The sequence below is a fragment of the Agromyces sp. H17E-10 genome, from assembly GCF_022919715.1.
Classification (GTDB): domain Bacteria; phylum Actinomycetota; class Actinomycetes; order Actinomycetales; family Microbacteriaceae; genus Agromyces.
Genome location: NZ_CP095042.1, coordinates 2,052,281 through 2,162,039, shown reverse-complemented (window position 1 = coordinate 2,162,039; position 109,759 = coordinate 2,052,281). Strand labels below are relative to the sequence as shown.

The 109,759-nt window shown below is 71.2% G+C and carries 118 protein-coding genes and 1 tRNA gene (1 of these 119 only partly in view); 58 read left to right on the top strand and 61 right to left on the bottom strand.

The annotated features are described in order from the left end of the window. Positions 1-302 precede the first annotated feature (302 nt). The 3 genes from MUN74_RS09805 (at position 303) to MUN74_RS09795 (ending at position 2,633) form a co-directional block, all read left to right on the top strand. Positions 303-1,466, top strand: coding sequence for a GTP pyrophosphokinase (locus tag MUN74_RS09805; protein ID WP_244851883.1), 1,164 nt, complete (start codon positions 303-305; stop codon positions 1,464-1,466). A gap of 68 nt (positions 1,467-1,534) precedes the next feature. Next, complete coding sequence (locus MUN74_RS09800) at positions 1,535-1,972, top strand: pyridoxamine 5'-phosphate oxidase family protein (RefSeq protein ID WP_244851882.1); 438 nt, start codon at positions 1,535-1,537, stop codon at positions 1,970-1,972. A 97-nt stretch (positions 1,973-2,069) separates the two neighbouring features. Further along, the gene (locus MUN74_RS09795) at positions 2,070-2,633 is read left to right on the top strand and encodes a hypothetical protein (protein ID WP_244851881.1); all 564 of its coding nucleotides are present in this window, start codon (positions 2,070-2,072) and stop codon (positions 2,631-2,633) included. A 134-nt stretch (positions 2,634-2,767) separates the two neighbouring features. Here the strand turns inward: MUN74_RS09795 and MUN74_RS09790 are convergent, their stop codons facing one another. Together MUN74_RS09790 and MUN74_RS19225 are read right to left on the bottom strand one after the other, a co-directional pair. Further along, positions 2,768-3,175 (bottom strand): PIN domain-containing protein, encoded by a 408-nt coding sequence (locus MUN74_RS09790; protein ID WP_244851880.1) that lies wholly within the window; start codon positions 3,173-3,175, stop codon positions 2,768-2,770. Beyond that, on the bottom strand, positions 3,160-3,291 hold the full coding sequence (locus tag MUN74_RS19225; protein ID WP_255820914.1) for a hypothetical protein: 132 nt from the start codon (positions 3,289-3,291) through the stop codon (positions 3,160-3,162). Before MUN74_RS19225 ends, MUN74_RS09790 begins: the two co-directional genes overlap by 16 nt. Before the next feature lie 47 nt (positions 3,292-3,338). Here MUN74_RS19225 and MUN74_RS09785 point away from each other — a divergent pair, with 47 nt between their 5' ends. Next, entirely contained in the window at positions 3,339-4,097 is a 759-nt protein-coding gene (locus MUN74_RS09785) for a sulfite exporter TauE/SafE family protein (RefSeq protein ID WP_244851879.1), read from the top strand. A gap of 31 nt (positions 4,098-4,128) precedes the next feature. On the opposite strand, the gene MUN74_RS09780 is transcribed toward MUN74_RS09785, so the two are convergent. Genes MUN74_RS09780 through MUN74_RS09755 form a run of 6 tightly spaced genes read right to left on the bottom strand, consistent with a single transcriptional unit; the run spans position 4,129 to position 10,565 of the window. Further along, positions 4,129-4,956 (bottom strand): ABC transporter ATP-binding protein, encoded by an 828-nt coding sequence (locus MUN74_RS09780; RefSeq protein WP_305038241.1) that lies wholly within the window; start codon positions 4,954-4,956, stop codon positions 4,129-4,131. Then, on the bottom strand, positions 4,953-5,837 hold the full coding sequence (locus MUN74_RS09775) for an ABC transporter ATP-binding protein (protein ID WP_244851878.1): 885 nt from the start codon (positions 5,835-5,837) through the stop codon (positions 4,953-4,955). Before MUN74_RS09775 ends, MUN74_RS09780 begins: the two co-directional genes overlap by 4 nt. Further along, a complete protein-coding gene (locus MUN74_RS09770) occupies positions 5,834-6,706 on the bottom strand; it encodes an ABC transporter permease (protein ID WP_244851877.1) in 873 nt (290 codons plus the stop codon). Before MUN74_RS09770 ends, MUN74_RS09775 begins: the two co-directional genes overlap by 4 nt. Beyond that, complete coding sequence (locus MUN74_RS09765) at positions 6,703-7,653, bottom strand: ABC transporter permease (protein ID WP_244851876.1); 951 nt, start codon at positions 7,651-7,653, stop codon at positions 6,703-6,705. Before MUN74_RS09765 ends, MUN74_RS09770 begins: the two co-directional genes overlap by 4 nt. 48 nt (positions 7,654-7,701) lie before the next feature. Continuing rightward, the gene (locus tag MUN74_RS09760) at positions 7,702-9,348 is read right to left on the bottom strand and encodes an ABC transporter substrate-binding protein (protein WP_244851875.1); all 1,647 of its coding nucleotides are present in this window, start codon (positions 9,346-9,348) and stop codon (positions 7,702-7,704) included. Between the two features lie 35 nt (positions 9,349-9,383). Further along, the gene (locus tag MUN74_RS09755) at positions 9,384-10,565 is read right to left on the bottom strand and encodes a M24 family metallopeptidase (protein ID WP_244851874.1); all 1,182 of its coding nucleotides are present in this window, start codon (positions 10,563-10,565) and stop codon (positions 9,384-9,386) included. 198 nt (positions 10,566-10,763) lie between these two features. On the opposite strand from MUN74_RS09755, the gene MUN74_RS09750 reads away from it, so the two are divergent. From MUN74_RS09750 to MUN74_RS09740, 3 genes are all read left to right on the top strand, one after another. Continuing rightward, positions 10,764-11,507 (top strand): FadR/GntR family transcriptional regulator, encoded by a 744-nt coding sequence (locus MUN74_RS09750; protein WP_244851873.1) that lies wholly within the window; start codon positions 10,764-10,766, stop codon positions 11,505-11,507. Positions 11,508-11,575: 68 nt separating this feature from the next. Continuing rightward, a complete protein-coding gene (locus MUN74_RS09745) occupies positions 11,576-13,141 on the top strand; it encodes a gamma-glutamyltransferase family protein (protein ID WP_244851872.1) in 1,566 nt (521 codons plus the stop codon). Beyond that, positions 13,138-13,929: a sulfite exporter TauE/SafE family protein gene (locus tag MUN74_RS09740; RefSeq protein WP_244851871.1), complete on the top strand. Its 792-nt coding sequence runs from the start codon at positions 13,138-13,140 to the stop codon at positions 13,927-13,929. The genes MUN74_RS09745 and MUN74_RS09740 overlap by 4 nt, the downstream gene beginning before the upstream one ends. 58 nt (positions 13,930-13,987) lie before the next feature. Here the strand turns inward: MUN74_RS09740 and MUN74_RS09735 are convergent, their stop codons facing one another. Next, positions 13,988-14,581, bottom strand: a complete 594-nt coding sequence (locus tag MUN74_RS09735; RefSeq protein ID WP_244851870.1) for a TOPRIM nucleotidyl transferase/hydrolase domain-containing protein — start codon at positions 14,579-14,581, stop codon at positions 13,988-13,990. Positions 14,582-14,846: 265 nt separating this feature from the next. Between MUN74_RS09735 and MUN74_RS09730 the strand changes: the two genes are divergently transcribed. The 6 genes from MUN74_RS09730 to MUN74_RS09705 all read left to right on the top strand — a co-directional run bounded on the left by MUN74_RS09730 (position 14,847) and on the right by MUN74_RS09705 (position 20,741). Next, on the top strand, positions 14,847-15,521 hold the full coding sequence (locus MUN74_RS09730) for a SipW-dependent-type signal peptide-containing protein (RefSeq protein ID WP_244851869.1): 675 nt from the start codon (positions 14,847-14,849) through the stop codon (positions 15,519-15,521). A 2-nt stretch (positions 15,522-15,523) separates the two neighbouring features. Then, positions 15,524-16,234 (top strand): SipW-dependent-type signal peptide-containing protein, encoded by a 711-nt coding sequence (locus tag MUN74_RS09725; protein WP_244851868.1) that lies wholly within the window; start codon positions 15,524-15,526, stop codon positions 16,232-16,234. Between the two features lie 7 nt (positions 16,235-16,241). Beyond that, positions 16,242-17,501: a S24/S26 family peptidase gene (locus MUN74_RS09720; RefSeq protein WP_244851867.1), complete on the top strand. Its 1,260-nt coding sequence runs from the start codon at positions 16,242-16,244 to the stop codon at positions 17,499-17,501. Beyond that, positions 17,498-17,950, top strand: a complete 453-nt coding sequence (locus MUN74_RS09715; protein ID WP_244851866.1) for a hypothetical protein — start codon at positions 17,498-17,500, stop codon at positions 17,948-17,950. The genes MUN74_RS09720 and MUN74_RS09715 overlap by 4 nt, the downstream gene beginning before the upstream one ends. Before the next feature lie 242 nt (positions 17,951-18,192). After that, positions 18,193-19,107 carry a serine protein kinase RIO gene (locus MUN74_RS09710; RefSeq protein WP_244851865.1) on the top strand — a complete coding sequence of 305 codons (915 nt, stop codon included), beginning with the start codon at positions 18,193-18,195 and terminating at the stop codon, positions 19,105-19,107. A gap of 194 nt (positions 19,108-19,301) precedes the next feature. After that, on the top strand, positions 19,302-20,741 hold the full coding sequence (locus tag MUN74_RS09705; protein ID WP_370647284.1) for an MFS transporter: 1,440 nt from the start codon (positions 19,302-19,304) through the stop codon (positions 20,739-20,741). A 61-nt stretch (positions 20,742-20,802) separates the two neighbouring features. On the opposite strand, the gene MUN74_RS09700 is transcribed toward MUN74_RS09705, so the two are convergent. Continuing rightward, positions 20,803-21,447, bottom strand: a complete 645-nt coding sequence (locus MUN74_RS09700; protein WP_244851864.1) for an RNA polymerase sigma factor — start codon at positions 21,445-21,447, stop codon at positions 20,803-20,805. 288 nt (positions 21,448-21,735) lie between these two features. Continuing rightward, positions 21,736-22,335, bottom strand: a complete 600-nt coding sequence (locus MUN74_RS09695) for a MarR family winged helix-turn-helix transcriptional regulator (RefSeq protein ID WP_244851863.1) — start codon at positions 22,333-22,335, stop codon at positions 21,736-21,738. A 75-nt stretch (positions 22,336-22,410) separates the two neighbouring features. Here MUN74_RS09695 and MUN74_RS09690 point away from each other — a divergent pair, with 75 nt between their 5' ends. Together MUN74_RS09690 and MUN74_RS09685 are read left to right on the top strand one after the other, a co-directional pair. After that, positions 22,411-23,145 carry a hypothetical protein gene (locus tag MUN74_RS09690; protein WP_244856522.1) on the top strand — a complete coding sequence of 245 codons (735 nt, stop codon included), beginning with the start codon at positions 22,411-22,413 and terminating at the stop codon, positions 23,143-23,145. Between the two features lie 164 nt (positions 23,146-23,309). Next, a complete protein-coding gene (locus MUN74_RS09685) occupies positions 23,310-25,211 on the top strand; it encodes a vWA domain-containing protein (RefSeq protein ID WP_244851862.1) in 1,902 nt (633 codons plus the stop codon). Positions 25,212-25,227: 16 nt separating this feature from the next. Here the strand turns inward: MUN74_RS09685 and MUN74_RS09680 are convergent, their stop codons facing one another. From MUN74_RS09680 to MUN74_RS09665, 4 genes are all read right to left on the bottom strand, one after another. Next, positions 25,228-26,028 carry an ABC transporter permease gene (locus tag MUN74_RS09680; RefSeq protein WP_244851861.1) on the bottom strand — a complete coding sequence of 267 codons (801 nt, stop codon included), beginning with the start codon at positions 26,026-26,028 and terminating at the stop codon, positions 25,228-25,230. A gap of 9 nt (positions 26,029-26,037) precedes the next feature. Beyond that, positions 26,038-26,940 carry an ABC transporter permease gene (locus MUN74_RS09675; protein ID WP_244851860.1) on the bottom strand — a complete coding sequence of 301 codons (903 nt, stop codon included), beginning with the start codon at positions 26,938-26,940 and terminating at the stop codon, positions 26,038-26,040. Beyond that, positions 26,940-28,124, bottom strand: coding sequence for an ABC transporter substrate-binding protein (locus tag MUN74_RS09670; protein WP_244851859.1), 1,185 nt, complete (start codon positions 28,122-28,124; stop codon positions 26,940-26,942). Before MUN74_RS09670 ends, MUN74_RS09675 begins: the two co-directional genes overlap by 1 nt. Before the next feature lie 78 nt (positions 28,125-28,202). Beyond that, positions 28,203-29,297, bottom strand: coding sequence for an ABC transporter ATP-binding protein (locus tag MUN74_RS09665; RefSeq protein WP_244851858.1), 1,095 nt, complete (start codon positions 29,295-29,297; stop codon positions 28,203-28,205). A gap of 161 nt (positions 29,298-29,458) precedes the next feature. Between MUN74_RS09665 and MUN74_RS09660 the strand changes: the two genes are divergently transcribed. The 5 genes from MUN74_RS09660 (at position 29,459) to MUN74_RS09640 (ending at position 34,144) form a co-directional block, all read left to right on the top strand. Next, complete coding sequence (locus MUN74_RS09660) at positions 29,459-30,241, top strand: FadR/GntR family transcriptional regulator (RefSeq protein ID WP_244851857.1); 783 nt, start codon at positions 29,459-29,461, stop codon at positions 30,239-30,241. Further along, entirely contained in the window at positions 30,238-31,038 is an 801-nt protein-coding gene (locus MUN74_RS09655) for a cache domain-containing protein (RefSeq protein ID WP_244851856.1), read from the top strand. Before MUN74_RS09660 ends, MUN74_RS09655 begins: the two co-directional genes overlap by 4 nt. Positions 31,039-31,133: 95 nt before the next feature. Next, positions 31,134-32,063 (top strand): COG4705 family protein, encoded by a 930-nt coding sequence (locus MUN74_RS09650; protein ID WP_244851855.1) that lies wholly within the window; start codon positions 31,134-31,136, stop codon positions 32,061-32,063. A gap of 9 nt (positions 32,064-32,072) precedes the next feature. After that, positions 32,073-32,750 carry a response regulator transcription factor gene (locus tag MUN74_RS09645; RefSeq protein ID WP_244851854.1) on the top strand — a complete coding sequence of 226 codons (678 nt, stop codon included), beginning with the start codon at positions 32,073-32,075 and terminating at the stop codon, positions 32,748-32,750. Continuing rightward, the gene (locus tag MUN74_RS09640) at positions 32,747-34,144 is read left to right on the top strand and encodes a HAMP domain-containing sensor histidine kinase (protein ID WP_244851853.1); all 1,398 of its coding nucleotides are present in this window, start codon (positions 32,747-32,749) and stop codon (positions 34,142-34,144) included. Before MUN74_RS09645 ends, MUN74_RS09640 begins: the two co-directional genes overlap by 4 nt. On the opposite strand, the gene MUN74_RS09635 is transcribed toward MUN74_RS09640, so the two are convergent. The 3 genes from MUN74_RS09635 to MUN74_RS09625 are packed head-to-tail and all read right to left on the bottom strand — an operon-like array spanning position 34,116 to position 37,049. Next, entirely contained in the window at positions 34,116-34,631 is a 516-nt protein-coding gene (locus MUN74_RS09635; RefSeq protein ID WP_244851852.1) for a GtrA family protein, read from the bottom strand. The two genes, MUN74_RS09640 and MUN74_RS09635, sit on opposite strands and share 29 nt — an antisense overlap. Further along, the gene (locus MUN74_RS09630) at positions 34,624-35,424 is read right to left on the bottom strand and encodes a polyprenol monophosphomannose synthase (RefSeq protein ID WP_244851851.1); all 801 of its coding nucleotides are present in this window, start codon (positions 35,422-35,424) and stop codon (positions 34,624-34,626) included. The genes MUN74_RS09635 and MUN74_RS09630 overlap by 8 nt, the downstream gene beginning before the upstream one ends. Beyond that, on the bottom strand, positions 35,421-37,049 hold the full coding sequence (locus MUN74_RS09625; RefSeq protein WP_244856278.1) for a glycosyltransferase family 39 protein: 1,629 nt from the start codon (positions 37,047-37,049) through the stop codon (positions 35,421-35,423). Before MUN74_RS09625 ends, MUN74_RS09630 begins: the two co-directional genes overlap by 4 nt. A 218-nt stretch (positions 37,050-37,267) precedes the next feature. On the opposite strand from MUN74_RS09625, the gene MUN74_RS09620 reads away from it, so the two are divergent. Further along, the gene (locus tag MUN74_RS09620) at positions 37,268-38,008 is read left to right on the top strand and encodes a sirohydrochlorin chelatase (protein WP_244856276.1); all 741 of its coding nucleotides are present in this window, start codon (positions 37,268-37,270) and stop codon (positions 38,006-38,008) included. 8 nt (positions 38,009-38,016) lie between these two features. Here the strand turns inward: MUN74_RS09620 and MUN74_RS09615 are convergent, their stop codons facing one another. The 5 genes from MUN74_RS09615 to MUN74_RS09595 all read right to left on the bottom strand — a co-directional run bounded on the left by MUN74_RS09615 (position 38,017) and on the right by MUN74_RS09595 (position 42,135). Beyond that, positions 38,017-38,544: a PIN domain-containing protein gene (locus tag MUN74_RS09615; RefSeq protein WP_244856275.1), complete on the bottom strand. Its 528-nt coding sequence runs from the start codon at positions 38,542-38,544 to the stop codon at positions 38,017-38,019. Between the two features lie 85 nt (positions 38,545-38,629). After that, positions 38,630-39,220, bottom strand: a complete 591-nt coding sequence (locus MUN74_RS09610) for a hypothetical protein (protein ID WP_244856525.1) — start codon at positions 39,218-39,220, stop codon at positions 38,630-38,632. Further along, the gene (locus MUN74_RS09605; RefSeq protein ID WP_244856273.1) at positions 39,204-40,109 is read right to left on the bottom strand and encodes a prolipoprotein diacylglyceryl transferase; all 906 of its coding nucleotides are present in this window, start codon (positions 40,107-40,109) and stop codon (positions 39,204-39,206) included. The genes MUN74_RS09610 and MUN74_RS09605 overlap by 17 nt, the downstream gene beginning before the upstream one ends. Before the next feature lie 3 nt (positions 40,110-40,112). After that, positions 40,113-40,493, bottom strand: a complete 381-nt coding sequence (locus MUN74_RS09600; protein WP_244856272.1) for a hypothetical protein — start codon at positions 40,491-40,493, stop codon at positions 40,113-40,115. A gap of 10 nt (positions 40,494-40,503) precedes the next feature. After that, complete coding sequence (locus MUN74_RS09595) at positions 40,504-42,135, bottom strand: radical SAM protein (RefSeq protein ID WP_244856270.1); 1,632 nt, start codon at positions 42,133-42,135, stop codon at positions 40,504-40,506. Positions 42,136-42,342: 207 nt separating this feature from the next. Here MUN74_RS09595 and MUN74_RS09590 point away from each other — a divergent pair, with 207 nt between their 5' ends. From MUN74_RS09590 to fdxA, 11 genes are all read left to right on the top strand, one after another. Next, positions 42,343-42,720, top strand: coding sequence for a hypothetical protein (locus MUN74_RS09590; RefSeq protein WP_244856262.1), 378 nt, complete (start codon positions 42,343-42,345; stop codon positions 42,718-42,720). Between the two features lie 220 nt (positions 42,721-42,940). Next, complete coding sequence (locus tag MUN74_RS09585) at positions 42,941-44,704, top strand: nitrite/sulfite reductase (RefSeq protein WP_244856261.1); 1,764 nt, start codon at positions 42,941-42,943, stop codon at positions 44,702-44,704. After that, positions 44,701-45,522, top strand: coding sequence for a phosphoadenylyl-sulfate reductase (locus tag MUN74_RS09580; protein ID WP_244856260.1), 822 nt, complete (start codon positions 44,701-44,703; stop codon positions 45,520-45,522). Before MUN74_RS09585 ends, MUN74_RS09580 begins: the two co-directional genes overlap by 4 nt. Beyond that, the gene (gene cysD / locus MUN74_RS09575; protein WP_244856259.1) at positions 45,519-46,520 is read left to right on the top strand and encodes a sulfate adenylyltransferase subunit CysD; all 1,002 of its coding nucleotides are present in this window, start codon (positions 45,519-45,521) and stop codon (positions 46,518-46,520) included. Before MUN74_RS09580 ends, cysD begins: the two co-directional genes overlap by 4 nt. Further along, on the top strand, positions 46,520-47,854 hold the full coding sequence (locus MUN74_RS09570; protein WP_244856257.1) for a sulfate adenylyltransferase subunit 1: 1,335 nt from the start codon (positions 46,520-46,522) through the stop codon (positions 47,852-47,854). The genes cysD and MUN74_RS09570 overlap by 1 nt, the downstream gene beginning before the upstream one ends. 121 nt (positions 47,855-47,975) lie before the next feature. Then, positions 47,976-49,019, top strand: a complete 1,044-nt coding sequence (locus MUN74_RS09565; protein ID WP_244856256.1) for an ABC transporter substrate-binding protein — start codon at positions 47,976-47,978, stop codon at positions 49,017-49,019. A 4-nt stretch (positions 49,020-49,023) separates the two neighbouring features. Next, entirely contained in the window at positions 49,024-49,770 is a 747-nt protein-coding gene (locus tag MUN74_RS09560) for an ABC transporter ATP-binding protein (protein ID WP_244856254.1), read from the top strand. Between the two features lie 172 nt (positions 49,771-49,942). Continuing rightward, complete coding sequence (locus MUN74_RS09555; RefSeq protein WP_244856409.1) at positions 49,943-50,854, top strand: ABC transporter permease; 912 nt, start codon at positions 49,943-49,945, stop codon at positions 50,852-50,854. Continuing rightward, positions 50,851-51,666: a uroporphyrinogen-III C-methyltransferase gene (gene cobA, locus MUN74_RS09550; protein ID WP_370647372.1), complete on the top strand. Its 816-nt coding sequence runs from the start codon at positions 50,851-50,853 to the stop codon at positions 51,664-51,666. The genes MUN74_RS09555 and cobA overlap by 4 nt, the downstream gene beginning before the upstream one ends. After that, positions 51,663-53,096, top strand: a complete 1,434-nt coding sequence (locus MUN74_RS09545) for an FAD-dependent oxidoreductase (RefSeq protein WP_244856252.1) — start codon at positions 51,663-51,665, stop codon at positions 53,094-53,096. Before cobA ends, MUN74_RS09545 begins: the two co-directional genes overlap by 4 nt. After that, entirely contained in the window at positions 53,093-53,443 is a 351-nt protein-coding gene (fdxA, locus tag MUN74_RS09540) for a ferredoxin (RefSeq protein WP_244856251.1), read from the top strand. Before MUN74_RS09545 ends, fdxA begins: the two co-directional genes overlap by 4 nt. A 3-nt stretch (positions 53,444-53,446) precedes the next feature. On the opposite strand, the gene MUN74_RS09535 is transcribed toward fdxA, so the two are convergent. After that, positions 53,447-53,929 carry a hypothetical protein gene (locus MUN74_RS09535; RefSeq protein WP_244856249.1) on the bottom strand — a complete coding sequence of 161 codons (483 nt, stop codon included), beginning with the start codon at positions 53,927-53,929 and terminating at the stop codon, positions 53,447-53,449. A gap of 302 nt (positions 53,930-54,231) precedes the next feature. Beyond that, positions 54,232-54,912, bottom strand: coding sequence for a TetR/AcrR family transcriptional regulator (locus MUN74_RS09530; protein ID WP_244856247.1), 681 nt, complete (start codon positions 54,910-54,912; stop codon positions 54,232-54,234). A gap of 111 nt (positions 54,913-55,023) precedes the next feature. On the opposite strand from MUN74_RS09530, the gene MUN74_RS09525 reads away from it, so the two are divergent. Continuing rightward, entirely contained in the window at positions 55,024-55,998 is a 975-nt protein-coding gene (locus MUN74_RS09525; RefSeq protein WP_244856245.1) for an alpha/beta hydrolase family protein, read from the top strand. On the opposite strand, the gene MUN74_RS09520 is transcribed toward MUN74_RS09525, so the two are convergent. Next, complete coding sequence (locus MUN74_RS09520) at positions 55,941-56,978, bottom strand: helix-turn-helix transcriptional regulator (RefSeq protein WP_244856243.1); 1,038 nt, start codon at positions 56,976-56,978, stop codon at positions 55,941-55,943. The two genes, MUN74_RS09525 and MUN74_RS09520, sit on opposite strands and share 58 nt — an antisense overlap. 120 nt (positions 56,979-57,098) lie before the next feature. On the opposite strand from MUN74_RS09520, the gene MUN74_RS09515 reads away from it, so the two are divergent. Continuing rightward, positions 57,099-57,497, top strand: a complete 399-nt coding sequence (locus tag MUN74_RS09515; protein WP_244856241.1) for a DUF1304 family protein — start codon at positions 57,099-57,101, stop codon at positions 57,495-57,497. Positions 57,498-57,596: 99 nt separating this feature from the next. Here the strand turns inward: MUN74_RS09515 and MUN74_RS09510 are convergent, their stop codons facing one another. The 5 genes from MUN74_RS09510 to MUN74_RS09490 all read right to left on the bottom strand — a co-directional run bounded on the left by MUN74_RS09510 (position 57,597) and on the right by MUN74_RS09490 (position 61,270). Next, positions 57,597-58,445, bottom strand: a complete 849-nt coding sequence (locus tag MUN74_RS09510; protein ID WP_244856240.1) for a hypothetical protein — start codon at positions 58,443-58,445, stop codon at positions 57,597-57,599. A 1-nt stretch (position 58,446) separates the two neighbouring features. Beyond that, on the bottom strand, positions 58,447-59,100 hold the full coding sequence (locus MUN74_RS09505; protein WP_244856238.1) for an RNA polymerase sigma factor: 654 nt from the start codon (positions 59,098-59,100) through the stop codon (positions 58,447-58,449). Positions 59,101-59,160: 60 nt separating this feature from the next. Continuing rightward, positions 59,161-59,676: a hypothetical protein gene (locus MUN74_RS09500; protein WP_244856237.1), complete on the bottom strand. Its 516-nt coding sequence runs from the start codon at positions 59,674-59,676 to the stop codon at positions 59,161-59,163. 120 nt (positions 59,677-59,796) lie between these two features. After that, entirely contained in the window at positions 59,797-60,402 is a 606-nt protein-coding gene (dcd, locus tag MUN74_RS09495; RefSeq protein WP_244856235.1) for a dCTP deaminase, read from the bottom strand. 31 nt (positions 60,403-60,433) lie between these two features. Then, entirely contained in the window at positions 60,434-61,270 is an 837-nt protein-coding gene (locus MUN74_RS09490; RefSeq protein ID WP_244856234.1) for a hypothetical protein, read from the bottom strand. Positions 61,271-61,389: 119 nt separating this feature from the next. Between MUN74_RS09490 and MUN74_RS09485 the strand changes: the two genes are divergently transcribed. Both MUN74_RS09485 and MUN74_RS09480 read left to right on the top strand, forming a co-directional pair. Next, a tRNA-Gly gene (locus tag MUN74_RS09485) sits at positions 61,390-61,460 on the top strand. Between the two features lie 25 nt (positions 61,461-61,485). Next, complete coding sequence (locus MUN74_RS09480) at positions 61,486-61,959, top strand: ASCH domain-containing protein (RefSeq protein ID WP_244856232.1); 474 nt, start codon at positions 61,486-61,488, stop codon at positions 61,957-61,959. Between the two features lie 12 nt (positions 61,960-61,971). On the opposite strand, the gene MUN74_RS09475 is transcribed toward MUN74_RS09480, so the two are convergent. After that, on the bottom strand, positions 61,972-62,367 hold the full coding sequence (locus MUN74_RS09475; protein WP_244856230.1) for a VOC family protein: 396 nt from the start codon (positions 62,365-62,367) through the stop codon (positions 61,972-61,974). Positions 62,368-62,539: 172 nt separating this feature from the next. Between MUN74_RS09475 and MUN74_RS09470 the strand changes: the two genes are divergently transcribed. After that, positions 62,540-62,929, top strand: a complete 390-nt coding sequence (locus tag MUN74_RS09470) for a DUF2510 domain-containing protein (RefSeq protein WP_244856229.1) — start codon at positions 62,540-62,542, stop codon at positions 62,927-62,929. A 60-nt stretch (positions 62,930-62,989) separates the two neighbouring features. On the opposite strand, the gene MUN74_RS09465 is transcribed toward MUN74_RS09470, so the two are convergent. After that, positions 62,990-63,544: a CGNR zinc finger domain-containing protein gene (locus tag MUN74_RS09465; protein ID WP_244856223.1), complete on the bottom strand. Its 555-nt coding sequence runs from the start codon at positions 63,542-63,544 to the stop codon at positions 62,990-62,992. Between the two features lie 142 nt (positions 63,545-63,686). Here MUN74_RS09465 and MUN74_RS09460 point away from each other — a divergent pair, with 142 nt between their 5' ends. The 6 genes from MUN74_RS09460 (at position 63,687) to MUN74_RS09435 (ending at position 69,742) form a co-directional block, all read left to right on the top strand. Next, positions 63,687-64,127, top strand: a complete 441-nt coding sequence (locus MUN74_RS09460) for a VOC family protein (RefSeq protein ID WP_244856221.1) — start codon at positions 63,687-63,689, stop codon at positions 64,125-64,127. Between the two features lie 29 nt (positions 64,128-64,156). Further along, positions 64,157-64,393 (top strand): hypothetical protein, encoded by a 237-nt coding sequence (locus MUN74_RS09455; protein WP_244856220.1) that lies wholly within the window; start codon positions 64,157-64,159, stop codon positions 64,391-64,393. Then, the gene (locus tag MUN74_RS09450; RefSeq protein ID WP_244856218.1) at positions 64,390-65,853 is read left to right on the top strand and encodes a dihydrolipoyl dehydrogenase family protein; all 1,464 of its coding nucleotides are present in this window, start codon (positions 64,390-64,392) and stop codon (positions 65,851-65,853) included. Before MUN74_RS09455 ends, MUN74_RS09450 begins: the two co-directional genes overlap by 4 nt. Next, positions 65,853-66,350, top strand: coding sequence for a hypothetical protein (locus tag MUN74_RS09445; protein WP_244856216.1), 498 nt, complete (start codon positions 65,853-65,855; stop codon positions 66,348-66,350). The genes MUN74_RS09450 and MUN74_RS09445 overlap by 1 nt, the downstream gene beginning before the upstream one ends. Positions 66,351-66,411: 61 nt before the next feature. Next, positions 66,412-66,684, top strand: a complete 273-nt coding sequence (locus tag MUN74_RS09440) for a hypothetical protein (RefSeq protein ID WP_244856213.1) — start codon at positions 66,412-66,414, stop codon at positions 66,682-66,684. A gap of 259 nt (positions 66,685-66,943) precedes the next feature. Then, entirely contained in the window at positions 66,944-69,742 is a 2,799-nt protein-coding gene (locus MUN74_RS09435; RefSeq protein WP_244856212.1) for a glycoside hydrolase family 95 protein, read from the top strand. A gap of 157 nt (positions 69,743-69,899) precedes the next feature. Here the strand turns inward: MUN74_RS09435 and MUN74_RS09430 are convergent, their stop codons facing one another. From MUN74_RS09430 to MUN74_RS09395, 8 genes are all read right to left on the bottom strand, one after another. After that, positions 69,900-71,621 (bottom strand): amidohydrolase, encoded by a 1,722-nt coding sequence (locus MUN74_RS09430; RefSeq protein WP_244856211.1) that lies wholly within the window; start codon positions 71,619-71,621, stop codon positions 69,900-69,902. Between the two features lie 76 nt (positions 71,622-71,697). After that, positions 71,698-72,177, bottom strand: coding sequence for a DUF3237 domain-containing protein (locus tag MUN74_RS09425; protein WP_244856210.1), 480 nt, complete (start codon positions 72,175-72,177; stop codon positions 71,698-71,700). Positions 72,178-72,212: 35 nt separating this feature from the next. After that, entirely contained in the window at positions 72,213-73,949 is a 1,737-nt protein-coding gene (gene nikE, locus MUN74_RS09420) for a nickel ABC transporter ATP-binding protein NikE (protein WP_244856209.1), read from the bottom strand. Further along, complete coding sequence (locus tag MUN74_RS09415; RefSeq protein WP_244856208.1) at positions 73,946-74,809, bottom strand: ABC transporter permease; 864 nt, start codon at positions 74,807-74,809, stop codon at positions 73,946-73,948. The genes nikE and MUN74_RS09415 overlap by 4 nt, the downstream gene beginning before the upstream one ends. Next, complete coding sequence (locus tag MUN74_RS09410) at positions 74,806-75,759, bottom strand: ABC transporter permease (protein ID WP_244856207.1); 954 nt, start codon at positions 75,757-75,759, stop codon at positions 74,806-74,808. Before MUN74_RS09410 ends, MUN74_RS09415 begins: the two co-directional genes overlap by 4 nt. 51 nt (positions 75,760-75,810) lie before the next feature. Further along, on the bottom strand, positions 75,811-77,460 hold the full coding sequence (locus MUN74_RS09405) for an ABC transporter substrate-binding protein (RefSeq protein ID WP_244856206.1): 1,650 nt from the start codon (positions 77,458-77,460) through the stop codon (positions 75,811-75,813). 88 nt (positions 77,461-77,548) lie between these two features. Continuing rightward, positions 77,549-78,043: a DUF3237 domain-containing protein gene (locus MUN74_RS09400; RefSeq protein WP_244856205.1), complete on the bottom strand. Its 495-nt coding sequence runs from the start codon at positions 78,041-78,043 to the stop codon at positions 77,549-77,551. Continuing rightward, entirely contained in the window at positions 78,040-79,755 is a 1,716-nt protein-coding gene (locus MUN74_RS09395) for a CocE/NonD family hydrolase (RefSeq protein WP_244856204.1), read from the bottom strand. The genes MUN74_RS09400 and MUN74_RS09395 overlap by 4 nt, the downstream gene beginning before the upstream one ends. A 192-nt stretch (positions 79,756-79,947) precedes the next feature. Here MUN74_RS09395 and MUN74_RS09390 point away from each other — a divergent pair, with 192 nt between their 5' ends. Continuing rightward, the gene (locus tag MUN74_RS09390; RefSeq protein WP_244856203.1) at positions 79,948-80,520 is read left to right on the top strand and encodes a TetR/AcrR family transcriptional regulator; all 573 of its coding nucleotides are present in this window, start codon (positions 79,948-79,950) and stop codon (positions 80,518-80,520) included. A gap of 98 nt (positions 80,521-80,618) precedes the next feature. On the opposite strand, the gene MUN74_RS09385 is transcribed toward MUN74_RS09390, so the two are convergent. Next, a complete protein-coding gene (locus MUN74_RS09385; RefSeq protein WP_244856202.1) occupies positions 80,619-80,969 on the bottom strand; it encodes an ArsR/SmtB family transcription factor in 351 nt (116 codons plus the stop codon). Positions 80,970-81,052: 83 nt separating this feature from the next. Here MUN74_RS09385 and MUN74_RS09380 point away from each other — a divergent pair, with 83 nt between their 5' ends. After that, a complete protein-coding gene (locus MUN74_RS09380) occupies positions 81,053-82,384 on the top strand; it encodes an FAD-dependent oxidoreductase (RefSeq protein ID WP_244856201.1) in 1,332 nt (443 codons plus the stop codon). Positions 82,385-82,407: 23 nt separating this feature from the next. Here MUN74_RS09380 and MUN74_RS09375 read toward each other — a convergent pair whose 3' ends face one another. The 3 genes from MUN74_RS09375 to MUN74_RS09365 form a co-directional block, all read right to left on the bottom strand. Further along, positions 82,408-82,824 (bottom strand): arsenate reductase ArsC, encoded by a 417-nt coding sequence (locus MUN74_RS09375; protein ID WP_244856200.1) that lies wholly within the window; start codon positions 82,822-82,824, stop codon positions 82,408-82,410. A 90-nt stretch (positions 82,825-82,914) separates the two neighbouring features. Beyond that, positions 82,915-83,802, bottom strand: a complete 888-nt coding sequence (locus MUN74_RS09370) for a metalloregulator ArsR/SmtB family transcription factor (RefSeq protein ID WP_244856199.1) — start codon at positions 83,800-83,802, stop codon at positions 82,915-82,917. Between the two features lie 156 nt (positions 83,803-83,958). Next, entirely contained in the window at positions 83,959-84,858 is a 900-nt protein-coding gene (locus tag MUN74_RS09365) for a LysR family transcriptional regulator (protein ID WP_244856198.1), read from the bottom strand. A 257-nt stretch (positions 84,859-85,115) separates the two neighbouring features. On the opposite strand from MUN74_RS09365, the gene MUN74_RS09360 reads away from it, so the two are divergent. The 6 genes from MUN74_RS09360 (at position 85,116) to MUN74_RS09335 (ending at position 88,163) form a co-directional block, all read left to right on the top strand. Beyond that, the gene (locus tag MUN74_RS09360; protein ID WP_244856197.1) at positions 85,116-85,481 is read left to right on the top strand and encodes a PadR family transcriptional regulator; all 366 of its coding nucleotides are present in this window, start codon (positions 85,116-85,118) and stop codon (positions 85,479-85,481) included. Positions 85,482-85,483: 2 nt separating this feature from the next. Then, positions 85,484-85,849 carry a DUF1048 domain-containing protein gene (locus MUN74_RS09355; RefSeq protein WP_244856196.1) on the top strand — a complete coding sequence of 122 codons (366 nt, stop codon included), beginning with the start codon at positions 85,484-85,486 and terminating at the stop codon, positions 85,847-85,849. Continuing rightward, on the top strand, positions 85,846-86,655 hold the full coding sequence (locus tag MUN74_RS09350; protein WP_244856195.1) for an ABC transporter ATP-binding protein: 810 nt from the start codon (positions 85,846-85,848) through the stop codon (positions 86,653-86,655). The genes MUN74_RS09355 and MUN74_RS09350 overlap by 4 nt, the downstream gene beginning before the upstream one ends. Next, entirely contained in the window at positions 86,652-87,416 is a 765-nt protein-coding gene (locus MUN74_RS09345) for an ABC transporter permease (protein WP_244856194.1), read from the top strand. Before MUN74_RS09350 ends, MUN74_RS09345 begins: the two co-directional genes overlap by 4 nt. A gap of 62 nt (positions 87,417-87,478) precedes the next feature. After that, complete coding sequence (locus MUN74_RS09340) at positions 87,479-87,835, top strand: DUF1048 domain-containing protein (RefSeq protein WP_244856193.1); 357 nt, start codon at positions 87,479-87,481, stop codon at positions 87,833-87,835. Between the two features lies 1 nt (position 87,836). Next, positions 87,837-88,163 carry a DUF1048 domain-containing protein gene (locus MUN74_RS09335; RefSeq protein WP_244856192.1) on the top strand — a complete coding sequence of 109 codons (327 nt, stop codon included), beginning with the start codon at positions 87,837-87,839 and terminating at the stop codon, positions 88,161-88,163. A gap of 52 nt (positions 88,164-88,215) precedes the next feature. Here MUN74_RS09335 and MUN74_RS09330 read toward each other — a convergent pair whose 3' ends face one another. The 3 genes from MUN74_RS09330 to MUN74_RS09315 form a co-directional block, all read right to left on the bottom strand. After that, positions 88,216-88,698 carry a YciE/YciF ferroxidase family protein gene (locus MUN74_RS09330; RefSeq protein WP_244856191.1) on the bottom strand — a complete coding sequence of 161 codons (483 nt, stop codon included), beginning with the start codon at positions 88,696-88,698 and terminating at the stop codon, positions 88,216-88,218. Positions 88,699-88,708: 10 nt separating this feature from the next. Beyond that, the gene (locus MUN74_RS09325) at positions 88,709-88,909 is read right to left on the bottom strand and encodes a CsbD family protein (protein WP_231429339.1); all 201 of its coding nucleotides are present in this window, start codon (positions 88,907-88,909) and stop codon (positions 88,709-88,711) included. Between the two features lie 187 nt (positions 88,910-89,096). Further along, positions 89,097-90,569, bottom strand: coding sequence for an FAD-dependent oxidoreductase (locus MUN74_RS09315; RefSeq protein WP_305038270.1), 1,473 nt, complete (start codon positions 90,567-90,569; stop codon positions 89,097-89,099). Between the two features lie 266 nt (positions 90,570-90,835). On the opposite strand from MUN74_RS09315, the gene MUN74_RS09310 reads away from it, so the two are divergent. Further along, on the top strand, positions 90,836-91,003 hold the full coding sequence (locus tag MUN74_RS09310) for a hypothetical protein (protein ID WP_244856190.1): 168 nt from the start codon (positions 90,836-90,838) through the stop codon (positions 91,001-91,003). Positions 91,004-91,049: 46 nt separating this feature from the next. Here MUN74_RS09310 and MUN74_RS09305 read toward each other — a convergent pair whose 3' ends face one another. The 3 genes from MUN74_RS09305 to MUN74_RS09295 form a co-directional block, all read right to left on the bottom strand. After that, positions 91,050-91,892, bottom strand: coding sequence for a class II glutamine amidotransferase (locus MUN74_RS09305; RefSeq protein ID WP_244856189.1), 843 nt, complete (start codon positions 91,890-91,892; stop codon positions 91,050-91,052). Between the two features lie 186 nt (positions 91,893-92,078). Beyond that, a complete protein-coding gene (locus MUN74_RS09300) occupies positions 92,079-93,380 on the bottom strand; it encodes a serine hydrolase domain-containing protein (RefSeq protein ID WP_244856188.1) in 1,302 nt (433 codons plus the stop codon). Positions 93,381-93,542: 162 nt separating this feature from the next. Further along, a complete protein-coding gene (locus tag MUN74_RS09295) occupies positions 93,543-94,850 on the bottom strand; it encodes an ATP-dependent DNA helicase (RefSeq protein WP_244856187.1) in 1,308 nt (435 codons plus the stop codon). A 182-nt stretch (positions 94,851-95,032) separates the two neighbouring features. Here MUN74_RS09295 and MUN74_RS09290 point away from each other — a divergent pair, with 182 nt between their 5' ends. After that, positions 95,033-96,079 carry a hypothetical protein gene (locus tag MUN74_RS09290; RefSeq protein WP_244856186.1) on the top strand — a complete coding sequence of 349 codons (1,047 nt, stop codon included), beginning with the start codon at positions 95,033-95,035 and terminating at the stop codon, positions 96,077-96,079. Between the two features lie 137 nt (positions 96,080-96,216). On the opposite strand, the gene MUN74_RS09285 is transcribed toward MUN74_RS09290, so the two are convergent. The 10 genes from MUN74_RS09285 to gad all read right to left on the bottom strand — a co-directional run bounded on the left by MUN74_RS09285 (position 96,217) and on the right by gad (position 106,008). Next, positions 96,217-98,196, bottom strand: coding sequence for a bifunctional copper resistance protein CopD/cytochrome c oxidase assembly protein (locus tag MUN74_RS09285; RefSeq protein ID WP_244856185.1), 1,980 nt, complete (start codon positions 98,194-98,196; stop codon positions 96,217-96,219). Positions 98,197-98,382: 186 nt separating this feature from the next. After that, the gene (locus MUN74_RS09280; protein ID WP_231429330.1) at positions 98,383-98,670 is read right to left on the bottom strand and encodes an HU family DNA-binding protein; all 288 of its coding nucleotides are present in this window, start codon (positions 98,668-98,670) and stop codon (positions 98,383-98,385) included. Between the two features lie 196 nt (positions 98,671-98,866). Beyond that, entirely contained in the window at positions 98,867-100,252 is a 1,386-nt protein-coding gene (locus tag MUN74_RS09275) for a PxKF domain-containing protein (RefSeq protein ID WP_244856184.1), read from the bottom strand. A gap of 228 nt (positions 100,253-100,480) precedes the next feature. Next, positions 100,481-100,786, bottom strand: a complete 306-nt coding sequence (rpsN, locus tag MUN74_RS09270) for a 30S ribosomal protein S14 (RefSeq protein WP_244856183.1) — start codon at positions 100,784-100,786, stop codon at positions 100,481-100,483. Positions 100,787-100,789: 3 nt separating this feature from the next. Continuing rightward, entirely contained in the window at positions 100,790-100,957 is a 168-nt protein-coding gene (gene rpmG, locus MUN74_RS09265) for a 50S ribosomal protein L33 (protein WP_021760158.1), read from the bottom strand. Next, positions 100,957-101,193: a 50S ribosomal protein L28 gene (rpmB, locus tag MUN74_RS09260; RefSeq protein WP_244856182.1), complete on the bottom strand. Its 237-nt coding sequence runs from the start codon at positions 101,191-101,193 to the stop codon at positions 100,957-100,959. Before rpmB ends, rpmG begins: the two co-directional genes overlap by 1 nt. Before the next feature lie 243 nt (positions 101,194-101,436). Continuing rightward, positions 101,437-102,141 carry a hypothetical protein gene (locus tag MUN74_RS09255; RefSeq protein ID WP_244856181.1) on the bottom strand — a complete coding sequence of 235 codons (705 nt, stop codon included), beginning with the start codon at positions 102,139-102,141 and terminating at the stop codon, positions 101,437-101,439. A gap of 25 nt (positions 102,142-102,166) precedes the next feature. After that, the gene (locus MUN74_RS09250) at positions 102,167-102,964 is read right to left on the bottom strand and encodes a trimeric intracellular cation channel family protein (RefSeq protein ID WP_244856180.1); all 798 of its coding nucleotides are present in this window, start codon (positions 102,962-102,964) and stop codon (positions 102,167-102,169) included. A gap of 116 nt (positions 102,965-103,080) precedes the next feature. Then, positions 103,081-104,622 carry a glutamate/gamma-aminobutyrate antiporter GadC gene (gene gadC, locus MUN74_RS09245; RefSeq protein ID WP_244856179.1) on the bottom strand — a complete coding sequence of 514 codons (1,542 nt, stop codon included), beginning with the start codon at positions 104,620-104,622 and terminating at the stop codon, positions 103,081-103,083. Between the two features lie 12 nt (positions 104,623-104,634). Continuing rightward, positions 104,635-106,008, bottom strand: coding sequence for a glutamate decarboxylase (gad, locus tag MUN74_RS09240; protein WP_244856178.1), 1,374 nt, complete (start codon positions 106,006-106,008; stop codon positions 104,635-104,637). Between the two features lie 354 nt (positions 106,009-106,362). Between gad and MUN74_RS09235 the strand changes: the two genes are divergently transcribed. The 5 genes in view from MUN74_RS09235 to MUN74_RS09215 are tightly spaced (at most 50 nt apart) and all read left to right on the top strand, a layout consistent with a single transcriptional unit that may run on beyond the window. Further along, positions 106,363-106,671 carry a hypothetical protein gene (locus tag MUN74_RS09235; protein WP_244856177.1) on the top strand — a complete coding sequence of 103 codons (309 nt, stop codon included), beginning with the start codon at positions 106,363-106,365 and terminating at the stop codon, positions 106,669-106,671. Then, the gene (locus MUN74_RS09230) at positions 106,668-108,068 is read left to right on the top strand and encodes a hypothetical protein (RefSeq protein ID WP_244856176.1); all 1,401 of its coding nucleotides are present in this window, start codon (positions 106,668-106,670) and stop codon (positions 108,066-108,068) included. The genes MUN74_RS09235 and MUN74_RS09230 overlap by 4 nt, the downstream gene beginning before the upstream one ends. A 50-nt stretch (positions 108,069-108,118) precedes the next feature. Beyond that, a complete protein-coding gene (locus MUN74_RS09225) occupies positions 108,119-108,730 on the top strand; it encodes a hypothetical protein (protein ID WP_244856175.1) in 612 nt (203 codons plus the stop codon). Next, positions 108,727-109,335 carry a hypothetical protein gene (locus MUN74_RS09220; protein WP_244856174.1) on the top strand — a complete coding sequence of 203 codons (609 nt, stop codon included), beginning with the start codon at positions 108,727-108,729 and terminating at the stop codon, positions 109,333-109,335. Before MUN74_RS09225 ends, MUN74_RS09220 begins: the two co-directional genes overlap by 4 nt. Further along, positions 109,332-109,759, top strand: the beginning of a protein-coding gene (locus MUN74_RS09215; protein ID WP_244856173.1) for a hypothetical protein. 463 nt of this gene lie beyond the right edge of the window; the window shows 428 of its 891 coding nt (coding positions 1-428); the start codon lies at positions 109,332-109,334; the stop codon falls past the right edge of the window. Before MUN74_RS09220 ends, MUN74_RS09215 begins: the two co-directional genes overlap by 4 nt.

Here is a 109,759-nt window from a genome sequence, read left to right as displayed (position 1 = left end):
TGTGTTTCTCCTTCTGCTGTTCCGGTGGTCGAGTCGCGTGCGACGGCGTCGCTCGCGTATCGAGACCCCGGGTGTTCCAGCGGTCGGCCCGGCCTTCCTGGCCCGCAACCGAAGTCAGATGCGTCAAGACTTGAGCCTTGACGACTCAAGCCTCCCAGCGCCGGATGAACGTGTCAAGTCGACGCGGTGAAACTTGAGTGTACTCGACTCAACTCACGGCGGGCACTCAGTATTCCCCCCGACATTCCGCTCGCGGCGCCCATTCCCCTCGACCCGCTCGACGACGCAGTAGCCTGCCGATCATGGATTCGCGCGAGCAGGACGAGCGGCTCATCGCCGCCGAGCTCGCCAGGTACGACCGCGAGCTGCGGCGCTACCGCAAGCTGCGCGGGCGCATCGAGGCCGACTTCGCACGGCGCATCGAGGCGGCCGGCTTCCGCTACTTCCAGGTGAGGGCGCGGGTGAAGTCGCGCGAGTCCTTCGAGCGCAAGGTGCGTCGCGCGCCCGACCGCGAGGTGCGCGACATCCTCGGCGTTCGCGTCATCGCCCACTTCGAAGGCGACCTGCCCGGCATGGAGCAGGTCGTCCGCGAGGCGCTCATCGTCGATGACGAATCCTGGATCGACAAGTCCGCACTGCTGCCGCTCGACGCGTTCGGTTACCGCTCGGTGCAGTTCGTCGGTCTCCTCCCCGACGACGAGCAGGAGGCCGGCGACGGCGCCGAACCGACCGGCATCCAGCTCGAGGTGCAGCTGCGCACCGCGCTCTCCGACACCTGGTCGGAGCTCGAGCACGACTTCCGCTACAAGTCGGCCCGCCAGCTCCCGCGCGAGGTCGACCGGCTGTTCGCCCTCTCGGCCGCGCTGCTCGAGCAGGCCGACGACAACCTCGACCTCATCCGCCGCCAGGTCGACGAGGCCCGCACCGCCGCACCGACGGGCGACGGCGGCGGCGAGCGCGGCTACATCGGCCGGTTCATCCAGTACGACGGAGACTCGCGCTCGCTCGACCAGACGATCACCGCGGCGCTCGACGTGCCCTTCGGCGCGGTCACCGGCACCGGTCGCGAGTTGCGCAGCGTCGTGAGGGCCGCCGGCTGGCTGCAGTACGACGCGCTCGTCGACGGCTTCGCCGAGTACTCCGAGCTCGGGCGGCGCCTCGCGATCACCTGCGCGAGCAGCACCAACGACATCCTGCTCACCGATGCGGAGCCGCAGCGGCCGGCGCGGTCGTTCCGAGGCATCGGCGTGTACTGGACGGCGATGGCCGCAGCCCTCGTCGCGGGCGCCTCACTGCGCGAGAGCCGGGTCCCCGACGGCCGGCTCGCCGAGTACCGGGTCGTCGCGACGCACCTGTTCGAGAATCCGGATGCCTCGGCCCTCGCCGTCCGCAGCCGATACGAGCAGCAGGCCGCCCCCGTCGGCACGCTCGACGACGCGGGGTACCGGCCGATCGACCTCGGCTGAGCTCGACCCCGGCCCCCGCACTCGCGGGCCCTCTTCCCGGCGTCCGGCGAAACGACGAGAATCGAACCATGGACGAGACAGCAGAGGGCCGCACGCCGACGCGATCGATGCCTCCCGAGGAGTGCTGGGAGCGGATCGACGCCGCCCCCTACGGGCGCATCGCGCTGGCCGCCGCGGGTGAGGTCGACATCTTCCCGGTCAACCACCGCGTCGACGCGCGGGGTGGGGCGCCCGTGGTCGTGTTCCGCACCTCGGCCGGCACGAAGCTGCTCGAGCTCACCATCCACCACGGCGTCGCGTTCCAGGTCGACGGCTACACCGCGAACGAGGCGTTCAGCGTCGTCGTGAAGGGCCACGCCGAGGAGTTCGACCGCGAGGCCGAGATCGCGGCCGCCGAAGAACTCGGCGTGAAGCCCTGGGCGCCCGAGACGAAGGACCGGTGGGTGCGCATCGTGCCGACCGAGGTGCACGGGCGGTCCTTCGAGCTGTCGAAGACCGCCGACTGAGCCCTCGGCTCGCCTCCCTCAGCCGCCGCGACCGCCGTGCTCGGTGTCAGGGCGGGCACTGATGCATGCCGGCCCGCCTGATCGTAGGCTCCCCCTCATGCGCCGTTCCCTGCAACGCCTGACGCTCGCCACCGCCGTCCCGCTGCTCGTCATCGGGTTGAGTGCGTGCACCACGACCACGTCGCCCGAACCCACCGCGTCGCTCGCCACGACGCCGACGGCGGTCGTGCCCACGGAACCCTCGTCCTTCGAGACGCCCGCCGCGACCGCCGTCGCGGCGACCTGCGACGACGTCCTCACCGCTGCGGCGTACGCAGAGCTCGAGACCGACGGTCTCACGCCGCGCGATCCGATCGCGCACACCCCGTTCATGGGGGCGATGCTCGATACCGGGGCTCTCGGCTGCCGCTGGGGCAAAGAGGCGACCGACATCACGCTCGACATCGCCCGACTGCCCGTCGACGACGCCTCGTGGCCCGAATGGGAGACGGCGCTCACCGCCGCGGGCTACACGAAGACCGACGATCCGGTGCCGGGCGCCTACACCGGCCCCGAAGAACCCGGCTCCGGTGTCAGCCCCGTCGTCGTGAGGTCGGCCGATGCGATCACGTACGTGAGCGCGCCGATGTTCGCCGCCATGATCGCGGTCGCCGACCGGTAGGTTCACTCGGGTGACCCGTGACACGCGGCGTCGCTCACCGAGACGACCTGCCTCGATGCCGCCATTCCGCCCGAGCCCAGGTGAACCGGCACTGCTCCCCGTGCCGCTGCGGCACGTCGACGAACCGAGACCCGTCACTCCTCGACGAGAACCGCCCGAACGCCCGGCAGTTCGTCGAATCGGGCGGCCCGATCGGTCGTGAGCACGATCCGGTCGGTCGCGAGTGCCGTGGCCGCGACGATGAGGTCGTGGGCACCCCTGCGCCGCCCCTCGCGATGCACATGGGCGAGCAGCCTGCCGTGCGCCTCGGCCACCTGCACGTCGTACGGCACGACGGGAAGCGCCTCGAGTACCCCGACGAGGAACTCGGCTCGAGCGGCACGCTGCGACTCGCTCGCGAGTTCGATTCCCGTTCGCAGTTCGGCGACGGTCACAGCCGCGATCGAGAGGTCGTCGTCGGCACGAATGCCCGCAGCCACGAGCCGGCGCTGTCGTTCGGCGGCGACGAGCACGCCCGTATCGACGATCAGTCGGCGGGCCATGCCGGCTCGTCGAGGTCGACCGATTCTCTTGCCGACCGCACATCGTCGGCGAACTCGACGTCGATGTCGGCCCCCGGTTCGGCGCCGCCGCCGTCGCAGCGCGCAGCACGAGGCATCCGGACTGATTGAATCGGAGGATGCGCCGAATCGCCGTGACCGCCCGATGAGCCCGGTCGAATTCCTCGTGCTCACCGGCGGCGGGATCGTCGCCGGCATGATCAACTCGGTCGTCGGGTCGGGGTCGCTCGTGACGTTCCCGATGCTGCTCGCGTTCGGGTACCCGCCCGTGCTCGCGAACGTGACGAACAACGTCGGGGTGCTGCCCGCGTCGCTCACGGCGACCGTCGTCGGGCGGTCGGCGTTCGCCGGCGAGTGGCGTCGACTCGCGCTCTACCTCTGCTTCTCGGCCGTGGGCGGCGTCACCGGTGCGCTGCTGCTGCTGCGACTGCCCACCGAGGCGTTCGACATGATCGTGCCGGTGCTCATCGTCATCGCCCTGCTGCTCGTCGTGTTCGGGCCCTGGATCAGGCGGTGGACGGCGAAGCTGCACGGCCAGGCCGAGCACCGCGACCACCCCGCCGCGACGATGGCCGTCGCCGGGCTCACCGCCGTCTACGGCGGCTACTTCGGCGCCGCGCAGGGCGTGCTGCTCATCGCCCTGCTCTCGATCACGATGGCCGGATCGCTCGTGCGTGCGAACGCCTACAAGAACGCCATGGCCGCGACGGCGAACCTCGCAGCGGCGATCGTGTTCGTGTTCGTGACGGAGATCGCGTGGCTCGCCGCACTCGCGATCGCGATCGGCGCGTTCGCCGGCGGGTGGCTCGGCGGACGGTACGGGCGGCACATCCCGCAGACGGCGTACCGGGTCGTGATCGTCGTGATCGGCGTCGCGGCGCTCGTGTACTTCGTGGTTCGCTGAGGCGCCGCGCCGCGCCGCGGTCGCGCCGCCCTCAGACCGTGACGACCAGAGCGTCGAGCGTGCCGGGCTCACGCCACTGGGCACTCGGGATGCTGTCGCGCAGCCGCCGGGTGTACGCCTCGGCGGGGTCGTCGAGCACCACCCCCGTCTCGCCCTGCTCGACGACCCGGCCGTGGTGCAGCACCACGACGTCGTCGGTCAGCTGACGCACGACGGCGAGGTCGTGCGATATCAGCAGGTAGGCCGTGCCGAGCTCCTCGCGCAGCTCGGCGAGCAGGTTCAGGATCTGCGCCTGGATCGAGATGTCGAGCGCCGCGACCGCCTCGTCGAGGATGACGAGGCGCGGCTCGACGGCGAGCGCGCGGGCGATCGCGACCCGCTGGCGCTGTCCACCCGACAACCCCGTCGGGCTCCGGTCGAGCTGCCCCGGCGTGAGGCCGACGAGGTCGCCGAGCTCGCTCGCGCGTGCGGCGATGTCGATGTCGCGCGGCGGGTGCAGGCGAAGCACCTCGACGAGGCAAGCCCGCACGCTCTGCCTCGGGTCCAGGGAGCCGTACGGGTCCTGGTAGACCATCTGCACGAGCTTCGCGCGGCGGAGCCGCTCGACGCGCGAGCGCGGCTTGGCGGTCATGTCCTCGCCCTGCACCCGCACACTGCCACTCGTCGGGGTGTCGAGGCCCATGATGATGCGCGCGAGCGTCGACTTGCCCGAACCCGATTCACCGACGATGCCGAGGTCGCGCCCCGCCCGCATCGTGAACGAGACGCCGTCGACGGCGACGGTCGTACGGCCGCGCCTCGAGAACACCCGGCGCACGTCGTCGACCTCCACTGTGGGCACCGCCCGCTCGTCGCTCATCGCGCACTCCCTTCGTCGGTCGCGCCCTCGGAGGGCGCGGCGAGCAGGAACCGCTCGCGATCGGCAGCAGTGATCATCGGCAACCGGGGCATCCGCGTCTCGACGCTCGGGCGCGAGCGCAGCAGCGCGAGCGTGTACGGATGCGTCGCTCCGCCGTGCAGCGCCTCGGCAGCCACCTCCTCGACGATCCGGCCCCGGTACATCACGCAGATGCGATCGCAGAGCGCACCAGCGAGCTCGAGGTCGTGGGTGATGAAGATCGTGCCGAGTCCGCGATCCCGGGTCGCCCGGCGCAGGATCGCGGCGATCTCGGCCTGGCGCGTGACGTCGAGCGCGGTCGTCGCCTCGTCGGCGAGCATGAGCCGCGGGTCGGTGGAGAGCGCGGCCGCGATGACCGCGCGCTGGAGCATGCCGCCCGACAGCTGGTGCGGGTACTCCGCGAGCCGCTGGGCCGGTTCGGCGATGCCGACCTCGCCGAGCAGCTGCTCAGCCCGCGCGTACGCGGCGGCACGAGGCATCCCCATCGTCGTGCGCAGGCCCTCGGTGACATACTCGCCGACGGTGGTGACGGGGTTGACCGACGCGCGCGGATCCTGGAACACCATGCCCAGCTCGCCCGCCCGGAACCGCGCGAGCTCGCGCGGCCTGAGCGCGAGCACCTCGCGCCCGTCGAAGCGGATGCTGCCGCTGACGCGGGCCGACGCGGGCAGGAGCCGAGCGATCGCATTGACCGCGGTCGACTTGCCCGAGCCCGACTCGCCGATGAAGCCCACGATCTCGCCCGGAGCGACGGTGAACGAGACGCCGTCGAGCGCCCGCACCCACTCGTTGCCGTCGAACAACTCGACGGCGAGGTCCTCGACCTCAAGCAGTCCGGTCATCGTCCCTCCTGGTTCAGGCTGATGCGATCGGCGAGGCGGTCGCCGAGGAGGGACACCGCGGCGACCACGATGACGATCGCGAGCCCAGCAAAGGTCGCCTCCTCCCAATAGCCCTGCAGCACGCCGCGCTGGCCCTCGGCGACCATGAGCCCCCAGTCGGACTCGGGCGGCTGCACGCCGAGGCCGAGGTACGAGAGCGCCGCCAGGTCGACCATGGCGTACCCGAACGAGATCGTCGACTGCGCGAGCACCGTCGGCATCACCGCGGGCAGCAGGTGTCGCGTCGCGATACGGGTGCGCGACTGGCCGACTGTGACGAGTGCGCTCATGTAGGGCAGCGCCATCTCACCGACCGCGACGCTGCGCACGATCCGCCCGATGAAGGGGATGTACGCGATCGCGAGGGCGAACACCGCAGTGCCGAACCCGGCGCCGAGCACCGAGACCATGAGGATCGCGAGCAGCAGCCCCGGGAAGGCGAAGCCGATGTCGAAGATGCGGCTGAGCACGCGATCGACGCCGCCGCCCGCGATCGCCGCGGCGAGCGCAAGGGCCGTGCCGACGACAGCGGCAACGAGCACGACCACAGCCGGGCCGAGCAGACTCGTGCGCGCGCCGTAGAGCAGGCGGCTCAGGATGTCGCGACCGGAGCCGTCGGTGCCGAGCGGGGCGCCCGACTCCATCGGCCGGTACGTGTAGTCGAAGTTCACCTCGGTCGGATCGTACGGCGCGAGCAGCGGCGCGAGGATCGCCGCGAGCACCGCGAGCAGGACGACGACCGCCGCGACGGTGCCGGCGACACCGAGACCACGGCCGGTGCGCTTCCGGCGACGGCGAAGGCGGATCGCCTCGAACACGGCGGTGGTCATGCGGCGATCCCCTGACGCTCGCGCACCCGCGGGTCGATGACGACCTGGATGACGTCGATTACGAGCACGACGATGACGACCGCAGTGATGAGCAGCAGGCAGATCGCCTGCACGACCCCGAAGTCCTTCTTCGCGACCGCCTCGGTGAGCAGCGCCCCGATGCCGTCGAGGGCGAAGGCGCGCTCGACCACGACCGAACCGACGATGAGGCTCGTCAGGGTGAGCCCGACGACGGTGGCGACCGGCGTGAGGCCGTTGCGCAGGATGTGGCGGCCGATGATCGTGCGGCGGGGCACGCCGCGCGCGACGGCGGCCTTGACCTGGTCTCGGGCCGCCTCCTCGCGCAGCGCCGCCCGCGTGACCCGGATCACGTACGACCCCGAGGCCAGGGTCAGCGCGATGACCGGAAGGGTGAGGTGGTAGATGCGGTCGAAGAAGCCGTCACCCGGCCCGAACGCGGGGAACCACCCTAGCCCGACCGCGAACACCGAGATGAGCACCGAGGCTGCGACGAACGACGGGATCGCCACGCCGATCGAGGTGCCCGCGAGGATCACGTCGCTCGACGCCCGCCGCGACAGCGCCGCCACGACGCCGAGCCCGACACCGACCACGACGATCACGACCAGGGCGTACCCGATTAGGAGGGCGGTCGTCGCCAGGCGCGGCCCGAGCAGGCTCACGACGTCGTCGCGATAGGTGATCGACCGACCGAGGTCGCCGGTCAGCACGTCGCCGAGCCACGCGACCCACCGCACGAGGAACGGGTCGTCGAGGTGGTACTGCTCGCGCAGCGCGGCGATCGCCTCGTCGCTCAGGGTGCGATTGCCGATGAGGTAGCTCAGCGGATCACCCGGGGCAACGTACAGCGCCCCGAAGATGAGGAACGAGGACACGAGGAGGGTCGCCAGTCCCTCGAGGATCCGAATCGCGATGAATCGGGGCATTGCGGCCCTCCTGGTCTCGGGTTCGCGGGTCGGGTGCGGGGTGGCGCGCTACTTCGCGCCGATCCCGGCCGCCCACGGGTAGTAGAGGAAGGCGAGCGACGCCGTGGCGCCCGAGATTCGGTCGCCCATGTACATGCGCATGCCCGGGTTCACGAGGTTGATGAGTCCCATCGACTCGACGAGTCCGGCCTGAGCTTCGACGAGCGAGTTCGCCCGGGCGTCGTCGTCGATCTCGCCGAAGCCGGCCGCGACGTTGTCGGTGACGCTCGGTTCGTCGAGCAGCCCGTAGTCGTAGGCGCTGAGCGGCGTGAACTCGCTGAGCGACACGATCGGGTCGGCGACGCCGGCACCGTACTCGTTCACGATGAAGGCGTCGTACTCGGCGCGAGCCGCCGCGTCGAAGTACAGTGCGTTGAAGCTCGTCACGGGCAGAGTGCTCGTCTGCACGTCGATGCCAATCGCCTTGCCCGCCGCGACGAGCAGCTCGGCCGCCTTGTTGTCGGACTCGGTCTCGGCCGGCAGCGCGACGGTGATCGACTCACCGGCGAGGCCATGCTCCTCGACGAGCTTCTTCGCCGCATCGAGGTCCTGGTCGGGCGAGGGGAGCGCGTCGGCACCCTGCTGCCAGACCTCCTTCGAGTAGCCCCATGCTCCGGGCTGGATCGGGCTGAGCGAGGCCGTGGCGGTGCCGCGGTAGACCGTGTCGGCGAGCGCGGCGCGGTCGTACGCGAGGCTGAGTGCCCGGCGCACGTCGGGGTTCTGGAAGGGGCCGTCCTTCTCGGTCGGGCGCACCGCCGTCCAGTCGGTGCTGGCGCCGAGGTAGAACGAGCCCGAGTCGGAATTCATGAGCGGCTCGGTCGCCGACAGCGGCACCCGATACGTGCCGTCGATGTCGCCCGAGAGCAGGCTCGATGCGATGGTGGACTCATCGGTGACGAACGTGAGGGTCGCCGAGTCGGCGAGAGCGGCGCGATCGGCGTTCCAGTAGTCGGCGTAGCGCTTCATCGTGATGCTCGTGCCCGGCTTCCAGGTGTCGAACTCGAACGGGCCGGTGCACATGATGCCGCCCGTCGCGGTGCCGTAGGTGTCGCCGGCCTGCTCGACGTAGTCCTTCGAGCCGATCACGCCGGCGGCGGTCGCGAGGATGCGCTCGAACAGCGAGTCCGGTTCGGTGAACTTCACAGTCACCTCGAGGTCGCCGGTCTTCTCGATCGAGGAGACGCGGTCGTAGAAGGGCACGCCCCAGTAGGAGGCCGCCGCGTCGTCGAGGTTGCGCTCGAGGCTGAAGACCACGTCGTCGGCCGTGAGCGGGGAGCCGTCCCAGAAGGTGACACCGTCCCGGATCGTGAACACCATCGTGGTCTCGTCGGGGCGGTCGACCTTCTCGGCGAGCCCGGGCTCGAGCGAGAAGTCGGGGCCCTGCAGCATGAGGCTCTCGCACATGTTGGCGAGTGCCGTGTTCTCCGAGTCGCTGTACGCGTAGATCCAGTCGAGCGACGCCGGCTCTCCACTCGTGAGATTCCAGGTGAAGTGGTCGATCGGCCCGGATGCCGCGGGGGTGGTCGTCACCATCTCGAGGTCGAGCTTCGAGGTGGACTCGCTCGGCCGGGGGCGCTCGCCGGAGCAGGCGGCGAGGCCCACGACGAGCGGGATCGCGACGGCGGCTGCGGCGATGCGGTGCGTGGTGCGGAACATGTCGGAACTCCTTCGGGGGAAGCGGGAGCGTTCGGTTACCAGAGGTCGAGGATCGGAGCGAGATCGACCGCCCCGTCGTCGGTGATGACGACGTTGCGCTCGAAGGTGGCGGCGGTGCCGCCGAGGACGACGAACCGCTCGAGGGCCAGCGTCATGCCCGGCTCGATCGGACGGTCGTTCTCCGGGCGGATCCACGGAGCCTCGAAGCCGAGGCCGATGCCGTGTCCGCCGGCCTGGAACTCGGCGTGCTCGAAGTCGTATCCGCCTTCGGCGAGCAGTTCGTCGGCGGCGCGCGCCACGTCACCGACGGTCGCACCGGGGCGGGCTGCGGCGACCGCGGCATCGACCGAGGTGCGGGCGAGCCGGAAAGCCTTCTCCTGTGCAGCGGTCGGCTCGGCGCCAACGACGCGGCTGCGGGCGAAGTCGAAGAAATAGCCTCGGTACGCGCCCGTGAGATCGACGGTGAAGAGATCGCCGGGCTGCAGCGTGCGGTTCGAGTAGGTGGGCGGGGCGGGGATGCCCGGGGATTCGGCGCCGAACGTGTACACGAAGGCGTTGGCCATGACCGTCTCGTTGCGAGTCAGTTCGGCGACCATGGCCGCGACCGCGTCGGTCTCCCTTGCCCCCGGCACGAGGTGCTCGGCACCTGCCGCGAGAGCGAGGTTGCCGACGGCACCCGCACGCTGCAGCCGCGCGATCTCGGCCGGTGACTTGATCGAGCGCACCCGCTCGACGAGGTCGTCGGCGACGACGAGGTCACCTGTGCGGACCCCGCTCGTCCGCTCCTCGACCGCGGCGAGCTGCCGCGCAGTCATCGTGTCGGTGCCGACGACGCCGAGCCGCAGGCGCTGCCGTCCGCCGAGCGACTGGCCGACCAGGTCGGCCAGTCGGCCCCCCGTCCGCCCGTCGAGCGCGAGGTGGGCCGTCACGCCGACGGGTTCGGCGTCGACCTCATCGCTGCACAACACGACCTCGTCGTCGGTGATCACGACGGCGGCATAGCCGCGGTCGGCCCAGACGCCGGGAAGGTCGCGGATGGTCGGGAAGACGGGGTAGTGACCGCAGAGGTAGAGCACGTTGCCGTAACGCTCGACCGTGCCGCCCCCTCGGCCCCAAACGATGAGCGCGTCGAGGCCGGCTTCAACCATGCGCGATCGGACGGCTCGGACTCGGGACTCGTACTCGCTCGCGGTGATCGGCTCATCGACGACAGACACCGTCAACTCCTTCGTTGATCTACTTGACTGCTGGTTAGTTTGTAGGACTATTGGTGAGAGAGTAGCCGCGCTGCGGCAACGCGTCAACGCCTTCGGGTCCAGCGGGTGGAATCATGTTGCACCTGACCGGTTCGCGGAGATGTCCGGCGAATGCCGCGCAGAACTCGAACTGCTTGAATCGACTCGGAGGGAAACCGGATGGATTGGTCGGAGATCGAACGGGAACGGTCGCTGTCGGTGCCCGACCGGCTCTCGATCACCCTCGAGCGGCTCATCCTCGATGGCACGCTGCAGCCCGGCGAGAAGCTGCCGCCCGAGCTCGAGCTGACCGAGCGCCTCGGCGTCTCCCGAGTCTCGCTGCGCCAGGCGCTGCACGAGCTCGAGCGCCGCGGCCTGATCGACCGGAAGCCCGGCAGGGGGACCGTCGTGCTCTCCCCCTCCGACGCCCGCGATGCGTCGAGCGCCGCGCTCGGCGGCGTGCTGCGCTCGAGCGACCCCGAGATCTCGCACATCCTCGAGCTGCGCTCGATCATCGAGCCACCCATGGCCGCACTCGCCTCGCAGCACGCGACCGAACGCGACCTCGTGCAGCTCGAGCACCTCGTCGCGGCGATGTCGGCGCCCGAGTCGCGCGAGCACTACGCCGAGCTCGACCGCGCGTTCCACCAGGCGATCGCCCAGTACACCCACAATCCGCTGCTCGCCATGCTCAACGAGCAGATCGCCAACCTCATCGCGCCAAGCCGCTCGACGGCACTGCAGACGCAGGAACGCCGCGACACCTCGACCGCCGCACACCGCCGCATCCTGGCCGCGATCGCCGCCGGCGATGCAGTCGCCGCCGAGCACGAGGCGTCGGCGCACATCGCTGCGGTCCACGAGCAGATCGTCCACGCCGAGCGGGCGATGCAGACGGGGCACCTCGAGACCGGCCTCGACTGAGGTCGACCACTCGTCGGCTTGATCGCCTGCGTTGACTCTGGTCAGACCATCTGTCAATCTTGACCAACATGAGCACCCGCATCGGCGCCGTCGCCACCTCGCACCACCTCGCCACCGAGGCAGGCGCCGCCATGCTCCGCGCGGGCGGCAACGCGATCGATGCGGCGATCGCCGCGGCGGCCGCGCTCTGCGTGGTCTACCCGAACAACGTCGCGCTCGGCGGTGACCTCGTCGCTCTCGTGCGCAACCCCGATGGCGAGATCCACTTCGTCAACGCCACCGGTCGCGCTCCGGCAGCGCAGACCCTCGACGTCCTGCGGGCCCACCACGGTGAGGCGCTGCCGAACCGCGGCATCGACACCGTCACGGTGCCCGGCGGGGTCCGCGGCTGGGAGGCGCTCGCCGAGCTCGGCGGCCGGCTCGGCTGGGGCGAACGACTGGGCGCCGCCCGCCGGCTCGCGCGCGAAGGAGCCCCCACCGCGACGTCCGTGGCGCGCGCGATCCGCGACGAGCGGGCGGCCCTCGAGGCCGATCCGGGCTGCCGCGCCCTCTTCCTGCCGGGCGGCACACCCCTCGACGAAGGTGCCCCGCTCGTGCAACCGGCGCTCGCCGACACGTTCGACCGCCTCGCCGAGCACGGCCCCGACGAGTTCTACTCGGGCGAGGTCGCTGCACGCTGGATCGCCGGGCTCGAGGCGCTCGGCGGCCGCATCACCGCGGCGGACGCGGCCGGATACCGTCCCGTCGTCGAGGCACCCCTGCGCATCGAGGCGCTCGGGGTGGAGGTCGTCACGTCTCCGCCGAACACCCAGGGCTTCTCGCTGCTGCGCACCGTGCGGGGCATCGCCGATCGCGGCCTCCGCGACCCCCTCGGCGATGACGCCGCCGAACTCGCCGAGCTGTTCCACTCGGCCAACGCGGTGCGCGCGGCATGGCTGTGCGATCCCGATGTCGCCCCGCTCGACGGTGCCGGCCTCGTCACCGTCGACACCCCCGGCCGCGAGACCGACGCCCGGCCCGCCCACGGTGACACCGTCGGGCTCACGGCCGTCTCGGCCGACGGCTGGGCCGTCTCGCTCGTGCAGTCGGTCTACTGGACCTTCGGCGCATGCGTGCTCGAACCGTCGACCGGCATCCTGTTCCAGAACCGGGGCACCTCCTTCTCGCTCGATCGCGAGCACCCTGCGGCCTTCGGACCGGGCCTGCGGCCTCCGCACACCCTCATGCCCGTGCTCGTGCTCCGCGACGGCGAGTTGCTGCAGGCGCAGGCCACGATGGGCGGTCAGGCGCAGCCGCAGATCCACGCGCAGCTGCTGCTCCGGTCGCTCGGCGGGGCGTCGGCGCTCGAGGCCACGAGCGCACCGCGCTGGGTCGTCGGCGTGCAGGACGACGGCGACACCGCCGCGACGATCACCGTCGAGGCTGACGTCCCCGAACGAGCCGTCCGCACCCTTCGCGCCGCCGGTCGGTTCTCGGTGAAGCAGGTGCGGCCCCGCGACGAGGCGCTCGGGCACTCCAACCTCATCCGGCCGACGGCGGACGGCTTCGACGCCGCGAGCGACCCGCGGTCCGACGGCTCGGCGATCGTCGTCGACGCCGAGGTCGAGGCCGGCACCGGGGCGGTGGCACGATGACCGTCGAGCAGACCGCGCGCCGCCCGCTCCTCGCGCTCATCGGCATCGGCATCATCGCCGGCTACCTCTCCGGACTCTTCGGCGTCGGCGGGGGCGTCGTCGTCGTGCCGCTGCTCATGCTGCTCGGCGTCGACCAGCGGCTCGCCGCGGGCACGTCGACGACGGCGATCCTGCCGACCGCGATCGTCGGCGCGATCAGCTACGGCGTCACCGGGCACGTCGACTGGATCGCGGCGGCCCTCATCGCGATCGGCGTCGTCGTCGGGGCGCAGATCGGCACGTGGCTGCTCGCACGCCTCCCCCGCGACATCCTGTTCTGGTCGTTCCTCGCGTTCCTCGTGGTCGTCGGCGTGAGCCTCTGGCTCGTCGTGCCGCAACGCGACGCGGTAATCGGCATCGACGTGCTGACGGGGGTGCTGCTCGTCGCCGTGGGCGTGCTCACGGGCGTGCTGTCGGGACTCATGGGCGTCGGCGGCGGCATCATCCTCGTGCCGATCCTCATGTTCTTCTTCGGCGCGAGCGACCTCGTCGCCAAGGGCACCTCGCTCGCGATGATGGTGCCGGGCTCGATCTCGGGCACTGTCGGCAACCTGCGCCGGGGCAACGTCGACCTGCGCATGGCCGCGGCCATCGGCATCGCGGCCTGCATCGTCTCCCCGCTCGGCACGCTCACCGCGCAGGCGATCACGCCCTTCGCCTCGAACGTCGCCTTCTCGCTGCTGCTCGCGTTCGCCGCGTGGCAGCTCGTGCAGAAGCACCTGAAGGCGCGGCGGGCCGCCGGCGCCTGACCGGTCGTTCCCGCTTCCTGCGCGGCATCCCCAGCGGCCGGATGCCGCGCCACGGCGTTCACCTGGCGGGCGCGACCGCCTGCTCGATGAGCGTCGACATGGCCGGCGGGATGCGCTCGGGCTCGAGCGCGGCCACGAGGATCGGCGCGAACAGGGCCTTGCGCCCCGCGTGCGTGCCCATGAAGCGTCGCAGCTGCGCCTCGACCGCGCGCTCACGCTGGAAGGGCTGACGCTGGAAGGTGCGGAACCGGCCGAGCTCGCCGTGCTCCGCGAGCAGCTCCTCGACGCGCGGCGCCCCGAGCGCCCTGATGAGCTCGCCCTCGAGATCGGGCTCGCACGCGAAGAACCCGGTCGTCTCGAGCGAGTCGCCGGGCCGCCCGAGGCCCGCCTCGTCGACGACGCGCCGCACGTAGCCGACCTCGCCCGCGTCGAAGAGTCCGAGCACCCGGCGCGGCCGATGTCCGGCGTCGAGCCGGTCGAGCGCGGCCAGATGGTGCCGCAGGTTGGTCACGCCGCCCATCGAGACGAGGGCTGCATCGGCGGCGGGCAGGTCGGCGTCGAGGCGCGCGGCGAGGGTCTCGAGGGCGAGCAGGTCGCTCTCGCCCTCGACGAGCACGAGGGTGGATGCCTCCACCAGCACGAGATCGCGCATGTGCCGACCCTACTCGGGGTGACGTGAGACGATCGCCGTCAACCCCGGCCGATCGAGCCGGCCTGCGCGTGCCGACAACGTGATGGTCGTGGCCGCCTCGGACTCGGAGCACGCACGCCACGGCCGCCCGGCCATCTCGGCGTTCGAGCTCAGCCGGCCCCTTCCACCCGCGCGTCGGCACCGGTAGGCTCCATGAATCCGGGTTGGGGGACCCGAACGGGGGACACTGCGAAGGCCCGGGCGTCTGGGGGGACGACTCATGGCAATGACGAATCGCGCACGCACGACCGTGGAGGCATCCGCGAACGAGGGTGCTCACGGCCCGGCGACGGACGCACGTACGGGACCGCAACCGGGCGACCGCCGCCGCAAGGTGCTCGCGATCCTGGCGGGAGGCCTCGTGCTGGGCGTGGGCGCCGCGGTCACGCTCGCGGTATGGAACGACTCCGAGTTCGCGACGGGCACCTTCGGTGCCGGTTCGTTCGGCATCGACGGCAGCATCGACGGCACGACGTTCGACAGTTCGCCGGCTGCGCCGGGCAAGACGCTGACGTTCGAGCTCGACGCCGACGCGCTCAGCCCCGGCTCGACGGTGTACGCGCCGTTCGCGGTCGGCCTCACGCCGACGTCCGACTACGAGGCGGCGGTGACGGTCGCGTCGACCACGGGCGGCACGATCGGTGCGAACCTCACGTACTCGCTCTACGGGTCGGCGGCGTGGGACGAGGACTGCAGCGCGGCGAGTCCGCCGCAGGGTACGGCGCTCGTCGCCGACCACGCGGTCACCGACCCCGCGGCCGCGGATGCGTTCGACCTCACCGACATCGACACGCCGCAGTACCTCTGCTTCGTCGTGACGGCCGGCTCGGGTCTCGAGTCGGGGCAGACGGGCACCGTGACGTGGGAGTTCGCCGCCGAGTCCGGCGACGTGCTGCAGTAGGCATGCGCGTTTCGGAACCCGGCGCCGAGCAGGCGCGCGGTGACGGCCTCGAGCGCGGTGGCGAGCACGATCGCGAGCACGGTCGCGGGCGCCACGGCGAGCGCGGTCGGCGCAGCCGGATCGTGCGCGCCGTCCTCGCCGGCGGCGTGGTGTTCGGCATCGGCGCGGCCGTGACGCTCGCCGCCTGGAACGACTCGGAGGTCGGGACCGGGAGCTTCGCCTCGAGCGTGTTCGACACCGAGTCGCAGAGCGCCGGCTCGCCGACCTACGCGAGCCGTCCGACGGCTCCGGGGGCGACCCTGTCGTTCGCCGCGACGGCCATGTCGCCCGGGGTCTCGCACTACGCGTGGCTCAACGTGCGCACGACGACCGCCTCGACGGTCGGGGGCAACGTGACACTGACCGGGGTGACGAACAACGCCGGCGGTCTCGTCGGGGCGCTCGAGTACCGGGCGGTGCGCATGACCGCGCCGAACCCCACCGCGACGTGCGCCGCAGCCGCGTTCACCGGCACCCCGACGTTCATCGCGGGCGGGGCGTCGTCGTACCTGCCGGTCACCACGGTGCCGGGCACGGCGGTCGCGAACCCCGTCGCGGCGGCCGGCGGGGCGATCGGCTTCTGCGTCGAGGTGCGCGTCGTGAACGGGGCGGCGAACACCTTCCAGGGTCAGTCGGCGACCGTCACCTGGCAGTTCACTGCCGCATCGAACTGAGGTCGGGATGCCTCGAGCGCGCGCCACTCGCAGCATCGTCGCCCGTGCGGGAGACGTGCTGCTGACCCTCGCCGCGGTGGCCGGGGCGCTGTGCCTCGTGCTCGTCGTCGCGGCGGGGGTGTTCCAGGTGGGCATCGTGCTGTTCCGCACGGGGTCGATGGGGCCGACCATCCCCGCCGGTTCGGCCGCGCTCGTGCGGGAGGTGCCGGCGTCGTCGCTCGCCATCGGCGACGTCGTCACGGTCGACCGGCCGGGTCGGCTGCCGGTGACGCACCGCATCGTCGCGATCGACGATGGCAGTGGGCCGGAGCTGCGGCGCCTCACGCTCCGGGGCGACGCGAACCCGGTCGACGACCCGGCGCCGTACGACGTGGCCACCGCGCGGATCGTGCTCTTCTCGGTCCCCGGGGCTGCGCCCGTGATCGCCGCCTTCGGCGATCCGCTCGTGCTCGGCTCGCTCACGGTCGGGGCGACGGCACTCGTCGTGTGGGCGTTCTGGCCTCGCCGGCCTCGCACGGCGCGCCCGCCTCGCGGACGCACCGGCGCCGATGCACCGCAGCAGCGCGACGGACCGAAGCACCGCGAGGACGCGGTCACCGGCGCCGGTGCCGGAGTCGCGCTCCTCGTCGCCGCGTCCGTCGGCGCCGCCGTGCTCGCCCCGGCGTCGCCCGCGCGGGCCGCCGTCGAGGAGACCGTCGTGCAGGGAGAGGTGCTGCGACTCGTCTCCATCGGCGACCCCCAGGCGATGACGAGCCTGTCGCCCGGTGGCACCGCCGTCTGGGAGGTCGGCGTGACGGCCGACGCGCCGACCCCGGGCACGATCTCGGTGACGCTGAGCGGCACCGGGTCGTCGGCGCTCGGCCTCGTCGGCGACGTCGCCTGGTGCGCCGAGCCGTGGGACGCGACCGGGTGCCCGGCGCCGACGACCGTGGCCGATGCCCTCGCCCTCCCCGTCGATGGGGAGCAGGTGCCCCTGCTCACGATGTCGAGCGACGACGAGCGATGGCTGCGCTTCGCGGTGCGGATGACGCCGGGTGCCGAACCGCCGACCGGCCTCGCGACCCTCGTCGTGCGCGCCACGGGGAGCGGCGACGACGCCAGCATCGGACCGCCCGGCGCCGAGGTGCCCGAGGGGCTCGGCGGCACGGGGGTTCCCGCAGGACCCGGTCTCGTCGTCGCCGCCGTGCTCGCAATCGTCGGCGCCATCCTGACGGCGATCGCCCGCCGGTCTCGCCGACCCGTGCGGTCGAGGGCGGTCCGGCCATGAGGGCGGTCGGGGCGCTCCGCGCCAGCATGGTCGTGGCGGCGATCGCGGCATCCGTCACCGTGCTGGGTTCGGCCCAACAGACCGAGGCGGCCTGGAACGACGGGGAGGCCGCGAACGGGGCCTTCGCCTCGGGCAGCGTGACCGCGGTCACGCAGATGACGTGCACGGCAGGGCTGCTGCAGCCCGTGACCTTCAACTGGACGGCGCCGACCGGCGGCCTCGCCCGGACCGGCTACCGCTGGACCGTCACCGGCGGTCTCACGGGATCGGGCACCCTGGCCGCCGGCGCGACCTCGGTGCAGCTCACGAACGGCCTGCTCGGAATCGGCTCCGGAACGTTCTCGCTCTACGCCGTCGGGCCGGGCGGGTGGCAATCCGCCGCGAAGACCGGATCGCTGTCGTTCACGACCGTCGTGCTCGACGTGCTCTCGTCGTGCTCGGTTCCGTGAAACCGATGCTGGACGCGGAGCGCGATCCGCCCTAGACTGCCGAAGCTGCGCTGTTCGCGCGGCGCCGGCCCCGGAGCATCCGGGTGAAGAGAGAGGAGCAAGCCATGGCTGTCTTCGTCATGCCCCTCGAGATCACTTCACCCTGCGAGGCCGCACTCAGCCGCTGACCTGCGGCGGTGGCCTCCGCGTACTTCGGAGAAACCACCTTGCATCTGACATCGTCACTCGACGAGACCACCGTCGTGCGTTCCATCCGGAACTCCCGCACGACCCCCCAGCCCCTCACGGCACGACCCTTCGCGGGCGGCCGTGTCACGACCCCGCGCTTCGACGCGGGCGACCTCGCCTTCCAGGAAGTGGAGCCCGGCGAGGACCAGCGCTGGTCGACCTGGCCGGCGACCACCCCGTCCGAGCGCGGCCCCGAGCCGCGACCCGACTGGCTCGTCACCTCCGCCGCGGCGATCGACACCGAACTCGGGGTCGTGAAGAGCGGCAAGGAGGCCGACCTGTTCCTCATCGAGCGCGCCGTGCCCGATGCCGACCCGAGCGTGCCCGGCAACGCGACGCTGCTCGCGGCGAAGCGCTACCGCGGCGCCGAGCACAGCGACTTCCACCGGTCGCAGATCTACACCGAGGGCCGTGGCACCCGCCGCAGCCGTGACGCGCGCGCCGTCGCGAAGGGGACGACCTTCGGCCGCGAGGTCGCGAAGGTCCAGTGGGCGTACGCCGAGTTCGAGGCGCTGTCGCGTCTCACCGAGCTCGGCGCGTCGGTGCCGTACCCCGTGCAGGTCGCGGGCACCGAGGTGCTCATGGAGTTCATCGGCGACGCCCGCGGCACCGCGGCACCCCGGCTCGCCCAGGTGCGGGCGACTCCCGACGAACTGCGCGACCTGTTCCACCAGATCGTCGACTTCATGCACGTGCTCGCGGCCGGCGGGCTCGCGCACGGCGACCTCTCGCCGTACAACCTGCTCGTGCAGGATGGGAGGGTCGTCGTGATCGACCTGCCGCAGGTCGTGGACCTCATCGCGAACCCGCAGGGGTTCGACCTGCTGCACCGCGACTGCGTCAACGTGTGCTCGTGGTTCACCCGCCAGCGGCTCGAGTGCGACCCCGAGGAGCTGTTCGGCGAGCTCGTCGGCATGGTCGCGATGTGAGCGTCGGCGGCAGCCCGGTGGTCGAGTAGCGCGAAGCGCGTATCGAGACCGATCGCATGGTCTCGGTACGGCCCTGGCGGGCCTACTCGACCACCGGGACCTTCGGCGCGATACAGTGCACTCGATCGACGCGGATCGGCCAGGCCGGTGCGCGCCGTCACCACCCGTTCACCCGACGCCGGGAGACTGCCCCCATGACCGACCCGAACCACGACGCCCCCGTCGCGAACCCTTTGCCCGCGGCATCCGCCGTGCCCGTGCCCCCCGCGACCGCGCAGAGCGGTGCCATCCGGGTGATGGGCCTGCAGATGCAGGAGGGGCGACGCATCCCGCGCCGCCAGGTGTTCGCGTGGGCGTTGTGGGACTGGGCGACGCAGCCGTTCAACTCGGTCATCCTCACGTTCGTGTTCACGGCGCTCTACCTCACGAGCGACACCTTCCTCGAGCCCGCGGTGGCGAAGCTCGGCGAGGGCGACCCCGCGTACGAGCGCGCGCTCGCCGAGCTCGCCTCGGGGCTCGGCTGGGCGATCACGATCGCGGGCATCCTGATCGCGGTGCTCGCCCCGGTGCTCGGCCAGCGCGCCGACGTCGCCGGACGCCGCAAGCTGTGGCTGGGCGGTGCGACGGCCCTCCTCGTCGCGTGCATGGTCGGGCTCTTCTTCGTGCAGGGCTCGCCCGCCTTCTTTCTACTCGGGGTGTCGCTCATCGCCGCCGGCACCGTGTTCAGCGAGATCGCCGGGGTCAACTACAACGCGATGCTCGTGCAGGTGTCGACGCCGAAGACGGTCGGCAAGGTCTCGGGCCTCGGCTGGGGCCTCGGCTACATCGGCGGCATCGTCGCGCTCGTGCTCGTCGTCGTCGCGACCGCCTTCGACTGGTGGGGCATGCCGACCGACGACGGGCTCGCCTTCCGCGTGATCGCGCTCGGCTGCGCGGTGTGGACCCTGCTCTTCGCCTGGCCGGTGCTCGTCTACGTGCCCGAGGCGCCGCCCGCCCCGCGGGGCGAGCGGGTGTCGTTCTGGCGCAGCTACGTCGTGCTCGTGAAGGACATCGGGGCGCTCTGGCGCGACTCGCGGCCGACGTTCTGGTTCCTGCTCGCGAGCGCCGTGTTCCGCGACGGCCTCGCCGGGGTGTTCGCGTTCGGCGCGGTGATCGCGGCCGTCGCCTTCCACTTCTCGTCGAACGACGTCATGATCTTCGGCATCGCAGCCAACCTGCTCGCCGGCCTCTCCACCATCCTCGCGGGCCGCTTCGACGACCGGTTCGGCCCGCGCGCCGTCATCCTCACCGCGCTCGGCGGCATCATCGTGGCGGGTTCGCTCGTGTTCTTCCTGCACGACGCCGGCAAGCTCGTCTTCTGGATCTTCGGCCTCGCGCTCACCCTGTTCGTGGGACCTGCGCAGGCGGCGTCCCGCTCGTTCCTCGCCCGAGTGACGCCGGCCGGCCGCGAGAGCGAGATCTTCGGCCTCTACGCGACGACCGGGCGCGCGGCGAGCTTCCTCTCGCCGATGCTGTGGTCGCTCTGCATCGGAATCTTCGGCGCGACGTACTGGGGCATCCTCGGCATCATCGTCGTCGTCGCGGCCGGGTTCGTGCTGATGCTCTACGTGAAGGTGCCGGCCGAGCAGCGCTGAGCGGTGCGCCGGCGGCGGCGTTGAGCGGTTTCGGCGAGCCGCCGCGCACGCTCCCGTGCGCCTACGCGACCCGGCCGGATGCCCCGTCCGCCGACGCGTACGCCCGCCGGAACCCGTGCGCCGCGCGGAAGCGCAGGGCGGCGACGGCGTTGGCGTTCATGCCGAGCTCCGAGGCGATCTCCCGGGCCGGCATGCCCTCGACGTGTCCGAGCCAGAGCACCCGCTGCCAGGATGCCGGGAGCGACCGGAACGCCCGCACGGTCGCCGAGGCATCGACCGCCGCATCGACGGCCTCGTAGGGGTCGTCGACGACGAGGAGATCGTCGAGGTCGTCGATCGCGGCGACCGGCACCGAGCGTCGGGCCCACTCCATGGAGAGGTTGCGGGCGACCGTCTTGAGGTACGGTCGCACCGCCGACGTCGGGCCGCGCCCGTTTCTGAGCGCCTGCATCAGGCGCGCGAACGCTTCGGACACGAGCTCATCGGGTTCGAATCGTCCCGTCATCGACTGCGCCCAGCGGCAGACGGGTGCGTAGTGACGCCGCCAGAGTTCGGCGACGGCGTCGGGTTCGCCCCGACGGGCGCCCTCGAGGAGCTCGCCGTCGGTCGGCGCGGACCCGGTCGATGCGGACCCGACCGATGCGGACTCGGTGGATGCTGCGTCGGCGGCTCGGGCCTCGCGGAGCCGGTGGAGTTGCTGCGACATGTCGATTACCCCCTCGTATACGTGCGCAGTGCGTTCACCCTCGAGGTCCCCCGGCCCGAGATAAGGGGAAGCTACCGAGGCGGGGGCGCCTCCGGCATCGACTGAATCCCATGAAGTCCGTCTGCTGCGCCGCGCGTAATGGTCGGCGGCCCCGGGACTCCTTAACCGATAGGACCAGGACGCGTCGGGCAACTGGTTCTGGCCGGGGCCGGGTAGCCCCGGTCGAGTTCGGGGGTCAGCAGGGTCTGACCTCGGGCCGCCGCGATTCGGGTTCGCGGCGGCCCTTTCTCATCGGTCGGCGTCGCGCGGCCAAGCCGCCACGAAGCGGGTCAGCAGCCGGGCGAAGTCGGCGGCCTCCTCGGGCGTGAAGCCCGCGAGCGCGGACTCCACCGCTCCGCGGCGCGTGTCGCGCGCGCCCTCGAGCACTCGACGGCCGGCCGCGGTCAGCACGATGGCGCTGCGCCGCGCGTCGGACGGATCGACCTCGCGCCGTGCGTGGCCCGCCTCGACGGCCGCCTGCACGAGCCTGCTCGCGCGGGGTTGGTCGACGCCGATCGCCTCGGCGAGCTCGCTCACCGACGGCGGCTGGGGCGCCGCCTCGAGCGCGTCGAGCAGCCGGAACCGCGCCGCCTGCGCCAACCCCGGGCCACCTCTCCCCCGGCGCTGCGGCGCCGGGACATCCCGATCGTGCAGGCCGTGATGATCGTGCGGCGCGTGCCCGTGGTGATGCCCGCCGTGTTCGCCGCGGCGCTGCAGGCGTCGACGACCCTGGTCGCGACGCATGGCGACGAGCGCGGCCTCGACGGCCGCGATCGGGTCGGATGCCCCGGGGTCGCCGCCGCCCGCTCCTGGGCGTTCGCCGGGAGGAACTTGACTCGCCGCATTCATGTATGTCATTGTACATATACATGTCATGCGACATGCAATCGACTTCGACGCCGAGGCGTCACGGAAGGAACCACCATGACCACCCCTGAGAATCCTCAGACCACAAGCCCCGCCCAGCGACCGATCGGCTACTGGCTGCGCGTCGTCGACCGCAAGCTCGACGACGCCATGCTCGAGCTCTTCGCCGCAGAGGGCATCACCCGCCGCGACTGGCGCCGGCTCAACGTCATCGCCGGCACGGTCGACGACGAGCGGATGCGCGCCAAGCTCGCCGCCCGCCCCGAGCGGCTCGCGCCGCTCGTGGACCGCGGCTGGGTCACCGACGAGCCGGGTGCGCCGCGGCTCACCGAAGAGGGCGAGGCGTCGTACGCCGCGCTCCTCGAACGTGTGACCACGCTGCGCAACCGGGTCGCGGGCGCCGTCTCGCCCGGCGATTTCGAGACCACCCTCGCAACCCTCGAGGCGGTCGCACGCGAGCTCGGCTGGCACGAGGGCGAGCGCATGCCGCGCCGCCGCCCCGAGTCGCCCCGCGGGCGACGGACCGGCCGCGGCCACCACCACGGGCACGCACCGCACGACCACCACGATCACGACCGCCGGAGGCACGGCGAGCGCGACCACGCCGGCGAGCACGGGCACGACCCGCACGAGCACGGGCACGACCCGCACGAGCACGGGCACGACCCGCACGAGCACCGGCACGACCGGCACGAGCACGGGCACCACGGCCACCGGCGCGGGCACCACGGCCGCGACGCCCAGCAGGTGCACGTGCACGTGCACCTCGACGGCCACGGGCGCGGGCGCTGACACGCGTTCGACCGCGGTCGGGCCACGTGATCGCGTGGCCCGACTCGGATGCCGCGGACGACCTCGCGCCGCAGCATCCGCCGTCGTTGGCCGAACGGCCGGTGCAGGGTAAAATCACCTGACCCCACCGCCCCCACCCCCGATCCCCCACCCAGGACGCAACGATGCCCGACGCTGCCACAGACCTGCGCGACCGCTCGAAGCGGCAGACCCGGCAGCGCCGACGCCGCCGGGTCTGGATGATCACCGGCGCGAGCCTCGCGCTCCTGCTCGTCGGGGGCGGCGTCGCAACCGCCGTCGTGCTGACCGGCCAAGGGGGCGCCATCGGGTTCACGCCTACCGCGTCGGGCACCGCCGTGCCCGGTGTTTTCGCCGCCGACCAACCGTCGGCCGAAGACGGCAAGAAGCCCTGCATCGCGCTCACCGTGCTCGCGTCGAACGAGAACGCCGAGCTCATGACGCGACTCGTCGACGGGTACAACGCCCAGCCGCGCAGCGTCGACGGGCGCTGCGTCGACGCGGTCGCGAAGAAGGAGACGTCGGGCACCGCCGTGACCGACGCGGCCGGCGGCTTCCCGGGCGTGGCCGATGCCGACAAGCCGACGGTCTGGGTGCCCGACGCGAGCTCGTGGCTCGCCGCCGCCCAGGACTCGGGCGGCGCGGCCAACGTACCGACCGAGGGCACGAGCATCGGCTCCTCGGCCATCGTGCTCGCGATGCCCGAGCCGCTCGCCGACGCCATCGGCTGGAGCGAGACCCGGCCGACCTGGAACGACGTGTTCAACGCCGCGCGCGACGACGCGACGTGGAGCTGGCTGAGCCACCCCGAGTGGGGAACCTTCAAGCTCGGCAAGACGAGCCCGCTCATGGCGAGCTCGGGGCAGGCGGCCATGCTCGCCGAGTTCGGCAGCGAGGCCGGTTCGGTCGCCGAGCTCACGACGAGCCAGATCCACAAGACCGACGTGGTGAACGAGGTCCGAAAAGACGAGCTCGCGACGAGCCACTACATGGCGACGCCCGAGCGCTTCCTCGCGCAGGCGCGCGCGTCCGAGAAGGAGGGCACGATCGCCGACTTCCTCTCGGCCGTCATCGTCGACGAGAAGACGGTCTGGGACTACAACCGCGGCATCACGAGCCCCGACGGCGTCACCCGCGAGGAGTCGACCCCGCCCGAGGAACAGCTCGTGCCGATCTACCCGAGCGACGGCTACTACCTCGCCGACAACCCCTACACGGTGCTCACCGGCCCGTGGATCGATGCCTCCGAGAAGGAGGCGGCGCGCGACCTGCTGCGGTTCGCGGGCAGCAAGCAGGGGCAGCAGATCGTGCGAGCCTCGGGCTACCACGACCTCAACGGCGAGCTCGACCCGGTCGTCAGCGAGGTCGGTCGCCTGCCCGAGCGGCCCGAGGGCGCGCTCGAGTTCCCCGGTCGCGAGGTGATCGCGGCGATCGACAGCTCCTTCCCCGACGTGCGCAAGCGCGCGGAGGTGCTGTTCCTCGTCGACGTGTCGGGCTCGATGGAGGAGAAGATCCCCACCGGCCAGACCAAGCTCGCCGCCGCGAAGGAGGCGATCGAGAAGTCGCTCGGGCACTTCACCAAGGGCGACAACATCGGACTCGCGGCCTTCAGCGCGGTCGACGACGGCCCGGTCACGCCCGGTCTGGTGAGCCCGGTCGCCGATGCGCGCACCGACCGCACCAAGTTCCTCGACGCCCTGGGCGCCCTGAAACCGATCGAGTTCACGCCCCTGTACTCGGCGGTCGACACGTTCGCGAAGGAGCAGGCCGACGCGTGGGACCCCGAGCGCATCAACGCGATCGTGGTGCTGAGCGATGGCCAGAACGAGACGCTCGGGCCGAGCAAGGTCTCGAAGAAGCAGTTGCTCTCGAACCTCGAGGGCCTGCACGACGACACGCCCGTGCTCGTCTTCACCCTCGCCTACGGCGCCAACGCCGACACGGCGACCCTGCGCGAGATCTCGACGGCGACGGGCGCGCAGTTCTACGATGCCACCGACCCGACGAAGATCACCGCGGTGCTGGGCGACCTCGTCACGAGCTTCTAGACGCGGGGCGGATGCCTCAGCGCCGGCGTTCCTCGCTGCCCGAGAGCCGCTGCGCGATGTAGATCGGGATGATCGACACGACGACGAGCACGACCGCGATGACCGACACGATCGGCGCCTGCGCGGGCCGGAACATGTTGTTGAGGATGAAGATCGGCAGGGTCGTCACGCCCGAACCCGCCGTGAACGTCGTCACGATGATCTCGTCGAAACTGAGCGCGAAGGCGAGCAGCCCGCCCGCAAGCAGCGCCGACCGCAGCTGCGGGAAGGTGACGAGGCGGAAGGTCGTCCAGATGCCGGCGCCGAGGTCGGCCGACGCCTCCTCGAGGTTCAGGCCGAGCCGCCGCAACCGGGCGATGACGTTGTTGAACACGGTCACGATGCAGAACGTCGCGTGCGCGATCACGACGGTCCAGATCGAGAGCGGCACCCCCATGATCGTGCGGAAGAAGTTGTTGAGCGCGATACCGGTGATGATGCCGGGCAGCGCGATCGGCAGGATCACGAGCAGGCTGATGGCCTCTCGCCCGAAGAAGGAGAAGCGCTGCAGCGCGAGCGAGATGAGCGTGCCGAGCACGAGCGACACCGCGGTCGCGACGAGCGCGATGCCGACGCTCGTGCCGACCGCGTCGAGCGCCCCCTCGCTCTGGAACGCCTTGCCCCACCACTCGAGCGTGAACCCCGGCGGGGGCCACGTGAGCGACGTCGAGGTCGAGAACGAGTTCACGAGCACGACGAAGAGCGGCACGTAGACCACGAGCAGGATCAGTCCGGTGACGACACCGAGCACCGTCCGAGACAGGCGAGACAGTCGCATCCTGAGCCCCTAGAGGTTGTCGAGCGCGCCGGTGCGGCGCACGAGGAAGAGGTAGCCGAAGATGATCACGATCGGGATGAGCGCGATCGCGGCGGCGAGCGGCAGGTTGTTCGCGGCGCCGACGTTCGTGTAGACGAGGTTTCCGAGCATCTGGCTCGTACCGCCCACGATGTTGACCGTGATGTAGTCGCCGAGCGAGAGCGAGAAGCTGAAGATCGTGCCGGCGATGATGGCCGGCAGGGCGAGCGGCAGCACGACCAGCCGCAGCGTCGACCAGGTCTTGCCGCCCAGGTCGCCCGATGCCTCGAGCAGCGAGTCGGGCACGCGCTCGAGCCCCGCGTAGATGGGCAGGATCACGTACGGCAGCCACAGGTAGCTCAGCGTGATGATCGTCGCAGGCAGGCCGTAGCCGGGCGTGTGACCGCCGAACGGCGCGACGAGCCACTCGAGGATGCCGTCCTGCGAGAGCACCGAACGCCAGGCGTACGCCTTCACGAGGTACGACGCCCAGAGCGGGGTGAGCACCATGATGAGCAGTACCCGCTGCATGCGCGCCGACGCGACCTTCGCCATGAAGAACGCGATCGGCAGCGCGAGGGCGACGTCGATCACGGTCACCGCGAGCGCGACGCCGATCGTGCGCAGCGTCACCGTCTGGTAGAGCGACCCGGTCACGACCTCGATGATGTTGTCGAGCGTGAACTCGGTCGTGATCTCGCCCGTGAAGCTGTCGACCGACCAGAAGGCCGTCACGAGCAGCAGCACGAGCGCGACGATGTAGACGACGCCGAGCCAGAACAGCGGGGCGCTGAGCAGCAGCGCGAGCCGCGCCCGGGGGTGCGCGCTGAGGAAGGCGGAGCCCGCCCGCGCCGCACTGCGACGCGGGGCGGGCACCGCACGGGTGGCCGTCATCAGCCCTTGATCTCCTGCCAGGCCTGGGTCCAGGCTGCGTAGTCGGTGCACTTCACGTCGGTGCGGCCGTCGATGCAGTCCTCGATCGGGGTGGTCCAGTACCAGATCTGCGACGCGTAGTCGGCGTCGCCGGCGTGGTACGCCTCGCAGTCCTCGCGGTACTCGCACGCGGCGTCGCTCGAGGGCGCCTCGCCGAAGTAGCTCGTCGCTGCGGCGTTCGCCTCGGGGCTCGAGATGTAGTCGAGCCACGCGTACGCGCAGTTCGGGTTCTTCGCCTGCGACGAGATCATCCACGTGTCCGACCAGCCGGTCGCACCCTCGTCGGCCGGGAGCGTGACGGCGGTCTTGCCGCCTTCGCCCTCGAGCACGTTCTGGATGACCTGCCAGCTCGTGCCGACGACGGTGTCGCCGGTCTGGAACGACTGCACCTCCTTGAGGTAGTCGCTCCAGTACTCGCCGATGTTCTCGCGCTGCTGCTTGAGCAGGTCGACGGCGGCCGCGAGCTGCTCCTCGTCGAGGGCGTAGGGGTTCTCGATGCCGAGGTCGGGCTGGTGCTTCATGAGGTACAGCGCGGCGTCGGCGATGTAGATCGGCGAGTCGTAGGCGGTCACCTTGCCGGCGTAGTCGCTCGACTTGTCGAACACGAGGTCCCACGAGGTGGGCTCCTCGGTGATGACGTCGGTGTTGTACATGAGCAGGTTCGCGCCGTAGCCGTGCGGCACGCCGTAGTTGACCCCGTCGACGGTGTTCCACGCCTGGTCCTTCAGGAAGTCGTAGATGCCGTCGTAGTTCTTCAGCAGGTCGGTATTGACCGGGGCGACGTCGCCGCCCGCGACGAGTCGCAGCGAGGCGTCGCCCGAGGCCGAGACCACGTCGTAGTCGCCCGTCTTCATGAGGTTGAGCGCCTCGTCGCTGGTGCCGAAGGTCTTCGCGGTGACCGTGCAGCCGGTCTGCTCCTCGAAGGGGGTGACCCAGTCGACGCTCGGGTCGTTCGACCCGTCCTCGACGTAGCCCGGCCACGCGAGGATCGACACCTGCCCCTCGGTCTCGCCGAGCTCGGTCGCGGCCTCGTTGTCGTTGCCGCCTCCGCCGCCGCCCGAGGTGCCGCAGGCCGTCAGCAGCGCGACCGAGGCGAGCGCGAGCCCGACGGTCGCGCCTCGTCGCGCGTTCCGCATCCGCATCATGGTTCTCTCCTGTTTCTCTTGGTGGTTCTGTTTCGCCGGTCGAGTCGGCGCGCAGCGCCGTATCGAGGGCATGGATCCTCAGCCCGAGATCCCCGGCAATACCGACCCGACCGCGGCGGTCGGGGTCGGGTTCTGCGGGCCGACGGCGGCACCGTCGACGGCGACCACGTCGTCGTCGTGCCACGAGACGACGACCCGGTCGCCGTGCTCGTCGTCGTGCATGCGTCCGCGCACGTTCTGCTCGAGCACGCTCACGCGGGGGCCCGCGTCGAGGTCGACGACGAGCCGCACGCCGCTGCCGAGGTAGATCGCCTCGACGACCGTGCCGGCGGCGTTGCGCACGCCGTCGCCGGTCTGCCCGTCGGCGCTCACCGTCATCTTCTCGGGCCGCAGCGAGTGGTGGCCCTCGCGCTCGAGCAGCGCGAGCGAGTGCTCGGGCCCGAACAGGTTCGACGTGCCGACGAAGTCGGCGACGAACCGCGAGACGGGCTGCTCGTAGAGCTCGGCGGGCGTGCCGAGCTGCTCGATGCGGCCGGCGTTGAAGACCGCGATCCGGTCGGAGAGGGTGAGCGCCTCCTCCTGGTCGTGGGTCACGAAGATGAAGGTGATGCCGAGCTCGCGCTGGATCTGCTTGAGCTCGACCTGCATCTGCTCGCGGAGCTTGAGGTCGAGGGCGCCGAGCGGCTCGTCGAGCAGCAGCACCTTGGGCTCGACGACGGTGGCACGGGCGAGGGCGACGCGCTGGCGCTGGCCGCCCGAGAGCTGCGAGGGCTTGCGGTCGGCCATCTGCTCGAGTCGCACGCTCGCGAGTGCGCGGCGCGCCCGCTCGTGGCGCTCCTTCTTGCCGAGGCCGCGCACGCGCAGGCCGTACGCGACGTTGTCGAGCACGCTCATGTGCGGGAAGAGCGCGTAGTCCTGGAAGACCGTGTTCACGTCCCGGTCGAAGGGCGCGCGCTTCGTGACCTCTTCGCCGAACAGCTCGATGGTGCCACCGGTGGGCTGCTCGAACCCGGCGATGAGCCGGAGCACGGTGGTCTTGCCCGATCCCGACGGGCCGAGCATCGAGAAGAACTCGCCGGCCGCGATCTCGAGGTCGACGTGGTCGACGGCGGTGACGGCGCCGAACTCCTTGGTGAGGCCGGTGAGCCGGATCGCCGGCTGTGCTTCAGTCATGCCATCTCCTTCGATGAACACGGTCGTTCGAGGCTTTCGCGTCCAAACATCTGGAACCAGATGTTCGTCGGTATCAAATCATATGACTCCAGATGTAAATGTCCACCCCCTCGTGTTACGGTCGTGTCACAGATCTGGTCGACGGCGAACGGGAGGGTCGGATGCCCCAGGCCACCGGCCGCGCCGACGCCACGCACGCGGTCGTCTTCTCGCCGCTCGACGGCGCCGGTCGCGCCGAGCTCGTCGAGCAGCGCCTGACCGACGCGATCGTCGCCGGCGTACTGCGCGACGGCGAGCGACTGCCGAGCGAGTCCGAACTCGCGAAACGGCTCGGGGTCGCCGTCGTCACCGCCCGCGAGGCGCTCGTCGCGCTGCGCGACAAGGGGCTCGTGCTCACCCGCCGTGGCCGCGACGGCGGCAGCTTCGTCACGCACGACCGCGACGCCGCCGGCCGCATGCTCGACGCCCGCGTGCGCGCGCTCAGCCGCATCGAGCTGCGCGACCTCTCGCTGCACTACGCGGCGATCGCGGGCATGGCGGCCGAGGTCGCCGCCGACCGGGCGAGCGACGACGACCTGACGAGCCTCGCCGACATCGACGCCCGCGCCGACCTCACGAGCGCGGGCGGCGCACGACGCGCGATCGGGCGGTTCCAGCTCGAGATCGCCGCCGTCAGCCAGTCGCCGCGGCTCGTGCACGAGGAGCTCCGTCTGCAGGCCGAGGCCGGCCCGCTGCTCTGGCTGTGCATGCGCGAACAGGCGTATCGTGACCGCAGCAGGCAGGCACGCCTCGATGTGATCCAGGCGATCCGTGCGGTCGACCCCGCCGCCGCCCGCCGTGCGACGACCGAGCACATCACGGCGGCCGTCGAATGGCTCATCGACGAGAAGGCCCGCCTCGAGGCATCCCCCGCCCTCGCCCCAGAGAAAGGACCGAGGCCATGACCGTCACCGTCGACGTCGCCGCCCTCCGCATCGCGGAGCGGATCGCCTCGACCATCGACCCCGTCTTCGCGATGATCGACGAATGGCGCGCGCGCCTCGAGGCGAGTCTCGCCGCGATGCCCGCGCCGAGCGCCGCCGCGTTCGACCCCGTCGTCGCCGGCCTCGTGGGCGAACCGCTCGAACGCGCCGGCAGCCTGATCACGGGCGCGGGGTTCGTCGCCGCGCCCGGCTACCTCGCCGACGCGCCCTGGCACCTCGAGTGGTGGCTGAGCGGCGCGAACACCTTCGGCGCGGGCGCCGGCCTCCGCCGGCTCGAGGCCGTGAGCGACCCCGACGCCGAGCAGTTCCGCGACTACACGGGCCTCGAGTGGTGGCGCGTGCCCGCCCGCACCGGTTCCCGGCACCTGACCGGCCCCTACGTCGACTACCTCTGCACCGACGACTACACCGTCACGATCACGGTGCCCGTCGAGGTCGACGGGGCGATGGTCGGCCTCGTCGGCACCGACCTCTACGTCGCGAGCCTCGAACGCGAGCTGCTCCCCGTGCTGCGCGAGTCGGGGCATCCGTGCACCCTCGTGAACGCCTCGGGCCGCATCGTCACCTCGACCGACGCCCGCCGCGCGACGGGTGCCCTGCTGCGCCTCGACGGGCTCGCCGACGCCCTGGCCCCCCTGCGCGAACGTGAGGGCGATGCGGATGCTCCTGCCGCGGCATCCGCGTCGACGAGGCTGCCCGACGGTGCGATCGTCGTGCCGTGCGGCGACACCTCGCTCGCGCTCGTGTTCGAGGGCTAGCGCCGACGCACCGCCCGACGCGCGTGTGAGGATTCACAGACTCGCACCGCCGTGAATCGGGCCGACGGTCAGGCGCACCGGGCACGGTGGTGCCCATGTCGAACCCCTTCCCGGTGAGCCGGGCGCTGGACGGCCCGGCCGCCGAACACGCCCGCATGGTGCTCTGGAACCGGGTGCCCGAGGTCACCCTCGTCTTCTGGATCATCAAGGTGCTCTCGACCACGACGGGCGAGACCGCAGCCGACTACCTGGGCGATGCGCTCGGGCTCGGGCTTCCGGTCACGACGCTGGTCATGTCGGTGCTGCTCGCCGTCGCGCTCGTCGTGCAGTTCTCGACGCGCCGTTACCTGCCGGCGGCCTTCTGGACGGTCGTCGTGCTGATCAGCATCGTCGGCACGCTCGTCACCGACAACCTCACCGATGGGCTCGGCGTCAGCCTCTGGGTCAGCACCGCGATGTTCGGCGTGCTGCTCGGCATCACCTTCGGCGTCTGGTTCGCCCGCGAGCGCACGCTGTCGATCCACACGATCTTCACCCGCCGGCGGGAGGCCTTCTACTGGGTCGCGGTGCTGTTCACCTTCGCGCTCGGCACCGCGGCCGGCGATCTCGTCGGCGAGACGCTCGGGCTCGGCTACCTCTGGTCGAGCCTGCTGTTCGCGCTCCTCATCGCCGCCGTCGCCGTCGCCTGGCGCCTGGTGGGCGCGAGCTCGGTGGTCTGCTTCTGGATCGCCTACGTGCTGACGCGGCCGCTCGGCGCGTCGCTCGGCGACCTGCTCTCGCAGCCGCGCGCAGACGGCGGGCTCGGGCTCGGCACGACCGCGACGAGCCTCGCCTTCCTGATCGTCATCGTCGCCCTCGTCGGGCTCGCCACCGTGCGGATCGGCAGCGAGCGGCGCGCGGCCGTACGCGAGTCGAAGCGCGCCGACGCGGCCTCGGGCGCTACGTCGGACGCGGCGTCCGACTCGGCTTCGGGAGCGACCGGCGCGGCCGGCGCACCCGGCGGACCCGCGCCCGAAGCGGCATAGACTCCAGCTGTGGAGACCCGTGTGCTCGTCGTCGACGACGAGATCGCGCTGGCCGAGCTCGTCGCCCGCGGACTGCGCGACGAGGGGTACCACGCGCAGATCGCCGCCGACGGTATCGCGGCGCTCGCCCTGGCGGGCGAGACCCGGTTCGATCTCGCCGTCATCGACGTGACGATGCCCGGCATGAGCGGGTTCGAGCTGTGCCGCCGCCTGCGGGCGAACGCCGACGGACTCGGCATCCTGCTGCTCACGGCGCGGGACGCGGTCGACGACCGGGTGCGCGGGCTCGACGCCGGCGCCGACGACTACCTCGTCAAGCCGTTCGAGTTCGCCGAACTCGCGGCCAGGCTGCGGGCGCTGCGACGCCGCGAGCACCTCGGAGCCATCCGGGTCGAGGCGGGAGATCTCGTGCTCGTCGCCAATCACTACACGGCGACCGTGCGCGGCGCCGAGCTCGCGCTCAGCCGCCGCGAGTTCGACCTGCTGCGGCTGCTGGCCGAGCGGGCCGGCACGACGGTGCCGCGGGGCGACCTGCTCGAGCAGGTGTGGGGGTCGACGCAGTACGGCTCGAACATCGTCGACCAGTACGTCGGCTACGTGCGCCGCAAGCTCGCGGGCGCCGCGTCGGCGGTGCGCATCGAGACCGAGCGGGGCATCGGGTTCCGCCTCGAGACGGGCGCGCGATGAGGCCGTCGCGACTGTCGATCCGCGCGCGCATCACGCTCGGCTCGACGATCGTCGCCGTGCTGCTGCTGACCGCCGCGGCGATCGTCGTCTACTCGCAGGTCGTGCGGGTCGTCGACGACGGCGAGCGCCGGGTGCTGAAGAACATCGCCGAGGTGTACCGGGCCGTCCTGCAAGAGGACCCGGCCGAACCGCTGGAGGCGCCCGGTGTCGGCCAGCACGTCGAGATCGTGGATGCCTCGGGCCGCGTTCGGCTCGACACGATGCCGGCCGGACTGACGCAGCCGCTCGATCAGCTCGACGGGATCGACGCGCCGACGCCGAGCGGCCGACCCGATGCGGCACGGCTCGACCGCGTCGACGCCGACGGCACGACCTACGTCGTCTACACGACGGAGCTCGAGCTCGCCGACGGCGTCTGGCGGATCTCGACCGCCCGCAACGACGAGTCCTCCGAGCGGGTGCTCGAAGGGGTCGCCGCGCTCATGGTCGGCAGCTTCGCGGTGTTCGCGGCACTGTTCGCCGCCGCGTCGTGGCTCATCGCGAGCGCGGCGCTCCGCCCCGTCGGCCGGCTGCGCCGCAGCGCCGAGGAGCTCGCCGTCGAAGACGGTGCCGAACGGCTCCCCGAGGGCCCCGCGCACGACGAGATCGACCAGCTCGCCGGCACGCTCAACGAGCTGCTCGACCGCTCGCAGCGGGCCGCCGAGCGCGAACGGCAGGTCATCTCCGACGCGAGCCACGAGCTGCGCACGCCGCTCAGCCTGCTGCAGGGCCAGCTCGAACTCCTTCCCGACCCGGCCGTCGACCCCGAGGGGGCGCGACGCGACCTCGCCGCCGCGCGCACGAGCCTCGCCCGGCTCACCGCCGTCGCCCGGTCGCTGCTCGACCTGTCGCGCGTCGAGGCGCAGTCGACGTCGGGGCACGCCTCGGCGGGCGAGATCGCGGCAGTGCTCGCCGACTCGGTCGACCGCACCCGGCTGCGCGTGGCCGATCGCGACGAGGCATCCGCCGTCGATCTCGACTTCGCGGTGACGATCGACGACCCCGACGAACAGGTGGCCCTCTCGGGCGACGACTTCGCCCGGGTCTTCGACAACCTCGTCGACAACTCCCTCGGCGCGGCCGGTGACCGGCCCGTTCGGGTGCGTGCGTCGCTCTCGCAGGCGGCGGGCGCGCTCGTGCTGCAGGTCGACGACGACGCGGGCGGCCTGCATCCCGAGGTCGCCGGGCGGGCGTTCGAACGATTCGTCCGCGGACCCGCGTCGACCTACCCGGGCGGCGGGCTGGGCCTGGCGATCGTCGCACGACTCGTGGAGCTCGCCGGCGGCACCGTACGACTCGACGACCGCCCGGGCTCGGGCGTGACCGTCACCGTTTCGCTGCCGACGACGTCGTGACCCCCGCGCGTCGCTCGCCGAACACCCACCAGCGATAGGCCGCGAACCGCACGGCCGAGCCGAGCAGGAGCCCGATCACGTTGGCCGACAGGTTGTCGGCGAACGCCGACGTGAAGTGCAGCAGGTAGTGCGAGACGCCGAGGCAGACGAGCGAGACGACGCTGCCGGCGATGCTCGCGATGAAGAACTCGAGCGCCTCGCGGCCCGTGTCGCGCCGGCGCGACTCGCGGAAGGTCCACCACCGGTTGCCCAGCCAGTTCACGGTGATCGCCGCGATGAGCGAGATCGTCTTGGCGATCACGGGCCAGCCGTGCACGCCGGCGATCGGGTACGCCCGCAGCAGGTTGAACAGGGCGACATCGACCGCGAAGCCGAGTCCGCCGACGACGGCGAACCGTACGAGCTGGCCGCCCAGCGTGCGCAGCGACTCGAACGGCGGCGCGACCGCCTCGGCTGCGACGGCCACCGGTCCCTCCTGCTCAGACATGCGCAGGCCCCGACTCGACCGGGGCGCGGCCACGGCGGCCGCGCGAAGCCGGAGCGCGACCGTCGTTGCCGGGTCCGCGCGCGACGAGGCGCTCGAGCCCCCACCGGGTGACCTGCGCGAACGCCTCGACGACGATGCGTCCTGACATCTTGGAGACGCCGTGCCGGCGTTCGTCGAACGTGATGGGGACCTCGGCGACGAGGCATCCGCTGCGCACCGCCCGGTCGAGCATCTCGATCTGGAAGCAGTACCCGCGGCTCGCCGCCTGCTCGAACCCGAGACGTGCGAGCCCCTCGGCCCGGAACGCCCGGAATCCGCCGGTGATGTCGCGCTGCGGCATCCCCAGCCAGAACCCCGCGTACGAGCTGCCCGCTCGCGAGAGCAGGGCGCGATGCCACGGCCAGTCGCGCACCGCGCCGCCCGCCACCCACCGCGATCCGATCGCGACGTCGGCTCCCCCGTCGATCGCGGCGAGCAGCCGCGGCAGGTCCTCGGGTCGGTGCGAGCCGTCAGCGTCGCTCTGCACGATCACGTCGTAGCCGGCGGCGAGCGCCCGTGCGAAGGCCGCCAGGTAGGCGGGACCGAGCCCGCCCTTGCCCGGTCGGTGCAGCACGCCGATCGCCGGGTCGAGGCGGGCGAGCCCCTCGGCCAGCTCGCCCGTGCCGTCGGGCGAGCCGTCGTCGACGACGAGCACGTCGGCCTCGGGCACCGCGGCGCGCAGGCGCGCGACGACGCCCGGCAGCGAGTCGATCTCGTTGTAGGTCGGCAGGATCACGACGGTGCGACGGCTCATGGTGCGGCGGTTCCCTTCTCGAGGCGGTAGACCGCCAGTCGGTGGATCGGCTGGTGGTCGGTCACGCGGTAGCCCGCCGAGGCGAGTGCGGCGAGGTCGTCGGCGACGTGGTGCGCCGACGGGCGTTCGATGAGCCAGACGATCGGTTCGTCGAGGCCGGGTGCGGTCGCGGCGACGGGGTCGAGCTCGTCCCAGATCGCGGCGCGTGCGGTGTGCGGCACGTCGAGCTGCGGGGTCTCGAGCCCCTGGAACTCGGCCGGGTAGAGCCCGGCCGCCAGGCGCGGCGCGCGCGACGGCCGGCCCGACGCGCCGAACAGCACGGCTTCGCCCGGGGATGCCTCGTGCCCGAGCACCGCGGCCGTCTGGCGGAAGTCGGCGCCGCCGTCCTTGGCGTACGGCGTGCGCTGGTGCAGGTAGCCCGGCAGGGCGGCGAGTGCGAGCAGCACCAGGCCGGCCGCGACGAGGCGGGGCGACGTCGCACGTGGGCCACGCCTCCGAGCGAGCCACGACGCGGCCCGGTCGGCGATCGTCGCGAGCCCGACCGCGGCGACGATCGCCGCCGCCGGCGCCGAGAAGACGAGGTACCGCGGGTTGTAGCTCGGCGCCACCGCGACGCTGACGACGAGCAGGGCGGCCGTCGGCCACACGAGCCACGTGAGCGCGGGGGCGAGCGCACGCAGTGCCCGTGCCCGGAGCGCTCGAGGTGCGACGACGGCGCCGACGACCGCCGCGACGACGAGCAGCTGCATCGGCACCGCGACGAGCGGTCCGCCGAACCACTGCCCGCCGAGCACGTTCGCGGCGGTCGGCTGATGCCGGTGCGCGAGGAAGGCGACCTGCTCGCGCTGCGACGCATCGAGCAGCACGAGCGGCAGCACGAGCATCGCGCCGACGACGAGGCCGATGAGCCACCGCCGCACGAGCTGGGCGGGCGGCCTGCGGTGCGCTGCGACGAGCGCGACGGCGTGCACCAACGGCATGAGCAGCAGGTAGAAGAAGAGCGCGCCGCAGGCCGCGACGGCGATGCCGTACCCGATCCAGGCGCGACGCGACACGACGCGCCTGCGCTGCAACCCGGTGAACAGCACGGTGAGCCAGACCGCGGCCGCGGCGGCGAGGGCGTAGCTGCGCGCCTCGATCGCGAGGCCCGTGACGCGCGGCAGCACGGCGACGATGAGTCCCGCGGCGACCCCGACGCGTGCGTCGAACCACCGGGTGCCGAGCACGACGACGCCCGCCGCCATGAGCCCGGTCGCGATCGAGCTGAGCGCGCGGGTCGACCACTCGCCCGCCCCGAACGCGTCGATCCAGAGGTGCAGCAGCGCGTAGTAGGCGCCGTGCACCGCGTCGACCTGCGAGAGCTCGAGCGCGAGGCTCGACCACGGCCGCTGCGCCGACAGCACGCTCGCCGCCTCGTCTCCCCAGTACGAAGGAACACCGGCGCCGAGGTACCCGATCACCCCGGCGACGGCGCCGACGAGGGCCGCGCGCCCGCCGAGGCCGAAGCCGGGGCGGGCGACGCGACCCGGGCCGCGCTTGGGGACACGGCCCTGACGGCTCGCGGGCGGGGTCGGTGGAGCCGATCGCTCGTCGACCGCATCGCCTCGCAGTTCGATCGCCGTCATGCTGCGAGCGTGCCGCGCCCACCCCGGCCGATCCTGTGCGGCGAGCGCCCTCCGCCTGAGAGTTCTCACATGGTGCCGTCGCGCGGCTCGTGCCGCCACCGCTGCAAGGGTCGTTGTCGTCCGTCACACTCGTCGACGGGCTCGCCGGCCCGCACTCCGGATGGCCGAATGTGACCCCGGAAGACCGCATGCCGCCGCGCGTCTGCGACCATGGGGCGATGACCGCCCCAGCACTCGTCGGCATCTCGCACGGCACCTCGTCGCCCGAGGGACGGCGGGCGGTGCGCGCGCTGCACGAGGCGGTCGCCGCAGCCCTCGGCACGAGGCATCCGGGTGCCTCGACCTCGGCCAGCCTCGGACATGTCGACGTCGAACAGCCCGACGTGCCGGCGACGCTCGCGTCGCTCCCGCCGGGCGAGCCCGCGGTCGTCGTGCCGCTGCTGCTCTCGGCCGGCTACCACGTGCACGTCGACCTCACCGAGGCGGTCGCGGCGACCGGCGACCGGACGGTCGTGCTGGCCGGCGCCCTCGGACCCGACGACCGGCTCGCGACCGTGCTCGCACGACACCTCGCCGAATCCGGATGGCGCGACGACGACGTGATCGTGCTGTCGGTCGCCGGGTCGAGCGACGAACGGGCCGTGCGCGACTGCCACGACATGCGCGCCCGACTCGCCTCCGCGACGGGGCGCGACATCCGCCTCGGGTTCCTGTCGGCGGCCTCGCCCCTGCTGCCCGATGCGGTCTCACAGGCGCGGGCGGATGCTCCGGGCGCGCGGGTCGTCGTCGCGAGCTACCTGCTCGCGCCGGGGTACTTCCAGGATCTCGCCGAGGGCGCCGGCGCCGACGTCGTCACGCGCCCGCTGCTCGTGCCCGACGGGGCTCCGCCCGCCGAGCTCGTCGACATCGTGCTCGACCGCTACGACTCGGCGGTCTCCGCGAGCCTCCCGGACCGGTAGCGACCCGGTCAGCCGCCCTGCCCCGGCAAGGCGCTGATGACGATCATCGAGCCGCTGGAGTCGCACGCTTCTGCGAGCTTGCTCATCGCGGTCTGGTACTCGCCCGCGGAGGCAGCGAGCCCGCCCTCGGCGACGACCCGCTGCACGTACTTCACGGCCGGGGTCACGTCGGTGTCTCCCGCGACGAGATACGTCCACGCGTCGTGGAGTGCCGCAACCCGTGACGCGAGCGCCGCATCGTCGATCGCGCCCTGTCCGTGCTCCCATTCGGATCGGTATCGGATGCCCTCGAGCGCGCTCGCCTGGCCGCAGAGATTCGCTGCATCCGCCTCGGGCGGCAACTCTGCGTCGGCGACGGCCGGCGTGGTCTCGGGTGCCGCCACGGCCGTGTTCTGCGCGGCCACGGTGCAGCCGGACAGCAGCGCGCCGAGCGCGGTGGCTGCGATCATCGCGGTGGCGGCCACTGGGAGACGCCGCACCGCTGGGCGGCGCTGTTCCGTCGCGAGGTCGGGCGCGATGGGTTCGTTCGGGTGCATGTCGTCTCGTCTCAGGCGTCGTCGGCAGGGCGGATCGGTAGGGCGTAGCCGCACGCTACACCGGCGGCGCGCGGTCGGCCCCTGTTCAGGCGTACGCCATGCCGAGGCACGGGCCGAGCACCACGATCCACGCGGCGGCGCCGACGATGAGCATGCCGATCGCGATGCCGCGCGTCTTCTTGAAGAAGAGCATGACGATCGCGACGAGCGCCACGAGCACGAACGGCCAGATGATGCCGAACACGGTCGGACCGGCGATGCTCGACCCGAACATCAGCGTCGCGAGCATGAGCACGATCGCGATCACATGGGCCCCGCAGCCGATGCCCACGCCGACGCCGATGCCGGCGCCCATGCCGAGCCCCTGCTTCTGCGCCTCGCCCGCCCCCGGCGTGCCGTAGGGCGGCGGCTGGGCTCCGGTCGACTCGCCGTACGCCGGAGGCTCCGCCGCCCAGCCGGGCTTCGCGAGCGGTGGGGGCGGGCCGTACGCGGGCAGACCGGCCGGCGCACCGGGCTCGACCGGCGGGGGCGCCGAGTCAGCGGCGGGTGCCGGCTCCCCCGGCGGCAGCTCGACAGGTGTCGGCTCGGCGGCCCCGGGCTCGACCGGCGTCGGCTGACCCGGCTCCGCGTCGTCGGGCGTGGGATCGGGCGTGGGGTCGTCAGGTTCTGGAGCCATGCGCGGTCGTCCTCTCGGTCGATTCGGGAGCAGCGGTGGGAACGGCAACGGCAGTCGGTGCGGAGAGCGCGGTGGCGGCCGTCGCAGTGGGAGCAGCGGCGGCCTCGTCGCCCGCCGCCCGATCCGCGAACCCGCCGCGCCAGGCCTTCCAGGCGAGGCGGGCGAGCAGCAGCGGAATCGTGACGGCGAGGAACAGCTGCGGTCGGGTGAGCCCCATCCAGGCGACCTCGTTGCCGCGCACGAACTCGATGAAGAACCGGAAGATCGCGTACGCGGCGATGTAGATCGTGAGCGTCTCGCCGGCGGCGATGGGCTTGTGCCGCAGCCAGAACCACAACAGGCAGAACGCGACCGCCTGGAACACGATCTCGTACACGAAGCTCGGGTGCAGCGGCACCCCGGCCGGCCCGCCCACCCGTGCGGCGGCGGCCTCGTCGAGCACGATGCCCCAGTCGGCACCGGTCGGGGTTCCGGGCAGCTCGGTGAAGAGGCATCCGAATCGCCCGATCGCCATGGCGAGCGCGACCGCCGGCGCGAACAGGTCGCCCGTGCGCAGCGGGTACTTCACGAGTCGCTTCGCGATGTGCACGCCGAGCCACGCGCCGACGAGCGCGCTCAGCACCGAGGCGTTGCCCTGCGTGAGCTGCGTCACGAGGTCGAGGTTCTGCGAGGGGTCGAGGTGCCGCATCCAGGTGCCGAGCCGCGAGAAGATCGCGGCTCCGGCGAGCGCGCCGAGCACGAGGGCTGCAACGCGCGCGTCGGTCTGGCCGCGGCGGCGCGACTCGACGACGAAGACGAGGCCTGCGGCGAGCATCGCGAGCGAGACGAACAACGAGTGCGTGTCGATCGGCGGACCCCAGCCGATGACGTCGGGCAGCGTCGGGTACATCGCTCAGCTCCCGATCCCGGCGAGCGCGGTCGCCCAGAGCATCACCCAGAACGGCACGGCCACGATCGCGAGCACCTCGAGCACGATGAGGTAGGCGAGCACGTTGCGCGTGTCGCCGAGCTTGCACTTCGAGCGCAGGAGGCCGGCCCGGCGGGCCTTCGCGTACCCGGAGATCGCGATGCCCGCGAACACGGCGAGCGAGATCGGCCCGAGCACGCACGTGATGAGCGCGATCGTCGTGAAGACGCACAGGCGCAGCGGGTCGTAGGGCGCAGGTGCGGGCGGCGCGCCGACCGTCTCGTCGAAGCGGTTCAGGCCCGCGAACGGGCTCGAGCCCGTGGCATCCCCCGTCTCGAACCCGCCGCCGGCCGCCGCGTCGCCCATGCGATCCCCCTCACGCCACCGTCACCGGCAGCTGCTGACGCCCGTCGGCCGCGCCGTCACCCGATGCGGATGCCGCGGCCGAACCGGTCGCGGTCGAGATGCGGGTCCGTCCGAGCGGCGCCCACGCCTGCACCGCGCAGAACGGCGCGCACTGGTGCGCGGAGGTCTTCTCGTTGACGGTCGCGACGTGCACGCAGCACTGGGTGAGCCGCTCCTCGATCATCGTGTTGATGTCCATGAACGGCTTCACGGTGATGCGCTTCACGCGTTCGCCGAGGAACCGGCGCAGCCGCTTGTGCTGGCCCGGGAGTGCCGACGCAGCGAGCTGGGTGAGCGTGCCGATGCCGAGGTCGCAGCCCGTGCAGATGTCCTTCCACAGCGAGCCGATCGACGGGTGCGAAAGCGACGACTGCTCGCTGAGCAGGTCGAGCAACGACTGCTTGACGCTGTCCTTCAGCGCCTGGTTGATGTTGCTGTCGGCGATGCGGTTCGCGATGAGGTCGGGGTTGAGGTCGAGGAACTCCTTCAGCCGGTCGTGCCCGACGAGCTTGGTGAGCGAGTTCCATTCGCCCGAGTCGTCTTTCAGCAGGTAGCCGACCGAGCAGCAGTGCGGGTGGCTGCACGGCAGCGCGGTGAGGTCGCGCCAGGTGACCTCACCGTCGGTCTGCGACTCGAGGCGGGCGAGCACGCCGGTGTGCGTGAGCCGGTCGTTCGGGTCGATACCGGCCGAACGGCCCGACCCGAACACGGGCTGGATCGTCACGCCGCCGACGTACGGCGTCGTCATCGCGCGGCGGATCACGGCACCGATCTCGCCGTCGTTCACCCCGAGCGCCGCCGTCATCGTGAGGGTCGTGAAGACGCCCGCCTCCGACAGTCGCTCGAGCGCGCGGTCCTTGAACCGGCGGATGTCGGCGCCGCGGTGGTACGCCGACGCCTGGGCGCTCTCGCCGTCGAACTGCAGGTACACCTCGACCCGCTCGCGATGCTTCTTGAGCGTCTCGACGAGCGCGTCGTCCTGCGCGATGCGCAGGCCGTTGGAGTTGAGCAGGATGCGCACGACCGGTCGCGCGACGAGGTGGTCGAGCAGCTGCTCGAGCCACGGGTACAGCGTCGGCTCGCCGCCCGAGAGCATGAGCACGTCGATGCGGTCGTTCTCGCGCGCGAGCTTCGCGTCGACCGAGGCGAGCACCTCGGCAAGGGGCGCGACCGCGGTCGCCGCAGGCCCCGACTCGGCGAAGCACGTCGGGCAGCGCAGGTTGCAGTGGTCGGTCAGGTCCTCGAGCAGGATGCACGTGTGCTGCGTCTGCATCTCGGGCAGGCCGTCTTCGTAGGCCGACGGCACGGGCTTGAAGTTGCCCGTCAGGTCGGGCGTGTGCACCTTCGTCGGGGCGGTCCACTGCTCGAGGTAGCTGAGGATCTCGGGCGACTCGTCGTACATCGTGCTCACGAGCCCGTGCGTCGGGCAGCCGCGCTCGAGCCACACGCGGTCGTCGCGGATCGCGAGCCACCCCGAGAGCCGGGCGACGTCGGCGAGCGGCCGCTCGGGATCCTCCTCGTGACACCGCGGGCAGAACGCGTTGACGTAGCGATGCACGCGATAGTCGCGCAGCGGCATCCCGGTACCAGCGGTGGTCGGCATGCGCTCACGATATCGGCCGGGATGCCTCGGGCGGGAGTACCGCGCGGGCGTCGTGCCTCGAGGCGCGCATCGCGCGGTGATCGCCGCCGAACTTACAGGATCAGGCGACCGGCACACCCGCATGCCGGGGTGGTGACCGTATTGTCCTGTAACTGGGCCGACCGGGCCTTTGTCTGGGCGGGCGGGTCCCCTCCGTAGGCTGGGCTCGTGGCCCGGAAGCAGTCCGACGCACTCCGCATCGTGATCCTCGTCGTCTGGATCGCGGGCTTCGTGGTCGGCACGACGACGCACGTCGTCGACCTGGTCGTCGGCGGTGCCGAGGCCTACGCCGGGTTCCCGCTCGGGGTGCGGGTGTTCTGGATGTCGCTCACGCTGCTCGACCCGATCACGGTCGTGCTGCTCGCGTTGCGGCGCCGTGCCGGCATCGTGCTCGCGCTCGTCGTGATCCTCGCCGACATCGCCGTGAACTGGACGGTCTTCGCGAGCAACGGCATCCCGCTGTTCGGGGTCGTGAACCAGACGCTGTTCGCCATCGTGCTCGTCTCGACCGCGCCGGTGCTGTGGCGGTGGTTCGGGCAGAAGTGACGGTGTCGTGGTCTCGATACGCGCCCTCCTTCGTCGGGCGCTACTCGACCGACGGGGTCTCTCGCATGTCAAGCGTGTGACGCAATACGGCGCCGTGCGTCGAGCCGTGACGCAACGTGACAGGGGCCGCCGTCACGAACGTGCCGCCCGAGGATGCCTCGCCTAGCGTCGGCACATCGGCGGAGCATCCCGTCGTCGAACCGACCCCATGGAGGCCCCCGTGACGCTCAGCGAAACGGTGCGCCCGGACCGCGCCGACAGCCGGCCCGAGCGGCCCGCGCGCCCCGCCCGAGCCGAGGGCCGACCCGCCCGCCCGGGCGCCAACCGTCCCAACGGCCAGTGGAAGGTCGACGGCACCGAACCCCTCAACGCCAACGAGCAGTGGAAGCAGGAGGACGGCGGCCTCGCCGTGCGCGAGCGCATCGAGACGATCTACGCCAAGGGCGGCTTCTCGTCGATCGACGGCACCGACCTGCACGGGCGCTTCCGCTGGTGGGGGCTCTACACGCAGCGCAAGCCCGGCATCGACGGCGGCAAGACCGCGACCCTCGAGCCGCACGAGCTCGAGGACGAGTTCTTCATGCTGCGCGTGCGCATCGACGGCGGCCAGCTCACGACCGGGCAGCTGCGCGTCATCGGCGAGATCTCGACCGAGTTCGCCCGCGACACCGCCGACCTCACCGACCGGCAGAACATCCAGCTGCACTGGATCCGCGTCGAGGACGTGCCCGAGATCTGGCGCCGCCTCGAGAACGTCGGGCTCTCGACGACCGAGGCCTGCGGCGACGTGCCGCGCGTCATCCTCGGCTCGCCCGTGGCGGGCATCGCGGCCGACGAGCTGATCGACCCGACACCGCAGATCTTCGAGATCCAGGAGCGCTACATCGGCGACCCCGAGCTCGCGAACCTGCCCCGCAAGTTCAAGTCGGCGATCACCGGCCACCCCAGCCAGGACGTCGTGCACGAGATCAACGACGTGGCCTTCGTCGCCGTGGAGCACCCCGAGCTCGGCATCGGCTACGACCTCTGGGTCGGCGGCGGCCTCTCGACCAACGCGCACCTCGCGGTGCGGCTCGGCGCCTTCGTCACGCCCGACCGGGTCGCCGAGGTGTGGCTCGGGGTCACCTCGATCTTCCGCGACTACGGCTACCGACGCCTGCGCAACCGCGCCCGCCTCAAGTACCTCGTCGCCGACTGGGGAGCCGAGAAGTTCCGCCAGGTGCTCGAGACCGAGTACCTCGAGACCCCGCTGCCCGACGGGCCCGCGGCCCCCAAGCCCCTCACCCAGGGCGACCACGTCGGCGTGCACCGGCAGCACGACGGCCGCTTCTACATCGGTGCGACCCCGTTCGTCGGGCGCATCTCGGGCACCGTGCTCACCCGCCTCGCCGACCTGCTCGACGAGGTCGGCTCCGGCCGGCTCCGCACGACGCCGCACCAGAAGATCGTTCTACTCGACATCGAGGAGCGCGACGTCGAGCGGGTCGTCGCGGGGCTCGACGAGCTCGGGCTGCAGGCGCGGCCGAGCCTCATCCGCCGCGGCACCATCGCGTGCACGGGCATCGAGTTCTGCAAGCTCGCGATCGTCGAGACGAAGCAGACCGCGACCGACGCCGTGCTCGCCCTCGAGGAGCGCCTCGCCGGCATCGACCTGCCGCACCCCATCAGCCTGCACGTCAACGGCTGCCCCAACTCATGCGCCCGCATCCAGACCGCCGACATCGGCCTCAAGGGCCAGCTGCTGCCCGACGGCGACGGCGGCCAGACGCCCGGCTTCCAGGTGCACCTCGGCGGCGGCCTCGCCTCGACGACGCGCGAGGAGGCCGGCACCGGCCGCACCGTGCGCGGCCTCAAGGTGACCGCCGACGGGCTCGCCGACTACGTCGAGAAGGTCGTCGTGCGGTTCATCGAGCAGCGGGATGCCTCGACCGACGAGACCTTCGCCGAGTGGGCGCACCGCGTCGACGAGGAGGAGCTGCGATGAGCGCGCGCAACCTGGGGTCGACCACCGGTGGTCGAGTAGCGAGCGCAAGCGAGCGTATCGAGACCCGCGCGCCTGGTCTCGATACGCGTCCTCCTTCGTCGGGCGCTACTCGACCACCGGAGGTCCTCCGCGCCCTCGCCGAGGCGGGTGACGCCGAGCTCCGGAGTCTCGCCGCCGACGAGGCATCCGCCTACGAGGTCGTCGCCTGGGTGGCACGCAATTTCGACGTGGATGCCACGGCCGTCGCCTGCTCGATGGCCGACGCCGTGCTGCCCCATGTGGTCGCGCAGTCGCTGCCGGGGGTCGACGTGCTCTTCCTCGAGACGGGCTACCACTTCGCGAAGACCCACGAGACGCGCGACCGCGTCGCCGCGTCGCTCGACGTGCGCATCGTCGACGTGCTGCCCGAGCTCACCGTCGCCGAACAGGACGCGAAGTACGGCAAGGACCTCTTCGCCCGCGACCCCGGCTCGTGCTGCGCGATGCGCAAGGTCGCCCCGTTGCAGAAGGCGCTCACGGGCTACGAGCTCTGGTTCACGGGCGTGCGCCGCGACGAGGCGCCGACCCGCACGAACACGCCGCTCGTCACGTGGGACGAGCGCAACGGCCTCGTCAAGGTCAACCCGCTCGCCGCGTGGAGCTTCGACGACCTCATCGACTACGCCGGCGCGTTCGGGGTGACCGTGAACCCGCTGCTCACCGAGGGCTACCCCTCGATCGGCTGCGAGCCATGCACGAAGCCCGTCGCCGCGGGCGAAGACCCCCGGTCCGGCCGCTGGGCCGGCCTCGACAAGACGGAATGCGGGTTGCACCTATGAGCATCGAATCACTCCAGCGGGTTGAGGAGGGAGCGCAGCGACCGTCTCGAAACCCCGACGCCGCACGCCCGGGTTTCGAGACGCCTCCTTCGTCGGCTCCTCAACCGGCGTTGACCACCCTCGACCTGCTCGAGGCCGAGGCGATCCACATCATCCGCGAGGTGGTCGCCGAGTTCGAACGTCCCGTGCTGCTGTTCTCCGGCGGCAAGGACTCGGTCGTCGTGCTCCATCTCGCGACGAAGGCGTTCTGGCCGGGCCGCGTCCCGTTCCCGGTGCTGCACGTCGACACGGGCCACAACTTCCCCGAGGTCATCGAGTTCCGCGACCGCACGGTCGAGCGGCTCGGCCTCCGCCTCGAGGTCGCACGCGTGCAGGACTACCTCGACGACGGCCGCCTCCAGGAGCGCGCCGACGGCACCCGCAACCCGCTGCAGACGCAGCCCCTGCTCGACGCGATCGCCGCGGGTAAGCACGACGCCGTGTTCGGCGGCGCCCGCCGCGACGAGGACAAGGCGCGCGCCAAGGAGCGCATCATCTCGCTGCGCGACGAGTTCGGCCAGTGGGATCCGCGCAACCAGCGCCCCGAGCTCTGGAACCTCTACAACGGTCGGCACACGCCCGGCCAGCACGTGCGGGCGTTCCCGATCTCGAACTGGACCGAGCTCGACGTGTGGTCGTACATCGAACGCGAGGGCATCGAGCTGCCGCCGCTGTACTTCGCGCACGAGCGCGAGGTGTTCCGCCGCGACGGCATGTGGCGCGCGGTGGGCGAGGTCTCGCCGCCGCGCCCCGACGAGCCGGTCGAGCTCCGCACGGTGCGGTACCGCACGGTCGGCGACATGAGCTGCACGGGCGCCGTCGAATCCGATGCCGTGGATGTCGCGGCCGTCGTGCGAGAGGTCGCCGAGTCGACGCTCACCGAGCGCGGGGCGACCCGCGCCGACGATCGCATCTCCGAGGCGGCCATGGAAGACCGCAAGAAGGACGGGTACTTCTGATGGGCGAGGTCACGAACAGCACGCTGCTGCGCTTCGCGACGGCCGGCTCGGTCGACGACGGCAAGTCGACCCTCGTCGGCCGGCTCCTGCACGACTCGAAGGCGATCCTCGCCGACCAGTTCGAGCAGGTCGCCCGCACGAGCCGCGAGCGCGGCTTCGGCGGCGACGCCGGCGGCTTCGACTTCGCCCTGCTGACCGACGGACTCCGCGCCGAGCGCGAGCAGGGCATCACGATCGACGTCGCCTACCGCTACTTCTCGACCGGTCGCCGCTCGTTCATCCTCGCCGACTGCCCCGGGCACGTGCAGTACACCCGCAACATGGTCACGGGTGCGACGACGGCCGACGTGGTGGTGCTGCTGATCGACGCCCGCAAGGGGGTGCTCGAGCAGACCCGCCGCCATCTTTCGGTGGTGCAGCTGCTGCGCGTGCCGAACGTGATCGTCGCAGTGAACAAGATCGACCTGCAGGGCTACGACGCCGAGGCCTACGCGACCGTCGCCGCCGAGGTGCTCGAGGTCACGCGCGAGCTCGGCCTGCCCGGCGTGCACGTGATCCCGGTGTCGGCGCTCGAGGGCGACAACGTCGTCGATCGTTCGCCGAACACGCCCTGGTACGACGGCCCCGCGCTCCTCGAACTCCTCGAGACGCTGCCGACGGTCGACGAGATCGAGAGCTCGCTCGAGGCGTTCCGCCTCGACGTGCAGCTCGTGCTCCGGCCGCAGGGCGCGCTCGCACCCGCCGTCGCGGCGCAGCCCGACGCCGCCGACCGCTTCCGCGACTACCGTGCGTTCGCCGGCCAGGTGTCGAGCGGCACCGTGCGGGTGGGCGACGAGGTCGCCGTGTTCCCCGGCGGGGCCGTCACCACCGTCGTCGGCATCGACACCGCCGGCGGCGAACTCGACGAGGCGCACGCACCCCAGTCGGTCGCACTCCGGCTCGCCCACGAGATCGACGCCGCACGCGGTGCCGTGATCGCCGCGTCGGGCACGCTGCCCGAGGGCCGCCGCGAGATCGCCGCCGAGCTGTTCCAGCTCGACGCACGCCCGCTCGCCCCCGGTACCCGAGTGCTCGTGAAGTTCGGCACCTCGACCGTGCAGGCGCTCGTCGCCTCGGTCGAGGGCCGGCGCAACCTCGACACGCTCGCCACCGAAGCGGCCGAGCAGCTCGAGGCCAACGACATCGGCCGTGTGACCCTCCGCCTCTCGGCGGAACTGCCCTTCGAGGACTACGCCGTGCACCGTCGCAGCGGCGCGTTCCTCGTGATCCACCCGCAGGACGGAGCGACGCTCGCCGCCGGCACCCACAGCCCGGCACGAGCGGCGGCCGCCTGACGGGGCGCCCACCCGGGCGCTCCCGGCCCCCATCGGGGCCATCGCATCACCCATCTGCACGAACCACTAAGGAGGCGACACCGTGAAGACCCGCACCACTCTTTCTCTCACCGTTCTTGGATTGGCCGCGGTCATGATGACCGGTTGCGCCTCATCGGCCGCGGGCGCCCCGCCGGCAGAGTCGGAGGAAGCCCTCGGCGGCACCCCCGCCGAGGAGCTGCGCCTCGGCTACTTCGCGAACGTGACCCACGCGCCGGCCCTCGTCGGCCTGCAGGAGGGCCTGCTGCAGGATGCGCTCGGCGACACGAAGCTCTCGACCGAGGTCTTCAACGCCGGCCCCGCCGCCGTGGAGGCGCTCTCGGCCGGCGCGATCGACGCTGCGTACATCGGCCCGAACCCGGCGATCAACACGTTCGTCAAGAGCGGCGGCGAATCGGCCGTCGTCGTGTCGGGCGTCGCCTCGGGCGATGCCGCGCTCGTCGTCGCCGACGGCATCGACGACCCCGCCGACCTGAAGGGCACGACGCTCGCGAGCCCCCAGCTCGGCAACACGCAGGACGTCGCGCTGCGCACCTGGCTCGCCGACGAGGGCTACACGACCGACACCCAGGGCGGTGGCGACGTGCATATCACGCCGACCGAGAACTCGCAGACGCTCACGCTCTTCCAGCAGGGCGACCTCGACGGTGCCTGGCTGCCGGAGCCGTGGGTCTCGCGGCTCATCATCGACGGCGGCGCGCACGTGCTCGTCGACGAGGCCGACCTGTGGGACGACGGCGACTTCCCGACCACGGTGCTGCTCGTCTCGAAGCAGTTCCTCGCCGAGCACCCGACGACCGTCGAAGCGCTCGTCGAGGGCCACGCCGATGCCGTGCAGTTCATCGAGGACGAGCCCGAGCAGGCTGCCGACGACATCAACGCCCAGCTCGAGGCCGACACCGGCAAGCCGCTCGGCGACGAGGTGCTCGCCCGTTCGCTCGAGCACGTGCGGTTCACGGTCGACCCCGTCGCCGACACCTTCGAAGAGGTCCTCGCGAACGGCGTCGCCGCCGGCACCGCGAAGGACGGCTCGATCGACGGGCTGTTCGACCTCGCGATCCTGAACCGCGTGCTCGAAGCGCGCGGCGAGGAGCCGGTCTCGGCCGCCGGCCTCGGCACGGAGTGAGCGCATGAGCAGGCAGACGATCATCCGCATCGACGGGCTCGGCAAGCGCTTCGGCGAGCGCGCCCCGCTCGTGCTCGACGACGTGACGCTGCACGTCGCGGAGGGCGAGTTCGTCTGCCTGCTCGGCGCCTCGGGGTGCGGCAAGTCGACCCTGCTCAACCTCATCGCCGGTCTCGACCGTCCGTCGACGGGCACCATCGAGGTGCCCGCCGACGGCGCGGCCGTCATGTTCCAGGAGTCGGCGCTCATGCCGTGGCTGAGCGCACGCCACAACGTCGAGCTCGCGCTCAAGCTGCGCGGGGTGCCCCGCGGCGAGCGCCGCTCGAAGGCGCTCGAACTGCTCGACGTCGTCAACCTCGCCGATGCCGCCGAGAAGCGGCCCCACGAGCTCTCGGGGGGCATGCGCCAGCGCGTCGCCCTCGCCCGGGCGCTCGCGCAGGACCGGAAGGTGCTGCTCATGGACGAGCCGTTCGCCGCGCTCGACGCGATCACCCGCGACCTGCTGCACGAGGAGCTCGAGCGGGTGTGGCGCGAAACCGGTCGCACGATCGTGTTCGTCACCCACAACGTGCGCGAAGCCGCCCGCCTCGGCGAGCGCGTCGTGCTGCTCTCGAGCCGGCCCGGCCGCGTGGCCGGCGAATGGCGGTTGGATGCCTCGGGCCCGCGCCGGATCGAGAGCCCCGAGGTCTCGGCGGTCTCGATCGAGATCACCGAGCGCCTGCGGAAGGAGATCGCCCGCAATGCCGCATGAAGCAGACACCATCGTCCCGAGCGGGTTGAGGAGCGAGCGCAGCGAGCGTCTCGAAACCCCGACGCCCGAGACCACTGGTTCAGAGACCGTCGCACCCGGTTTCGAGACGCGTCCGACTTCGTCGGGCGCTCCTCAACCGGCGGAGGGTTCCGCCGACCTCCCCGCGGGGTCCATGCCGTTCCCCGAACTCGTCGAGCGCGCGGCATCCCCCGCCCATGACGAGGCCGAGCTGCGCGAGCTGGCCGCCGGCCTCGACCGGCTGCAGACGGACGAGACCCGCCGCGAGTCGCGCTGGCGCCGATTCGCGTCGAGTGTGCTGCCGCCCGTCATCCTCGTCGCGGTGCTCCTCGTCGTCTGGCAGGTCTACACCGTCGTCGCGAGCCCTCGCCCCGACCTCTATCCCGGCCCGGTCGACGTGTTCACCGCGATCGGCGCCGCCTGGGAGACCGGCCGACTGCAGCTCGCCGTCGTGACGAGCCTCGAACGCGGCGTGATCGGATTCCTCATCGCCGTCGTCATCGGCACCCCGATCGGCCTGCTGCTCGCCGAGGTCGACTGGCTGCGCCGCGCGCTCGGCCCGTTCATCTCGGGACTCCAGGTGCTGCCGTCGGTGGCCTGGGTGCCGGCCGCGATCATCTGGTTCGGGCTCTCCGACGCGACCGTCTACTTCGTCATCCTGATGGGGGCCGTGCCGTCGATCATCAACGGTCTCATCTCGGGCGTGAACCAGGTCCCGCCGCAGCTCCGCCGGGTCGGCCGCGTGCTCGGTGCGAACCGGGCGCAGCTCGCGACTCTCGTCGTGCTGCCCGCGGCGCTGCCCGGCTACGTCGGCGGGCTCAAGCAGGGTTGGGCGTTCTCGTGGCGCTCGCTCATGGCCGCCGAGATCATCGCGACCGGCGGTTCGATCGGGTTCGGGCTCGGTGCGCTGCTCGACCAGGGCCGCCAGCTCGCCGACCTCTCGGCGGTGTTCGTCGCGATCCTCGTCATCCTGTTCGTCGGCATCCTCGTCGAACTGTGCGTCTTCGCCCCGATCGAGCGCGCGCTGCTGCGCCGCCGGGGCCTGCTCCAGGGAGGTTCACGATGAGCGAGACGATCCACGGCCAGGTCACCCTCGTCGGCGCCGGCCCGGGTGACGCAGGCCTGCTGACCATTCGCGGCCTGCGCGCCCTCGAACGGGCCGACGTCATCGTCGCCGACCGGCTCGGTGCGCGCGGGGTGCTCGACGGCCTCGCCGCCGAGGGCGTCGAGCTCACCGCAGAGGTCGTCGACGTCGGCAAGCTGCCCGGCCACCACGCGGTGCCGCAGGATGCGATCAACGCCCTGCTCGTCACCCTCGCGCGTGCCGGCAAGCGCGTCGTCCGGCTGAAGGGCGGCGACCCGTTCATCTTCGGCCGCGGCGGCGAGGAGCTCGCCCACTGCCGCGAGCACGGCGTCGCCGTCGAGGTCGTGCCCGGCATCACGAGCGCGATCTCCGTCCCGGCGATCGCGGGCATCCCGCTCACGCACCGCGGGCTCGCGACGACGTTCACCGTCGTCACCGGACACGACCAGATCCAGGCGCTCGGCGGCGGCCGCGACCACACCGTCGTGCTGCTCATGGGCATCGGCACCCTCGCGAACTCGGCGATCACCCTCGCCCGCGGCGAGCGCGGGGGCGAATGCCCAGTCGCGATCGTCGAAGATGGGTACGGCGAGCACCAGCGCGTCACGATCGGCACGCTCGACTCGATCGCCCTGCAGGCGGCCCGCCGAGGCGTGCGGTCGCCCGCGGTCGTCGTGGTGGGCGACGTCGTGACGCTGAGCCCGTACGCCGAGGGTTTCGAGACGCTCGCTGCACTCGCTCCTCAACCCGCACGACTCTCCCCCAGCTCAACCCGAAAGGCCCCGCAGCAATGACCCTCTCCCTCCGCGTCGCGATCGTGGGCGCCGGCCCCGCCGGCATCTACGCCGGCAACATCCTCCGCCGCCAGGTCGCCGAGCAGGGCGGCGAGGTCGCGATCGACCTGTTCGAGTCGCTGCCCGCGCCCTACGGCCTGATCCGCTACGGCGTCGCGCCCGACCACCCCCGCATCAAGGGCATCGTCAACTCGCTGCACGAGATGCTCGACGCGGGTGACATCCGCCTCATCGGCAACGTCGAGGTGGGCCGCGACGTCGAGGTCGGCGAGCTGCAGGAGCGCTACGACGCGGTCATCTTCGCGACCGGCGCGCTGCGCGACGCCCCGCTCGACATCCCCGGCATCGACCTGCCCGGCTCGTACGGCGCTGCCGACTTCGTCGCCTGGTACGACGGGCACCCCGACGTGCCGCGCAGCTGGCCGCTCGAGGCGCAGTCGATCGCGGTCGTCGGCAACGGGAACGTGGCGCTCGACGTCGCGCGGGTGCTCGCGAAGCACCCGAAGGACATCCTCTCGACCGACATTCCGGCCAACGTGCTCGCCGGCCTCGAGGCATCCCCCGTCACCGACGTGCACGTGTTCGGACGCCGCGGACCGGGCCACGTGAAGTTCACCCCGATCGAGCTGCGCGAGCTCGGCGAGGTGCCCGACGTCGACATCGTGGTCTACGACGACGACTTCGAGCGCGCCGAGGGCGACGCGCACGCCGAGGCGCTGCACGCGTCGAACAACCAGGTCAAGGTCATGACCCGCACGCTGAACGGCTGGCGCACGTCGCCCGGCTCGACCGGCACAGGCACCGCCCAGCGGCGCCTGCACCTGCACTTCCTGCACTCCCCCGCCGAGATCACGGGCGACGGCAAGGTCGAGGCGATCCGCTTCGAGCGCACCCGTCCGGTCGGCGACGGTTCGGTCGAGGGCACGGGCGAGTTCGTCGAGTACCCCGTGCAGGCGGTCTACCGTGCCGTCGGCTACGCGAGCTCGCCGATCCGCGACGTGCCGTTCGACGAGCGCGCCGCCGTCATCCCCAACGAGGGCGGGCGGGTCGTGGATGCCTCGGGGTCGCCGATCACGGGCGTCTACGCGACCGGCTGGATCAAGCGCGGCCCGGTCGGCCTCATCGGCCACACCAAGGGCGACGCGCTCGAGACGATCACCAACCTCGTCGCGGATGCCGCGGCCGGTGTGCTCGCATCCCCAGTCGTCGACGCGGCCGAGGGCGCCGAGATCCTCGAGCTGCTCGACGCCCGCGGCGTCGAGCACACCAGCTGGCAGGGCTGGCTCGCGCTCGACGCGCACGAGCGGGAGCTCGGCGAGGCGTTCGAGGCGCCGGCGCACTACGCGGGCGTCGTGCGCGAACGCGTCAAGGTCGTGCCCCGCGAGGAGCAGGTGTCGATCTCGCGCGACGACGTTCTGGCACTGTCGTGACCTACGTCATCGCACTGCCGTGCGTCGACGTCAAGGACAAGGCCTGCATCGACGAGTGCCCCGTCGACTGCATCTACGAGGGCGAGCGATCCCTCTACATCCACCCCGACGAGTGCGTCGACTGCGGTGCGTGCGAACCGGTGTGCCCCGTCGAGGCGATCTACTACGAGGACGACCTGCCCGACGAGTGGGCCGACTACTACAAGGCCAACGTCGAGTTCTTCGAGATCAGCCCGGCCGGCGCACCCGGCGGTGCACCGCTCGGCTCGCCGGGCGGTGCCGCGAAGACGGGCGCGCTCGCGTTCGACCACCCGCTCGTCGCCGCGCTCGCGCCGCAGGGCGAGTAGGGGTCAGCCGCCGTACCACCCGAGGGTGGCCGCGTCGGGGTCGGCCTCGGCGCAGACGGCGGTGATCTCCTCGGTCGCCGTGCCGATCTCGGCGAGCCGGTCGGCCCACGCTGCCGGGTCATCCGAGGCGTCCATCCGCGAACTCACCGCGCCGGACGCCTCGGCGAGCCTCGTCACCGGGGCGTCGAGATCGGATTCGTCGAGCAGTTCGTCGATGCGGCGCAGGTCCCAGGCCGCGGTGAAGTACAGGCCGCCGGCGGTGTCGAGGCTCATGGCGCCGTCGGGCGCGACCTGCGCGTTGAAGAGCAACGACAGCGGCACGGTGAGCTGTTCGCACGCCTCGGCGTCCGTCGTTCCGACCGGGGCCGACGGCGTCGTCGCCTGGGGCTCGACAGCGGCGGAGGCCGCTGGATCGCTCGGCGCGCACCCCGCGAGGAGCACGACCAGGCTGCCGGCGATGATCGCGGGCACGACCGTGTTGCGCATCCGGTCCGCCTCAGTCGGTCGGCTCGTCGGCCGGGTCGGGGAGGTAGGCGGAGAGGTCGATCGGCTCCGTCGCGCACGGCTCCGCATCCATCGGTCCGAAAGCAGTCATGGTCGATTCCCTCTCCGTTCGATACGGGCGGGCAGCAGGGTGCCCTCGTATGTATATGTCCGGACGGGGCGGAATGGTTCCATTCCGGCCGAAGAAGTTCAGCCGAGACCCCGTCGCGCGGGCGCGGAGAGCACCTCCGCGAGGCGAGCCGAGGCACCCGCACGGGCATCGGGTCTCGCATCGACACGCGCGGTCAGCGCATCGCCGCGCCGGGCTCGAGCACGAGGTCGGCGACGGCGGCGTCGGCCCCGATCGCGACGAGCCGAGCCCGGAACGCCCGCCGGGCGCGTACGTACGGCTCGTCCGAGTCGCGGATGACGGCGAGCTGGTTCATCCATTCGAAGACGCCCTGCACCTCGAAGGCGAACTGGTCGGCGTCGTCGGGCGACGCGATGCCCGAGATCTCGCCGGCCTCGGCGGCGTAGCGCACCTGCACGGCGAGGTAGCCGAGCCAGTCGTCGAGCTGCGCGGTGATCGCATCGCGCACGACGCCAGGCTTCGCGTGGAAGTCGGCCGCCGCCGCCGAGAAGAAGCAGCCGCCCGGAAACACGCGCTCCTGCGAGTAGGCGACGACTCGGTCGAGCAGCGCCACCACGCGCGCGATCCCCCGCGGCTTCGTGCGTGCGGGAGTCGTCACCGTCTCGAGGTAGCGCTCGCGGGCGGCCTCGACGGCGGCGAGCTGCAGGCGCTCCTTGCTGCCGAAGAGGGTCGCGATGCTCGACTTGCTGACGTTCGCCGCGGTCGCGATGCGCCCGATCGAGAGCTGGTCGAGACCCTCGATCGAGGCGAGGTCGATGGCGTGCGCGAGCACGACGCGGCGCGAGGCATCCCCGCGCACCCGTCGGCCGTCGACCGCGACATCCGTTCCGCTCATGTACTCGATTTTACGCACGGTCGTGCGTATAGTTGGCATACGATCGTTCGTATTCATTGTTGGCATGCTCTTCGACGAGGATGCCGCAGCCGATGGCACCCGGAGGCCGAGATGTCCGCCGCACTCACCGCACACGTCGCCGCGATCCGCGCCGCCGATCGCGTCTCGCCCGAACTCGCCGCCGGGCTCGCCCTGCCGCTCTTCCGCCGGGTGCGTCCCGCCCTCGCGGTCCGCGACCACGACCGCGCCGTGCACGAGCATGCCGAGCGCGGGCGGCTGCGGGTTCGCGGCCGCCAGGTCGCGACCTACGCATGGGGTCACGGTCCCGACACCGTGCTGCTCGTGCACGGCTGGCGCGGGCGGGCGTCGCAGTTCGCGCCGATCGTGCGTGAATTGCGCGCCGAGGGCCTGCGGCTCGTCGCGTTCGACGCACCCGCGAACGGCGACTCGCGCGGCCGGCACACCGACATCCGCGACTACCTGGCCGCGATCGAGGCGTTGCAGCAGCGGCACGGGCGCTTCCGCCTGATCGTCGGGCACTCGTTCGGCGCACTCGCGGCGCTCACCGCCGTGCGCGAGGGCACCGCGACCGACGGCGTCGCGGCCATCGCCGGCATGGCCGACGCTCGCTACCTCGTCGACTCGTTCTCGGGCCGGCTCGGCGTGCGGAGCGCGACGGCCGATGCGCTCGCGCGCTCCTTCGCGCACCGGGTGCTGCCCGACGTGCGCGACCCGTACGACCGGTTCGACTCGGTGAGCGCTCCGCTGCCCGCCGAGACGCCGCTGCTCATCGCGCACGACCGCGGCGACCGCGAGGTGTCGGCGAGCGAGTCGCAGCGGCTGCACGCCGCGCACGGCACGCGCTCGCGTCTGCTCCTCACCGAGGGATTCGGGCACGTCCGGGTGCTCGGGGCCGACCCCGTGCTCGACGCGGTGACCGCGTTCGCAACGGGCGGCCTCGCCGCGGCCGACGCGGTCGCCCCGGCAACAGGGGGTCAGTCGTACGCGGCGCCGGCGGCGGCATCCGATCAGGGCAGAAGCCGTGCGACCAGCTCGCTCCGGCTGCCGACGCCGACCTTGCCGTAGATCGACTTCATGTGATCGTGCACGGTGTGCGGCGAGAGATGCAGGTGAGCTGCGATCTGCGCGGTCGACGACCCCGAGACGAGATCGAGGCAGACGTCACGCTCCCGGGGTGAGACGCCGTACGCGCTCAGGAGCAGATCGACGAGGTCGTGCAACGCGGCGGGGTCGACGGTGATGACGATCCGCTGCGGGTCGTCGTCCGAGATGAGCCGACTCGCCTGCACGACGACCCAGTCGTCGTTGACGTCCCGCATCCGCAGGCGTACCGTCCCGGCGCGGGAGCGGCGGGCACCGGCGGCGACCGCGTGCAGCACGAGGTCGAATCGCCCCGGCTCCGCGTCGTCGAGCGCGGCGAGCCACTCGGCCCCGGCGGCCGTCGCGGCATGGAATTCGCCGTCCGGTCCGCACAGGATGATCACCGGCCCGGCGGCACGGACTCCCGCCCGTCCGCCCGAGCGCATGGTGACACGGGTCGCCGCGGCGACCGCCGTGACGATCGAACCGAGGAACTCGACCTCCCGGTCCGAGAAGTCCGCCCCCGGCTCACGGAAGACGCCGCCGACCGCCCAGGTCGCCCCGTCGACCGTGAACGCCGCCCGCAGCTCGTGCTCCAGTCCCTGCGGTCGCAGCAGGTCGTTGAGGCGCACGCTGCGCACGACGTCACGATGGGGTGCGTCCGACAGCCGGGCCGTGGGCGCGTCACGGGTCGCGAGGTTCGCGAAGCTGTTCGGCTCGGCCCCCGTGAGCTCGCTCTCCGCGAAGGCGACCGAGAACTCGAGCGGCACCGGCCACGGCGGCCAGTTCGTGATCGACGTCATCATGAGGGTGTCGGGGTCGACGGCCGACCAGCATGCCTGCTCGAAGGGCACCGAGCGGGCGACGACGTCGAGCACGGCGCGATGCATCTCGGCCACGCCGAGTCCGCTCGTGGCCAGCTCCGCGATGTCGCCGCGCGCCCGCGCGGCGCGGCCCTCCCACATGCCGCCAGTCTCGTCCGGCGCCGGGGAGCGGCAATCCCCAGAACAGGGGATCCGGCCCGCAGCGAAGACCCCCTGCGGAGGCGATCGACGCAGCCTCGCGGGCTGCGTACCCTCGCGGGCATGAACCTCGTCGCGCAGCTCTTCGTCGGACTGCAGGCCCTGATCTACCTCACGGTCTTCCCGATCGAGAGCTTCATGCTGCACCGCCCGTTCGCCCAGCGTTTCCTGAGCACACCGCCGCAGAACGTCGACGCGGTCATGATGTGGGCGATTCCGACGGGCTTCAGGAACCTCGCGATCGGGCTCGGCTTCATCACCGGGCTCCTCCTCGTGAACACCGGCTCGCTCGAGGGCGGGAGGACGCTCGTGATCGCCTGCTGCTGCTACGTGCTGCTCACCGGCCCGACCATGTTTCTCGCCGACATGCTCGGCCACTACCCGAAGCGCGGCGACAGCATCCCGGGCACGCTCGGCGCGACCGTTCCGGCGGCCATCGCGCTCGTCGCGATGGCGTTCTGAACCCGCGACCCCCGGGCGGAGAAACACGGAACGGGTTCCCAGCCGGTCGGGAGCCCGTTCCGCGGTCGCGCCGTGACGGGTGCGTTGAACGTCAGAGGTTCATCGCTGGGGGGTGGGGGAACCGTCACGTGCGTCGCCAGCGGTCGACTGACCGCCGCCGCTGCGATCTGCGCCGGTCGAGCCCGCGTCGTCCGCGGTCTCCTGCCCGGCCTGGCTCTGGTCGGCGCCGTTCGCGGCACCGTCTTCGGCGGCCTCCTGGCCGGTCTCGGATGCCTCGTCGCCCTGCCCGGCGGGAACGTCGGCGTCCTGCCGGTGGTCGTCGGCCTTGTCGAGGCCGGCCTCGCGCTTCTCCTCCGCGTTCTCGCGGGCGGCGTCGCGCTGCTCGGCGCCCTTCTCGCGGGCGTCGTCGGCCGTCTGCTGGCCGAACTCGCGGTGCTCGCGACCGGTGTCGCTGATGTGCTCGCCGCCCGGGTCCTGCTGGTCGGTGCCGTGCTCGCCTGCGGGCTGCTCATCGGTGTGACCGGTGACGCCGTCGAAGACCTCCTGTGCGGGGGCGGGCAGGACGCCCGCTGCGCCGGCGGCGCCGACTCCCGTGAGCCCTGCCGCGGTCGCGGCCGCAGCTCCGATCGCGATCTTCGCAGCCAGGCCGAGCCCGGCGATTCCAGTGAATGCCACTCTGCTTCTCCGTGTCCTCGGTGACGAGCCCGCACGAGTCGGGTTCGTCGCCGCAGTCGTTGCGTTCGGGTCGAACGAGATCGAGCCCGACGCGACGCGATCGGCGTCGAGCCGCGCCAGCAGCTCGGCCGACGGACGGGGCGCCGTCGGCGCCGCAGCGCGCCGGAGCCCGGCGACGGCGGCGGCCACGCCCGCGAGGTCGGCGCGTGCAGGCGGCACCTCGCCGCGCAGCAGTGCTGCGGCCTCGTCGTCGTGAATGCGTCGGTTGCTCATCTCACTCACCGCTATCGTCGGAGGCCGCCGAAGGGGTACGCCCTGCGGGGAACATTTTTCTGAGCGCCGTGAGCGCCCGCCGTTGGAGCGCCTTCACCGCACCCGCACGCTTGCCGAGCACCTCGGCGACCTGCTCGACGGTGAGGTCGCCGATGATGCGCAGCACCATCACGTCGCGCTGGTCGGGAGGCAGGCCGTCGAGCATGGCCCTGGCCGCGGCATCCCCGATTCGACCCACCGCCTCGTCTTCGGCGCTCGCCGCACGCCGCGGGTCGGCCTCGTCGGCCCACTCCTCGATCGACGGGTGCCGGGCGCGCCGACGGAGCTCGTCGACGAGCCGTCGGTACGCGATCGTGAACACGAACGTGCGGAACTCGGCAGCGCCGCCCTCGAAGCGATCGAGCCGGTCGAACACGGCGAGGAACACCTCGCTCGTGAGGTCGTCGGGCTCGGCCGAGCCCCGTGCCCGCAGGAAGCCGGCCACCGCGCCGGCGTGCGCGTTCCACAGCTCGGCCGAGGCCCACGGCGCGCCCGCCTTCGCGGCGAGCAGCACCCGTTCGAACCCGTCGGATGCCTCGGCACCGCCGCTCGCGGACCGCGGCATCGACCACCCGCGGGAGGCCGCGTGCGCGAGCACGCCGTCGAAATCGCCCATGGTCGCAAGAGTGTAGGGCAGCGCGGTGGTGCGCGCATCCGCCGGGGCGGATCGTGGCGGTCAGCGCACGGCGTCGTCGTCGCGGCGGGTGCCGCCGGGGGCGACGTCACCGCGGTCGACGTCGTCGCGACGCGCATCGTCACGGCGCACGTCGTCACGCCGGAGGTCGTCACGCCGGACGTCGCCGCGGGCGTCGGCATCGCCCCGATCCCGGTCGACGTCGGGGTCGACCTCGTCGGCCTTGCGCAGGCGGTCCTGCGCCTCGGTGTGGAGATCGGCCGCCGCCGACTGCCGTTCGGCGCTCGTCTCGGCGAGCCGATCGGAGTCGAGCCGAGCCTGCGCCGCCGCCGCCTCGGCCTGCTTCGCCGCGGCGGCTGCCTGTGCGGCGTCGGCCTCGCGCTGGCGTGCCGCCGCGTCGGTCTCGGCCGCCTGCTGGCGGAGATGGGCTGCCTTGCGGCGATCGGCCTCGAGCTTCGCCTCGTGGCGCCGTCGACGGGTGACGAACACGACGATGACGACGATCGCGATGACGACCACGATGCCGACGATGATCCAGACGATCGTGCTGGTGTCCATGGGGATGCGCCTCCTCAGGCCGGGTCATCCCATCGAATCGCCGCACGGCCGTGCCGGCAACGGGCTTGCGCACCGGGCCCGACAGCGAGTATCCGCCCGCGAGGGCAGACCCGGCCGGCCCTATTCGCCCTTCGACCCGGCGTCGGTGACGCCCACGTCGGTGCGGTGGAAGTTCTGGAACGAGCGCGACGCCGTCGGCCCGCGCTGCCCCAGGTACCGGCTCGCGTACGCCGTCGACCCGTACGGCTGCTCGGCCGGCGACGACAGCCGGAAGAAGCAGAGCTGCCCGATCTTCATGCCCGGCCAGAGCTTGATCGGCAGGGTCGCGACGTTCGACAACTCGAGCGTGACGTGCCCCGTGAAACCCGGGTCGATGAAGCCGGCGGTCGAGTGCGTGAGCAGGCCGAGCCGTCCGAGCGAGCTCTTGCCCTCGAGGCGCGCGGCGACGTCGTCGGGCAGCGTGACCTGCTCGTACGTCGAGCCGAGCACGAACTCGCCCGGGTGCAGGATGAACGGCTCGTCGGGCTTCACCTCGATGAGGTGGGTCAGCTCGGGCTGGTCCTCGGCCGGGTCGATGTAGGGGTACTTGTGGTTGTCGAACAGCCGGAAGTACCGGTCGAGCCGCACGTCGACCGACGACGGCTGCAGCATCGACGGGTCGCTCGGTTCGAGCGCGATGCGCCCCAGCTCGAGCTCGGAACGGATGTCGCGGTCGGAGAGCAGCACGCGCCCAGCCTACCGAGCGCGCGCCGCTGCCTCAGTGCGTCGTCGGGAACTCGTCGTCGGCCATCATGGCGGTGTCGGCCCGGCACCCGAGCTCCCCGTCCTGCAGCAGCACGTCCGAAACGTGCAGGCGCTCGACCACGCCGTCGGCCGACCGCACGAGCAGGCAGTCGTCGGCGTCCCGCATCGCGAGGCCGATCCGGTCGCCGTCGCGCTGCACGTCGACCTCGGCGAGCGCGCGACCGTCGGTCTCGCCCTCCAAGCGGGCGGTGACGGTTGCCGCGAGTTCGGCGGCGCTCGCATCGCCCGCGCCCGTGAGCACCTCGATCGCGACGGCCTCGGCGGCATCGGGGATGACCGGCCGTTCGTCGGCCGGCGGCTCGACCTCGACGAGCGGGTCGGGGCACGACGTCTTCTCGATGCCGCCGTCGACGACGCCCCAGCGGTCGAAGCGGAGTCGGACGCAGAAGTCGCGCTCGCGATCGTCGCTCGCCGAGGCATCCGTGATCCGGCTCGCGAGCACGATCGCGCCGACCGGCGCCTCCCACGCGGCATCCGGTTCGGGTTCGATCGCGACGAGCCGGAACGGCGTCGCCTGGTCGGGCGCCGGCCCCCAGTCGGAGGTGGCACCCCGATCGGGCACGCCCGTGGTCGCGAGGTACTGCACCGCCCGACGCGCGTACGCGGCGGTCGCATCTTCGGGGCGCTCGAGTCCGACGGACTGCGAGACGAACCCGACGTCACGCGCGAGTGTCTCGGCCTGCTCGATGAGTTCGGGCTCGGCACTGCCCGCGCTCGCGGCGCAACCTGCCAGTGCGACGGCGAGGCCGACGACGATTCCCCCGATGACGACGTGCTTCGGTGCGCGCATTCCGCCATCCTGCTGCAGCACTCATGCCGGTGGCGGCACATTCGCGGGGGTTGAGCGAACGGATGCGGCGAATCACGTCGGCGTTGTTAGGATGAGTTCCACGTCGCCGAGCGGCGTACGCCGATGTAGTTCAATGGTAGAACTTCTGCTTCCCAAGCAGACAGCGCGGGTTCGATTCCCGTCATCGGCTCTGGAATGCCCCTCGAAGGAACACGATGACGATCACCGCGTCGCCCGAAGCCCTGACCGCGTACTGGCGCGAGGTGCGGTCGCGCATCACGTCGCTGCCCGCCGAGATCCCCGAGGCCTGGCCGTTCGGCGCCACCGCCGAGCACGCCGACGGCCTGCTCGAGCTCGTGCTCGCCGGAATCAAGACCGGCACGGCCTCGTCGGTCTGGGACTACGAGGAGACGGGTGAGCGGGTGCCGGAGGCGGGCGACCTCAGCATCATCCTCGACGGCGGCGGCTCGCCGCGGGCCGTGATCCGCACGACCAGCGTCCGGGTCGTCCCCTTCGACGAGGTCGACGAGGAGCACGCGCGCTCCGAGGGCGAGGGCGACCGTACGCTTCGCGCCTGGCGCGAGATCCACGAGCGCTACTGGCGCGAGCACTCCGAGAACCCGCGCGGCTTCGCCCCCGACATGCCGGTGCTGTGCGAGCGGTTCGAGCTCGTCGATCCGGTGGGCTGACTGCCGCGACCCTCAGTGGCCGTTCGCAGCGACCTCTTCGGCGCTGCGCTGCACGCAGAACTCGTTGCCGTCGACGTCGCTCATGGTGACGTAGCCGGTGCCGTTCTCGCGGCGACGGTCGGCGACGATCGTGGCCCCCAGCTCCTCGAGTCGCGCGACCTCGGCGTCCCGCGTGGTGTCGACCGGCGTGAGGTCGAGGTGGATCCGCGGCGAGAATTCCTTGCCCTCGTCGACGGGCTGGATGTAGACCCGGATCGCCAGCGGCTCGGTGAGGTAGACCGTGACCGGGTCGCCCGGGTTGTTCGGGTCGTTCGGGTCCTCCTGCAGGCCGAGCAGCGACTGCCAGAAGGCGCCGAGCGACTCGTGATCGCGTGCGGTGATGTTGATGGCGTCGATCTTCGAGGGCATTGTTCTCCTTCGTCGGTCGTCCCCGTCCGGACGACGCGGAGACACCTCGCCGACGTTACCGACGGGCGCGGCCGCACGCCAGCACTCCCCACCACGAAGCCGCGGAGGGCGCTACCGTGAGAGCCGTCAGGGGATTCCGGACACCGGTGATCGGATTGGAGCGGTGAGGCGATTGGCCGAGACGCAAGCGGGCTGGTACGACGACGGAACCGGTACGAAGAGGTGGTGGGACGGCCAGAACTGGACGGACTCGGTGCAGCCGCCCGCCCCGAGGGTCCCGGGACTCGACGGGATGATCGGCCGCGCGCAGGCCGACGCCGTCGCGGGCGCCCAACCCCGGCCCGCGCCGACCGGGATGAGTTACGTCGTCCTCCAGGTCGTGCTCAAGGAGAAGTTCTTCGGCAGCGGATCGGGGAATCTCACCGAACTCGAGAGCGTGATCAACAAGCAGGCCGCACTCGGGTACCGCTTGCACACCATCAGCACCACGTCGTCCGGAAGCGGAGGCTTCGGCGGAGGCGACCGCGTGCAGGCGACGATGGTGTTCGAGCGACTCTCGTAGCCACGGCCTGATCCGGGTCAGCACCGCTCGGTCGCGGCCGCCCTGGAGCTCGAGCTCGCATCACGCGGATGCCGCGACGGCGCGCTTGCGCGCGCGGTAGGCCGCGGCCTTCATGCGGCTGCCGCAGGTGTCCATCGAGCACCACTCGCGGCGACCGCCGCGCGAGTCGTCGAGGTAGACCTGCGTGCAGACCGGACGCCCGCACTCCTTGATCTTCGTCGTCTCGGGGCCTGCGATGAGCTCGATCGCCTGACGCGCGAGGGTCGACAGCGCCTGGGCAGGCGTCGCCTCGATCGTCACACCGTCGTCGCCGAGCTGCAGCGTCGCCGGCCGGGCCGACGCGACGCGGTTGAGCTCGGTGCACGCCTCGTCGTCGAGCCGTCGGCCGTTCATGCGTTCGCGCACGAGCAGGTAGATCGCCTCGCGCAGGGCGATGGCGTGCTCGCGGTCGCGCGCGCCGAATCCCGGCGCGTGATCGGCGAGCCCCGACTCGACGAACCAGGTGTCGACGTCGGCCGGCGTCTCGAAACGCTCGACCGGCGCCGGTTCGCGGCGCGCCTGAAGCGTGCCGACGAAGTCGAGGACTGGGTGACCGCACGGGAAGGCGAACTGCATGTCACCAGTCTGACTGGTGATCATCGATTTCGCAAGGGTTAAGAATTCAATGCGTCACCGGCTTGACAGGTGACGCATTCTCGGGCAAGCTCGTCACCAGTTCAACCAGTGACGCAGCGCGTCGAACCCCAAAGGAGCAGCAATGGAACTCAAACTCGAAGTCGTCGTCCTCCCCGTCGCCGATGTCGACCGAAGCATCGCCTTCTACCGCGGCCTCGACTTCCGCCTCGACGCGGACTTCGCCTTCGACGACGGCTTCCGCGTCGTGCAGCTCACGCCGCCGGGGTCGGCCGCGTCGATCATCTTCGGCTCGGGCATCACCGACCAGGCGCCGGGCTCGGTGCAGGAGCTGCACCTGGTCGTGACCGACATCGTCGCCGCGCGTGACGAGATCGCCGCCGCGGGAGTCGACATCAGCGACGTGTGGCACAGCGACGGCGCCTTCCACCGTGCCGGCGGCGCCGGCCGGATCAGCGGGCCGCACCCGGCGCGCGCCTCGTACGGCTCGTTCGCGTCGTTCACCGATCCCGACGGCAACGGCTGGGTGCTGCAGGAGATCGTGACCCGCGCGCCGGGTCGCTGACCAGCGCGAGCGAGCGCAGGATGAACGAGATGACCCCATCGACCGAACGCGACGCCGAGCAACTGCTGCACGAGCTGCTCGTCGAGACCGCAGCCGCGCACGGCGCGTACGAGACCGAGCAGCTCGGCGGCGTGTACGACGAGGCCTGGCCCGGGTGGTACGCCCGGCATCTCGCCGAGGCACTCGCCGCACGAGGCATCCGATTCGAATCGACCCGAACCGACGCACCGGCGCAGGCCGGTGCCGCAGAAGGAGCAGAAGCATGAACCGCCGTACCGTCGACGTCGTCGTGATCGGAGCGGGCCCCGTCGGGGAGAACGTCGCCGACCGCACCGCACAGGCCGGACTCGACACCCTGATCGTCGAACGTGAGCTCGTCGGCGGCGAGTGCTCGTACTGGGCGTGCATCCCTTCGAAGGCGATGCTCCGCTCGGCGCACGTGCTGCGACTCGCGCGCGCCCTTCCCGGAGCCGCCGAAGCGGTGACCGGCGAACTCGACGTCGCGGCCGTCCTCGCCCGCCGCGACCGGTTCACCGACCACCGGTCGGACGCCGGGCAGGTCGCCTGGCTCGAGAGCGCGGACATCGGCCTGCTGCGCGGCAGCGGCCGGCTCAGCGGGCCCCGTGAGGTCACCGTGATCGGCGACGACGGCCAGACCACGGTCGTCACCGCCCGCCACGCGGTCGCGCTCGCGACCGGTTCGGTACCCGTGCTTCCCGACGTGCCCGGGCTGGCCGAGGCGGCGCCCTGGACGAGCCGCGAGGCGACGAGCGCCACGAGCGTGCCCGAGCGGCTCGCGATCCTCGGCGGCGGAGTCGTCGCGGTCGAGATCGCGACCGCGTTCGCCGGGTTCGGCAGCGAGGTGACCGTGGTCGCCCGGAGCGGGCTGCTCGGCGCGTTCGAGCCGTTCGCCGGCGAGCAGGTCACCGCGGGACTGCGCGAGCTCGGCGTGACGGTGCTCGAGCACACCGCGGTCGAACGGGTCGACCGGGTCGGCGAGCGCGTCACGATCACGACCGACGGCGGCGTCGTCGAGGCATCCGAGGTGCTCGTCGCCACCGGCCGCCGGGCGGCCGTCGACGGGCTCGGCCTCGAGACGGTGGGGCTCGATCCCGCGCAGCGCCTTCGGGTCGACGACACGATGCTCGTCGACGGCAGCGAGTGGCTCTACGCCGTCGGCGACGTCAACGGACGCGCGCTGCTCACCCACCAGGGCAAGTACCAGGCTCGCGCGGCCGGCGACGCGATCGCGGCCCGCGCCCTCGGGCTGCCGGTCGACGACGCCCCGTGGGGCGCACACGTCGCCACGGCCGACCACCACGCCGTGCCGAGCGTCGTGTTCTCCGACCCCGAGGTCGCATCGGTGGGGCTCACCGCCGCAGCCGCACGCGACGCCGGGCTCGATGTGCGCGTCGTCGACTACGAGATCGGCCACGTCTCGGGAGCGGCGCTCTCACGCGACGGCTTCAGCGGGACGGCGCGGATGGTCGTCGACGAGGCACGCGGCGTCGTCGTCGGGGCGACGTTCGCCGGGCCTGAGGTCGCCGAACTCGTGCAGACCGCGACCACGGCGATCGTGGGCGAGATCCCGCTCGCACGGCTCTGGCATGCGGTGCCCGCGTTCCCCACCGTCAGCGAGGTCTGGCTGCGGTTGCTCGAGGCGTACGGCCGGCCGGCGCTCGGCAATGGCGCCCGGGTCGCCGACGACGACGAGGAGGCGGCGTGATGACCACGCTCGGCGAGGCCGACCGGCGAGCCGTCGCCCGCTACCTGCACGCGCTCGACGACCGCGACGGGCGCCTCGACGCCGGACTCGCGACCGAGTTCGAGCGGTTGAGTCCGGCACAGTTCGACGTGCTCGTCGCGGCGATGATCGAGGGCGAGCGGGCGGGGTCGGGCAAGCCCGCCGAGGGCACGGGCGCCGCGCCCAGGCGGGCACCCGTACCCGGCCCCGGACGCCGGACGGGCCGCCTCGAGCGGCTCTTCGGCCCCGCGGCCGAAGAGCTGCGCACGGTGTTCAAGGTCGGCGGCGTGCTGCTCGCCGGCGCGGCCGTGGTGACGGGCTTCGCCCTCGCCGCGATCGGCGTCTCCCCCGGCGGGCAGATGTCCGCCGAACCCGGCCTGTCCGACCAGCCGCCGGCGGTCGGCGAGACGATCGATCCCGGCCTGCCCGCCGATCTCTCGGACGAGCTCTGGGACACGGGTGCCGACGACTGGTACTGACGCCTCGACGAGCCCGGCTGTTCGCTGCCGTGTGCGGTGGCGCGGTCGGTAGGGTGGCGCCATGCGACGAGTACACCCCGCCGTCATCGTCACGCTCGTCATCTCGAGCGTGCTGGTCATCGTCGGTGCAGTCGTCGTCGCGGTGTCGAACTCCACCCCGACGACGGTCGGCTGGTTCGCTTACCAGCCGATGGCCGGCTCCCTGCTGCTTCCGGACGGAGTCCTGCTGACCGGCCCCGCGATCGCCGGCGCGGTCGGCGTCGTGCTCGGCCTCGTCGGGCTGGCAGGAGTCGCCGGCTTCGCGCTCGGTCGGCGCCGCAGTGCTGGCGGCTGAGTTGCTGCCGACGTCACGGTGAAGTCGGCTCCATTCTCGGGCGAACACATCCGATCTTTAAGACCCATGATCAATCGGGCTGATTGACGCCCTCGCCACACTTCGGCATACTGCCGAGTGCAGAGCTCACCTTTCCGAGATCAGCGAGCGAGACCACACGGGTAATCATCTGATCTCTTACCGCTCCCCGTTCCTCAACGACGAGACACCGAGGGTCATGATGATCAGAAGAAGACTGCTCCCAACACTCGCGGCCGCCGTGGCGCTGCCGCTCCTCGCCACCACCGTGATCGCGACCGGCGCCTCCGGGGCGCCCCTCACCGACGTGCCGAGCGTCGTCCGCACGGCGGATGCCGGGGGGTCGCCGTTGCGCATGTGGTACACGACGCCCGTCTCGGACTGGGAGAGCCAGGCACTCGTGCAGGGCAACGGCACCACGGGGCTCATGGCGTTCGGCAACCCGGCGCGAGAGCGACTGCACTTCAACGAGAAGACCCTGTGGCGAGGCGGGCCGACCGCCGGGCGAACCTACCTCGGCGGCAACAAGGCGACGGCGATCACTCCGCAACAGCTCGACGACTACCGTCGGGCGCTCGACGACAAGAGCACCGACGTGTTCGGGCTCCCCGCCACGGGTGCCACCGGCGCCAACCGTCGGCTCACCGACCTCATGTTCGGCAACACGGGCGGCATGGGCATGTACCAGGACTTCGGCGACCTGCAGCTCGACTTCACCGCGGCGGGCATCACCGATGGTTCGGCGTCGAACTACGTTCGCGATCTCGACCTCGAGACCGCCGTCTCCACGGTGAACTTCGATCACGACAGCGTGCACTTCGAGCGCGAGTACTTCGTGAGCTACCCCGATCAGGTCGCCGTGGTGCGCCTCACCGCGTCCGAACCGGGAAGCCTGTCGTTCACGGCGTCGACGGCTGCGGCGAGCGGGCTCACCACGACCGCGACCGCCGACCCGGAGGACCACCGGATCACGCTCGCCGGGCAGGTGAACGACAACCGGATGCGTGCGGAGATGCAGCTCAAGCTCGACAACGAGGGCGGCGCGGTGTCGAGCGCCGACGGGCGCACACTGACCGTCACGGCCGCCGACGCCGTCACACTGGTCTACTCCACCGGCACCGACTACGTGAACTCGTACCCGACGTACCGCGGCGAGGACCCGCACGGCGAGATCACCGCACGCGTCGATTCCGCGATCGAGCACGGCCACGAGTCGCTGCTCGACCGGCACCTGGCCGACTATCAGCAGCTGTTCTCCCGCGTCCGGTTCGACGTCGGCGCCGAGGTGCCCGACATCCCGACCGACCAGTTGATGCGGAACTACCGCGAAGGCGCCCACGACCTCGCCGTCGACCAGCTCGCGTACCAGTTCGGCCGGTATCTGAGCATCGCCGGGTCGCGGATCGGCGACCTGCCGACGAACCTCTGCGGCCTGTGGATGATCGGCAGCGCGAACGCGTTCTGGGGAGCCGACTACCACTTCAACGTCAACGTGCAGATGAACTACTGGCCGGCGATGATCACGAACCTCGCTGAGACGCAGGTGCCGTTCAACGAGTACGTCGAGTCGCTCGTCGTCCCCGGACGCCTGACGGCGGAGCGGTCCGCGGGCGTGAAGACCGAGGACTTCGCCACGACGCCGCTCGGAGAGGGCAACGGCTTCCTCATCAACACCCAGGTGAACCCGTTCGGCCACACCGCACCGATCGGTTCGCAGGAGTACGGCTGGAACATCGGCGGGTCGTCGTGGGCGATGCAGAACCTCTACGACTACTACCTGTTCACCGGCGACGAGACCTACCTGCGCGAGACCGCCTACCCCATGCTCAAGGAGATGGCGGCCTTCTGGAACGAGTACCTCTGGTACAGCCCGTACCAGGACCGCCTGACCGTCGCGCCCGGCGTCTCGGCGGAGCACGGTCCGACGGCGGTCGGCACCGCGTACGACCAGTCGCTCGTGTGGGAGCTCTACCGGATGGCGATCGAGGCCTCGGAGAAGCTCGGCATCGACGAGGACCTGCGCGCCGTCTGGAAGGACAAGCAGTCCCAGCTCGACCCCATCCTCATCGGCGAGCAGGGCCAGGTGAAGGAGTGGTTCGAGGAGACGACCCTCGGCAAGGCGCAAGCGGGCGACCTGCCCGAGGAGAACATCTGGAACTTCGGCGCGGGCGGCAGCGCGAACCAGGGTTCGGTCCACCGGCACACGTCGCAGCTCGTCGGGCTCTTTCCGGGAACCCTGATCAGCAAGGACACCCCGGAGTGGATGGACGCGGCGGTCACGTCGCTGGAGCAGCGCAGCCTCAACGGCACTGGCTGGTCGAAGGCCATGAAGATCAACATGTACGCGCGAACCGGCCTGGCCGAGGACACGTACTCGATGGTGCGCGCGATGCTCGCCGGCAACCGGAACGGGTTGATGGACAACCTCCTCGATTCGCACCCGCCGTTCCAGATCGACGGCAACTTCGGGCTCACGGCCGGCATGACGGAGATGCTCGTGCAGAGCCAGCTCGGCTACACCCAATTCCTCCCTGCACTGCCGAGCGCCTGGAAGGACGGCAGCGTCGAAGGCCTCGTCGCCCGCGGCGACTTCGTGATCGACATGGCGTGGGCCGACGGTGACGCGACCGCGTTCCGGGTCACGGCGCGCAACGGCGGCACCTTCGTCGGCGACTACCCCGGTATCGCCGGGACGGTCGTGAAGGACGGCGACGGCGACCTCGTCGCCGTGTCCGCCGAGGGATCTGACGAGATCTCGTTCGAGACCACCGAGGGCGAGACCTACACGATCGCCTTCGAGCCGACCGAAGCGGGCTTCGCCCAGGCTGCGTGGAATGTCGACCGTGCCGAGAGCATCGGCGAGATCACGAGCGCCACGGCCGAGCAGATCCGCGGTCACCTGGCGCGAGCCGAGCACCTCGCCGACTCGTCGGCCGCGGACCGCTCGGTCATCGCGCAGCTCGACAGCGCGGTACGAAAGGGCGGCGCGAGCGCCGACCTGGTCGACGCCCTCGAGGCGCTCGCCGACCTGTTCCGCTGAGCTCCGCCCCGCTCCGGGGGTGCCTTCCCGACATCGCGACGGCGTGTCAACGCAAATTTCGTCGGGAATGCACCCCCGGAGCGGGCCGGGTCACCCCGGAGCGGGCCAGGTCACCCCGGAGCGGGCCGGGTCGGCGCGGCCTCGGGCGCGAAAAGCCTCACCGCTCGAACACGACCTCGCCGCCGACCACCGTCACGGCCGTCTGCAGCGAGACGATCGCTTCGGCCGGCAGCTCGAACGGGTCGCCCGTCGCGACTGCGAGGTCGGCTCGTTCGCCGACGCGCACGCGACCCGGGCGGCCGAGCACGAGCTCACTCGACCCGCTCGTGTAGGCGGCGAACGCCTGCTCGAGCGTGAGCGACTGGTGTTCGGCGTCGAGGGTGGCCCGCGTCGAACCGAGCGCCGCAGCCTGCGACGAGCCGAGCGCCGTAGCGGGCGTCGCACCGGGCGCATCGGGCACGACCCCGGGCGGCGGCGGCGCCCACCGGTTCACGACGACGTGGATCGCGAGCCACGGGTCGGCCGGCGACACCGGCCAGTCCGAACCCATCGCGAGGTCGGCACCGCCGTCGGCGATCGCACGGAACGGATAGCCCGCCCGCATGCGCTCGTCCCCGATCATGGGCACCACGTACGGGTCGGGCGCGGCCCACAGCCCCTGGATGTTCGCGGTGACTCCGAGCGGCCCGAACCGCGCGGCATCCTCGGGCTGCACCATCGAGAGGTGCGCGATGTGGTGGCGCGGCGCAGGCCCGAGAGGCGCTGAAGCCGAAGCAGCAGAGACGCGCGCGGCGCGCGCCGCCTCGATCGCGTCGAGCGCGACCCGGATGCCGCGGTCGCCCATGACGTGCAGGTGCAGCGCGAAACCGGTCGCGTCGAGCTGGGCGACGAACGCCCGGATCACCGCCTCGTCGAAGTGCAGCTCGCCGGCGAAGCCGTCGCCGTGGTTGCAGTACGGCTCGAGCAGTGCGGCCGTCTCGCCGTGCGGCACGCCGTCGATCATGGCCTTGGCGGTCGAGGTCGAGAACCCGGCAAGGGCATTCCGCGCGCGCTGCTCCACGAACCGGGCCACGAGCGCTGGCACCTCCTCGAGCTGCAGTCCCGGCGCGATCCAGAGCGCACCCGACGTCGCGCTGCGCAGCTCGCCCGAGCCGATCGACGCGAGGTAGGCGGGCGTGCAGTCGGCCTTGCCGTTGTACTCGCCGAGGATCGCCTCGTGCCAGCCGGTGACGCCGAGCGACCACAGGTACTCCTGCGCGTTCAGCAGCCCGGCGTGCACCTCGTCGTCGGTCGCGGGCGGGATGACGCGACCGACGAGCTCCGCAGCGGTCTCGTTGAGGTAGCCGACCGGGTCGCCGTGCTCGTCGAGGTGGATGTGCCCGTTGTGCGGCTGCGGGGTGTCGCGGTCGACGCCCGCGAGCTCGAGCGCCCGCGAGTTCACCCACAGCGTGTGGTGGCCGGCATCGCTGAGGGCGACGGGGCGGTCGGACACGATCGCGTCGAGCTCGTGGCGGGTCGGCATCGGGAAGAGCTCGTGGCTCCAACCGCCGCCCGTCAGCCACTCCGCGTCGCTGCGCTCGGCACCCGCGCGGATCAGCTCGAGCGTCTCCTCGACGCTCGCCGCCGGGGTCAGGTCGATGCTGAGCCGCTCGACGCCGGCGAACGCCGCATGGGCGTGCGCGTCGACGAACCCGGGGTGGATGACACCGCCTGCGGCGTCGATGACGCGCGTTTCCGCACCGCGCAGTTCGAGCACCCTCGCGTCGCTGCCGACCCGCACGATGCGGTCGCCGGCCACGGCGACGGCGGTGCTCGCGGTGCGCACCCGGCCGTCGAACACGCGGCCGTTCACGATGACGAGGTCGGCTGCTTCGGTCATGGTCGTCTCGATTCTCTGCGGCGTTGATGCTGGCTCGGGATGCTGCGGCCGCAGCATCCCGGTCGATGAAGCCGCCTCAGACGAGGCGGAACACCCGGATGATCACGAAGCCCGGCTCGGCCCGGGCGTAGCCGACGAACTGCGACTCGGTGAGCCACTGCAGTTCGGGGTGGTCGGTGCGGAACTGGAACGCGGTGCGGTAGTAGAGGTCTCGCTCGGCGACGTCCTCGCCGGCCTCGATGCGCGCCCAGGTCGCGTCGTCGGTGCGCCAGATGCCGCGGTTGACGACCTCGACGGCGGCCGGGCCCGACTCGAGCGCGGCCTCGATGACGTAGCGGGCGTCGAGCTCGACGGTGAGGCCGCGGCCGACCCACCAGTCGCCCCCGCTGTTCAGCACACGACCGCGAAGGCGAGGCCCGTCGAACGTGCCGCCCGAGACGCGGGCGAAGTGCCGCCCCTCGCCCGGCGTCGACCCGCCGAGCGGCAGCTCGTCGTCGACCTGGCAGCGCAGCTCGAAGCAGTACTCGAAGGCGGGTTCCATCAGCGTGGTCGACATGGGCGGGTCGGCTCCGTTCGTTCGATCGGGGAGGTTCATTCGGTGATCATGGCGCTCGACCGGGTGACGGTCGGCAGCGACTGCGTACGACCCAGTCTGCGCCGTTGCGGGGTCCACCCCTCGCGCGGGATGGAGTCGAGCAGCAGCCGGGTGTAGTCGGCCGACGGCTCGTCGAGGATCTGCGCCGCGGTTCCGCGCTCCTCGACGCGGCCCTGGCGCATCACGACGACCTCGTCGCACAGGCGGCGGATGACGGTCAGGTCGTGCGTGATCATGAGGAGCGCGACGCCCGTCTCGCGACGGATCGCATCGAGCAGCGTCAGGATCTCGACCTGCGTCGTGACGTCGAGCGCCGACACCGCCTCGTCGAGCACGAGCAGCACCGGGTCGGCGGCAAGCGCGCGGGCGATCGCGACGCGCTGCCGTTGCCCGCCCGACAGGGCGCGTGGCCGGCTGTCGAGCAGGGCCCCGTCGAGCCGCACCTGCGACATGAGCTCGGCGACGCGGGCGTCGACGGCGTCCTTCGCCTCGCGGGGCCGGTGCACGCGCACCGCCTCGACGAGGCACTGCCGCACCGTCTGCCGACGGTCGAGCGACTGGTACGGGTCCTGGAAGACCATCTGCGCGGTCTTCGCGCGCCGCCGCCGTTCGGTGCCGCGGCGCGCGGGCACGCTCCAGTCGTCACCGTCCACCGTGATCGTGCCCGCATCGGCTCGCTCCAGTCCGAGCAGCAGCCGGGCGGTCGTCGACTTGCCCGATCCCGACTCGCCCACGATGCCGAGGGAGCCGCCCGGGGCGAGCTCCATCGAGACGTCGTCGACCGCGACGAGCGCCTCGCGGCGGCCGTTCGCGCCGCGCACCTGATACGACTTGCGGAGGTGCTCGAGGCGCATGATCGGGCGCTCGGCCGCGGCATCCGGGCCGGTGGATGCCTCGATCGGGGGTGCCTCGTCGAGCGAGGCCGACATGAGCACCTTCGTGTAGTCGTCGCGCGCGTCGCGGCGCATGGTCGCGGCGTGCAGCGTCTCGACGATGCGGCCGTGCTGCATGACGTTCACCCGGTCGCACACGGCGCCGGCGAGCGCGAGGTCGTGCGTGATGAAGAGCAGCGAGAGCTCGCGGTGGGCGCGCAGGTCGGCGATGACCGCCATGACCTCCTCCTGCGTCGTCACGTCGAGGGCCGTCGTGATCTCGTCGGCGAGCAGCAGGTCGGGGTCCATCGCGAGGGTCGCGGCGATCATGACGCGCTGCAGCAGGCCGCCCGACAGCTCGGCGGGATGCTGCCGCAGGCGCCGGGCCGGATCGGTGATGCCGACCTCGTCGAGCAGGCCCATGGCGCGCTTCGCGGCGGCATCCGGCTTCACGTCGGCGACGTGCACGAGCGCCTCGGTCATGAAGTCGCCGATCGTGCGCAACGGGTTGAGGTGCGCCCGCGGCGTCTGGAAGACCATGCCGAGGCGGCGGGCGCGCAGCTCGCGGAGCGACCGCGCGGACATGGCACCGAGGTCGTGCCCGTCGATCGCGATCGTGCCCCGCGTCGTGAAGCCCTCGGGCAGCAGGCCCGCGACGGCGCGCACGGTGAGGGTCTTGCCCGATCCCGACTCGCCGACGAGGCCGACGGCCTCGCCCCGCCCGACCGACAGCGTGCTGGCGAAGACGAGCTGACGGGGCCCGTCGGCACCCGGCGCACCAGGCGCACTCGGCGCGAAGATGTCGAGCGCGTCGATCGAGAGGACGGGCGGCTGCGCCGCCGGCGGGGTGAGTCGGTTCATCGTTCCTTCTCCTCGGCCCAGACGGTGACCCGTGCGCCGACGATGCCGACGGCGAGCACGGTGACGACCACGAGGATCGCCGGGAAGACCGACTGCTCGGGGGCGCCGGCGAGGATGCTCGCCTGACCGGCCGAGATCATCGACCCCCAGTCGGGTGCGGGCGGCTGCTGGCCGAGCCCGAGGAACGAGATGGCCGCGAGGTCGAGCATCGCGTAGCCGAAGCCGATCGCCATCTGCGCGGCGACGATGGGGATCATCGCCGGCACGAGGTGCCGGAAGCAGATCGCGAGGCTCGACACGCCCTGCACCCGCAGCGCGGCGATGTACGGCTTGCCCAGCTCGCGCGACGCGGCGGTGCGGGTCAGCCGGGCGACGACGGGCACGTAGGCGATCGCGAGCGCGACCACCGGCGCGACGAGCCCCTTGCCGAACAGCGTCACCGCGAGCACGGCGATCACGAGCCCCGGGATGGCGAAGATCACGTCGACGAGACGAGCGATGGCGCCCGACACCCAGCCGCCGAACCATGCCGCGGCGAGCGCGAGGGCGACGCCCAGCAGCGTCGAGAGCAGCACCACGACGACGGGTGCGAACACGCTCGCCGCGCCGCCGACGAGCACCCGCGAGAGGATGTCGCGGCCGAGGTCGTCGGTGCCGAAGAGGTGCTCGACGCTCGGCGCTCCGTTCACCGGGCCGACGTAGAGCTCGTACGGGTCGTACGGCGCGAGCCACGGCCCGGCGATCGCCGCCACGATGATGACGCCGAGCACGGCGAGCGCGACGACGAAGGTGAGATCGCGCCGCGCGGCGCGCTTCGCCGCGGCGGGCACGGCCCCCTGGGTGAGTTGCGCGACGCTCATGCGAGGGCACCGCCCTCGATGCTCGACGGGTCGATGAGCGCGCTGACGAGGTCGGCGACCGCGTTCAGCACGACGAAGATCGTGACGAGCAGCAGCGACACGATCTGCACCACGGGCAGGTCGGCGCGGGCGGCCGCCTGCACGAGCAGCGACCCGATGCCGCCGAGCCCGAACGCCACCTCGGCGATCGCCGACGCCGCGAAGAGTCCCGCGATCGTCGTGCCCGCGATCGCGAGGATCTGCGGCGACGCGTTGCGGAGGACGTGCGCGCCGAAGATTCGGCCGCGCGGGATGCCGCGCACGCGCGCCGTGTCGACGTGCTCCGAGTGCAACTGCGCCACGAGCGAGCTGCGGGTCACCCGGCTGATGTAGGCGATGAACAGCACGGCGAGCGAGATCGCGGGCAGCACGAGGTGCCAGAGCCGGTCCCAGAAGCCGTCGCCCTCCCCGTACACGGGGAACCAGCCGAGGCTCTTCGCGAACACCCAGATCAGGAGGATCGCGACGACGAAGGTCGGCAGCGCCATCCCGAGCGAGGTGGCGGTGGCCACCGCTCGGTCGACGGCCCGGCCGCGGGTGGCGGCGAGGATGCCGGAGCCGACGCCGAACACGAGGATGAGCACGACCGTCAGCAGCACGAGCTGCAACGTGATCGCGAATCGCGGCGCGATGAGCGTCGTCACCGCCGTCTTGTAGACGAACGAGCGCCCGAAGTCGCCCTGGATCGCGCCGGTCAGCCACTCCCAGTACCGCTGCCAGACCGGGTCGTCGAGGTGGTACTCCGCCCGGATCTCGGCGACGAGCTCGGGGGTGGGCTTCGCGCCGCCGGCGAGCGCCGCGATGGGGTCGCCGGTGAGCAGCACCGCCGAGTAGATGACGATGCTCGCGAGGAAGAGCGTCAGCAGCAGGCCGCCGAGCCGCCCCAGCAGCATCCTGGTCAGGGTGTTCACCGCACCGGTCCTCTCTTCGCTCTTCCTCGCGTGCGCAACGTGGCTGCCGGCCTACTTGCCGCCGAGGTGCAGCGCCCAAGGGCTGCTGTACGCGGCGACCGAGGTGGTGACCCCGGTGAGGTCGTCGTTCAGGTAGGTGAGCTGGTAGGTGCCGGCGAGCGTGACCTGCAGCTGGTCGGGGGCGTAGACCGCCTGCGCGGCGACGAACTCGTCCGCGGCCGTCCGGGCGTCGGTCGCGTTGCGCGCCGCCGTCATGTGCGCGGTGACCTCGGCGTTCTCGTAGCCGCTCCAGTTGAAGATGCCGCCCTGTTCGGCCGGGAGCACGAACAGCGACGGGTAGCCGAGCACGCCCGGCGTCTCGAGGTAGCCCTGCGTGGCGACGAAGTCGACGCCCTCCCGCTTCGCCGGGTCGTAGAAGAGGGCGCCGAAGTCGGACGCCTGCATCTCGTCGATCTCGAGGTCGAGGCCGATCTGCTCGCCGGCCGCCTGGATGATGGTGGCGGTCTGCTCGAACTCCTTGGCGCCCGCGGGCACGGCGATGACGAGCGGCTCGCTCACGTCTTCGCCGCTGTCGGCGACGAGCTGCTTCGCCTGCTCGAGGTCGACCTCGGGTGCGGCGAGGGCGTCGTAGCCGGCCTGGTAGACGTCGGCGTCGGCCATCGACTGGAAGGAGAACTCGGGCACGAGGGTCTTCTGCACGTAGCCGAGGCCGTTGACGACGGTCTGCAGGTACTGCTCGCGGTCGATCGCGAGGCTCAGCGCCTGGCGGATCTTCGGGTTCGCCGCCGGCCCGGTCGCCGTCGTCGGGCCGAAGCTGTACGACGCCGTCGAGTGGCCGATCGTGAGCGTGCCGGCGCCGTCGCCCTCGAACACCGCCCGGGAGCTCGGCGAGACGTTGATCGCGCCGTCGATCTCGCCCTGGGTGAGCGCGGTCGCGAGGGTCGACCCGTCGCTCACGAAGGTGTACGTGAGCTTCTGCACGAGCGGGGCGCCGTTCCAGTAGTCCGCGTTCGCGGTGGTGGTGATCGAGCTGCCGGGCGTCCAGCCGCCGTCGGCGAGCTCGTAGGGCCCGGTGCACATGAGGCCGCCGTCGGGCGTGCCGAGCGCGTCGCCCGCCGCCTCGCCGAACTTCTGCTGCATGACCGCGCCGCCCTGGCCCGCGAGCGCCTCACGGAAGGCCGAGTCGGGGGCGACGAAGTGCACCGTCACCTCGTTCGGGCCGGTGGCGACGATGCCGGTCGCGGGGTCGGGCACGACGAGCGCGAAGGCGCCGTACCACTGCGACTCGGGGTTCATGCCCTGCTGCAGGCTGTAGACCACGTCGTCGGCCGTCACCGGGCTGCCGTCCCAGAACGTCACGTCGTCGCGCAGCTCGATGACGAACGTCACGGGGTCGACGAACTCGGCGCTCGTGGCGATGCCCGGCTCGATCGAGAAGTCGGGTTGCAGCGACAGCAGGTTGTCGCAGAGGTTCGGGATGATGAGGTTCGCCGAGGCCGCCGGGTTGAGCGTCGCGGGCTCGCCCTCGGCGATGGCCCAGGTGACCTCGTCGACGGGCTTCGTGCCCGCCGGCAGCGAGTCGACGATCGTGAGCTCGCCGGGGTCGCCGTCGACGTCGGCGGCGTCTCGGGGCGTGCAGGCGGTGAGGGCGACGAGCGCGGCGCAGGCGACGGCGCCTGCCGCGAGTCGGGTGCGGTTCATGGTGGGGTCCGTTCCGGTCGGTGGTGCGGGGGTGATGGGCCGTGGTGCTGGTGGGCGGGGTCGATGATCGGGATGCCGCTGCCGGTGCTCAGGCGACGAGGAAGACCCGGATGCACACCTGGCCGTCCTCGTCGCGGGCGAGCCCGATGAACTGGTGCTCGGCCAGCCAGCGGTGCTGGGGCGCGTCGGTCTGGAAGACCGGTGCGGTGCGGAAGTAGAGCCCCGGCGTGTCCTCGGGAACGTTCTCGCCGCGTTCCATGCGGTCGAGCACGTCGGGCGTCGCGCGGAAGTAGCCGCGGTTCAGGATGTCGATCACGGCGCCGTCGTCGGCACGGATCAGGTAGCGGGCCTCGAGCTGGGCGGTGCCGAACCGCTCGACGGCCCAGTCGCCGCCGCCCGTGAGCACCTCGCCGTTGAGCCGCGGCCCGGCGACGCTGCCGCCGGAGACCGGGGTGAACGAGAGGCGCTCCTCGGGGCCGCGACCGATGTGGAGGTCGGGGTCGATCGTCGCGCGGATCTCGAAGACGTACTCGAGGCTCGGCGCCGGGCCGAGCGGGGTCGGCGGCGAGGTGGTGGGGTTCACGGCAGTTCTCCTTCGAGGACGGTGAGGGTGAGTGCGAAGCCGTCGGCGCCGCCGACGACGAGCGACTGGGTGTTGGTGCGGGTCTCGCCCCAGGTCCACGGATCGACGCCGGTGCCGGTCTGCGGCAGGAACTCGGGGTAGTCGCTGCTCGACACGTGCACGCGCAGGCGGTGCCCGGCACGCAGCCGGTAGCCGACCTGGCCGAGGTCGATGTCGATGTCGACGGCGGTGCCGACGGTCGCGCCGTCCGTCGCAGGGTCGTTCGTGCCCTCGTTCGCACCGAGCAGCTGCACCTGGCCGCGGGCGATGCGCAGCGCACTGCCGTCGGGCGCGACGTCGAGCACGCGCACGAAGCAGTCCATGACCGGCCCGTCGGAGGCGATGCGCACCCGCGCGGAGACGGGGCCCGCCAGGTCGACGTCGGCCACGAGCGGCGCGGAGTCGAAGCGCAGCACGTCGGCGCGATCGCCGATGCCCGCCTCGTCGGGCAGGTAGAGCAGGAACGAGAACGCGTCGGGCGCGCTCGACGGCACGAGATCGGCGGGGTCGTGGGTCCACTCGAGCACGGTCGCGGTCGACGCCTCGGCCGGCTCGCCGACGAGGCATCCGTCTGCCGTCGCCCGGCGCGTGACGGGGCGCGCACCCGCGGGCGGCCAGACCGGGCTCTCGCGCATGCCGTCGGTGCCGGCGAGGTTCCAGGTCACGCGAGACAGGTCGGCCGCCGAGCCGTTGCCGCGCACGAAGACCTCGAAGAACGCGAGCGCCGGGTCGAGCGTGCGGGGCAGCAGTGCGCGGATCTGCTCGTCGCTGCGCTCGGCGACCCGGTCGCCGTCGGCCTCGAGCAACTGGTAGCTCTCGTGGTCGATCGCCTCGATGCGCAGGTAGTGGTGCGCGTCCCAGTTCGGGCGGCGCGAGATCCGGTCGACGTCGGCCCACGAGAGCGGCGCGCAGTTGTCCCACCAGCCGATCGTGTGCAGCACGGGCACCGATCGGCCGGCGAACGGGTCGCCGTTCGGAAAGCGCTTCAGCAGCACCGGGTTCGGGTACCACTGGTCGTAGCTGAGCCCGCGCATGCCGACCTGGTGCATGAACTCCTCGGCCTGGGCGGCGAAGTCGCGGCGCGACCAATCGGGCTCCCACTGCAGCATGTCGTTGTCGAAGAACTGCGTGAGCGGGTACATGTAGGTGACTCCCCACTCGACGGGGCGGACGCGTTGCGCCGGGTCTCGGCGAACGGGCTCGCCGAGCCCCGTGCCGGTCACGCGCGGGGCGATCGCCGTGAGCGCGGGGTGCCCGCTCGCGGCGGCGGCCCACTGGGTGTAGCCGTAATAGCTGTCGCCCCACATCGCGACGCGCCCGTTCGACCACGACTGCTGCGTGATCCACTCGATCGTGTCGTAGCCGTCGTCGACCTCGTTGACGAAGAGCAGGGCGTCGCCCTCTGAGCGGAACTTGCCCCGCACGTCCTGCGCGACGACGCGGTAGCCGCGCTGCGTGAAGTACTCGGCGATGAGCGGGATGAAGCAGTACACGCCCGACTTGTCGTACGGCAGGCGGATGAGGATCGTGTCACCGGGCGCGGTGTCGGCCGCGTCGGGCGCACCGGGCAGGTAGACGTCGCCGGCGAGCAGCACCCCGTCGCGCATGCGGACGCGCACCGGTTGCGAGAGCGGGCTCTCGGGCGCCGGGGGGATGCGCTGGATGTCGGGCATGTCACTCCTTCGAGACGGGCGTCCTGCGACGCGGTGACGGTCACGTTACGGAGCCGATCGTAAATAGTCAAGTCTGACTAGACTAGAATTGCGAAGCCGTTACACTCGGGGCACAGGCCGGGTGCGCGGCATCCCGAATCGCAGCACACCGCGCAGACGGCCACGCCCTGCCGCACGAGAGGAGAACCGTCGATGGCACGCCCCTCCGTCGCCGCCGAGCGTCGAGAACAGATTCTCGAGGCGACGATGGCGACGATCGCCGAGCACGGCATCCACGGCACGACGCTCGACCGCATCGCCACCGCGACCGGCATGTCGCGCGGACACGTGCGTCACTTCGTCGGCAACCGGGACAAGCTGCTGCTCGACACCGCGACGGCGCTCTTCGCCGACCCGAGCGGTGAGGTCGGCACGATACTGCCGGCCGGAACCGACGACCTCGGCAGCGCGCTCGACTACCTGTTCGGGCCGGCGTTCAGCTCACCCGACCGCGAGAACGCGGTGGTGCTCGGATTGGTGCAGCTCTCGCGCACGAACCCCGAGATCGCCGACGTGCTCACGACCGCCTACACGGCCACCCGGCTGCAGCTCGCCGACCTCGTCGCGCAGGGCCACCCGGATGCCTCCCCCGACGCCTGTCTCAACGCCGCGTACGGCGTGCTCACCTGCGCCCTCGGCTCGGTGTTCCTCGGCGACTTCGACGCCGACCCCACGCGCACTGCGCGCTCACGGGCCGCCGCCGACGCGCTCATCGCGGCGCTCTGAGGGCGGGTGCGGCTGCGGGACCGAGCGCGCTGCGCTGTCATCACTCGGCCCGATCGTGGTCGCCGTGATCGTCAGCGACGCACGTCGCCGAAGCGCGCCTAGCTGCCGCCGAGCAGCTGTGCCACACCGTCGAGCGCGCCCGGCACGAGGCGGTAGTACGCCCAGGAGCCGCGACGGGTGCGCGAGAGGAAACCCGCCTCGCTGAGGATCTTGAGGTGGTGCGACACCGTGGGCTGGCTGAGTCCGACCGGCTCGACGAGATCGCAGACGCATGCCTCCTGGTCGGCGGAGGCGGCGACGATCGACACCAGCCGGAGGCGGGTCGGGTCGGCGAGCGCCTTGATCTTGTGGGCGAGCTGGTCGGCGTCTGCGGCGCCGAGCGGCTCGCGCACCAACGGCGCGCAGCACGCACCGGCAGTGACGTCGGTGACCTCGAGCATCGTGGGCATGGCATCGATGCTACTCGATATTGACAATGATCGATATCGCGTCTCATACTGACATCGAAGTTCATCGATATGAGGAGGATGCAGTGACGCTGCTCGACCTGACCGTCCGGCCCGTTTCGAACGACCGACTGTCGACGCTGCCCGTCGTGATCATCGGAGCCGGCCCGATCGGCCTCGCCGCCGCGGCGAATCTCGTCGAGCGCGGCATCGACTTCGTGATCCTCGAATCCGGCGACGACATCGCCGACAGCGTGCGCTCCTGGGGGCACACCCGGCTGTTCTCGCCGTGGAAGCACCTCGTGGACCCGGCATCCCGTCGCCTGCTCGAAGCCGGCGGCTGGGAGCTGCCGTCCCCAGAGCGGGCACCGTCGGGCAGAGAGCTCGTCGACGCCTACCTCGTGCCGCTGAGCCGTGTCGAGGCGATCGCCCGCCGCATCCGCACCGGTGCCGAGGTGCTCGCGGTCAGCCGCGAGGGCATGGACCGCACGCGCAGCACGAACCGTTCGGCCACCCCGTTCCTCGTGCGCCTGCGCACCGCGGCCGGCGTCGAGGAGATGACCGCGCGCGCGGTCATCGACGCCTCCGGCACCTACCGGACGCCGAACTCGCTGAGCTCGAGCGGTCTGGGCCTGCTCGGCTTCGACGAGATCGCCGACCTCGTGCAGCCGGCCCTGCCCGACGTGCTCGGCCGCGACCGCGCGACGTTCGCCGGGAAGCACACGACCGTCGTCGGTGCCGGCCACTCGGCCGCGAACACGCTCCTCGGGCTCGTGCAGCTCGCCCGCGAGGTTCCCGGCACCCGGGTGACCTGGCTCATCCGCAACGCGCAGGCCGTGCGCGTCTCGTCGTCGGCCGACGACGAGCTCGCCGACCGGGCCCGGCTCGGCGGACGGGTCGACGCTGCGGTGCGCCGGGGTGACATCGAGCTCGTCGACGGCTTCGAGATCCTCCGCGCGCGGCGCGCCGACGACGACGGGATCGAGCTCGTCGGGCAGCGCCGTGGCGAGATGACGACGCACGCGACCGACGTCGTCGTGAGCGCGACCGGGTTCCGGCCGAACCTCGAGCTGCTGCGCGAGATCCGACTCGAGCTCGACGAGATCGTCGAAGCGCCGAAGCGGCTGGCGCCGCTCATCGACCCGAACGTGCACTCGTGCGGCACCGTCGAGCCCCACGGCTTCGCCGAACTGACCCACCCCGAGCAGGGCTTCTTCATCGTGGGCATGAAGTCGTACGGCCGGGCCCCGACGTTCCTCCTCGCCACCGGCTACGAGCAGGTGCGCTCGGTGACCGCATGGCTCGCCGGTGACCTCGCCTCAGCGTCGAACGTCGAACTCGTGCTGCCGGCGACCGGGGTTTGCTCCACCGACCTCGGCGGCGCGTCGAGCTGCTGCTCGTCGGCGTCGGGGTGCTGAACCGCTCGAGGCCGAGCGGGCCGTCAGGCGCTCGCGCCCTGCGGCAGCAGCTCGGCCAGCAGCGCCTCGACCCGACCGCGGATCTCATCGCGGATGGGGCGCACCGCCTCGATGCCCTGCCCGGCCGGGTCGTCGAGCTTCCAGTCCTCGTACCGCTTGCCGGGGAAGATCGGGCACGCGTCGCCGCACCCCATCGTGATCACGACGTCGGAGTCGCGCACCGCCTCGGTCGTGAGCACCTTCGGCACGTTGTTCGCGATGTCGATGCCCTCCTCGGCCATCGCCTGCACCGCGACCGGGTTGATCTGGTCCTTGGGCTCGGAGCCGGCCGACAGCACCTCGACGCGGTCGCCGCCGAGCTCGCGCAGGAAGCCGGCGGCCATCTGCGAACGACCGGCGTTGTGCACGCACACGAAGAGGACAGTGGGCTTCTCAGACATGGGCAGAACCTCTCCTCGCTCACGGACGGTTCAATCATAGATCACGATCTATGGATCAATCGGGCCGAGACGGGATGATTCAGCCGAGGTTCACTCGGAGGCGACGTCGAGGCTCGCGATGAGGTCGCGAACCCGGCGGTCGATGGCATCGCGGATTTCGCGAACCTGCTCGATCGGCCGGCCGACCGGATCCTCGAGCTCCCAGTCGAGATATCGGGTGCCGGGGTACACCGGGCAGGCGTCGCCGCAGCCCATCGTGATCACGACGTCCGCGGCGCGCACCACCTCGTCGGTCAGCGGCTTCGGGAACTCACCGCCGAGTGGCACGCCGACCTCCTCGAGCACGCTCGCGACCACCGGGGCGACCGCAGTCGCAGGTTCCGAGCCGGCCGTCCGGACCCGGATGCGGTCCCCGGCGAGCTGACGAAGCAGCGCGGCGGCCATCTGCGAGCGGCCGGCGTTCTGCACGCAGACGAACAAGACCTCGGGCACCTCCGAACGACGTCGGGTTCTCGCGGCGACGGCCGCAAGGCGCTGCGAGGCGAACTCCGCGGTCCGCGATGCGAGCTGCCGCTCGTGCCCGGCCCGGGCCAGGAGCCCATGGCTCTCGGCCACGAACCGTTCGACCGTCTCGCGGCTGAACGTGCCCGCGAAGCGCACCGCCAGATCGTCGACGACTCGCTCCATCACCCCATCGTCCGCGACCGCACCCGGCCGAGTGCCGACGATGTCGATCACCCGGTCGAGCTGGGCCGGGGCGACCGAGTACCAGACCCGTCGGCCTTCGGGTCGACGCTCGAGAACACCCACCGCCATCAGCACCTTCGCGTGATGCGTGATCGTCGGCTGACGCAGGCCGAGCTGCTCCGCCAACCGAGTGACGGTCGAGCGGCCCTCGGGCTCATCCATGATCAGCTCGAGCATTCGAGCGCGCGTCGGATCGGAGACCGTCGCAGACACCGACTGGGCCGAACTCATAGACCACAGCCTATGCGTTACCGCCGAGACGCTACCGCGCCGCCGGATCGCCGAAAACGACCTGCGGCGCCTTCACGGCTCTCGAAGGGCGGCGGCCACCGCGTCATGCCGTGAGCATGACAGCGTCCACCGCGCTCTCCGGTCCCGGGTCGGCGTTCAGACGTCGGGCGACCCCTCCGGCCAGGGTGCCCGACAGGCGTCGGCGAAGGCCCCGACGAGCGGGCCGGCGTTGGCGGTGCGCCAGACGAGCGCGTACTCGAGCGGCGGCGCGTCGGCGATGGGCACGAAGACCACACCCGGATGCCCGCCGTAGAAGGTCGCGGGCGATCCGGCGACCATCGCGCTGCGCCGGCCGGCCACGAGGGCCAGCAGTTCGCTGAAGGTGCTCGGCCGCGGGCCCGAGCGCGGGATCGGGCGACCACTCGGCGTGTGGCGCGGAATCATCCCGTCCATCCAGTGCTCCGGCCCGCCGACAGGGTCGCCGATCAGGTGGTCGGCGAGGTCCTCGAGCGAGATCGACTCGCGGTCGGCGAGCGGATGCCCCTTCCAGACCGCGAACACCCGGCCGCAAGTGAACACCGTGGGGCCGACCGTGAGGTCGGGGTCCCAGACGGGCTTCCACACCACTGCCGCATCGACCTCGCCCCGCCGCAACGGCCCGAACGCATCGCTGAAGGTGATCTCGCGGGTCTCGAGCTCGGCGCCGGGGTTGCGGCGCCGGAACTCGTCGAGGAGGTCGATGAACATGCCGCTGTCGCTGCCCATGACGCCGAGCCGGAGCGTGCCCACGGCACCCCGTGCCGACTCCCTCGCCTTGGCGACACCGGCGATGATCGCGCCGTACCCGTCGGCGAGGTCGTCGCGCAGTCGCTCGCCGAGCGGCGTCAGGATGACGCGTCGACTGCTCCGCTCGAACAGCGCCCCGCCGATCTGGGCCTCCTGGCTCTTGATCGCCTGGCTGACCCGCGCCTGCGAGACGTAGAGGCGTTCCGCGGTTCGACCGAAATGCAGTTCCTCCGCGAGGGTGAGGAAGATCTCGATGTCTCGCAGCTCCACCGCACTCCTCCGCACCGGCCAGACGATAAGCGCCACGTTATCGCAGCGCACCCGAACGGCCCGTTGATGGCCGGCCCCGCCCGGCGCGAACCTGAGAGGGCGACGCCGCACCGAGGCATCCGATCGACCGCCGCCGAGGAATTTCGAGAAATCCTGCTATTCGGTGTTGCTAAGTACCGGTACTCAGTGTTACTTTCTAGTGGTACCTAGCAAGACTGATTACCAGCAACACTGAATAGCAAGAAGGGGGTGGCCTGATGGGCAAGCAGATGACCGAGATGCTCAAGGGCACGCTCGAGGGCATCGTCCTCGCGATCCTCGCCACGGCTCCGGCCTACGGCTACGAGATCACGGCGCGACTGCGCGAGCACGGCTTCACCGACATCGCCGAGGGCACGATCTACGCCCTCCTCGTGCGGGTCGAGCAGCGCGGGCTCGTCGACGTCGAGAAGGTGCCCTCCGAGAAGGGCCCGCCGCGCAAGGTCTTCACGCTCAACGAGCAGGGCCGCGGCGAGCTCGCCGAATTCTGGGGGACCTGGAGCTTCCTCGCAGAACGCATCGAACAGCTCCGCAGCGACATCACCGACACGAACGACATCACCGACATCGAGAAGGAGCAGTGACCATGGCTGCCAAGTGGATCGAAGCCCTCACGGGCTCGCTCGAGCAGAAGAAGCAGTACAAGCAGGCGAAGGCGCGCATCGACGGCCTTCCCGCCCCCTACGCCGAAGCGGCAGGAGCCGTGCACCGGTACCTCCTGTACTCGGGTGACGTCACCGACGGCGACACCATGGTGCAGATGATCGCCGACCTCGCCGACCTGTTCGAGCGGGCCGCGATCGACGGCACCCCGGTCGCCGACATCATCGGCGACGACCCCGTCGAGTTCACCGAGTCGTTCGCCCAGGCGTACGGCGGCAAGCGGTGGATCGACAAGGAGCGCGCTCGCCTCAACCAGGCGATCGACGACGCGAAGAAGGAGCAGTCATGACCACCGTCACCGAACCCGCCATCCGGGTGCAGGGCATCGAGAAGTCGTTCAAAGACCTGCACGTGCTGCGGGGCGTCGACTTCGACGTCGCCCGGGGCTCGATCTTCGCCCTGCTCGGTTCGAACGGCGCGGGCAAGACCACCCTCGTGCGCATCCTCTCCACCCTGCTGAAGGCCGACGCGGGCTCCGCGACGGTCGGCGGGCAGGATGTCGCAACCGACGCGCCGGGCGTGCGCGAGGCGATCAGCCTGACCGGGCAGTTCGCCGCGGTCGACGAGGTGCTCACGGGCCGTGAGAACCTCGTGCTCGTCGCGAAGCTGCGCCACCAGAAGCATCCCGGCAAGATCGCCGACGACCTGCTCGCCCGGTTCTCGCTCACCGAGGCCGGCGGCCGCAAGGCCGGCACCTACTCGGGCGGCATGCGCCGCCGGCTCGACATCGCGATGAGCCTGATCGGCAGCCCGTCGATCATCTTCCTCGACGAGCCGACGACCGGCCTCGACCCGCAGGCCCGCATCGAGGTGTGGCAGACCGTCAAGCAGCTGGCCGACGGGGGCACCACGGTGCTCCTCACGACCCAGTACCTCGACGAGGCCGAGCAGCTCGCCGACCGCATCGCGATCCTGCACCGCGGCACCATCATCCAGAACGGCACGCTCGACGAGCTGAAGCGGCTGCTGCCCGCGGCCAAGGTCGAGTACGTCGAGAAGCAGCCCTCCCTCGAAGACGTCTTCCTCGCCCTCGTCGGCGAGACGGGCGACGAGCAGGGAGACGCCGCCGAAACCCAGAAGGAGGCAACACGATGACCACCCACGCCATCAGCGACACGGCCGTGCTCACGGGCCGCTCGCTGCGCCACATCCTCCGCAGCCCTGACACGATCATCACGACCGCGGTCACCCCGATCGCCCTCATGCTGCTGTTCGTGTACGTGCTCGGCGGAGCGATCAACACCGGGTCGAACGAGTCGTACATCGACTACATGCTGCCCGGCATCCTGCTCATCACGATCGCGTCGGGCGTCGCGTACACCTCGTACCGGCTGTTCCTCGACCTGCAGGGCGGCATCTTCGACCGCTTCCAGTCGATGCCGATCGCCCGGTCGAGCGTGCTCTGGGGGCACGTGCTGACCTCGCTCGTCTCGAACCTGGTCTCGATCGCGATCGTCACCGGCGTCGCGCTCATCATGGGCTTCCGCACGGGAGCCGACCTGTGGGCGTGGCTCGCGGTCATCGGCATCCTGGTGCTGTTCACGCTGGCCCTGACCTGGCTCGCGGTGATCGCGGGACTCTCGGCGAAGACGGTCGACGGCGCGAGCGCCTTCGCCTACCCGCTGATCTTCCTGCCGTTCATCAGCTCGGCGTTCGTGCCGACCGACTCGATGCCGGGCCCCGTGGCCTGGTTCGCCGAGAACCAGCCCGTCACCTCGATCGTCGACACCACCCGCGCGCTGTTCAGCGGCCAGCCCGTCGGCAGCGACATCTGGGTCGCGCTCGCCTGGCTCGTCGGCATCATCGCGATCGGCTACATCGGGGCGCTCGCGGCCTACCGCCGCAAGCTCAGCTGAACCGGATGCCGCGGCGACTGCGCCGCGGCATCCCGCCGTCTCACGCATCGAGGAGGAGAGACATGAATTTCTGGGACACCATCACCGGCAACGACCTCCGCAGGGAGCTCACGGCGTTCGACGCCCGAGCCGAGGCCCTGCCGGCCGACTACCGGGCGGCCTTCGAGGAGATCAAGCTCCAGCTCTGGGGCTACGCCGACTTCACGGGCCGCAACCTGATGCCGATCCTCGACGGGGTCCTCGGACTCCTCGAGGAGACGGCCGCAGAAGGACAGGGCATCGACGAGGTGCTCGGCGACGACATCCCCGGGTTCTGCCAGGCGCTGGCCGGCGGCGAGGGGGCCAAGGGCTTCCGCGACAAGTGGCGCGAGCAGCTCAACCGCAACGTCGCGAAGAAGCTCGCACGGCTGGGAGGCTGACATGGGAATCCACGACATCATCGAGGGCAAGCGCGAGTGGCGCGCCCACCAGGCTCGGGTCCGGACCCTGCCGAAGGACTACCAGGTGGTCTACGGCGAGATCCAGAAGTACTACTTCAAGATCGGCCCCGTCGGCCTCGAGGACGGCACCCTGCTCTCGGGCATCGTCGACTTCTTCGAGGACGGCGCGGCGAAGGGCGTCGGCGTCATCGAGCTCATCGGCGACGACGTCGCCGCGTTCGCCGACGACCTCGTGAAGGACACGCCGACGTACGCCGACCGCTACCAGGCGTCGCTCGTCGCGAAGGCGCGCGAAGGCGGCGAGTGAGCCGCGCGACGAAGGGGGCGCACCGTTCGGTGCGCCCCCTTCTCGTCGTGCATCACCCCGCGATCGACTGCAACTTCGTGCGGATCTCCTCGCTCGTGTGCGACTCCTGGTCGAGGTTCGCCTGCAGCAGAGCGGCCGCATCGGTGGCGCCCATCGCGGTCACCGGCACGATCAGCGACTCGTACGCGGAGATCTCGTAGTGCTCGTTGCCGAGTGCGCTCGCGAGCGCGGCCTGATCGCGCAGCTTCGGCGCGCTCCGCTCGAGCAGCGAGGCGGCCTGGCGGCTGATGCCCTTCGTGCTCGGCGACGGCGCGGTCGATTCGCGCAGTTCGAGCAGCCGGAACACCTGCTGGAGGTTGGCGATCTGCTCGCGCGTCTCGTCGGCGTGATGGCGGAAGAGCTTCTTGATCTCCGCGCTCTTCACCGCACCGGCGAGTTCGCCCAGCGCCGCGAGGGAGTCGTTCTCCATCGTCATCGCCGTGCGCAGCTGGAAGTGCAGCAGGTCGCCGGGGCTCTCGAGGCTCTGCTTGACCATGACGCGGCCCTCAGTCGCGATCCGTGAAGACGTCCTTGGCGCGTTCGCCCGCGTCCTTCACCTCGTCGCCGGCCTGCTTCATGTCGGCCTTGGCCTCGTCGACGTGGCCCTCGGCCTCCATCTCCTCGTTGCCCGTCACCTTGCCGACGCCCTGCTTGATCTTCGCGCCGGCCTCTTCGGCCTGATGCTTGGCCTTGTCTCCGATTCCCATCGTGATCACCCCTGTGTATCGAGTCCCCGATGCCGAGCCGGCAACGAGGGGCGCCCGATCGGCGCCGGTGCCTGGCTCGGCACCTGCTTCCACGCTCGCACCGGGCCGATGACCCCTCAAGGGATTGACAGCCTCGGAGCGATGTGCCGAAACGGGCGCGCGCTCACGCGCGCTCGCCCGCGCGTGCTCATGCGTCCGGCGCGAGGTCGGTACGCCCGGGCCCCTCGAGACGGCGTCCGTCAGCGGCGAACCGGCTGCCGTGCAGCGGGCAGTCCCACGTGCATTCCTCGTCGTTCCAGGCCACGATTCCGCCGAGATGGGTGCACACGGCCGAGACTCGGCGGGTCACGCCGTCGACGGTGCTCTCGGCGATCGGCGGCACGCCCCGCTCGACCCGTCCCTCGCCCTCGGCCGCCGGCCCGTCGTGGGAGCCCGAGATCGCTCGGACGACGCCGCCGAGCAACCGCCCGACCGCGTCGGCGTTCCGCGCCACGACGGCTCCGGCATCCGACGCCGTGACCGGTCGGTCGTAGAGCCGCGCCGCCCAGTCGGGCAGGTCACCGCCGAGGCCCTGGGCGATGGCGATGCCGGCGGCGGCCCCGGCCGCGAGCCCCCACTTGCCGAACCCGCTCGCGAACCACGGGCCATCGCTGCCGAGCCGGTCGACATCGGGCGCCCCGTCGAGCGAGTCGTAGTCCTGGGCCGCCCAGTGGTGGGTGAGGCGCGCCCCGGGGAAGCGGTCACCCACCCACCGATGCAGCTCCCGCGCCCGCTCCGCGGTCGATGCCGCATGACCGACCAGGTCGTCGTTGCCGGCGACGACGAGGTATTCCACGCCGCCCCGACGTGCCGGCCGCAACGATCGCGTCGGTCCGTCGACCGTGAGGTGCATGCCGGCGAGCCGACGGCTGCCGGTCGCGAACGCCGCGACGTGCGACCGGGAGGGCGTCGTGCGTGCGAAGGTGAGCCCCCGATCGACGATCGGGGTGCCGGTCGCGAGCACGAGCTCGTCGGCGCGCAGCACGCCCCGCTCGGTCTCGACCTCGTGTCCCGAGCCCGACGACCGCACGTCGAGCACGCGGCATCCGGCGACCACGGGGATGCGGGCGACCCGGGCGATCGTCACGAGCCGGCGCACGAGCACCATCGGGTCGAGCATGAACTGGTCATCGAGCGCGAGCACGCTGCGCGCCTCGACCGGGCACTCGGCCGGGTCGCCCCAGCGCACCCCGAGACCGAGCTCGCGCGCGACGTCGTGCTCGGCCGCCAGCTGCTCGGCGCCCGCCGCAGTCGTGGCGAAGCTGTAGGCGGTCGCCTCCTCGTAGCCCTCGTCGTGGCCTGAGAGCAGGGCGCGGAGCCATGCCGCGCCGTTGCGGCACGCCTCGAGGTACGCGGCCGCGACCTCGATCGAGTTGCGCTCCCGCACCGTCGAGAGCCGAGCGCCCTGCAGCAGGGTGACCTTGCCGGTCGAGCCGCCGGTCGTGAGCGAGCCCGGCTCGGCGGCATCGAGCACCACGACCCGGCGACCGGCGTGCGCCAGCTGCACGGCGACCGTCAGCCCGACGAGGCCGGCCCCGACGACGAGCACGTCGCAGTCGCGCTCTCGAGGCAGGTCGTCGACGGCGCCCGCCTCGACACCGTCCCGCCAGAGCGATCCCATGACTCAATCGTCCCGGCGCCCCGGTGCAGGCGCGAGGGCTTGACAGCCTGCGGTCGTGAGCGGCGCCGATGCCGCATCGACTGTGGTACGTGCCCGCGTGCGCCGGTGGCCCGCGCGAACACTCTCGATCCCGTTGCGGGAAGTCAACCCCTTGAAGCCCGAACGCCGCCGTCCCTACCGTGGAAGAGTCGTGACCCGCCCGACCGGGACCGACCGACCGGGGGCCGACCATCGGCCCTGACACTCCCGAAGGAGGGATTCACCCGATGAACATCCTGCTGATCGTCATCGTCGTCATCGCCATCATCCTCGCCATCACCGGCGGCTTGGTGCAGTCGCTGAACTTCCTGCTCTGGGTCGGACTCGTCCTCTTGGCGATCGCCGTGATCGCCTGGTTGATTCGAGCGATCTCGGGCCGCAACTCCAGCGTCTGACAACGCTCGACCGTTCCTCGAGGGACCGGGGTCGGCGCATCCGCGCCTACTCTGGTCCCTCGAGGAACGGCTCGTGGCGGTACGTCCCACCGTCGAGGATCGCGACGGTCGCCTCGGGCACTTCGACGAAGACGCCCGGCATGTCCGTCAGCGGCTCCGAGACGATGACCCGCGCCGTCTTCCCGAAACCCTGCAACTGCGGGGCGTCGGGGTACATCTGCTGCAGCGAAGCCATGTCGACCGAGTGGAACAGGGTGCGCGTGCGGCCAGCGCTCGAATAGCGGAACGCCCATACCGCCGCGCCGTCCGCGACGGCGACGGTGCCCTGCATCGGGAACTCGACACCGTGCGCGTGTCCGACCTCCTCGACCTTCCGGATCGCCTTCGTCATGCCGGCGACCGGATCGTCGCGCAGGCCCAGCGTGAGCGCGAGGTAGAACAGCACCTCCGTGTCGGTCGTTCCGCGAATCAGTGGGAAGAACGACTCGTCGATCGCGAGCATGAGGTCGCGGCGCACGCCCGCGAAGCCGCCGAGCCCGCCGTTGTGCATGAAGAGCCAGTTCTCGTGCCGGAACGGATGGCAGTTGGTCTGCTGGATGGGCGGTCCCGCCGCCGCCCGCACGTGCGCGAAGAACAGCGGGCTCTCGATCGCGCGGGTGATCTCGCGCAGGTTCTCGTCGTGCCAGGCCGGCTCGATGCTGTGGAAGAGCCACGGCTCGGTGCCGACCGTCGCACCTTCGGGATACCAGCCGACGCCGAAGCCGTCGCCGTTGACGGTCTCGGCGCCGAGTGGCGAGTTCAGCGACTGCGCGACGAGCGAGTTCTGGGTGTCGAGGATCAGCCGCGCGGGCTGGATCGGCTCTCCCGAGTAGGCCAGCCAACGACACATGAGCCCCACCTCCCATGACGGTTACGGATGCCTCGGGGCCGACGATACGCCTCCGTGGCGCACCGGTCGAGAGCAAGCGGGGTCGAGAGCAGGCGTTTCGAGTCGAGGCGGGTCGAGGAGCGAGCGCAGCGAGCGCCTCCGACGCAGGTTGAGGAGCGAGCGCAGCAAGCGTCTCGAAACCCTCCCCTACGCGTCGCCCTTCGTCGCCCGCGGGCACGCCGCGCTCTTCGTCATCTTCTCGACCGCCTGGTCGTACGACCAGGGCAGCACGACGAGCGGCTGCTTGCGATCGCCCGATGCCTGCGCCTTCGAGCCGGCCGAGGCGAGTGCGAACGCGGCCTCGCGAACGAACTCCTCGCCCGAGGTGGAGTTGTTGAGGGCGATCACGACCGTGAGCCCCGACTCGGGGTCGGTGAACGCCGCGGTCAGTGCGCCGGCCGACTCGCCCGCGGTGCCGCGGAGCGGACCGTACTCGAAGCCGCCGAGCCCGTACTCGTACCATGCGGGCGCATCGCCGCCGACCGGCTCCGTCGTCCACTGCTCGCGCGCGCTGTGCTCACCGAGGAGCGCCCCGGTCGCGAAGGCCTCGCTCAGGCGCCGGGTGTCGTCGAGACTCGAGACGGCGCCGGCGGCGGCCGCACCCATCGAGCTCGACTGCGACGAGTCGTCGTGGATGGAGTCGCAGTCCGCCGTGCCGCCGTTCGTCTCGGAGGCGTACCCGCCGAGCAGGCCGGCGTGCCCGCCGTCGTCGGGTGCGGGCAGTTCGGTGTCGTCGAGGCCGAGCGGCTCGAACACGTACTGGTCGGCGAGTTGCGACCAGGTGCGCCCCGTCGCCTCCTCGAGCGCCCGCGACAACAGCAGCACCCCCGTGCGGGAGTAGGCGTAGTCGTCGCCCGGCGTGCCGGTGCGCTGCACCGCGAGACCGCTTGCGAGCAGTTCGTTCGGCGACCAGACGCGTTCGGGGTTCTGGACGAACTGGGCCTCGAGGCCGGGATAGTAGTCGCCGAGGCCGGAGGTGTTGCGGCAGAGCTGCTCGAGGGTGATTCCGTCGAGCCCGGGAACCCGGTCGACGTACTCGTCGACCGGGTCGTCGAGCGAGACCGTCCCGGTCTCGGCGAGGCGCATGAGCATCGTGCAGGTGATCTCGCTCGTCACCGTCGCGAGTCGGAAACCGGTGTCGACGGTGACGGGCCGGGACTTCTCCTTGAAGTCGACGGAGCCCGAGGCGCCCGTCCACGAGCCGGCCCAGGGCGCCCAGACGCCGGCGACCCCGCCGCTCGATCCGCTGAGCGCGACGGCCTGGTCGAGCGTCGCTTGCAGCTTCTCGACGAGCGCGTCGTCGTAGTGGGCGTCGACCGGTTCGAACCGGCTCGACGGATCGACGGAGCCGCCGGTGCAGCCTGACAGGGCGATGCCCGCGGCGAGCGCGACGATCGCCGCGGTGACGGCCCGCGCCGCTCGCCGTCTGCCCCCAGTACGGTCAGCCACCGTGCCCCCTCAAGCCGTGTGTCCGCAGAAATTGTAACCCGCGTAGGCGGCGACACCCGGTTCGACGAGCGCCGTGCGAGCGGTGCGCCGTCACCTCGCGGCGGCGACTCGCCCCTCCTACAGATATGTCCGCACGGGCCCGAAAGGTTCCCGGCGGCCGAATCAGCGAGCGCCCGCGCCGATCTCGCGAGCCGCGCCCGCCATGAACCGCTCCACGTTGCGGTCGACGATGATGTCGCTCGGCCGCAGCGGACGCTGCAGGTAGAGCCCGTCGAGCGCCGTCAGCCTGCTGAGGGCGACGTAGGTCTGCCCCGGGCTGAACACTCGCGGCCCGAGGTCGACGATCGCGGTGTCGTAGCTCGCGCCCTGCGACTTGTGGATCGTCACCGCCCACGCGAGCCGCAGCGGGAACTGCGTGAACTCGGCGACGATCTCCTTCTCGAGCTTCTTGCGCACCGGGTCCCAGCTGTAGCGGTACTTCTCCCACGTGACGGGCTCGACCTCGTGCTCGTCGCCGTCGATGTCGACGCGCACCTCGCGCTTGAGCGAGGTGATCGTGCCGATCGTGCCGTTCACCCAGCGCTGGCCCTCGGGGCCGATCGCCGTGTCGTTGCGCAGGAACATCACCTGCGCACCGACCTTGAGCTCGAGCCGTTCGTCGGCCGGGAAGGCGCGTCCGCCGAAGTCGCCGTTCACCTCGGCCTCGTTCGCCTTCGACGTGCCGGGCAGCCGGTGCAGCGCGGTCGCGTTGATGCGGTTCACGGTGCTGTTCGTCGTCGCGAGCGTGATCGCCCCCTGCTCGGGCAGCGGGCGACGCGCGCCGACGCCGTTGAGCACGCCGGCCATCTCAGCCGTCACCCGGCCGTGGCGCACGGCGTTGAGGAGCTGCTTGAACTGGTCGTCGTGCTGCCGGTGGATCTCGCCGAGCTCGAAGATCTTGAGGTCGGCCTCACGCCACACCTTCGCGTCGAAGAACCACATCGAGTCGTAGGTGTCGGCGAAGTACGCGCGCTCCTCGGCATCGCCGGGGACCGGCGCGAGCTGGTACGGGTCGCCGAAGAGCACCACCTGGGCGCCGCCGAACGGCTCGAGCGGCCGCTGCCGCGCCTGCCGGAGCGACCGGTCCATGGCGTCCATGAGGTCGGCGTTGACCATCGACACCTCGTCGACGACGAGCGTGTCCATCGCATTGAGGATCTTGCGGACGGTGTCGTTCTGGTCGATGTCGTGGTCGGCGATGACCCCGATCGGCAGCCGGAACAGGGAGTGGATCGTCTGGCCGCCCACGTTGAGCGCGGCGACCCCGGTCGGCGCGCAGATCACGATCTGCTTCTTCGTGTGCCAGTTGAGGTGGTTCAGCAGGGTCGACTTGCCGGTGCCCGCCCGGCCGGTGACGAACACGTGCTCCCGTGTGTCCTCGATCGCCTGGAACACCGCGGCCTGTTCGCGGGAGAGGGTCACGTTCTGCACGGGCGGTCTTTCGATGGTCGGGGCGGATGCCGCTCCCACTGTAACCGCGGGAGCACGGCCGCGGTCTCGGGACCCGGGTCTGTGCAGATCCCGCGGGTTGGGGAGGGAGCGCAGCGATCGTCTGGAACCCGGGCCTGTGGAGATCCTCAGGTTGATCGCGCGCGCAACCTTAGACTGGGCGCGTGGGGAATGCGGGAGGCGAGCGGGTGCGCGTGTCCCCGCGTGCCGTCGTCGCATGGGGCGGGCTCGCCGTGCTCGTCGTCGGTGCGTTCCTCGCCGCACTGGGCGGGCTCAACCAGTCGCTGTACGGCGCCTCGAGCTTCGTCGAGCGCTACCTCGAGGCGATCGCCGACGACGACATCGGCACCGCCGCCGCGACCCCGGGCGTCGCACTCGACGCCGGGGAGCTCGAGGCGCTCGGGCTGCCCGACGACATCTCCACCGCCATGCTGCGATCGGGCGTGGTCGAGGCGGGCCCCGAAGACGTGTCGATCGTGAGCGACGTCGCGAACCCCGACGGCACGCACTCGGTCACCGCGAGCTACCGCCTCGGCACCGAGATCGCCGAGTCGGCCTTCGAGGTGCGGCCCATCGACCCGTTGTACGGCCTGCTGAACCGGTGGGAGTTCGCCGACAGCCCGCTCGCCGTCATCGATGTCACCGCGGCCCACAACCCGCTCTTCACCGTCGGTACGCTGACCCTCGACGCCCGCGCCAACAAGCCGCCCGAGGAGCTCGCGAACTTCACGCAGGTCACGCCATACCTTGCGGTCGCGCCGGCCGTGTACCAGTTCCACTACGAGTCGACGCTGCTGGCGGCCGCGCCCGTCGTCGCGCCGATCGACGCGGGTGAGCAGGCGGGCGTCGAGGTCGACGCCCAGCCGACCGCGGCGTTCGTCGAGCGCGTGCAGACGAAGGTCGACGAGTACCTCGCGGCGTGCGCCGCGCAGCACGTGCTCCAGCCGGCCGACTGCCCCTTCGGCATCGAGATCGACGACCGGGTCACGAGCGAGCCCGAGTGGACGATCGTGACGACGCCGCAGGTCACGCTCACGGCCGGCGAGAACTCGTTCGACATGCCGCCGACCGAGGGCGTCGCGCACATCTCGGTCGAGGTGCAGGACCTGTTCGACGGCCACTACTACACGCTCGAGGAGGACCGCTCGTTCAACCTCGCGCTCGCGGCGACCATCCGTCCCGACGGCTCGATCGCGATCCAGCTCAAGTAGTCGACCGACGACTCCGGTGGTCGAGTGGCGCGCGACGAAGGCGGTGGGTTGAGGAGGCGCGCAGCGCCGTCTCGAAAACCAGCACGCGTATCGAGACCCTCACGCAGCGGGTTTCGAGACGTCCCTTCCGCTCCTCCTCAACCGGCGGTATCGCGATCGCGCTCGGCGATCGCCGCGAGGCGCGCGTTGTAGGCCTCGAGCTCGGCGTCGCCCGTGCGGTCGGCGTGACGGTCGCGCCGCTTCGACTCCTTCTCGTCGCTGCGCGACCACTGGAACGCGACCGTGATCGCGAGCGCCACCGTCGGGATCTCGCCGATCGACCAGGCGATGCCGCCGCCGAGCTGCTGGTCGTCGAGCGCGTTGGTGCCCCAGCCCATCGCGCCGTACCAGTCGGCGAGCATGAGGCCGGTGCCGGTCATGATCGCGAGGCCGAAGAACGCGTGGAACGCCATCGTGCCGAGCAGCAGCACCAGTCGGAACGGGTAGGGCAGGCGATAGGGCACCGGGTCGATGCCGATGAGCGACTGCACGAACAGGTAGCCCGTGATGAGGAAGTGCGCGACCATCCACTCGTGCCCGATGTGGTCGAGCATCGTCCAGCGGAACAGCGGCGAGTAGTAGAACACCCAGAGCGACCCGGCGAAGAGCACGGCCGCGACGATCGGGTTCGCGATGATCGACGCGAACTTCGAGTGCACGGCGAGCAGGATCCACTCGCGGCCGCCGCGGGAGCCGTCCTTGCGGGGACGGATGGCGCGGGCCGCGAGCGTGACCGGCGCGCCCGGCACGAGCAGCACGGGCACCGCCATCGTGAGGCCCATGTGGCCGAGCATGTGCGCCGAGAACAGGTACTGCTCGTAGACGTTGATGCCGCCGTTGGTGATGTACGCGAGCAGCAGCAGGCCCGCGACCCAGAGCACGGCGCGGTACACGGGCCACGTGTCGCCGCGCTTGCGCAGCCGCCGCACGCCGGCGAGGTAGAAGAAGATGCCGAACCCGCAGGCGAGCAGCCAGATCAGGTCGGGGTTCCACTCGGTGAAGAAGCGGAACGTCTCGGGCCACGGCGGCAGCGGCGACCCCGTGAGGATCTCGGCGGGCGTGCGGGCGAGGTCGCCCGGCTCCTCCGACACCGGCGTCGCCGTACGGGCGAGCGCCGCGGCGACGCCCGATGCGATGCCCATGAACGCGAGCTCCGCGACGACGATCCACCAGAAGTTCCTCGTCGATCGGGCTGCGTCGCCCCGTGACATCCCGCCGATCAGGAACCGCCGGTACATCGCACCGAAGCACCCGAGCGCGACGAGCGCCGCGACCTTCGCGAGGACGAGCCAGCCGTACTGCGTCGTGAGCTGGTCCCATGTGCCGATGCGCAGCGCCGCGCTCGCGTAGCCCGAGATCGCGACGACGATGAAGCAGATGAGCGCGACCGTCGAGTACCGGGCGAGCACGACCGGCAGGCGCTTCGGGCCGAGTTCCTTCTTGAGCAGCACGATCGTCAGCAGGCCGCCCAGCCACATGGCGACGAACGCCAGGTGCAGGCCGAGGGCGGTGACGGCGGCGGAGTGGCCGGCTGCGCCGGCCGCGTGGCCCTGCTGCGCCATCGGCACGAGGGAGGCGACCGCGAGCACCGTTACGAAGACGAGCGCCGTGTGGTTGCGTACCGCGAAGCACAGCACCGTGACGGTCGCCGCGACGAGCGTCGTGATCAGCCACGACTGCCCGAGCCCGATCGTCGTGACGAACTGGCCGAGCTTCTGCCCGAACGCGTCGCTCGCCTCGAACGGCACGGCGGTGACGAGCACGAAGGTGAACAGGCCCGTCGCGGCGCTCGCGACCGTCATGACCGCCGCCGACGCGGCGGCGACGTCGAGCGCGACGTCGAACTCGCGCCGCTTCGGGCTCAGCGCCCACACCGCGAGCACGAGGGCGCCGATCATGCCGGCCGCCCCGAGGTTCACGAAGAGCTTCGCGACCGGCACCCCGTACCGGGCGATCGGCCCCGGGTCCTGGATCAGCTGTTCGTCGGCGCCACCGCCGTACGCGAGGGCGATGAACGTCGCGGCGAGGGCGACGGCGATGAGCACGGCAGGGCCGAGCACGCGGACGGAGCGGGGCACCGAACCAGCCTAGACGGCGATGACTGGATGCCCCGTGGGTGAGCCGCTCGTCGCCACGAGCGCGCACTCCCCGCCCCCGACGGGCGACGACTGCGCGCTCGACGGAGACGCCGGCCCCGAGGCATCCGCCACCGGACGACGAAGGGGCGCACGGCTCTCGCCGTGCGCCCCTTGTGAAGCAGCTGGTTACTTGGCAGCAGCCTTGAGCTTCGAACCGGCCGAGACCTTGACCGAGTAGCCGGCGGGGATCTCGATGGTCGCGCCCGTCTGCGGGTTGCGGCCGGTGCGAGCGGCGCGGTGCGTGCGCTCGACGGCGAGCCAGCCGGGGATGGAGACCTTGGTGCCTGAGCCCACGGAGTCGGCGAGCGCGTCGAACAGACCGCCGAGCACGGCGTCGACGGTGGCCTGGCTCTGGCCGGTCGACGCAGCGATCTTCGCGACGAGCTCGGTCTTGTTCAGCGACTTGTCAGCCATTGAATGTCCTCCTCGGACGTTCGCTGTATGCAACAGCATTGAGTTGAAATACTCGAGAACGATCGTTCAATCGCCCCCGTGGCCAACCGGCCGCCTCGAATGTAACAGAAAACCCCGGAAACACGCGGATTTCCGGGGTTTTCGGAGCCATCCGGCCCGGCGTGTCACGCGCCGCGGCCCTCGGGCGTCATTTCCATCACTTCATGAACTTGAACTTCGCCGTGTGCGTCGTGCCGTCGTCGAGCTGCATCGCGAACGTGCCGCACTTGCCCGCCCAGCTCTTGTCGGTCTTCCAGACGTAGACGTACTGGCCCGCGACGGGGTCGTACGTCAGGCTGCTGCCGCCCGCCGTCACGGTCGTCTCGATCGCATCGGTCTCGGCGCCGGTCGCGCAGGTCGTGAACACCAGCTTCGGGTAGCCCGCCGCGATGATGTCGAGGCCCTGGTCGCCGCCCAGGCTGAACTTCATCGGCACGGCGCTGCCCGCCTTCACGGTGTTCACCACGTCGCCCATGTCGACGGGGCGGAAGAAGCCGGCGAAGTCGTAGATCACCGAGTAGTCGCAAGTCACTTCGAGCGACTCGTTCCCGGCGTTGTCGACCGCGGTCCCGACCGGTGCCGTCCCGGTCTTCGCGCCGACACTCGACGTGTCGAGGGCGATCGAGCCGCTCGCGTAGCCATCGGCCACGCCGGAGCCGCCGTCCTCGTCGGTCGCGGTCCACGTCGCCACGGCGACGGAGCCGAGCAGCACCGGGCCCGCCGGGCAGACGAGCGTCACCACGGGCGGCGTGACGTCGACGACCGTGTAGGTGCAGGATGCCTCTGCGGACTCGTTGCCCGCGACGTCGACGGCCGTGCCGGCCGGAACCGTCGCCGTGTGCTCGCCGAGTACCGAGGTATCGAGCGGGATCGATCCGCTCGGCGCGGTCGCGAGGCCCGAGCCGCCGGCCTCGTCGGTCGCGGCCCACGTCGCCTCGGCGACCTCGCCCTGGGGGATCGGGTCGGTCGGGCAGGTGAGCACGACGACCGGCGCCGTCTCGTCGACCGGATCGAGCACCACGCCGCAGTCCGCGACGGTCCACTTCACCGAGACGCCCGCAGTCCGGAACTTGGTGTCCCCGTTGAGGACCTTGCCACTGGCCTCGTAGTTCGCGACGCCGGTGAACGCGCCGTTCGTCGATCCGGCGGCCACCGTGATCGTCGACGTGGTCTGCGCACTGTCGACGGTCGAGTTCTGGTCGAGCGTCGCCCAGTTCGTGGGGAGCTTGATCGTCGCGGGGCTCGGCTGCGTCGCCGAGACGTTGGTCTGCGAGCTGCGCGAGAAGGCGATGTCCGACGCACTCTGGAAGATCGTCGCGTCGCCGTTGCCGCCTCGATCGAGGTTGAGCTTGACGACGACGTCCTTGCTCGTTCCGCAGCCCAGCGATCCGAGATCGATGACCGGGGTCGAGACGACGAGGTCGTCGACGGTGACGGTGGTCTCGAGGTCGTCCGCGTTCGCGATGGCTCCCCCTCCGAGCACCAGCACGGCAGCCGCGGCCGCCCCGACGATCGATCTGCTCCAGCCGTTCCAGCGTTTCATCGAGCTGCCCTCCGAGTCGGCGAATGCATGCGCACGCATGCGCAGGCGGTCCGTCAACGCTAGGCGTCGGCGCTGTCGGAGCATCAGACCCCCGAGGTGGTGGCACCCGCACGGGGAATCCCCCGTTCCGCGGCATCCGTGTACCCCGACCGCCCTGAATGAAACACGAAAGAGGGGCGCCCCGGAGAATTCCGGAGCGCCCCTCTTCGTGAACCCTGAAGCTACTGCCTACCAGCTCGACTTCGTGATGCCGGGCAGCTCGCCACGGTGCGCCATGTCGCGGAAGCGGACACGCGAGATGCCGAACTTCGAGAGGTTGCCGCGGGGGCGACCGTCGATGGCGTCACGCGAACGCACGCGCACGGGCGACGCGTTGCGGGGGAGCTTCTGCAGGCCGACGCGGGCGGCCTCGCGGCTCTCGTCGGTGCCGTTCGGGTCGATGAGCGCCTTCTTCAGCTCGAGGCGCTTCGCCGCGTAGCGGTCGACGATCACCTTGCGCTGCTCGTTGCGCGCGATCTTGCTCTTCTTCGCCATGTCTTAGCGCTCCTCTCGGAAGTCGACGTGCTTGCGCACCACGGGGTCGTACTTCTTGAGCACGAGGCGGTCGGGGTTGTTGCGACGGTTCTTGCGGGTCACGTAGGTGTACCCGGTGCCGGCCGTCGAACGGAGCTTGATGATGGGACGGATGTCCTGCTGCTTCGCCATTAGAGCTTCACCCCACGAGCCTGCATGTCACGAACGACGGCCTCGATGCCACGGGCGTCGATGACCTTGATGCCCTTGGCGGACACGTTGATCGTGATGTTGCGACGGAGCGACGGAACGAAGTACGTCTTCTTCTGCACGTTCGGGTCGAAGCGACGCTTCGTCCGGCGGTGCGAGTGCGAGATGTTGTGTCCGAAGCCGGGAACGGCTCCGGTCACCTGGCACACTGCTGCCATTGGTCTTTCCTCCAATACCGAGGGGCGGATGCCCCTCCCAAGGTCTCTTGTCTGCTGACGATCACACGCCGAAGCCCGCGATTTCTCGCGGTGATCGAGGTGGGATTGTCGCGGCCTGGGCAGTGGAAGTACCCAGCCAACGAGCCAGCTTACCAGACCGGCCGGTCGCAGCCGAAATCCGGGTGGTGGATGCCTCGGCCTCACGCCGGGTGCGACGCCGCGCCGCGGCATCCGGGCCGTCGATCAGGATGCCGCGCGCTCGCGCTCCTCGCGCAGCACGGTGCGCCGCGACAGCACGGCGGCGACGAAGAAGCAGAGGGCGCCGATCACCGTGCCGAGGTTCGTCCAGAACAGGCTGACGAGGTCGCCCGTCGAAGGCACCACGTAGGCGGCGACGGCCGAGACGCCGAACGCGATCGACCCGAGCAGGTTGAGGCCCGTGCCGTGCCAGGTGCGCGCATCGCGGTCCCACAGCTGGCCGCGGTCGCGCGTCGCGACGACCGCGAGGCCGCTCGACACGAGGAACGCGATCGACCCGAACGCGTCGGGCCGCCATCCGACGCCGACCGCATCGGGCGACTGCACCGCCGCGACCAGCGCCTGCCCCGTGCTCACGTTGAAGAAGAGCGTTCCGACGAACTGGATCGCGGCGGCGAACCAGTCGGCGCGGTCGGCCGCGTTCATGCCCGTGCGTGGCGGGCGGCGACCGCTGAGGCTCAACTGGATGAACCCGGCCGTCGTGAACAGGAGCGAGCCGATGAAGAAGGTGACGGCGACGCCGACATCGCCCGCCCACGCCGCGTACGCCGGGAGGGGGCCGACGAAGAAGCAGATCGAACCGAGCGCGAAGCCCCACGCCTCACGGCGCAGGCGTCGATCGCCTCGGGGGGTCGGGCCGCCGGTGGAGGGCGCGTGGGCGTCGCGTCGCATGCCTTCATCTTCGCCCATGCGCCCCGCCGAGGCGATCGCCGGGCTACTTCGCATCGCCGGGAGCGGTCGTCTCCACCACGAGTCCGAGGTCGCGCATCTCGCGCTGCGACTTGCCGGCGAGCTTGCGGCCGAGCAGCGGCCGGCCGTCGTTGTGCTGGTAGACGCCCTTCGGCTCCTTCGCGAGCGGCTCCTCCCAGCCGAGGTAGAGCGCGAGCACGCGCAGAGTGAACCCGATGAGGAACGCGATGCCGGTCGCGAGCCACGTGTTGAGCCCGAAGGCGTCGCAGATGATCCAGACGAGCCCGGTGAGCGCGGCGATGCCGACGAACCACTCGCCGCGGATGAACTGCTTCGGCGGCACCCCGCTCGTCACGTCGATGAAGTAGCGGCCGGCGGTCGGCCCGACCACGGCGAGCGCGAGCGCGCCGAGCACGGGCAGTCCCGCCTCCACCGCCTTCTGCGCGCCGACGATGGCGTACCAGGGCAGCGAGAACGAGGTCATGAACTGGAACAGTCCCTCGCGGAACAGCTGTCCGCCCTTGAACGCGAGCGCGTAGCCGAGGAGGCCGGCCGCGAGGCACAGCAGGATGTACGCCGGGTTGGTGAGCGCCGAGGGCACGTCGCCGAGCAGCACGTCGCGGGCGACGCCGCCCCCGATGCCGCCGACGAGGGCCATGAGCAGGATGCCCACGATCGTGTAGTTGCGGTAGTGGTCGGGCCGGCGGGCGAGCAGCGCGCCGTTGAGCGCGTTGGTCGTGGCGGCGATCAGGTCGATCGTCGTGAAATCGCCGGTCCAGACGAAGTCGCCGAAGGTGATCGGGGTGGCGCTCAGGTCGAACATGGGAACCTTCCGTCATCGCTGGTGCGAGGTGGTCGTGCGGTGCACGCGAGTGGTTCGCGCGCCCCGGGGTGCGAACGACCCACGGGCGACGCCCGTGGGTCGTTCGCGACGTGCGGTCAGCCCGTCGTGGCGGACTCGCCCGGCGGTGCCTGCGGCGCGGTCGCGGTGGCCGGCGCCGCCTCGTCCTCCTCATGGGTGCCGCGCATCGCCTTCTCGGCGTCGCTGCGCAGGTCCCAGGTGGGGCGCCGGAACGCGTAGAAGAGCAGCGGCGGCACGCCCAGCAGCAGGATGACGCAGAGCACCACGAGCGCGTACATGCCGGCCGACATCGAGTCGAAGCCGTCGGGCGGGATGAACGCGAGGCAGAACGCGGCGAGGCATCCGAGGAAGCCGACGCCCGCGATGAAGCCCATGGCCGGCACCCGGTAGGTGCGCTTGACGTTCGGCTCCTTGCGGCGCAGCCGGATGGCCGCGGCGAACATCATCATGTACATGATGAGGTAGAGCGCGGCCGCCATGTCGACGAGGGCGATGAACGCCGAGTTCACGTTCGGGATGAAGATGAACATCGCCGCCAGCAGCGTGACGATCGTGCCCTGCAGCATGAGGATGCCCGACTGCACGCCCTCCTTGTTGCGCTTCTGCAGCCCGCGCGGCAGCAGGCCCGACTCGGCCGCCGCGAGCAGGCCCTTCGACGGACCGGCGATCCAGGTGAGCACCGAGGCGAGCGCACCCGCCGCGATGAGTGCCGAGATGAGCGGCGTGGCCCACGACATGCCGAAGGTGTCGAAGTACTGCTGGAAGGCGAGCATGATGCCGTTCGTGAGGCCCAGGTCCTTGTTGGGCACGGCGATCGCGATGGCGATGGTCGGCAGGATGAAGACCGCGAGGATCAGCACCGACGCGAGCAGGATCGACTTCGGATACCCCTTGCCCGGGTTCTTCATCTGGTTGACGTGCACCGCGTTCACCTCCATGCCCGCGTACGCGAGGATGTTGGAGACGATCAGCACGATCGACGCGATGCCGGTGAACGGCGGGATCATGTTCGCCGCCCCGAGCGGTACCTCGCTCGGCTCCCCCGTGCCCAGCCAGATGAAGCCGAACACGATGAGCAGCGCCGCCGGGAAGAGCGTTCCGAGGATGCCGCCCCACGACCCGAGCTTGGCGAACAGGTTGCCGCCGCGCAGGGCGATGAGCGTCGATCCCCAATAGAGCACGAGGATGATGATCGCCGTGTAGAGGCCGGAGTTCGCGAGCGACGGGTCCATGAACACGAACGCGATCGCCGCAGCGATGAAGGCGATCTGCGTCGGGTACCAGACGACGTTCTGGATCCACTGGAGCCAGACGGCGGTGAAGCCCCAGCGGTTGCCGAAGGCCTCGCGCACCCAGACGTAGACGCCGCCCTTCCACCCCGTCGCGAGCTCGGCCGCGACGAGCGCGGTCGGGATCAGGAAGAAGATGGCCGGGATGATGTAGAGCGTCACGCTGCCGAGCCCGTAGACCGCCATCGCCGGCAGCGAGCGCAGGCTCGCGACGACCACGACGGTGAGCAGGGCGAGCTGGCCCGCGCCGAGATACGCGGTGTGCGCCGTCTTCGGCGCCAGAGGGTGGTTCTTTCCGAGCCGTGGCGACTCGGTCGCCTGCTTCGTCATTGCACTCGCCTCCTAGTGGTGGAACGCGGGACGGTTGCCCTCGATGGGCATGGGCGACTCGAGCTGGTCGAGGTAGGCGGTCTCGGCCTGGATGTCGCGGAGGAGGTCCGCCGCGAGGTCCATGCTGAGCCCGTTGCGCACGACGATGCGCTGCACGGTGCGGTCGCTCATGTTGTCGGGCAGGGGGTAGGCGGGCACGAGCCAGCCCTTCTGGCGCAACCGGTCCTGCAGGTGGTACAGGTTCCAGTTGTCGGTGTGACCGGGCTTCAGCCGCCAGGCGAAGACGGGGATGTCGGTGCCGTCGCTGATCAGGTCGAAGGCGCCGATCTCGGCGATGCCCTTGGAGAGGTACACGGCGACGTCCTGCGAGGCCTGCTGCACGGCGGCGTAGCCCTTGACGCCGAGCCGCAGGAAGAGGAAGTACTGCAGCAGTACCTGCGCCCCGGGCCTGGAGAAGTTGAGCGCGAGCGTCGGCATCGAGCCGCCGAGGTAGCTCACCCGGAAGATCAGGTCGTCGGGCAGCACGTCGGCCGTGCGCCAGACCACCCAGCCGAGGCCCGGGTAGACGAGGCCGTACTTGTGACCCGACGTGTTGATCGAGTGCACGCGCGGCAGCCGGAAGTCCCACTCGAGGTCGGGCTGGATGAACGGGGCGATCATCGCACCCGATGCGCCGTCGACGTGGATCGGGATGTCGAGCCCGGTCTTGGCCTGCAGGGCGTCGAGCGCGTCCGAGATCTGCTTCACGGGCTCGTACGCACCCGTGTAGGTGACGCCCATGATCACCACGACGCCGATCGTGTTCTCGTCGACGTACTCCTCGAGCTGCGCGCCGTCGAGCATGGGGTACTCGTCGCTCACCGGCACGTAGCGCGGCTCCACGTCGAAGTAGTTGCAGAACTTCTCCCAGCACACCTGCACGGCGCTCGACATCACGAAGTTCGGCTTCGAGGCGTCCTTGCCGGCCGCGCGGCGGGCCTGCTGCCAGCGGCGCTTCATCGCGAGGCCGCCGAGCATCGCCGCTTCGGACGAGCCGATGGTCGACGTGCCGATGGTGCCGTCGGGATCGGGCGAGTGCCAGAGGTCGGCGAGCATGCGCCAGCACTTCTCCTCGATCGCCGCGGTCTGCGGGTACTCGTCCTTGTCGATCATGTTCTTGTCGAAGGCCTCGGTGTAAAGGGCCTTGGCCTCGTCGTCCATCCACGTGGTGACGAAGGTCGCGAGGTTGAGCCTGGCGTTGCCGTCGAGCATGACCTCGTCGCGGATGATCTGGTACGCCGTCTGGGGCAACGACTCGTTCTCGGGGATGCGGTGCCCCGTGTTGACCGTCGCCTCCCCCGGTCGCGCGAACCTCGGCGTGTATTCGTTGTCGAGCTGCTCGGTCATCGTCATCCCTCCGTGCGTTGCCGGGCGCGATGCCGTGGGGACACCGCAGTGCGCGGGCGGGAGGAGCCGTTCCCCCGAACGCCGCATCCGTTCGCGATGCTAGACCCGGCGGCCGCGCCCCGGTATCACCCAGATCGCATGAATGCTCCTCGGCCGGCGCGGGAGATCAGGGGCGCGCCCGTCCCCCGTCGGCGGCACGTGGCCCGACGCACCGAATGGGGAGTCCTCCCCATTCGCGGGGGTTCGAGGTGCGGTTAGTCTCATGGAAGTCACCCGATCGCGGGATGACGATGCCGTGCATGATCCGGGGCGACTCCCTCCCCCGATCCAGCAGCCGACGATGGAGGATGAGCGATGGCGGGACCGGACATCGACCTGGACTTCGATGACCTGACGGCGATGGTCGGCGACCTGGGGGTCTTCGTCAAGGAGTTCGAGGAGCTCGGCGACAAGACCGATGACGTCCAGGAGGCCGTCGGGCGACCGCACGGCGATCAGCGCCTGTACAACAAGGTCGGATCCTTCGAGTCCGGCTGGGACGGCAACCGCGAGGTCATCCTCGACGGCCTGACGAACATCCACGATCACCTGAAGTCGATCGTCGACGGCTTCAAGCAGCGCGACGAGGAGCTGGCGAAGCCCAGCGAGGAGGCACCCCGATGACGTACGGCTACGGCTACAACGCAGGCCTGCGCTCCCCGAAGGGCGTTGCCGTCCAGGAGCTCGACGGCGACCCGGGCGAGATCGAGAGGGCCGGCAAGCACTACTCGAAGATCGGCGCCAGCCTGACCTCGACCGCCGACGAGCTGCAGAAGCTCGGTGCGAACGAGAAGTACAAGGCCGAGAGCATCGACAAGGTCCGCGAGTCGGCTCGTGAACTGCACGGCGACCTGCGCAAGGTCGGTGAGCGGTACGAGAAGACTGGCCCGGTGCTGGTGACCTACGCCGCCGCGCTCCGCACCGCACGCAACACGACCGTCGACCCGCTCGTCGACGACATCATCGCGGCCCACAAGGCCCACGAGGCCGCCGTCGACGCGAAGGACGACGCGCAGGACAAGGTCGACGACAACAACACGACCTGGGTGTGGGAGACGGAGGCGACCGACGCCGAGAAGTCCGCGGCGAAGTCGGCACTCAAAGAGGCGTCCGACGACGAGAAGGCCGCCGGCAAGAAGCTCGAGGACCTCTGGGTCGCGTTCGACAGCGGCTACTCGACGTGGGACAAGGCCTACGAGGATGCGATCACCGGCATCGAGAAGGCCATCGACGCCTCCGGGATCGACGACACCTGGTGGGAGGACCTGCTCGACGGTCTCGCGACGGTCGCGACGATCGTCGCGACCCTCGCCGTCGTGGCCGCGCTCGTGATCGGCGGCCCGATCTGGCTCGCGATCGCCGCGGTCGCCGGCATCGTCGCGCTCGTCGCGCACGTGATCATGATGGCGTGCGGTTCGAAACGGGTGTCGTGGACGGACATCGCGTTCGACGTGCTCGGGGTGCTGCCGTTCATGGGCGCCTTCGCGAAGGCGGTCGGCCCCGGCGTGCGCTCGCTCGGGCTGCTCCGGGGCACCGGGCAGGCCTTCAAGGGCGCGTTCGGGTTCACGAACGCGGCCAAGGGCTTCCTCGGCGTGGGCCGCAACGCCCTGCTGCGCGACCTTCGCACCGTCGTGGGCGCCGGTCGCGGTGCGGGCAACCGTGCCGCCCGCGAACTGGCGGCCCCGGGTCTCGCTGACGCCTTCCTCGCCGCGAACCGCGGCAGTTGGGCCGCCAACGCCTGGAACGCGTTGCGCAGCGGCGGCTCGATCCTCGACGGTCAGGCCTACACGCTGAGCCAGCGCCTCGCGTCGGCCTGGCCCGGCGCGGGTGCGATGCCGGCCGGCGGCAACGTGGCGAGCTGGGTCTCCAAGGTGAGCGGCATGCCGGGCCTGGCGGGCCAGGGCCTGAATCTCTGGAACACTGGTTTCGGCGGCTATCAGTCGTTGCAGGGCGTCGGCATCCCGTTGCCCGACATGCCCGACTTCATCGGCGGCACGATCGACTGGATCAAGGGCAACTAGCCGATTCGCGCCGGTCGAGCCGGCGCGATCGAGAGCGATGAGGAGACCACGTGGCCTCACTACGTGAGGAACTGAGCGGCCAGACGATCCCGAAGACGTCGTACACGCTGTTGTGTCCGCCGGGCTGGGCGAAAGTCCCGCCCGCCGCGCTCGTCGACGATGCGACGACCGCGAACGCGCTCGAGCAGATGAAGCGCGCCGGCCGACCCGACCTCGTGCTGGGCTTCAAGACCATGCTGAGCCGGCTCCGTGCGTCGCTGCGCGATCGCGGCGTCTTCGAGGTGTACGTGGCTCCCGAGCGCGAGCCCGGCGCCCCGATGCCGGCGTTGCTCGCCGTCTCGCCGCTCGTCATCCCCACCGGGGTGACCTGGGAGGCCGCGCTCGCGCGCCTCGCCAAGAACTCCGTCGTCGAGGTGCCGCCGGCCGAGGTCGAGATGCATCTCATCCGGCGGCACTCGGACTACCGCGACGAGTCGGCGTCGGTCATGACCGATGAACTCACGTACGTGGTGCCGGTGCCCGACGGCGACGGACGTCGCGCCCTGCTCTTCCAGTACTCGGTCCTCTCCGTCGCCGACGAGAACTCGCAGGAGATGGCGAAGGGCCTGATCTTCATCGGCGAGGCCATCATGTCGACGTTCAGATGGGTGCCCGAAGCATGAACGTGTTCCCGATCGTCTTCGATCCCGACCGCTGGATCCGCGTGCCGGTGGACTGGACCGACGAGCAGTGGCCCGACGCCGAGTCGTGGGCGTCGTGGGTGGCCGACGAGGTGACGCGCGACCGGGGCACCGCCGACGATCTCATCGCCGCGATCCGCGACCAGGCGGTCGCGGTCGCCACGTTCCCGACCGAGCACGTCGGCGCGCGATTCTGGTACTTCCCGGTCGACTCCGACCCCCGCGGCTGGCTCGACCTGTACGTGCAGCGACGCGACCCCGACGGCACGACCGCGCGCGAGCTGCTCCCCGGCCTCGACCGCACGCTCATCGATCCCGTCGTCGACGAGCTGGAGGGCGAGGTGTTCGACGACTTCGCCCGGCGCCTCTCGCTCGTCCCCCTCGGAGAACGTCAGCTCGGCGAGGGGCACTCCGGCATCCTCGCGAAGGCCGAGTGGCTCGCGATCACGGGCGGGTGGGTGGTCTACGGCATCTCGGTCGATGACGACCCGCGCTGGCTCACCCAGCGTCTCGCCGACGGCGACCGCCTCGTCGCCGGCATGGATCAGGCCGCGCTCGCCGCCCTCGCCGGCGGAGCGCGAGCGTGAGCGACGCGCAGGTCCTCACCCCCGGGCAACGGGCGGCCGTGGCCGCAGCGATCGGCGCCCTCCCGCAGCCCGTCGACGCGCCGACGGCGCTCGACGCGGTGCCGCAGATCGCCCTGCTGGCGACGCACGCCGACGCGGCTGCGGCGTACCCGACGGTCGTGCGCACGGCCGAGCGGGCCGAACTCGATCTCCTCGCACCGGCCGCCGATGCGGAACCCGCTCCGACGGTGTCGCGTGCCCACGTGTGGCTCAGCGTGATCGCCGCGGTCGTCGGCATCGCGGCACCCGCGCTCATCATGATCGGCCGCACCGGCAATGCCGCGCTCGACCCGGTGTCGGGGGCGCTTCCCTCCGGCCTCGGCATGGCGGCGGCGACCGTCCTCTTCTGGGTGCTCGAGCCCAAGCGCACCCAGAACCCCCTGTA

Bases quoted from the DNA above. Each gene is read 5' to 3' on its own strand.
- MUN74_RS09725 (WP_244851868.1), top strand. From the start codon at position 15,524: ATGCGCGTTTCGGAACCCGGCGCCGAGCAGGCGCGCGGTGACGGCCTC.
- MUN74_RS09765 (WP_244851876.1), bottom strand. From the start codon at position 7,653: ATGCCCCGATTCATCGCGATTCGGATCCTCGAGGGACTGGCGACCCTC.
- MUN74_RS09465 (WP_244856223.1), bottom strand. From the start codon at position 63,544: ATGCAGTTCGCCTTCCCGTGCGGTCACCCAGTCCTCGACTTCGTCGGC.
- MUN74_RS09345 (WP_244856194.1), top strand. From the start codon at position 86,652: ATGACCACCCACGCCATCAGCGACACGGCCGTGCTCACGGGCCGCTCG.
- MUN74_RS09620 (WP_244856276.1), top strand. From the start codon at position 37,268: ATGACCGCCCCAGCACTCGTCGGCATCTCGCACGGCACCTCGTCGCCC.
- MUN74_RS09230 (WP_244856176.1), top strand. From the start codon at position 106,668: ATGACGTACGGCTACGGCTACAACGCAGGCCTGCGCTCCCCGAAGGGC.
- MUN74_RS09730 (WP_244851869.1), top strand. From the start codon at position 14,847: ATGACGAATCGCGCACGCACGACCGTGGAGGCATCCGCGAACGAGGGT.
- MUN74_RS09530 (WP_244856247.1), bottom strand. From the start codon at position 54,912: ATGAGCGGAACGGATGTCGCGGTCGACGGCCGACGGGTGCGCGGGGAT.
- MUN74_RS09515 (WP_244856241.1), top strand. From the start codon at position 57,099: ATGAACCTCGTCGCGCAGCTCTTCGTCGGACTGCAGGCCCTGATCTAC.
- MUN74_RS09340 (WP_244856193.1), top strand. From the start codon at position 87,479: ATGAATTTCTGGGACACCATCACCGGCAACGACCTCCGCAGGGAGCTC.
- MUN74_RS09795 (WP_244851881.1), top strand. From the start codon at position 2,070: ATGCGCCGTTCCCTGCAACGCCTGACGCTCGCCACCGCCGTCCCGCTG.
- MUN74_RS09425 (WP_244856210.1), bottom strand. From the start codon at position 72,177: ATGTCGACCACGCTGATGGAACCCGCCTTCGAGTACTGCTTCGAGCTG.
- MUN74_RS09390 (WP_244856203.1), top strand. From the start codon at position 79,948: ATGGCACGCCCCTCCGTCGCCGCCGAGCGTCGAGAACAGATTCTCGAG.
- MUN74_RS09460 (WP_244856221.1), top strand. From the start codon at position 63,687: ATGGAACTCAAACTCGAAGTCGTCGTCCTCCCCGTCGCCGATGTCGAC.
- MUN74_RS09305 (WP_244856189.1), bottom strand. From the start codon at position 91,892: ATGTGTCGTTGGCTGGCCTACTCGGGAGAGCCGATCCAGCCCGCGCGG.
- MUN74_RS09570 (WP_244856257.1), top strand. From the start codon at position 46,520: ATGGGCGAGGTCACGAACAGCACGCTGCTGCGCTTCGCGACGGCCGGC.
- MUN74_RS09670 (WP_244851859.1), bottom strand. From the start codon at position 28,124: ATGATGCGGATGCGGAACGCGCGACGAGGCGCGACCGTCGGGCTCGCG.
- MUN74_RS09675 (WP_244851860.1), bottom strand. From the start codon at position 26,940: ATGACGGCCACCCGTGCGGTGCCCGCCCCGCGTCGCAGTGCGGCGCGG.
- MUN74_RS09770 (WP_244851877.1), bottom strand. From the start codon at position 6,706: ATGACCACCGCCGTGTTCGAGGCGATCCGCCTTCGCCGTCGCCGGAAG.
- MUN74_RS09355 (WP_244856196.1), top strand. From the start codon at position 85,484: ATGGCTGCCAAGTGGATCGAAGCCCTCACGGGCTCGCTCGAGCAGAAG.
- MUN74_RS09595 (WP_244856270.1), bottom strand. From the start codon at position 42,135: ATGCCGACCACCGCTGGTACCGGGATGCCGCTGCGCGACTATCGCGTG.
- MUN74_RS09480 (WP_244856232.1), top strand. From the start codon at position 61,486: ATGACGATCACCGCGTCGCCCGAAGCCCTGACCGCGTACTGGCGCGAG.
- MUN74_RS09430 (WP_244856211.1), bottom strand. From the start codon at position 71,621: ATGACCGAAGCAGCCGACCTCGTCATCGTGAACGGCCGCGTGTTCGAC.
- MUN74_RS09800 (WP_244851882.1), top strand. From the start codon at position 1,535: ATGGACGAGACAGCAGAGGGCCGCACGCCGACGCGATCGATGCCTCCC.
- MUN74_RS09685 (WP_244851862.1), top strand. From the start codon at position 23,310: ATGCCCGACGCTGCCACAGACCTGCGCGACCGCTCGAAGCGGCAGACC.
- MUN74_RS09510 (WP_244856240.1), bottom strand. From the start codon at position 58,445: ATGAGCAACCGACGCATTCACGACGACGAGGCCGCAGCACTGCTGCGC.
- MUN74_RS09360 (WP_244856197.1), top strand. From the start codon at position 85,116: ATGGGCAAGCAGATGACCGAGATGCTCAAGGGCACGCTCGAGGGCATC.
- MUN74_RS09395 (WP_244856204.1), bottom strand. From the start codon at position 79,755: ATGCCCGACATCCAGCGCATCCCCCCGGCGCCCGAGAGCCCGCTCTCG.
- cysD (WP_244856259.1), top strand. From the start codon at position 45,519: ATGAGCATCGAATCACTCCAGCGGGTTGAGGAGGGAGCGCAGCGACCG.
- cobA (WP_370647372.1), top strand. From the start codon at position 50,851: ATGAGCGAGACGATCCACGGCCAGGTCACCCTCGTCGGCGCCGGCCCG.
- MUN74_RS09440 (WP_244856213.1), top strand. From the start codon at position 66,412: ATGCGACGAGTACACCCCGCCGTCATCGTCACGCTCGTCATCTCGAGC.
- MUN74_RS09775 (WP_244851878.1), bottom strand. From the start codon at position 5,837: ATGACCGGACTGCTTGAGGTCGAGGACCTCGCCGTCGAGTTGTTCGAC.
- MUN74_RS09315 (WP_305038270.1), bottom strand. From the start codon at position 90,569: ATGGGATCGCTCTGGCGGGACGGTGTCGAGGCGGGCGCCGTCGACGAC.
- gad (WP_244856178.1), bottom strand. From the start codon at position 106,008: ATGACCGAGCAGCTCGACAACGAATACACGCCGAGGTTCGCGCGACCG.
- MUN74_RS09790 (WP_244851880.1), bottom strand. From the start codon at position 3,175: ATGGCCCGCCGACTGATCGTCGATACGGGCGTGCTCGTCGCCGCCGAA.
- MUN74_RS09735 (WP_244851870.1), bottom strand. From the start codon at position 14,581: ATGCGCGATCTCGTGCTGGTGGAGGCATCCACCCTCGTGCTCGTCGAG.
- MUN74_RS09600 (WP_244856272.1), bottom strand. From the start codon at position 40,493: ATGGGCGACGCGGCGGCCGGCGGCGGGTTCGAGACGGGGGATGCCACG.
- MUN74_RS09555 (WP_244856409.1), top strand. From the start codon at position 49,943: ATGCCGTTCCCCGAACTCGTCGAGCGCGCGGCATCCCCCGCCCATGAC.
- MUN74_RS19225 (WP_255820914.1), bottom strand. From the start codon at position 3,291: ATGCCTCGTGCTGCGCGCTGCGACGGCGGCGGCGCCGAACCGGGGGCC.
- MUN74_RS09545 (WP_244856252.1), top strand. From the start codon at position 51,663: ATGACCCTCTCCCTCCGCGTCGCGATCGTGGGCGCCGGCCCCGCCGGC.
- MUN74_RS09505 (WP_244856238.1), bottom strand. From the start codon at position 59,100: ATGGGCGATTTCGACGGCGTGCTCGCGCACGCGGCCTCCCGCGGGTGG.
- MUN74_RS09385 (WP_244856202.1), bottom strand. From the start codon at position 80,969: ATGCCCACGATGCTCGAGGTCACCGACGTCACTGCCGGTGCGTGCTGC.
- MUN74_RS09450 (WP_244856218.1), top strand. From the start codon at position 64,390: ATGAACCGCCGTACCGTCGACGTCGTCGTGATCGGAGCGGGCCCCGTC.
- MUN74_RS09580 (WP_244856260.1), top strand. From the start codon at position 44,701: ATGAGCGCGCGCAACCTGGGGTCGACCACCGGTGGTCGAGTAGCGAGC.
- rpmG (WP_021760158.1), bottom strand. From the start codon at position 100,957: ATGGCGAAGCAGCAGGACATCCGTCCCATCATCAAGCTCCGTTCGACG.
- MUN74_RS09785 (WP_244851879.1), top strand. From the start codon at position 3,339: ATGAGCCCGGTCGAATTCCTCGTGCTCACCGGCGGCGGGATCGTCGCC.
- MUN74_RS09535 (WP_244856249.1), bottom strand. From the start codon at position 53,929: ATGCGCAACACGGTCGTGCCCGCGATCATCGCCGGCAGCCTGGTCGTG.
- gadC (WP_244856179.1), bottom strand. From the start codon at position 104,622: ATGACGAAGCAGGCGACCGAGTCGCCACGGCTCGGAAAGAACCACCCT.
- MUN74_RS09780 (WP_305038241.1), bottom strand. From the start codon at position 4,956: ATGAGCGACGAGCGGGCGGTGCCCACAGTGGAGGTCGACGACGTGCGC.
- MUN74_RS09665 (WP_244851858.1), bottom strand. From the start codon at position 29,297: ATGACTGAAGCACAGCCGGCGATCCGGCTCACCGGCCTCACCAAGGAG.
- MUN74_RS09475 (WP_244856230.1), bottom strand. From the start codon at position 62,367: ATGCCCTCGAAGATCGACGCCATCAACATCACCGCACGCGATCACGAG.
- MUN74_RS09500 (WP_244856237.1), bottom strand. From the start codon at position 59,676: ATGGACACCAGCACGATCGTCTGGATCATCGTCGGCATCGTGGTCGTC.
- MUN74_RS09650 (WP_244851855.1), top strand. From the start codon at position 31,134: ATGTCGAACCCCTTCCCGGTGAGCCGGGCGCTGGACGGCCCGGCCGCC.
- MUN74_RS09370 (WP_244856199.1), bottom strand. From the start codon at position 83,802: ATGAGTTCGGCCCAGTCGGTGTCTGCGACGGTCTCCGATCCGACGCGC.
- MUN74_RS09250 (WP_244856180.1), bottom strand. From the start codon at position 102,964: ATGTTCGACCTGAGCGCCACCCCGATCACCTTCGGCGACTTCGTCTGG.
- MUN74_RS09375 (WP_244856200.1), bottom strand. From the start codon at position 82,824: ATGTCTGAGAAGCCCACTGTCCTCTTCGTGTGCGTGCACAACGCCGGT.
- MUN74_RS09750 (WP_244851873.1), top strand. From the start codon at position 10,764: ATGGATTGGTCGGAGATCGAACGGGAACGGTCGCTGTCGGTGCCCGAC.
- MUN74_RS09520 (WP_244856243.1), bottom strand. From the start codon at position 56,978: ATGTGGGAGGGCCGCGCCGCGCGGGCGCGCGGCGACATCGCGGAGCTG.
- MUN74_RS09235 (WP_244856177.1), top strand. From the start codon at position 106,363: ATGGCGGGACCGGACATCGACCTGGACTTCGATGACCTGACGGCGATG.
- MUN74_RS09625 (WP_244856278.1), bottom strand. From the start codon at position 37,049: ATGACGGCGATCGAACTGCGAGGCGATGCGGTCGACGAGCGATCGGCT.
- MUN74_RS09700 (WP_244851864.1), bottom strand. From the start codon at position 21,447: ATGTCGCAGCAACTCCACCGGCTCCGCGAGGCCCGAGCCGCCGACGCA.
- MUN74_RS09715 (WP_244851866.1), top strand. From the start codon at position 17,498: ATGAGGGCGGTCGGGGCGCTCCGCGCCAGCATGGTCGTGGCGGCGATC.
- MUN74_RS09350 (WP_244856195.1), top strand. From the start codon at position 85,846: ATGACCACCGTCACCGAACCCGCCATCCGGGTGCAGGGCATCGAGAAG.
- MUN74_RS09690 (WP_244856522.1), top strand. From the start codon at position 22,411: ATGACCACCCCTGAGAATCCTCAGACCACAAGCCCCGCCCAGCGACCG.
- MUN74_RS09330 (WP_244856191.1), bottom strand. From the start codon at position 88,698: ATGGTCAAGCAGAGCCTCGAGAGCCCCGGCGACCTGCTGCACTTCCAG.
- MUN74_RS09455 (WP_244856220.1), top strand. From the start codon at position 64,157: ATGACCCCATCGACCGAACGCGACGCCGAGCAACTGCTGCACGAGCTG.
- MUN74_RS09695 (WP_244851863.1), bottom strand. From the start codon at position 22,335: ATGAATGCGGCGAGTCAAGTTCCTCCCGGCGAACGCCCAGGAGCGGGC.
- MUN74_RS09660 (WP_244851857.1), top strand. From the start codon at position 29,459: ATGCCCCAGGCCACCGGCCGCGCCGACGCCACGCACGCGGTCGTCTTC.
- rpmB (WP_244856182.1), bottom strand. From the start codon at position 101,193: ATGGCAGCAGTGTGCCAGGTGACCGGAGCCGTTCCCGGCTTCGGACAC.
- MUN74_RS09325 (WP_231429339.1), bottom strand. From the start codon at position 88,909: ATGGGAATCGGAGACAAGGCCAAGCATCAGGCCGAAGAGGCCGGCGCG.
- MUN74_RS09255 (WP_244856181.1), bottom strand. From the start codon at position 102,141: ATGGGCGAAGATGAAGGCATGCGACGCGACGCCCACGCGCCCTCCACC.
- MUN74_RS09740 (WP_244851871.1), top strand. From the start codon at position 13,138: ATGACCGTCGAGCAGACCGCGCGCCGCCCGCTCCTCGCGCTCATCGGC.
- MUN74_RS09745 (WP_244851872.1), top strand. From the start codon at position 11,576: ATGAGCACCCGCATCGGCGCCGTCGCCACCTCGCACCACCTCGCCACC.
- MUN74_RS09760 (WP_244851875.1), bottom strand. From the start codon at position 9,348: ATGTTCCGCACCACGCACCGCATCGCCGCAGCCGCCGTCGCGATCCCG.
- MUN74_RS09615 (WP_244856275.1), bottom strand. From the start codon at position 38,544: ATGCACCCGAACGAACCCATCGCGCCCGACCTCGCGACGGAACAGCGC.
- MUN74_RS09655 (WP_244851856.1), top strand. From the start codon at position 30,238: ATGACCGTCACCGTCGACGTCGCCGCCCTCCGCATCGCGGAGCGGATC.
- MUN74_RS09610 (WP_244856525.1), bottom strand. From the start codon at position 39,220: ATGGCTCCAGAACCTGACGACCCCACGCCCGATCCCACGCCCGACGAC.
- MUN74_RS09680 (WP_244851861.1), bottom strand. From the start codon at position 26,028: ATGCGACTGTCTCGCCTGTCTCGGACGGTGCTCGGTGTCGTCACCGGA.
- MUN74_RS09560 (WP_244856254.1), top strand. From the start codon at position 49,024: ATGAGCAGGCAGACGATCATCCGCATCGACGGGCTCGGCAAGCGCTTC.
- MUN74_RS09805 (WP_244851883.1), top strand. From the start codon at position 303: ATGGATTCGCGCGAGCAGGACGAGCGGCTCATCGCCGCCGAGCTCGCC.
- MUN74_RS09705 (WP_370647284.1), top strand. From the start codon at position 19,302: ATGACCGACCCGAACCACGACGCCCCCGTCGCGAACCCTTTGCCCGCG.
- MUN74_RS09630 (WP_244851851.1), bottom strand. From the start codon at position 35,424: ATGAGCCGTCGCACCGTCGTGATCCTGCCGACCTACAACGAGATCGAC.
- MUN74_RS09490 (WP_244856234.1), bottom strand. From the start codon at position 61,270: ATGCGCGCACCGAAGCACGTCGTCATCGGGGGAATCGTCGTCGGCCTC.
- MUN74_RS09720 (WP_244851867.1), top strand. From the start codon at position 16,242: ATGCCTCGAGCGCGCGCCACTCGCAGCATCGTCGCCCGTGCGGGAGAC.
- MUN74_RS09415 (WP_244856208.1), bottom strand. From the start codon at position 74,809: ATGAGCGTCGCGCAACTCACCCAGGGGGCCGTGCCCGCCGCGGCGAAG.
- MUN74_RS09405 (WP_244856206.1), bottom strand. From the start codon at position 77,460: ATGAACCGCACCCGACTCGCGGCAGGCGCCGTCGCCTGCGCCGCGCTC.
- MUN74_RS09220 (WP_244856174.1), top strand. From the start codon at position 108,727: ATGAACGTGTTCCCGATCGTCTTCGATCCCGACCGCTGGATCCGCGTG.
- MUN74_RS09605 (WP_244856273.1), bottom strand. From the start codon at position 40,109: ATGTACCCGACGCTGCCCGACGTCATCGGCTGGGGTCCGCCGATCGAC.
- MUN74_RS09275 (WP_244856184.1), bottom strand. From the start codon at position 100,252: ATGAAACGCTGGAACGGCTGGAGCAGATCGATCGTCGGGGCGGCCGCG.
- MUN74_RS09640 (WP_244851853.1), top strand. From the start codon at position 32,747: ATGAGGCCGTCGCGACTGTCGATCCGCGCGCGCATCACGCTCGGCTCG.
- MUN74_RS09280 (WP_231429330.1), bottom strand. From the start codon at position 98,670: ATGGCTGACAAGTCGCTGAACAAGACCGAGCTCGTCGCGAAGATCGCT.
- rpsN (WP_244856183.1), bottom strand. From the start codon at position 100,786: ATGGCGAAGAAGAGCAAGATCGCGCGCAACGAGCAGCGCAAGGTGATC.
- MUN74_RS09310 (WP_244856190.1), top strand. From the start codon at position 90,836: ATGAACATCCTGCTGATCGTCATCGTCGTCATCGCCATCATCCTCGCC.
- MUN74_RS09525 (WP_244856245.1), top strand. From the start codon at position 55,024: ATGTCCGCCGCACTCACCGCACACGTCGCCGCGATCCGCGCCGCCGAT.
- MUN74_RS09445 (WP_244856216.1), top strand. From the start codon at position 65,853: ATGACCACGCTCGGCGAGGCCGACCGGCGAGCCGTCGCCCGCTACCTG.
- nikE (WP_244856209.1), bottom strand. From the start codon at position 73,949: ATGAACCGACTCACCCCGCCGGCGGCGCAGCCGCCCGTCCTCTCGATC.
- MUN74_RS09335 (WP_244856192.1), top strand. From the start codon at position 87,837: ATGGGAATCCACGACATCATCGAGGGCAAGCGCGAGTGGCGCGCCCAC.
- MUN74_RS09635 (WP_244851852.1), bottom strand. From the start codon at position 34,631: ATGTCTGAGCAGGAGGGACCGGTGGCCGTCGCAGCCGAGGCGGTCGCG.